The following is a 113,398-nucleotide window of genomic DNA, read 5'->3' as shown; positions in this document are numbered from 1 at the left end:
GGTCGACCTGGACCGGCCGCTCGTCCCCGTGGTGGGCCGCCGCCTCGGCGCGCGGCGCGTGGCCGGTGGCGGTGGCCGCGAGGACGTAGGAGCCGCCCGCCGGGACGGCGAGGGAGTAGTGGCCCGCGTCGTCGGTGAGGGCGGCGCCCGCCTGCTTGCCGCGGCGGTCGATCAGCGTGACCTTGGCCCGGGCGACGGGCGTGCCGTCCGCGCCGTGCACCCGGCCGTGGAAGCCGGCCAGGACCTGCGCCGCGCGCTCCAGGTTGGCGTCCTCCTCGCTGCTCGCGCGCAGCTGCGTGGTGGCCGGGCGGCGCGCGGACGGCAGCATGAGGGCGAAGAGCAGGCCGACGACGACCGCGCCCGCGGCGATCAGGAACGAGACGCGGAAGCCGTGCATGGTGGGCACGGCGAGGCCGCCGACGTGGTCCGCGGTGTTGGCCAGGACCATGCCGATCACGGCGCTCGACACCGAGGTGCCGATGGAGCGCATCAGGGTGTTGAGGCCGTTGGCCGCGCCCGTCTCGGACGGGTCGACGGAGCCGATGATGAGGGCGGGCAGCGAGGAGTAGGCGAGGCCGATGCCAGCGCCGAGGAGGACCGCGATGATGATCGTCTGCCAGGCGGCGCTCATCAGGCCGAGCCCGGCGCCGTAGCCGATCGTGATGATCAGCATGCCGAGGATGAGGGTCACCTTCGGGCCGTACTTCGCCGAGAGGCGGGCGTAGACGGGCGCGGTGAACATCATCGTCAGGCCGAGCGGCATCACGCACAGGCCCGCGACGACCATGGACTGGCCGAGGCCGTAGCCGGTCGCGGTGGGCAGCTGGAGCAGCTGGGGCAGGACCAGCGAGACGGCGTAGAAGGCGACGCCGACCATGATCGAGGCGAGGTTGGTGAAGAGCACCGAGCGGCGGGCCGTGGTGCGCAGGTCCACCAGCGGGGCCTTCAGGCGCAGCTCCATCACGCCCCACAGGACGAGGACGACGGCCGCGGCGGCGAAGAGCCCGAGCGTGGTGGTCGAGGACCAGCCCCAGTCGCTGCCCTTGGTGATCGGCAGCAGGAAGAGGACGAGGCCGGCGGAGAGGCCGAGCGCGCCGAGTACGTCGAAGGTGCCCTCGGCGCGGACCGGGCTCTCCGGCACGAAGACGAGGGTCAGCAGGATGGAGAGGACGCCGAGGCCCGCCGCGCCGAAGAACAGCGCGTGCCAGTCGGCGTTCTGCGCGACCAGCGCGGCGACCGGCAGGGCGAGGCCGCCGCCGACGCCGATGGAGGAGCTCATCAGGGCCATCGCGGAGCCGAGCTTCTCGCGGGGCAGCTCGTCGCGCATCAGGCCGATGCCCAGCGGGATGGCGCCCATGGCGAAGCCCTGGAGCGCGCGGCCCACGATCATCACGATCAGATCGTCGGTGAAGCCGCAGATCAGCGAGCCGATCACCATGACGGCGAGGCTGCTGAGCAGCATCTTCCGCTTGCCATAGAGGTCGCCGAGACGGCCCATGATCGGCGTGGAGACCGCGCCCGCGAGCAGGGTCGACGTCATGACCCAGGTGGCGTTCGACGGCGAGGTGCGCAGCAGCTCGGGCAGGTCCTTGATGACCGGCACGAGCAGGGTCTGCATCACCGCGACGACGATGCCGGAGAAGGCGAGTACGGGGACGACTCCGCGTATGCCGCGTGGGTGGGTCGTCGACATCGACATTGCTTGGGGCCTCCGGGGCGGAAGAGGGCTCGGCAGGAGTGGGTACGCGGCCGTGACCGTGTACGTGTAGCTCGAACCTGTTTCCCGGGGCGACTATTCCGACGGATGTCGTACGAGAGGAACTCTTGACCCGTTGTTAACCGAGTCATCACCCGGCCCGCCAAGAGGCCCCGTACCTGACCTTCCGTCAGATTGAAACGTGTTCTACTCTGGCGCCGTCCCGGCAGCGGCTACCGGCGAGGATGCGCATGGGGATCGGAATCACGCGGGAACAAAGGGAGTTGGCGGCGGCCGTACGCGGCTGGATCACACGCGCCGTACCCCACGAAGAGATACGCGGACCGCTCGACGAGCCCCCGGAGCCTCTGGAGCTCCCGGAGCTCCCGGAGTCCCCGGAACCCGCCCCCGGCCCGCCCGGGGACACCCCCCGCCGAGGCGGTCGGCCCGCCCACTGGGACGGCCTCGCCGCACAGGGCCTGCTCGGCCTCCACCTGCCCGAGGAGCACGGCGGCGGAGGCGGCGACCTCGTCGACCTCGCGGTGGCCATCGAAGAAGCGGCCCGCGCCGCCCTCCCCGGCCCCTACGCGGCCAGCTCCCTCGCCTCACTCGTCCTGCACCGCGCGGGCGCCCACGCCCTCACCGCCCGGCTCGCCGCCGGCACCCTCGTCGGAGCCGTCGCCCTGGACACCGGCACCCTCACCGCCGTCTCCGTGCCCGACGGCTACGTCCTCGACGGCACGGCGCCGCCCGTGCTCTCCGGCGGCGACGCCGACCTCCTGGTCCTCGCCGCCGCCACCGCGACCGGCCCCGTCTGGCTGGCCGCCGACGCCACCGCGCTCACCGTACGTACCCACGGCAGCGCCGACCCCACGCGACCGACCGCCGAGGTCAGTGCGCACGCCGCGCACGTGCCGGCCGACCGGGTGCTCGCCGTGGACGGGGCCACCGTCCGCGACCTGGCCGCCGCCGTGTTCGCCGCCGACGCGTGCGGCACCGCCGCCTGGGCGTTGCACACCGCGGCCGAACACGCCAAGGTGCGCGAGCAGTTCGGGCGGCCCATCGGACAGTTCCAGGGCGTCAAACACCTCTGCGCCGACATGCTGGTCCGCCTCGAACAGGCCCGCGCCCTGGCCTGGGACGCGGCCCGCGCCGCCGACGACCCGGACCTGCCGGCCGACGTACGCGGACTGACCACCGCACTCGCCGCGGCCACGGCCCTGGACGCCGCCTGCTCCTGCGCCAAGGACTGCGTACAGATCCTTGGCGGCACCGGCTTCACCTGGGAACACGACGCACACCTCTACCTGCGCCGCGCCCTCGTCGCCCGGCAGCTGCTCGGCACCGGCGACACGCACCGGCTGCGCGCCGTACGGCACGCGCACGGCGGCGCCCGCCGCGAACTGCGCCTGGAACTCCCGCAGGAGGCACGGGCCGAGGCCGAGGAGTACCGCACCCGCGCCCGCGCGGCCATCGCCCCCGCCCGCGGACTCGACCCGGCCGCCGCCCGCAAGGCCCTCGCCCCCACCGGCTACGCCGCCCCGCACCTCCCCGCCCCCCACGGCCTCGGCGCGGGGCCCGTCGAACAGCTCGTGATCCAGGAGGAGTTGGCGTCCGCCGGGGTGCGCGTCGCCGACCTCGGCATCGCCACCTGGGTGGTCCCCTCCCTCCTGACGTACGGCACCGAGGAGCAGCGGGCACGCTTCCTCGCGCCCACCCTGCGCGGCGAGCTGCTCTGGTGCCAGCTCTTCAGCGAACCCGGCGCCGGCTCCGACCTCGCCTCCCTGCGCACCCGGGCCGAGCGCGTCGAGGGCGGCTGGCGGGTCAACGGCCAGAAGGTGTGGACGAGCGCCGCCCAATGGGCCGACCACGGCATCCTCCTCGCCCGCACCGACCCCTCGGCGCCCAAGCACAGGGGCCTGACCTACTTCCTCGTCGACATGCGGAACACCCCGGGGATCGACATCCGCCCCCTCAAGGAGATCACCGGCGAATCCCTCTTCAACGAGGTGTACTTCGACGACGTGCTGCTTCCCGCGGACGCGGTCGTCGGTGACGTCGACGACGGCTGGCGGGTGGCCCGCCACACCCTGGGCAACGAACGCGTCCACATGGCCGACCAGGTGGCCTTCGACACCGGACTCGAAGCGCTCGTCGCGCGGGCCGGCGAACTCGACGACGCCTGCCGCGCCCGCGTCGGCGCGCTCGCCGCCGAGGCCCACGCCCTCGCCTGCGTCGGACTGCGCACCACGACGCAGCAGGTGGCGGGCGCCGAGCCGGGCGCAGGCGCCTCGGTCCGCAAACTCGTCCAGACCGCGCACCAGCAGAAGGTCGCCGAGCTGACCCTCGAACTCCTCGGCCCGGCCGGCGCGGTGCGCGAGGGCGCGGGGGAGCGGGCCCTGCACGGCTTCCTGATGTCCCGCTGCCTGACCATCGCGGGCGGCACCACACAGGTCCAGCTCAACGTCGTCGCCGAACGGATGCTCGGTCTGCCCCGGGACTGACAGCACGGCCCTGACATGACAGCCCGGACAGCACAGCCCTGGCATCACAGCCCACGGAAGGGACCCACATGAAGGCGTACGTCGTCGGTGTCGGGATGACCGCGTTCGAGAAACCCGAGACGCGGGAGTGGCAGTACTGGGACATGGCCAAGGAGGCGGGCACCAAGGCCCTCACGGATGCCGGGATCTCGTACGAGCAGGTGGAGCAGGTCCCCGTCGGCCACTGCTTCCAGGCCTCGACGGCGGGCCAGCGCGCCGTCTACGAACTCGGCCTGACCGGCGTCCCCGTCTACAACGTCAACAACAACTGCGCGACCGGCTCGACCGCCCTGATGATGGCCCGGCAGTTCGTCGAGGGCGGCCTGAACGACTGCGTGCTCGCCCTCGGCTTCGAGAAGATGGCCCGCGGCTCCCTGGGCGGCGGGGGCGAGGGAGACTTCGCGACCTCACCCGTCGCACGCCACTACGGGATCATGGCCGAGCGCCACGGCTTCGAGATGACCCCGCCGACGGCACAGATCTTCGGCAACGCGGCCCGCGAACACATGGAGAAGTACGGCACCACCGAGGCACAGCTCGCCGCGGTCGGCGCCAAGAACCACCGGCACTCCACGAACAATCCGTACGCACAGTTCCAGGACGCGTACACCGTCGACGAGGTCCTCGCCGCCAGGACGATCCACCGCCCGCTGACCAAGCTGCAGTGCTCCCCGACCTCGGACGGCGCGGCGGCCGCGGTCGTCGTCTCCGAACGGTTCGTGGAACGGCACGGCCTCGCCGGGCGTGCGGTGGAGATCGCCGCCCAGGCCATGACCACCGACACCGGCGAGTCCTTCGCCTCCGGCTCGTGCGTCGACGCCGTCGGACAGCCGATGTCACGGGAGGCGGCCCGCCAGGTGTACGAGAGGTCGGGGCTCGGCATCGAGGACGTGGACGTCGTCGAGCTGCACGACTGCTTCTCCATCAACGAACTCCTCACGTACGAGGCGCTCGGCATGTGCGCGGCGGGCGAGTCCGGGAAGCTCGTCGAGAGCGGCGCGACGACGTACGGCGGACGGTGGGTGGTCAACCCCTCAGGCGGCCTCATCTCCAAGGGCCACCCCCTGGGCGCGACCGGCATCGCCCAGGTCGCCGAGGTCACCTGGCAGCTGCGCGGCGAGGCCGGGGCCCGGCAGGTCGAGGGGGCACGGGTGGGGCTCGCGCACAACATCGGGCTCGGCGGGGCGGCGGTGGTGACGATGTTGCGGCGGTAGGGGGGCTGCCGCCAGAGGAGTGTGCGGAAAGGGGACGGAGGAGGGGGAAGCGGGACGGCGGGGCGGCGGAGGACGGGGCCTAGTCCTGTCGTCCGAGGTCTCGTCCAGCGAATTCCCGATGCGCCGCTCGAGTCTCGCTTGAGAGGATGGCTGTCATGGTCCAGACGCCCTCCACCACTTACACGGCCGCCCCCGGCACCGCCACCCCCTCCTCCGCCCCCGCGCCGAAGAAGTCCGTCCCGGTGTGGGCGGTGCTGCTCGCCGCCTGCGCGGGCCAGTTCCTGGTCGTCCTCGACGTGTCCGTGGTGAACACCGCGCTGCCCTCGATGCGGGCCGACCTCGGCATGAGCGCCGTCGGCCTGCAATGGGTCGTCAACGCGTACTCCATAGCCTTCGCGGGCTTCATGCTGCTCGGCGGGCGGGCCGGAGACCTCTTCGGGCGCAAGCGGATGTTCCTCGTCGGGCTCGGCCTCTTCACCGCCGCCTCGCTCGGCGGCGGCCTCGCCCAGTCCGAGTGGCAGCTCCTCGTGGCGCGGGCCGTGCAGGGGCTGGGCGCCGCGGTCCTCGCGCCGTCGACCCTGACGATCCTCACCTCGGCGGTGCCCGAGGGCGCCGCGAGGGCGCGGGCCATCGGCGTCTGGTCGGCGGTCGGCGCGGGCGGCGGCGCGGCGGGCGGACTGGTCGGCGGGGTCCTGACCGACCTGCTCTCCTGGCGCTGGGTGCTCCTGATCAACGTGCCGGTCGGCGCCCTCGTCATCGTCGCGGGCCTCGCCTGGCTCACCGAGAGCACGGCCGACCGGTCCCGGCGCCTGGACGTGCCGGGCGCGGTGCTCGTCACCGCGGGCCTCGCCACCCTCGCGTACGGCATCGTGCAGACCGAGGAGAAGGGCTGGACGGCGGCCGCCACCCTGGTGCCCCTCGCGGCGGGGCTCGCGCTGCTCGGGGCGTTCCTCGTGGTGGAGGCGCGCACGAAGCTGCCCCTGATGCCGCTGAAGCTCTTCCGGGTACGGACGGTGTCGGCCGCGAACGCCGCGATGTTCGTGTGCGGCGCCGGCATGTTCGCCATGTGGATGTTCATGACGCTCTACACCCAGAACGTCCTTGGCTACTCCCCGCTCAAGGCGGGCCTCGCCCTCATGCCGTCCTCCCTCACCGTCGTCACGGGCTCCATGATCGCGCCGCGCCTGATGCCGCTGATCGGCGCGAAGAACGTCTCCGTGATCGGCATCGTGGTGGCCGCCGCGGGCTTCGGCTGGCAGTCGACGATGACGGTCGACGGCGCGTATGTCACCTCGATCCTGCTGCCCGGCATCGTGATGATGCTCGGCGCGGGCCTCGCCACGACCCCGCTCGCCTCCCTGGCCACGTCGGGCGCGCGGGCGGGGGACGCGGGCCTCGTCTCGGGCCTGGTCAACACCTCCCGCACGATGGGCGGCGCGCTCGGACTCGCGGTGCTCTCCACGGTGGCCGCCGCCCGGATGAACGGCTCGACGTCACCGCAGGCGCTCACCGACGGCTACGCCATGGCGTTCCGCACGAGCGGCTTCATCCTGCTGGCGGGCGTGGTGGTGCTGCTCCTGTGGATGCCGGGACGGCGGGTTCCGGCGGCGGATTGAGGAAACCGGGATCGAGGGGGAGCGGGGGAGCGGGATCGAGGGGGGGGGAGCGGGCCGCCGGAATGGAGGGCCGGGACGGGGCCGGGCTCGTCAGCGCAGTCCGGCGAAGAGGTCGTCCTCGCGACCGGTCTCGGAGACGGCGAGGCGGGCGCCGTCCCGGACACGTACGAAGGTCTCCAGGCCCATCAGTTGGCCGAACCTCTCCTTGCCCATCTTCAGGAAGAAGATGTTCTCGCCCTGACTGGCGTGCGCGGCCAGCGAGTCGAACTTCTGGTCGCTGAACGCGGTGGTCTCCACCCACGTGGTGATCTCGTCGTCGGGGAGGCCGATCTCGGCCATCGCGGCGGCCTCGGCGGGGTCCGGCTCCGGCATGTCCTCGTTGAACTCGCGCATGATCTCGCCGAACCGCCGCATCCCGGAGTGCGGCATCGTCGTCCAGTAGACCTTCGGCGTCAGCCCCTCCGACCGGACCAGCTCCAGTGCCGCCATCGTGATGCGGTGGGCCTGGATGTGGTCGGGGTGGCCGTAGAAGCCGTTCTCGTCATAGGTGACGACGACGTCGGGCCGGTGGTGCCGCATGAGCTCCGCGAGGCGGGCGGCGCCTTCTTCCACGGGCGTCCGCCAGAACGACCCCGGGGCGTCGTTGCTGGGCCAGCCCATCATCCCGGAGTCGGCGTAGTCCAAGGTCTCCAGAACACCGATCTTCAGGACCTCACAGCTCGCCTCCAGCTCCTTGCGGCGCATCGCGGCGACGGCGGCGGGGTCGTGCCCGGGGTCGCCGGGCTTGGTGCCCCCCGGCCCGTCCCCGCAACCGCCGTCGGTACAGGTCACGAGCACCGTGCGGATGCCTTCCGCCGCGTACCGCGCGAGGATTCCTCCCGTTCCGGTGGCCTCGTCGTCGGGGTGGGCGTGCACAGCCATGAGGGTCAAAGGCCGGTCATTCATGAGTAGGTCCTCCCGCGGAATTGCACGCACGAACGAAGTACGTGCCCGGTACGAAGTGTGTGAATGCGGGACATGCGTCCGTGTGACGCCGGTCCCTCGCTCGGTGCAACAGCGCAGGACCGACGGACTGTTCCCTTGATGGGCGGGAGCGAGAGCGGGATCGGGATGCGGCGTGGTTCCTGCGGCGGAGGCAACGGTTTGGGGGCTCCATGGACTCCAATGTGCGAGGAGGCATTCATGGGGGAGCGAAAGCAGGCCGTGGACGGTGAGTTCCAGGGGTTCGTCACCAGCCGCTGGTCGAAGCTGATGCGTACGGCGTTTCTGTTGACGGGGGACCAGCACGCGGCGGAGGACCTGGTCCAGTCGTCACTGGAGAGGGTCTATGTGTCCTGGCGGAAGGTGAGCGCCGCGGGAGACCCGGACGCGTATGTGCGCCGGATCATGATCAACACCCACGCGCGCAGACACCGGCGCAAGCTCAAGGAGTTCCTGTCGCTGCAGGACTCGGCGCCGGTCCTGGACAGACCGGAGCACGGCGACCGCATGGCGCAGGCGGACGACAGGGCGGCGCTGCTGCGTGCCCTCGCCGAGCTGCCCACGCGCCAGCGCGAGGCGGTCGTCCTGCGGTACTGGGAAGACCTGAGCGAGACCAGCACCGCCGAGGCCATGGGCTGCTCGATCGGCGCCGTGAAGAGTAACGCCGCCAAGGGGATCGCCAAGCTCCGCGCCATACCCGCACTGACCGAGACGGTCGGAAGCCGAGGAGAGACGTCATGACCAGGGAGCAGGACGCGGCGCAGCCCGACGCCGCACACAGAGACATCGCCCTCCGCCTCGCGGAGGCGGCGGACGAGTGCGAGGTCGGCATAGCCCCGTACGCGGCGGTGGTGCGCGGCGGCCGGCGCAGGAAGGCGCGCCGCTGGGTGCTCGGCGCCCTGGCCGCGGTCACGATCGCCGGTTCCACCGGCTCACTGGCACTCGCTGTGGTGGACGGCAGGGACCAGTCGGTGCGGACGCAGTCGCCTGCCGAGGGCGGCACGGCCCTGGACCGCCACGTCCAGAGCCCGTGGCGCACCCCGCTGACGGAGGTCGGGGGCGGCTCGGGCAAGGGGGCGGCCCGCGTCGAGCTGCAGGTGTGGGGCGTGCCGAGGGACGAGGCCGAGGCACGCGACCAGCGGAAGGCGATGACCGAGGCCGGCGTGTGGGACGAGCGGACGACCGACCCCGCCCCGGACTTCGACCGTCCCTGGTTCGCGATCGTCGTCAGGGCCGACGGCAAGGAGAAGGTGACGTCCTTCGGCCTGGAGGACGAGAGGCCGGGCGGCGACGACGGCCTGAGCTTCGCCGCGGTGCGGTTCAAGCTGAACGGCCGCGAGCTCACGGTCGGACACGTGGGCCCGAAGACGAGACGAGTGGAGTACGCGTACCGGGACGGCACGGTCGAACCACCCCTGCGCAGGGCCCCGGGCTCGGGCTACCTGTGGTTCACAAGGGAGGAGGGCGAGGCGGGCCCCGACGGCAGACTCCGGGACATCCGGATCTCTGACGGCGAGGGGAGGACGCAAGTGATCCAGGAGGACTGAACGCATCTCGCCAGACGAGGCTCCGAGGACGACTCGACGGCTCGACGACTCGACGGCTCAGGTGGTGAACGACGCCCCCCCCCGGGCCGGGAAGGGCACCCGCGTCTGCTTCGCCCACGGCTCAGCACCCACAACGGGCGCTAGAGCCACCCCTGCTGCCGCGCCTCCCGCACCGCTTCCATCCGGTTGCGTGTGCCGGTCTTGCCGATGGCCGCCGAGAGATAGTTCCGCACGGTCGACTCCGACAGATGCAGCTTGCCCGCGATGTCGGAGACGGTCGCGCCGTCCACGGAGGCCTTGAGGACGTCCGCCTCACGGCCGGTCAACGGGTTCGGCCCGGCGCTCAGCGCGGCCGCGGCGAGCGCCGGGTCGATGACCGTCTCGCCCCGCAGCACCCGACGGATCGCCTCTGCAAGCTCCTCGACCGGCCCGTCCTTGACCAGGAAGCCGACCGCTCCGGCCTCCATGGCACGGCGCAGATAGCCGGGCCGGCCAAAGGTGGTCAGGATCAGGACGCGGCAGTCGGGGCACTCCTCGCGCAGGTCGGCGGCGGCGTCCAGGCCGCTGCGGCCCGGCAGTTCGATGTCGAGGAGCGCCACGTCGGGCCGGGAGGTCAGCGCCGCGTCGACGATTTCATCCCCCGCGCCGACCTGGGCGACGACCTCGATGTCCTCCTCCATGCCGAGCAGCAGGGCGAGCGCGCCCCGCATCATGCCCTGGTCCTCGGCGAGGAGAACGCGCACACCCCTGATCGGACGGTGATCCCGCGGCATTTCGTTCACAGGGAACAGGGTAGGGCCGACGTCCACTTCGGCCGGCGACTCATGTGCCGCGCCGATCAGGCCTCAGCTCACCAACCCCGCTCCTCCCCAACCGGCTCGGGCGTGAGGGGCGGGTCCGGGTCCGCTTCTGTGGTCGGGAGGAGGGCCGTGACGCGGAAGCCTGGGTGGGGGGTTGTCGGGCCCGAGGTGAGGGAGCCGCCCGCTGCCGTGAGGCGTTCGGCCAGGCCCTTCAGGCCGCTGCCGGGTGTGCCCTCGCCCGGCCCGCGGCCGTCGTCCGTGACGGTCAGGCGGGTCCGTTCGGGGGTTCCGGTGACCTCGATCTCGCAGTGGGCCGCGCCGGAGTGGCGTACGACGTTGGTGGCGGACTCGCGGACCACCCAGCCGAGCAGGGCCGCGGTCTGCGGGGCGAGCGGGGGACCGGACTGGCGGACGGTCGTGTCGATGCCGGCGGCGGCCAGCAGGTCCCTGGCGCGGTCCAGTTCCGTGGCGAGGCTGCCCTCGCGGTAGCCGGTGACGGCCTCGCGGATCTCGGTGAGCGCCTGCCGGCCGACGGACTCGATGTCGGCGACCTGGTCGAGCGCCGCGTCCAGGTGGCGAGGGGCCAGGCGGCGGGTGGCCTCCGCCTTCACCACGATCACGGAGAGCGTGTGGCCGAGCAGGTCGTGCAGATCGCGGGAGAAGCGGAGGCGTTCCTTCTCGACGGCGGCGCGGGCCAGCTCCTCGCGGGTGTCGCGCAGCTCGCGGACCGCCTCGGAGAGGGAGAGGATCGCGGCCGTCACCATGGTGGAGAGGAACGTGCCGTAGGCGATGTTCACCGCGCCCCAGCCGTCCTTGTACCCGCCGACGGCCCCCGCGAGCGCGCCCAGGGCCAGCCCGATGGGGCCGAGCCCACGGCCGCGTACGACCGCCCCCACGGCCAGGCCGAGCAGCGGGAAGAAGAGCAGCCAGTTGCCGCCGTAGCCGACGGCGAGTCCGACGGTCAGCAGGCCGAGGGCGATCAGGGCGACCAGCGTGGAGCGGGCCTGGCGCTTGTGCTTGTCGAAGGCGCGGAAGGCGATGAAGACGTAGAGGGAGTTGAAGACGAAGAGCCCGATGCCGCCGATCCAGGGGTTGGGGGTCTCGCCCTGGAGGAGGTGGGAGACGGCGCCCATGCCCATCAGGAGCCAGGGGAGCAGCGCGAAGCCGGTGGGCGGCGGGCCGAAGTGCTCGGCGTCCCGGCAGTTCCCGCGGCCCCGCCGCCGGTCGGCCTTGCTCCGCCGGTACTCCGTCTTCCACTCGTCGCGGGCGCTCTTCCATTCGGCGCGCGCGGTCTGCCACGCGCGCACGCGGCGGCTGATGGCGTTCACCCGTTCATCCATTCACCCGTTCGTCCATTCACCCGTTCGTCCGGGACATGTCGGCGTTTCCCGTCCTCACCTTCGGGGCGGCCGCGGTGTGCGGGTCGCCGTTGCGGGACGACAGCGTACGAACCGGTCGTCGGTGTCCGGCGGGGCGGCACCGTCATCGCGCCTGGTCCCGGCCCCGGTCCTGGTTCTGGCCCCGGTCCCGTTCCCGGCGGGCCGCGACCCTGCGTCGGGTGGGGAGGGCATCGTCCGTGTCATGGGTGTGACGCTACGGATCCGGGGCGGGCGGCGGCAGATCCGGCTGTATGGACCCGGCCGGTACAAATGTCACGGGCGGGCCGCCGGGAACGGATCTCACGCGTACCTCGCCCGTATCTCACGCGTGCCTGACACGTACCCGATGCTTGTCTGACACGTACCCGACGCGTATCCGACCACGATCTGACGTCACGTCAGGAGTCTTCCCAACCGTCAAGGGCTCGGCTATACATGGATCGCCGGACTGGAACGCGTTCTAGAACGGCCCTGTTGCGACCTCGGTGCGGCCGACGGTGCGGACGGCCGCACCGAGGTCTTCTGCTGCCGGCCCAAGGAGCTGCCCGCCCATGCCCATTGACGCCGTGAAGGCCGTGGCCGCCGAGCCCCGGTCCGCCGAGATCGCCTGGGACCACAAGGACGTCCAGCTCTACCACCTCGGCCTCGGCGCCGGACGCCCCGCCACCGACCCGGCCGAGCTGCGCTACACGCTGGAGTCCCGGCTGCACGTCCTGCCCAGCTTCGCCACCGTCGCGGGCGCCGGCATGGGCGTCGTCGGCGGACTCTCCGCGCCCGGCATCGAGGTGGACCTCGCCGCCGTCCTGCACGGCGGCCAGAGCATCACGCTGCACCGCCCCATCCCCGTCAAGGGCGAGGCCGTCAGCACCGCCCGGGTCGCCGCGGTCTACGACAAGGGGAAGGCCGCGATCCTCGTCCTGCGCACCGAAGTCGCCGACGCCGAGGGCCCGTTGTGGACCAGTGACGCCCAGATCTTCGTGCGCGGCGAGGGCGGGTTCGGCGGCGACCGCGGCCCCTCCACCCGCCTCCCCGCCCCTGAGGGCGACCCCGACCTGGAGGTCGAGCGCCCCGTCCGCGAGGACCAGGCCCTCCTCTACCGCCTCTCGGGGGACTGGAACCCGCTGCACGCCGACCCCGAGTTCGCGGCCCTCGCCGGCTTCGACAAGCCGATCCTGCACGGCCTGTGCACCTACGGCATGACGCTCAAGGCCGTCGTCGACACCCAGCTCGGCGGCGACGTGTCACGGGTGCGCGCCTACGGCACCCGCTTCACGGGAGTCGTTTTCCCCGGCGAGACCCTGCGGATCCGCATGTGGCGCACCGACGGCCGGGTGCAGGCCACCGTCACCGCGGTCGAACGGGACGACGCGCCGGTCCTGGCCGACACCGTCGTCGAACACGCCTGACACGGCCCGGCCGCCCCCGACCCGCCCGGCCACCCCCCGATCCGCCCGGCCGCCCCCCGACCCGCCCGGCCGCCCCCGACCCGCTCGGGCTCGCTCGGGCGCGACCGGATCTTCGTACGAGAGGAGCCGCACCATGCGCGCAGCCGTACTGCACGAGACAGGCCAGGACAAGCTCGAGGTCCTCGACGACATCGAGACGGCGGGCTTCGGCCCCGGCAAGGTGAAGATCCGGGTCCGGGCCACCGGGCTGTGCCACTCCGACCTCTCGGCGATGAACGGGGTACTGCCCCAGCCCGCGCCCTTCGTCCCCGGCCACGAGGGCGCCGGCGAGATCATCGACGTCGGCGACGGCGTCACCGGCCTCGCCGAGGGCGATCGCGTCCTGCTCTGCTGGCTCCCCGCCTGCGGCACCTGCCCGGCCTGCAAACGCGGCCAGACGCAGCTGTGTCTCGCCGGGTTCATGAACGCGGGCACCCCCAACTTCAGGCGCTCCGGCGGAAGTTCCGACGTGTTCGGCTTCGCGGGCACCGGCACCTTCGCCGAGGAGGTCGTCGTCGACGCCGGCTGCGCCGTGCCGATCCCCGACGACGTGCCCTTCGACATAGCGGCGCTGATCGGCTGCGGCGTGACGACGGGGCTCGGCGCGGCGGTCAACACGGCCGACGTGGCGGTCGGTTCGTCGGTCGCCGTGATCGGCTGCGGCGGCGTCGGCATCTCCGCGATCCAGGGGGCCCGGCTCAAGGGTGCGGCCCAGATCGTCGCGGTCGACCCGGTCGCCGCGCGCCGGGAGGCGGCGCTGAGGTTCGGCGCCACCGAGGCGGTCGCGCCCGGCGAACTGGCCGACGCCAAACAGCGGATCACCTCGGGCGAGGGCTTCGACTACGTCTTCGAGGTCGTCGGCAAGTCGGCCACGGCCCGCACGGCGTACGAGACGACGCGGCGCGGCGGCACGCTGTGCGTCGTCGGCGCCGGCGCCATGGACGACCATCTCCAGCTCAACATGTTCGAGCTGTTCTTCGACGAGAAGCGCATCCTGCCCTCCATGTACGGCGGCGGCGACGTCCTCACCTCGTACGAGCGGGCCATCGCCCTCTGGCGGGCCGGCCGCATCGACCTCGCGGGCCTCATCACGCACCGCGTGCAGCTCGCCGAGATCAACGAGGCGCTGGACCAGATGCGCACGGGCGCGGCCCTGCGCACCTGCATCGAGATCTGACCGCCTGACCTGCCCCGTTCCGTCGCGTCGCGTTCCGTCGCGTCCGGTCCCGGCCTGCCCCACCGCAGCCGTGGGTGACCCGCCCCGCCCCACCCCACCCCACCCCACCCCGCCCCGCTCCGAAAGGACTTCGATGTCACTGCCACTTGAGGGCCTGTCCGCGATCGTCACCGGTGCGGGACGCGGGCTCGGTCGCGCCGAGGCCCTGGAACTGGCCCGGCTCGGCGCGAGCGTCGTCGTCAACGACTTCGGGCAGCCGGGCCGCGACGGCTCGGGCGAGGCGTCGGCGGGGCCGGCCGAGGAGGTCGTCGCCGAGATCCGTGCGGCGGGCGGAGAGGCCGTCGCCCAGACCGGGGACGTCGCCGACCACGGGCAGGCGGGCGCGCTCGTCCAGTCGGCGATCGACACGTACGGCAGGCTCGACATCCTTGTCAACAACGCGGGCATCCTGCGGGACCGGATGATCTTCTCGATGAGCGAGGCCGAGTGGGACTCGGTCATCCGCGTCCACCTCAAGGGCCACTTCAACACGACCCACTTCGCGGCGGCCCACTGGCGGGCCCGCTCCAAGGCGGCGGGCGGTCCGGTCTACGGCCGGATCGTCAACACCTCGTCCGAGGCCTTCCTCGCCGGCTCGGCCGGCCAGCCCAACTACGCGGCGGCGAAGGGCGGGATCGTCGGGCTGACGACGTCGACGGCGCTGGCCCTCGCCAAGTACGGGGTGACCGCCAACGCCATCTGCCCCCGGGCCCGCACCCGTATGACGGAGGACGTCTTCGCCGGCATCCCGGCACACCGGGAGGGCCGGGAGGGCCGGGAGGGCCGGGACCCGGCCGACGGCCCGCTCGACTCGCTGGACCCGATGGACCCGCTGGCGCCCGAGCACGTCTCGCCGCTGGTCGGCTATCTGGCCTCGCCCGCCGCGGCCAAGGTCAACGGGCAGCTGCTCGTGGTCCACGGCGGCATGGTCGCGGTCGTCGAACGGCCCAGGGTGGCGGCGAAGTTCGACTCGGGGAAGGAGACGTTCACGTTCGACGAGCTGGACGAGGTGCTCTCCCCGTACTACGCGGACCGCCCGCCGAACGAGACGTTCGCGGCGGCGGAGGTACTGGGGCTCAAGCGGGGTTAGCCGGGTTGCGAAAAAGTCTCACCCCCGGGCCGCTCGTGGCGGCCCAGGGGTGAGACCTTTCTGCAATACGTGGGTCAGGACCGCTGGTCCTGCCTGCGGTGCCGCCCCCGCGGCGCCGTCGCCTCGTCGTGCTCGGCCACCGGGCCCCGGTGCTTGCCGGCCCCGGTTCGCGCGCCGGTGGGCACGGTCGACGACATCTGCGGTGCGGTGTTCTGCTGTGTCTCCGTGACGGTCTCGGTCGTAGTCAAGCCATTCACCCCGTATATGAAGATCGTTCGTACAGCCGGGCGAGTCTAACCGGCCGTCGTCCGCCCGCCGAGGGGTGCCTGCTGGAGCGGTACGGGGCGTGCGACAGGGGGTCTCGGGTCCTCGGCCGGGGATGGTGCGGGGGACGGCGCGGGGGGTGGCGGTGGCGGGTTCGGTACGTCGTCCGGCAGGGCTCCGGCCCCGGTGTCCGGAGGGGCGGCTTCGCCGGTCGGCGGTACGGGAACGGTCACCCGCGCCACTCCGCACGGCACCGCCGCCGTCGCGTACGGAAGACACAGCGTGCCGTCCGGCGTCCACCAGCCCGAGCCGGTCAACCACCCCTCAGGGGCGGCCAGTTGGTGAAGCCGCCGCTCGGCGGGCCGCCACAGCCCAACCCAACTGCCGCCCCCGCCCCCGATCCCATTTCCGCGCCCGCCCCCGCCCCCCGCCGGGCCGTCGATCCGCAGTGCCACCGCGCACGTCTCCGGCGTCAGCACCTGCCCGGGCTGGACGGCGAACGGCGTCACGACGAGATCCGGCGGCGACAGGCACTCGGGGAACCGCACCGGCCGCGTACCGCCGAGGACGCCCCAGCCCAGGCGGGGCCGGCCCGGGGCGTCGGAGCGGATCAGGAGCAGGCCGCTGCCGGTGTCGGCGAGCAGCAGCCGGTCGTCGCTCTCCTCGGCGATCTGCAGCAGCGGGGAGACCTCGCCGCCGCGCTCCAGATCCACGGCGACCGTCTTGGTGCGGCCGTCCAGCTCGCGGTCGAGCGCGAGCATGCGGTCCGTGCCGTCGAGCCAGGCGCCGCCCGAGCAGCGGCCGGGCACCGCGGCGAGGTGCTCGGGACCGAAGGTGCCGCCCGCCACCAGCCAGATGTCCGAGGAGCGGGCCCCGGGCGCGAGGGCGTACGCGCGGTCGCCGCCCGGCGCCGGCGGCAGCAGGCTCAGCTCGCCGCACTCCACGGCCCCGAGCGGCACCTCGCCGGTGCCCGGGCCCGTCGGATAGAGCAGGGAGAAGGTGTGCCGCTCGCCGGCCACGCGGTGGATCAGGACACGGCCGTCGGCCATCGGGAGCACTTCGGTGGACGGCTCCTCGGGTTGATGGCCGGGGAGCGGCACCGCGTACGGCTCGGCGGAACCGAGGGTCCAGCGTTCGGGATACCAGGAGTCCGGCGCTCCGGCGGCGCGGGCGAGGCGTGCCGCGTACGAACCGTCCGCCGCGATCGTGCACCCCGTGGGGCGCGCGGGCGCGCGGACGCGGATGGGGGCCTGGGTCGGTGGCGGCGCTGGTGGCGCAGTCATCGTGGGTGTCACCTCCGGCCCCGAAGCTAGTTTTCGTACGCACTGACGTGGCACCGACGAGCGTCCGCTTCACACAGAAGGGTGGCGATGTCCCGATTCGGCTGAGGGGGGAGGGGTGGGTGTGCTGTGCAGCCGTGCCGGGAGGTCCTGATGTGAGGGGAACGACCCCTCTCCGGACGGAGCCCGCGCCACCCCCGTCAAGTAGCCACCCCGTAGCCCTCCGTAACGCGCGACCTGCGTGGGACGTGGGGAAGGTAGCCTTTCTCCGTGCCCCGTCTGTCTGAAGTCATCGCCGCGCTCGACGCCCTGTGGCCCGCCGATCTCGCCGAGAGCTGGGACGCGGTCGGCACGGTCTGCGGAGACCCCGACGCGGAGGTCTCCCGGGTCCTCTTCGCCGTCGACCCCGTCCAGGAGATCGCCGACGAGGCCGTCTCCCTCGGCGCCCAGCTGCTCGTCACCCACCACCCCCTCTACCTGCGGGGTACGACGACGGTCGCCGCCTCCACCTTCAAGGGCCGCGTCGTCCACGACCTGATCAAGCACGACGTCGCGCTGCACGTCGCGCACACCAACGCCGACCGCGCCGACCCGGGCGTCTCCGACGCACTCGCGGGCGCGCTCGGCCTGCGGGTCGTCCGTCCCCTCGTACCGGACACCGCGGACCCCCGCGGCCGCCGCGGACTCGGCAGGATCTGCGAACTCGACCACCCCCTGACCCTGGGCGAGCTGGCCGAGCGCGCCGCGAAGCGGCTGCCCGCCACCGCGCAGGGAATCCGCGTCGCCGGCGACCCGGACGCGCTGATCCGCACCGTCGCGGTCAGCGGCGGCTCCGGCGACAGCCTCTTCGACGACGTGCGCGCCGCCGGCGTCGACGCCTTCCTCACCGCGGACCTGCGCCACCACCCGGCGTCCGAGGCCCGCGAACGCACCGCTCTCGCGCTGCTCGACGCGGCGCACTGGGCCACCGAGTGGCCCTGGTGCGAGCTGGCCGCAGCCCAGCTCGACGAGATCTCCGACCGGAACGGATGGGGCCTTCGCGTCCACGTCTCGAAGACGGTCACCGACCCCTGGACCGCCCACGCGGCCTCTCACCACGACTCAACAGGAGCCCCCAACTGAACGCCGCGCCCGCCGACCAGATCCGACTGCTCGACCTCCAGGCCCTGGACACCCGCCTGCAGCAGCTCGCGCACAAGAAGAAGTCCCTGCCCGAGCACGCCGAGATCGAGTCGCTGACCAAGGACCTCACGCAGCTGCGCGACCTGCTCGTCGCCGCGACGACCGAGGAGAGCGACTGCGCCCGCGAGCAGACCAAGGCGGAGCAGGACGTCGACCAGGTCCGGCAGCGGGCGGTCCGTGACCAGCAGCGCCTGGACTCGGGCGCCGTCACCTCCCCCAAGGACCTGGAGAACCTCCAGCGGGAGATCGCCTCGCTCGCCAAGCGCCAGGGCGACCTGGAGGACGTCGTCCTCGAGGTCATGGAGCGCCGCGAGTCCGCGCAGGAGCGCGTCGCCGAGTACACCGGCCGGGTCTCCTCGGTCCAGGCGAAGATCGACGACGCGACGGGCCGCCGGGACACCGCGTTCGGCGAGATCGACGGCGAGGCCGCCACGGTCGGCAAGGAGCGCGAGGTCGTGGCGGGTTCGATCCCGGCCGACCTGCTGAAGCTCTACGACAAGCTGCGCGAGAAGGAGGGCGGCGTCGGAGCGGCCAAGCTCTACCAGCGCCGCTGCGAGGGCTGCCGCCTCGAACTCAACATCACCGAGGTCAACGAGGTGAAGGCGGCCTCCCCGGACACCGTGCTGCGGTGCGAGAACTGCCGCCGCATCCTGGTCCGCACCTCCGAGTCGGGCCTCTAGGAGCCTTGCCCGTGCGGGAGTTCATCGTCGAGGCGGACGGCGGGTCGCGGGGCAACCCGGGGCCCGCGGGGTACGGCTCGGTCGTCATCGACGCGGCCACGGGGGAGACCCTGATGGAGGCCGCCGAGTACATCGGCGTCGCGACGAACAACGTCGCCGAGTACAAGGGCCTGGTGGCCGGCCTCAAGGCGGCGCACCAGCTGGACCCGGCCGCGTCGGTGCGCGTGCGCATGGACTCCAAGCTCGTCGTCGAGCAGATGTCGGGCCGCTGGAAGATCAAGCATCCCGACATGAAGCCGCTCGCGGCCGAGGCCGCGGCGGTCTTCCCGCCGTCCCGGGTGACGTACGAGTGGATCCCCCGCGCCCAGAACAAGCACGCGGACCGGCTCGCCAATGAGGCGATGGACGCGGGCAAGCGGGGCGAGCAGTGGTCGGCTTCGACCTCCACGGCGGAGCTGGACGCGGCCGCCGCGCGGGCTGCGGGCGCTGCTCGGGCCGGGGGAGCGGTGGAGTCCGGGCCACCCGGTGACGCGGTGGCGGGTGCGGCGAGGGCACGGGCCGCGCTGGCGGGGACGAGGACGGATACGTATACGAAGGCGGACACGGGAACGGATACGGATACAGGTACGGGCACGGTTTCGCCGGGGCCGGGGCCGGGGCCGGTGCCCGCGGCCGCAGAGAGTGCCGACCTGCGGGCCGCGCGCAACGTCTCGGCGCCGCCGGTCGGTTGGGCCGCCCCCGCCGACCTGGGTGCCCCCGCCACCTTCGTACTGCTGCGGCACGGCGAGACCGCGCTGACCCCCCAGAAGCGGTTCTCCGGAAGCGGCGGCAGCGACCCGGCCCTCTCCGAGGTGGGCCTCGGACAGGCCGAACGTGCCGCGGCCGCGTTCGCCGCGCGGGGCACGATCCGGGCGATCGTCTCCTCGCCGCTGCGGCGCTGCCAGGAGACCGCCCGCATCGTCGCCGCCCGGCTCGGACTCGACGTACGCCTCGACGAGGGCCTGCGCGAGACGGACTTCGGGGCCTGGGAGGGGCTGACCTTCGGCGAGGCGCGGGAACGCCACCCGGAGGAGCTGAACGCCTGGCTGGCATCGCCGGACGCGGCGCCGCCCGGGGGCGAGTCGTTCGCGGAGGTCACCCAGAGGGTGGCGGAGGCGCGTGACCGGCTGGCCGCCGAGTACGCGGGACGCACGGTGCTGCTCGTCACGCACGTCACGCCCATCAAGACCCTGGTGCGGCTCGCGCTCGGCGCCCCGCCGGAGTCGCTGTTCCGCATGGAACTGTCGGCCGCGTCGGTGTCGGCCGTGGCGTACTACGCCGACGGCAACGCCTCGCTGCGCCTCCTCAACGACACGTCGCACCTGCGCTAGGCCGCGGTCTGGCCCAGGGCGGCAGCCTCGCGGGCCAGGGACTCCACGCGGGCCCAGTCCTTCGCCGCGACGGCGTCGGCGGGAAGCATCCAACTGCCGCCCACGCAGCCGACGTTCTTCAGGGAGAGGTACGAGGGCGCGGAGGCGGCCGTGATCCCGCCGGTCGGGCAGAAACGGGCCTGCGGGAGCGGGGCGCCGAGCGACTTCAGGTAGGCGGTGCCGCCTGCGGCCTCCGCCGGGAAGAACTTCATCTCCCGTACGCCGCGTTCGAGCAGCGCCACGACCTCGGAGGTCGTCGAGACGCCCGGCAGGAACGGCACGCCGGAGCCCCGCATCGCGTCGAGCAGTGTGTCGGTCCAGCCGGGGCTGACGAGGAAGCGGGCGCCGGCCTCGACGGACTCGGAGACGTTGCGCGCCGTGATGACGGTGCCGGCGCCGACCACCGCGTCCGGCACGTCGGCGGCGATGGCCGAGATCGTGTCCAGCGCGACGGGCGTCCGCAGGGTCACCTCGATGGCGGGCAGCCCACCCGCGACCAGCGCACGCGCCATCGGCACGGCGTCGGCGAGATCGTCGACGACGACCACGGGGACGACGGGGGCGAGGTCCAGTACGGAGGTGTGGGGAGAGGGCGCGGAGGAGGTCATGGGAGCATCCTGCACGCGCCGAGCGCCCTGCGCAAAGCCCGTTGCGCAGGGCGCAACGGGTGCATTGAGGCCCCTCCCGACCCTCAATGGATCTCGCGTACCACCACGTCCAGGGCCCAGGGCTTGCCCGCCCTCGCCGGTGCCTCCGCCTCCACCACGTGCCCGAGGTCGCGCAGCGCCTCGACCAGCTCGGCCGGGTCCTTCGGCTTGGCGCCGGTGGACAGGAGGGAACGGACGATGCGGCCCTTCGTCGCCTTGTTGAAGTGCGAGACCACGGACCGCTTCTCGACCCCGGTCTTCTCGTCGGTCTGCGCATGCAGGACGCGCACGGTCGCCGTCCGGCCGGCGACCTCGCCCTTCGGCTTCCACGCCGCCGCGTACGCGGACGACCGCAGGTCGAGGACGAGACCGTCGCCGGCGGCCTCGGGCATGACGTCGGCCATCGGCGTCCGCCAGTACGCGCCGAGGGCACCGAGCCCCGGAAGCTTCACCCCCATCGAACAGCGGTACGAGGGGATCTTGTCGCCCACGCCGACGGCACCCCACAGGCCGGAGAAGACGAGGAGCGAACGGGTCGCGCGGCGCTTGGCGGCGGCGTCGAGAGAGGCAAGGTCGAGGGCGTCGTAGAGGACGCCGGTGTAGATCTCGCCGGCGGGACGGGCGCCGGCCGTGCGCAGCTCGGCGTTCTTCGCGACCTCACCGCGCAGCCCCTCGCTGAGGCCGAGTACGGTGCGGGCCTTCTCCTCGTCCGCGGCGCACAGCTCGACGAGCTCGTCGAAAACGGCCTGCCGCGCCTCGGCGAGCCCCGGCAAGGACAGGGACTCAGGCTTGAGCGGGGCACCCCGCCCGGAGGGCGCCTTGCCTTCGGAAGGCGGCAACAGCACGAGCACGATCGGACTCCTTCGGTGGTGCGGGGGGAGGGGGTGCGGCCCCTGCGAAAGGGTACGGGGGCGGAGGCGGGGGCTGGCGGAGCGCCCAGGACCCGTGGGCGGACGGGCGCGGGAAGACGGGGCTACGGGGGGCATGTGCACGCGAACCCGGCGGCCCCTGCGGCCCGGGACAACCGCGCACCCCGCCCGCCCCCGGACCCTTGCTCCGGCACAACGTCACGGGGAGCTCCCCCACCCCACCCCACATGCCCCCGCCCCACATGCCTCCGCCCACATGCCCCCCGCCCCCCACCCCCGTACCCTCGACCCATGCCCCGCCGTCAGCTCCGCGTGACCGGCGCAGCCGAGCAGGCCCCGTTGCGGACCGCCCTGCGCGCCCTGCGTACCGAACTGGACGTCCCGGGAGAGTTCCCCGCCGACGTCCTCGCGGAGGCGGAGCGCGCCGCCGCCTCCCCCCGGCTTCCGGACCACGACGCCACGGATCTGCCCCTCTTCACCGTCGACCCGCCCACCTCCGTCGACCTCGACCAGGCCATGCACCTGGCCCGCCGCCAAGGCGGAGGCGGATTCCGGGTGTCGTACGCGATCGCCGACGTCGCCGCGTACGTCACGCCCGGCGGCCCGCTCGACGCCGAGGCCCACCGGCGCGTCACCACCCTCTATTTCCCCGACGAGAAGGTGCCCCTGCACCCCACCGCCCTGAGCGAGGGCGCCGCCAGCCTGCTGCCGGGCCAGACGTGCCCCGCCGTCCTGTGGACCATCGACCTCGACGCGGACGGCCGCGCCGAGCGGACCGACGTGCGCCGCGCCCTCGTCCGCAGCCGGGCCAAACTCGACTACGAAGGCGTGCAGAGGGCCGTCGACGACGGCACCGCGGAGGAGCCCCTCGCGCTGCTGCGCGAGATCGGCGAGCTGCGCGAGCGGCGCGAGGCCGACCGCGGCGGCATCTCCCTCGACGTGCCCGAGCAGGAGATCGTCGAGCGCGACGGGGCGTACGAACTCGCCTTCCGCGCCCCGCTCCCCGCCGACGGCTGGAACGCCCAGATCTCGCTCCTCACCGGCATGGCCGCCGCCGAGCTGATGATCGCCTCCGGCACGGGCATCCTGCGGACCCTGCCGACCGCCCCCGACGGCGCGGTCGCCCGCCTGCGCCGTACCGCCAAGGCCCTGGACATCGACTGGCCGCACCACGTCTCGTACGCGCGGCTGGTCCGTTCGCTCGACCCCCGCCGGCCGCACCAGGCCGCGTTCCTCCAGGAGTGCACGACGCTGCTGCGCGGCGCGGGCTACACGGCGTTCAACGGCACGGCGCCCGCGCTGACCACGCACGCTGCGGTAGCCGCCCCCTACGCCCACTGCACCGCCCCGCTGCGCCGCCTCGTCGACCGGTACGCGTCCGAGCTCGCCCTCGCGGCCTGCGCGGCCGTGCCGCCTCCGGAGTGGGTACTTGCCGCCCTGGACGAGCTGCCGAAGGAGATGGCCGACGGCACCCGGCGCGGCAACACCGTGGAGCGCGAGTGCGTGGACATCGTCGAGGCCGCGCTGCTCAAGGACCGGGTCGGGGAGATCTTCGACGCGGTGGTGGTGGACGTGAAGGAGCGTGATCCGTCCGTCGGCACCGTCCAGTTGCGCGAACCGGCGGTGGTGGCCCGCATCGAGGGCGGTGCGGCGAAGCTGCCTCTGGGGGAGCGGCTGAGGGTCCGCCTCGCGCAGGCCGACCCGGGCACGACGAAGGTTCAGTTCGCGCCCGCGTGAGGCCCGCCGGGGGGGCGCGGGTCAGTTCAGTTCGCGCCCGCGTGACGGTGCGGGTCGGCCAGCCGCTTCCGCAGGGCCCCGGCGAGCAGCGCGGGCTCGTCGGCGTGCAGGCGCACCGTCGTCACCTCGCGCCGCCCGCCGAGGAGCCCGACGGCGGTGACCGGCTCGGTCAGCTCCAGGGTGAGGGAGGTCGTCGAGGCGACCGGCAGGTCGAGCGTGCCCTCGGCGGGCTCGTGCGTGAACAGCCGCTCCGCGCGTACGGCGGCGATCCGCGTCAGCGGTATGAGCAGGTCCCGGTGTGCGCCCTGGCGTACCCGCAGCGCGTCGGGCGACAGTACGTGGGGCCGGGTCACGGACGCGGCGTGGAGGCCGAGCATCAGGACCATGCCGTAGACGTCGATGATCAGCGCCACGGTGTGGGCGGTCGGCCAGTTCCGCAGCAGCACGGCCATCCCGTACGACTCGATGACGCAGACGAAGGTGAGCCCGTACATGACCGCCGCCTGGTCGCGGGCGTGCCCGAAGGCCTGGTCGGACGGCCCGCGCACCCCGTGCCGTCGCCGCGTCGCCCACATCACGAGGCTGACCAGGACGCGCAGCTCGTGCCCGGCGAGCCGCCGTACCGGCGCAGGGACGAGGCTCGTCATGAGCGCGCTCATTCCGTACCCCTCTCCATGGGTACGTCGCTTTCGCCCGCCGCGCGCCGCGCCAGGAGCTCCATCGCGCGGCGCAGGACCTCGGCCTGCGCGGGCGCGAAGTCCGCGAGGAACGCCCCCATGAAGCCGGCTTCGCGATCTCCGCGGCCCTCGGCGAAGGCCGGCGCGTCCCGCGATCCGAGCTCCGTCAGGAGCGAGTCCGGCAGCATGCCGGCCAGCGCCCGCGCCGCCTCGTCCACGGCGGCCCGCGTGCCGGGATCGGCGAGGTCGGCGCCGGCGAGCGCGTCGAGCCGCGCGTACACCTCGTGGGCTCGCTCCACCGCCCCCGGCGCGCCGAGCGCCGGACGGATCGCGGTGAGGAAGGCGTCCCGGTCCTCCGGCGAGGCGGTGGTGTCGAGCAGGACGAGGAACTCGCGGTCCTTCGCGGCCATCGGGGACTCCGGACCCGCCCGCCCCGCGGAGGCCCGCGCCATCTCGCCGAAGAAGGCGGCCAGTTCGGGGGAGACGGGACCGTCGGGGGTGAGACGCCCGTGGTCCGCGTCGTCGAGCAGGGCACGCAGCCGTTCCCGCCGCCCGCGGATCGCCGCCTCCTGCCGGGCGAGGTCCGCGTCCAGCTCGGCGAGGACTTCGGCGAGCTCGCGCCCCGCGTCGTCCGCGAGCACGTCCCGCACCTCGGCGAGCCCGAGCCCCAGCTCGGTCAGCCGCCGGACGCGGGCCAGGGCGACGGCGTGCCGCAACGCGTACGCGCGATAGCCGTTGGCCCGCCGCTCGGGCTCGGGCAGCAGCCCCAGGTGGTGATAGTGCCTGATGGTGCGCGTGGTGACACCGACGACGTCGGCGAGCTCTCCGATCCGCATGCCCTCAGTAGAAACGTTGACGCCACGACAAGGTCAAGACCGACTTCGACCCGCCGAACCGGGCCACGTCCGCCGCGGGCACCGGTGTGCCACGATCGAGGGAACGACTCCCGATCCCACGGACGGTTGATCATCCGATGCCCCAGTCTGACGAGCGACCGAAGGAGGAGCGTGACATGACCGCCATGGCACACGAGCCGCTCACGCAGGCAGAGGTCCTGCTGGAGGGCTTCCTCGCGCTGGACACCCCGGAGGGATTCCGGGCGGAACTGATCGAGGGGGAAATCGTCGTGACGCCGCCGCCGGACGGGGACCACGAGGACTACATCGAACTGGTCGTGAGCCAGGTGTACAGGCGTTCCCGGACCGATATGCAGTTCTCCGGGAACAAGGGTCTCAAGCTCAAGAGCGGAGGCGCCTGTCCCAAGAATCACGCCATTCCGGACGGCACGTTCGCTGCTAGAGAGCGCCGCCTCTTCCGCGGCGCCGACCCCTGGATGCCCTGCGACGGCGTCGCCCTGGTGGTCGAGGTGACATCCAGCAAGCCGGAGGCCGACCGCGAGGCGAAACGGCGCTGCTACGCCCGGGGCGGCATCCCGCTCTATCTGCTCATCGACCGTGACTCTTCCTCCGTGACGCTCTTCCGCGACCCGGAGGGCGACGACTACCGGGAGCACTGCACCCGCCCCTTCGGCAAGCCGGTGGCCCTGCCCGACCCCTTCGCCTTCGAACTGGAGACGGTGGCATTCGCCTGAGCCACGGCCGGGCACCCGGCCCGCCCACGGGCGCGGCCCGTTGGCGGCGGCGGGTACCATGGTGCGCACGGCAGACGAGCCGGGCGGACGGTCGCGTGGAGGCTCCTTCGGGGGTCTTCCCGAGGAACGTCCGGGCTCCACAGGGCAAGGTGGTGGCTAACGGCCACCCGGGGTGACCCGCGGGACAGTGCCACAGAAAGCAGACCGCCCCGCGCTCCGGCGCGAGGTAAGGGTGAAACGGTGGTGTAAGAGACCACCAGCGCCTGAGGTGACTCAGGCGGCTAGGTAAACCCCACCTGGAGCAAGGTCAAGAGGAGCGCCGTGAAAAGCGCTCTGCGCGGACGTTCGAGGGCTGCCCGCCCGAGTCCGCGGGTAGACCGCACGAGGCCGGCAGCAATGCCTGCCCTAGATGGATGGCCGTCGCCGCGACGTCCGCGAGGACCCGCGGTACAGAACCCGGCGTACAGCCCGGCTCGTCTGCCCCACCCGCTCCGGCTCCGGCCGGGGCGGCATCGCCACCCCGGCCCGCGCCTGTGGGGCCACCCGCTGCCGGGCCTTCCTCGGTACGTACCCTCTGCGGAAGGCTCTTCATGACCCACCCGGACCGCCCCGACACCGTCGCGCCGCAGTCGTTCGACGGCCTCGGCCTGCCCGAGGCGCTGCTGCGGACCCTGGACCGGCTGGAGGTCCGCGAGCCCTTCCCCATCCAGGCCGCCACCGTGCCCAGCGCCCTCACGGGCCGCGACGTCCTGGGGCGCGGACGGACCGGTTCCGGCAAGACGCTCGCCTTCGGGCTGCCGCTGCTCGCCCGGATCGCCGGCCGGCGCGCCGAGCCGAAGCAGCCGCTCGCCCTGGTCCTCGTGCCCACCCGTGAGCTGGCCCAGCAGGTCGCCGAAGCGCTCACGCCGTACGCCGAGGCGCTGCGGCTGCGCATGGTCAGCGTCGTCGGCGGCATCTCGATCAGCCGCCAGATCGCCGCCCTGCGCGACGGAGCCGAGGTCGTCGTCGCGACCCCGGGACGCCTGCACGACCTCATCGAACGCAAGGCCTGCCGACTTGGCCGGGTGCGGATCACCGTGCTCGACGAGGCAGACCAGATGTGTGACATGGGCTTCCTGCCGCAGGTCACCGAGGCGCTGGACCAGGTGCACCCGGACGGCCAGCGCATGCTGTTCTCGGCCACCCTGGACCGCGACGTCGACCAGCTCGTCAGCGGCTACCTCCACGACCCCGTCGTCCACTCCGTCGACCCGTCGGCCGGCGCGGTCACGACGATGGATCACCACGTCCTCGTCGTCCACGGCCCCGACCGGTACGCCGTCACCACGGAGATCGCCGCCCGCGACGGCCGCGTCCTGCTGTTCCTGGACACCAAGCACGCCGTCGACCAGCTCACCCGGCACCTGCGGGCCAGCGGGGTGCACGCCGCGGCCCTGCACAGCGGCAAGTCCCAGCCGCAGCGCACCCGCACCCTCGCCCAGTTCAAGAACGGCCAGGTCACCGTCCTGGTGGCGACCAACGTCGTGGCCCGCGGCCTGCACGTCGACGACCTCGACCTCGTCGTCAACGTCGATCCGCCGACCGATCCCAAGGACTACCTGCACCGCGCGGGACGCACCGCCCGGGCCGGCGAGTCCGGCCGCGTCATCACGCTCGTCCTCTCCGGCCAGCGCCGCGAGACGAGCCGCGTGATGGCCGAGGCCGGCATCGAGCCGACGGTCACGAAGGTGCGCTCGGGCGAGGCCGAGCTGAGCCGCATCACCGGGGCGAGGCGCCCCTCCGGCACCCCGCTCGACGGCGGCCCCGCCGCGCCCCGCGCCAAGAACGTGAACGCCCCGTTCCGCGGCCTCGGCACCAGCAAGGACGCCTCCCGCGGCACGGGCGGCAAGTCCCGCAAGTCGGGCGAGGCCCGCAAGCTCGCCGAGGCCCGCAAGGCGGCCCGGGTGCGCCGCGGGGGCTGACGGGGCAGGGGGGCTGACGGGCCGCGGCCAACGGGCGGCCGACCGGTCCGCCGTGTCCGTCAGCAGTCCTCGCTGTGGCTCAGATGGATCAGGTGGGCCACGGTGGGCGCCGTCCGCTTGGTGCGGATGCGGCGCAGGTACGTGCTCACGGTGTGCACGCTGATGCCCAGGCGCCTGGCCACCTGCTTGTGGGAGAGGCCTGCCGCGATGTGGGCCAGCACCTGACGCTCCCTGTGGGACAACGCCGGTGCGTTCTGCGGGCGGGTGTCTACTGGCATTTTCCCTCCGGGAGGGACTGTCAACACGTACGGCGGCTGTAGCCGCAACGTGATCTAACCACGCTTGTGAAGAAACAGAAAGGAATCCCCTCATACCCAGGGCAAATGTGTAACTACTGAGCGCGACAGGCCCTGTCAAGTCCCCAATTCGGGGGACTGTAGGTGCGCTTCGGGGCGGGTGAGTGTGAAGGCGGTCTCGGCTGAACGCAGCCGTGCACGACCCGAAAGCAGCAGCCCGGTGCGGGCCAGGGGGGAACGCTTGCGGCACTTTCGCCTGCTCGTGGTGGGTAACGGCGTATCGGCATACGGCAGTTACCTGAACATGGTCGCGCTCAACGTCTTCATCTACGACGTGACCGACAGTGCCCTGGCGGCCGGACTCTTCATGGCCGTACGTCTGTTGACCAGCGTCGTGTCCGGCTTTGTGAGTGGACGGCTGGTCTCGGCGTACGACCGCAAGAGGTTGATGGTCGGCGCCGATCTGACTCAGTGCGCCGCCATGATAGCGCTGCTGATCGCCCCCGACGCCGGGCGCGCGGGACTTCTGTACGTGCTGGCCGTGGTGACCGGTTTCTGCTCCACCCTCTCCGGTGTCGCACTGCGCAGCAGCATCCCGGAGATCGTCGGCGGCGACCTCCGGATGCGCGCCAACTCCCTGCTCGCCACCGGCCGTTCCCTTGCCATGATCGCCGGTTTCGCCTCCGCGGGCGTCGTGGTCGCGGAGCTCGGTTACACCGCCGCCATCTCCCTGGACGCGGCCAGTTTCGCCGTGTCGGCGAGCGTGCTGCTCTCGCTGCCGATCCGTACGAAGGCCATGGCGAAGGCGGACGCGGATGCCGGAACGGGTGCCGGAACAGGTGCGGAGGCCTCGGAGGACGCTGAGGCCGGCGGGCTCGGGCGGCGGGGTGGCGCGCTTCTGCTGCTGCGCACCGCTCCCGTCCTGGCCGTCATGATCGCGCTCAGGGCCGCCGACGGCCTCGGCTCCTCGTCCCACAACGTGGCCCTGCCGGTCTACTCCAGCGATCTCGACCCGTCCCATCCGGCCACGTTCGTCAGCCAGTTCTGGGCCACGTGGGCCATCGGCAACATCGTCATGCAGCAGGTGTGCGGGCGGTGGGCGGGGCGCGGGGGCCGGCAGGGGCCGGGAGAGCGGGCCTTCGCCGTCGGGGCGTGCGTCATGTCGGTGGCGTTCATCGTGGTCTTCGCGGGGCTGCCGACGGGGGTGGCGGTCGCGGCCGCGCTGGTCGCGGGCATGGCCGACGGGCTCACCGAGATCGCCTACGTGACCCGCCTCCAGGCCGCCCCCGACGAGCAGCGCGGCAGGCTCTTCGGGCTCTCCGCGTCGGTCGAGAACACCGGCTTCGGGCTGGGGATGCTGGTCAGCGGCGCGCTCCTGGACCACTTCTCGCCCTTCCAGGTCGTGGGGCTGCTGCACGGGGTGGCCATCGCGCTCTGCTTCGGGATGTTCGTCGTCCTGGTGCGGTACGGGCGCGGGGGCACCGCGGCGGTCGGGTCACCGCCGGACACGGCAGGGCGGCACAAAGAACCACCCCACCACCAGAGCCAGACCCCGATCGAGAGCCCGATCCAGAGCCAGAGTCAGAGCGGGAGTGATGCCCGGTGAGCGGTGCCGTCCGTGATGCCGTAGCCGTCGTCGGCATGTCGTTCCGGCTGCCCGGCGCCGACACCCCGGAGGAGTTCTGGCGCACGATCCACGACGGCGCCGACCGCATCCGCCGCTTCACCGAGGCCGAACTCACCGCGGCCGGGGTGCCCGAAGAGGTGTACCGCGCCGAGGAGTTCGTGGGGGCGAGCGGAGTCCTCGAGGGCATCGCCGGGTTCGACGCGGCCTTCTTCGGGATGAGCGCGCACGAGGCCCGGATCACCGATCCGCAGCAGCGGCTCTTCCTGGAGTGCGTGCACCACGCCCTGGAGAACGCCGGGTACGCGGGCGGCCCGCGCGGCGGCTGTGAGGTGGGGGTGTACGCCAGTACGGGATATCACCTCTACTCCCTCCAGACCTACCTGCAGAACAACGTCCTGCGGGGGGAGATCGCGGACTGGGTCGCCGGCCTCCAGGTCACCATCGGCAACTTCACCGACTTCACCGCCAACCGCGCCGCCTACCGGCTCGGCCTGACGGGCCCGGCCGTCAACGTCCAGACGGCGTGCTCCAGTTCGCTCACCGCCGTCCACCTCGCCGCGCAGTCCGTGGTCTCCGGTGAGTGCGACATCGCCGTCGCGGGCGCGACCGCGCTCCACGTGCCGCAGGTGCTCGGCTACCGGTACGTCAAGGGGTCCATCCTCTCCAAGAGCGGCTACCTGCGGCCGTTCGACGCCGACGCGGACGGCACGGTCGGCGGCACCGGTGTCGTGGCCGTCGTCCTCAAGCGTCTCGACCGGGCCGTCGCCGACGGCGACCACATCCACGGCGTCATACGGGGCTGGGGCGTCAACAACGACGGCGCGGACAAGCGGGCGTTCACCGCGCCGAGCGCCGACGGCCAGCGGGGCGCGATCCGCCGCGCCCTGGAGCGGGCGGGCGTCGACGCCGGCAGCGTCGGCTACTTGGAGACGCACGGGACCGGCACGTTCAAGGGCGACCCGATCGAGTTCGAGGGGGCCACCGCCGCGTTCCGCGCCGACACCGACAGGACGGGGTTCTGCGCGCTGGGCTCGGTCAAGGCCAACATCGGTCACCTCGACGTCTGTTCGGGCCTGGCCAGTCTCGTCAAGGCGCTCCTTGTCCTGCGGCACGGCGTCATCCCGCCGATGGCCAACTTCCGCCGCCCCAACCCGGCCCTGGACCTCGCGGCGAGCCCGTTCTACATACCGGATTCCGCACGCCCGTGGCCGGCCGGCGTCGGGCCGCGCCGGGCCTGCGTCAGCTCCTTCGGGGTCGGCGGCACCAACGTCCACCTCGTAATGGAAGAGGCCCCGCCCCCCGCGCCCCGCCCGTCCGGTGCCCCGCCGCACCCGGACGTCCTCGTCCTCTCCGGCCACACCGAGGCGGCGCTCGCCGACAACGCCGCCGCCCTGCGCGACGACCTGCGCGCGCGTCCCGCCACGGACCCCGTGGACCCCGCGGACCTGGTGACCACGCTGGCCGTCGGCCGCGCCCACCGCAGGCACCGGCTCGCGGTACGGGGCGGGAGCGTCGCCGCACTCACGGACGCGCTGGACGACTGGCTCGCGAGCCCCCGGCGGACCGGGGCGGGCGGCACCGACGCGGCGTTCCTCTTCACGGGGCAGGGCAGCCTCCACAGGGGCGCGGCCCACGCCCTCTACGAGCGCTTCCCGGTCGTACGCGAGGTCCTGGACGCCTGCGAGCGGCAGTACGCCGAACTGACCGGCGGGGGCAGCCTGCTCGACCCGCTGCTCGGCACCGGGAGCGGAGACGGGGCAGGGGCCTCGGGGTCGGCGGCGGGTGATCCGGTGGGGGAGACCGAGGTCGCGCAGCCCGCGCTCTTCGCCCTGCAGTGCGCGCTCGTCCGGCTCTGGCGCGAGGCCGGGATCGCCCCGCGCGTGGTGGCCGGGCACAGCGTGGGGGAGTACGGCGCGCTGTACGCGGCGGGGGTGCTGTCCGCCGAGGACGGGCTGCGTCTGACGGCGGGGCGCGGCCGTCTCATGCGGAGCGCGTGCGCGCCCGGCGCCATGGTCGCCGTCCGGACGGGGACGCACGAGGCGGAGCGGCTGGCCGCCGAGGTGCCCGGCGTGGAACTCGCCGTCGTCAACGGTGAGCAGAGCCAGGTCCTCGCGGGCCCGGCCGACGCCGTGGACCGCCTGATGGCGCTGCTGGCCGGGCGCGGCATACCGGCCCGCGAGCTGCCGGTGCGGCACGCCTTCCACACCGCCCTCATGGAGCCGGTCCTCGACGGGCTGCGGGAACTGCTCGCCGGTGTGGTGCCGCGGCCGGCGGAGGTGCCGTTCGTGAGCGGTCTGGACGGGCGGACCCGGCCGGCGGGCTGGGTCCCGGACGCCGAGTACTTCGTACGCCAGACGCGCGAACCGGTGCGGTTCGCCGACGTACTGCGGGAGTTGGGGACGTCGTACGGCGACGACGTGGGCGCGCTGGTGGAGATCGGCCCGCACGCGACGCTGAGCGGGCTCGCCCGCCGCGCACTGCCGGACCGTCCGGCCCACCCGTCGCTGCGGCGCGGCACGGGGCTCGGGCAGCTGTGGGACGCGGCCGCCGGCCTCTACCGGGCCGGGGCGCCGGTCGACTGGCGTGTCTTCATGGGCGGGGCGGGTCGCCGGATCCCCCTGCCCGGATACCGATTCCAGCACAAGGACTACTGGACAGGGCCGGAGAACCACCTTCCCCGGCCCGGACAACCCGTACAAGCGGCAAGGGATGGGGCGGAAGTGGCACAGGACGAGGCAGCGGTCGAGCGCGTGCTCCAGCACATCATCAAGGTCACCGCGGAGCACCTCAGCTACGACACGAGTGAGATAGCCGAGGACGCCTCCTTCTTCGACCTCGGCGCGGACTCGCTGCAGATGATCGGCGTACTGCGGGAGTTGGAGGAGGAGCACCGCGTCAAGGTGTCGATGCGGGAGCTCTTCGAGGAGGCGGGGACGGCGCGCGGGCTCGCCCACATCATCGTGGGCAAGACGGGGGAGGGCGCGGGGCCGGTCACGGCACCTGCTCCCACCACGACGGCCGCCGTGACCACGCCGCCCGCCGTGACCACGCCGGCCGTCGCGCCCGCTCCGGTCGCCGCGCCCACTCCGCCGGCCCCGCCCGCCCCGCTCGCTCCGGCAGCTCCGGCGCCTTCCGTGGCCGCCCAGGCCCAGGTCCCGGCCCCGGCCCCCGAGCCCGCCCCCACCCCCGCCTCACCCGAGTACGCCACCCGCCGCGAGGTGGAGGACCTCGTCCGCCAGGTCCACCAGCTCTCCCAGATACAGCTCCAGCTGATGGGCCAGCTCTCCCAGCTCCTGGCCGCCCAGACCGCACAGGCCGCCCAGACCGCGACCGACGGGCAGGCGGGCCGGTGAGCGCGAACGCGGAGCTGAGCACCACCGGAGCCGGAACCGAGACCGGGGGCGCCTCGGGCCGTTCCGTCTCCGCCGCGGTCGACGCGGACCTCGCCGCGATGGCCGAGCTCTCGCGGCGCATCAGCCGCCAGATGGGGGCGGCCGAACCGGAGCGGCCCGACGCCGTGCCGTCCAGGCCCGCCCAGCACGGGCCGCGCCCGGAGGTCTCCCGGGGTTCCGGGATGGTGCGCGGCAACGCCTCCGACGCGCAGCGCGCCCACCTCGACGACCTGGTGCGCCGCTACACGGCCAAGACGCCCACGTCGAAGAGCATCGCCCAGCGCTACCGCCGGGTGCTCGCCGACAGCAGGGCGGCGGTCGGTTTCCGCAGCAGCACGAAGGAGATGCTGTACCCCATCGCGGGGCGGCGGGCGCACGGTTCGGTGCTCGAGGACATCGACGGCAACCGCTATGTCGACATCACCATGGGCTTCGGCGTGCTGCTCTTCGGCCACGAGCCCGCCTTCGTCTCCGAGGCGGTCCGCGAGCACCTCTCGCGCGGCATCCAGCTCGGCCCGCGCAACGTGGAGACCGGCGAGGCCGCCGAACTGCTCGCCGGTCTCACCGGCATGGAGCGCGTCGCGTTCGCCAACTCCGGTACGGAGGCGAACTCCGCGGCCATCCGGCTCGCCCGCGCCGCCACCGGCCGCTCCCGCATCATCACCTTCGAGGGCGCCTACCACGGCCACAACGACAACGTCCTCGGCCGCTCCCCGCGCACCGGCGGCGACGGGCTCACCACCGTCCCGATGTCCGCGGGCATCCCGGCCAACGCCGTCGCCGACCTGCTCGTCCTGCCGTACGGCAGCGAGGAGAGCCTCGCCGTCATCGAGGGGCAGGCCGCCGAGATCGCCGCTGTCGTCGTCGAGCCGGTGCAGAGCCGCCATCCGTCGCTCCAGCCCGCCGAGTTCGTACGGCGGCTGCGCGAACTGACCCGGCGCCACGGCATCGTGCTCCTCTTCGACGAGATGCTGACCGGTTTCCGCCCGGCGCCGCGCGGTGCCCAGGAGCTCTACGGGGTCACGCCGGACCTCGCCACGTACGGGAAGCTGCTCGGCGGCGGGTTCCCCATCGGGGCCATCGCGGGCCGCGCCGACATCATGGACGGCGTCGACGGCGGGTACTGGAGTTACGGGGACGACAGTTACCCGGCGGCCGACACCACGTTCTTCGGCGGCACCTACATTCAGCACCCGGTGTCGATGGTCGCCACCCGCGCCGTGCTCGCCCACCTCAAGGAGCACAGCCCCCGGCTCCAGGACCGGCTGAACGCCCGCACGGACGAACTCGCCGCCACCCTCAACGCCTTCTTCGAGGACGAGGGATTCGCCCTGAGCATGAGCCACTTCGGCTCGATGTTCCGCTTCGAGCACCGCGCGGACATGGAACTGCTCTACCACCACCTCATGCTGCGCGGCGTGCACGTGTGGGAGTGGCGCAACTTCTTCCTCTCCACCGAACACACCGACAGCGACTGCGAGTTCATCGTGGACGCGGTGAAGGACTCGCTGCGGGAGCTGCGCGCCGCTGGCTTCTCCGTCGGCGCCGGCGGCCCGAAGGCCAGGCCGCGGCCCGCCGCCGTACCGGCCCAGCGGACCACCACGACCCCAGCCCACGCTGCCACCCCGGCCCCGGCCCCGGCCCCTGCCGCGACCGCGAAGCCCCAGGCCATGGCCTGGAACAGCACCGCCGCGGCCCGGACCGAACCGAGGCCCGCACCGAGCACCGAGCCGAGCACCGAACCAACGACCTCACCCACGCCCTCCGAGCCCGCCCGGTACCGCGCCCGCTCCCTCGACTTCGGCGTCTACTTCTTCGGCGACTATCCGCAGGACGAAGGCCCGGCGCCCCGGCACGGCAAGTACGACCACATCCTGGAGACGGCCCGGTTCGCCGACCGCAACGGCTTCCACTCCCTGTGGATCCCGGAGCGGCACTTCCACTCCTTCGGCGGGCTCTTCCCCAACCCCGTCGTGCTCGCCGCCGCGCTCGCCCGCGAGACCTCCCGCATCCGCATCAACGCCGGGTCGGTGGTGCTGCCGCTGCACGACCCGATCCGCGTCGCCGAGGAGTGGTCGATGGTCGACAGCCTCTCCGGCGGCCGCATCGGCATCGGCTGTGCGAGCGGCTGGCACGCCAACGACTTCGCCTTCTTCCCCGAGCGGTTCGGCTCCCACAAGGAGCTGATGTACGAACAGGTTGCGCAGGTACGGCAGTTGTGGCGCGGCGAGCCGCTGCGCCGGGCCATCGGGGGCGGCGGCGAGGCCGACCTGCGGCTCTTCCCCCGGCCCGTACAGGACGCCCCGCCGATGTACACGGCGGTCGTCGGCAACCCGGCTTCGTACGAGCAGGCCGCCCGCCACGACCTGGGCATCGTCACCAACCTCATGACCCAGAGCGTCGAGCAGCTGCACGAGAACGTCGCCCTCTACCGGCGCACGCGCGCCGCCTGCGGCCTGGACCCGGACGCGGGCCAGGTGGCCGTGCTGATGCACACCTATCTCGCCGCGGACCACGCGGCGGCGCGCGCCGAGGCCCGCGAGCCGCTGGCGCGGTACATGCGCTCGTCCCTCTCCCTGTTCGGGAGCGTCGCCAACAGCCTGGGCCAGAAGATCGACCTGTCCGCCATGACCGAGGACGACCTTGACGTGGTCTTCCGCCGCGCCTACGACCGATACTGCGACCAGCGGGCGCTCATCGGCAGCCCCGAGAGCGTGCGGTCCGTCGCGGACGCGGTGCACGCCGCCGGGGCCGACGAGATCCTCGGCCTCGTGGACTTCGGCGTCGCCCCCGTCGCCCTGCGCGAGGGCCTGGTCCACTTCGACGGTCTGCGCCGGGCGTGCGAAACGCCCGCCGGGACCCTGTCGTCCCCGTCGTCCCCTCTCCCGGAACCGATTCGGGTGGCCGGCGCGCGCGCTCCGGAGGCGGCGACACAGGCCCCGGGGGCCGACGATCCCGGCGCGCCGCTCTCTCCCGGTCAGCAGCGCGTCTGGTTCCTGGAGCGGATGCTCCCGGGCCGCACCGCGTACAACGAGACCAAGGCCATCGAACTCGACGGGCCGCTGGACGTCGACGCGCTGCGCTCCGCCCTGCGCGCGGTGGCCGCACGGCACGAGCAGCTCCGTACCGTCTTCCGTGAAGTGGCGGGCGAGGCGCGGCAGTTCACGCTGCCCGCGGGTGACGTGGATTTCGAGGTCGTCGACGGTACGGGCCCGGAGCGGGGCGATCCCGTCGCCGACGTCCTGAAGGCCGAGAGCGAGCGCCGCTTCGACCTGGTGGACGGGCCGCTGTTCGTCACGCGCCTGGTCCGTCTCGGTGAGCGGCGGCACGTCCTCGTCCTCTCCCTGCACCACATCGTGATGGACGCCGCGTCGGCCGCCGTGCTAGCCCGCGACGTCTCCGCCCTCTACCGGGCGCAGCTGCCCGGTGCCCCCGCGCCGGAGCTGCCCGCCCTGACCCGCACGTACGCCGACCACGCCCGCCGTCAGCTGGACGCGGCGGGCGGCGGCAAGGCGGCCGAGGACCTCGCGTACTGGAAGAAGGCGCTCGACGGCGAGCTGCCCGTCCTCGCGCTCCCCACCGACCGGCCGCGGCCGGCCGTGCTGTCCTCCCGGGGCCGTGCCCTCTTCCGCACGCTCGACCCCGAACTCTCCCGGCGGGTACGGGAGTTCGCGAGGGCGCGGCGCGGCACGCTCTTCATGACACTGCTCGCGGGGTACGCGGCCGCGCTGCACCGCGCCACCGGCCAGGACGACCTGGTCATCGGCACCCCGATGTCCGACCGCACCCCCGAGTACGAGAACGTGGTCGGCTTCTTCGTCAACACCCTGGCGCTGCGCCTCGACCTCTCCGGCGACCCGGACCTCGGCACGCTCGTCGACCGGGTGCGCGGGGTGGCGCTGGACGCCTACGACCACGCCGACGTGCCCTTCGAGGCGGTCGTGCGGGAGCTGCTGCCGCCGCGCTCGCTCGACCGGACGCCCGTCTTCCAGACGCTCGCCGAGTTCGAGACCGGCGACCCCTTCCGCTTCGACCTGCCCGGGGTGCGGGCCACTCCGCTGGACGCGGGGCCCGACAAGGCGCTGACGGATCTCAGCGTGTACTTCACCGACCAGCCCGACGGCATCCGCTGCCACCTGGAGTACGCCACCGACCTCTTCGACGAGGCCACCGTCGACGCGCTCTTCGGGACGTTCCGGGACATCCTGGCCGAGGCCGTGGGAGCCGGGCCGGAACGGGTCCCGGTGGCCGCGGTGCCGAGCGCGTGGCGGCAGGGTCCCGTCCGGCAGCGGACGGGCAGCACCGTCGACGCGCTCGCGTCGCGCTGGGCGTCGGTCGCCCCGGACCGCACCGCGGTGATCAGCGGTGACGTGACGCTGACCTACCGGGATCTCGTCGAGCGCGCCGAGCGCCTCGCGGCGGCCCTGCGCGCCGCCGACGACGGAGGCGAGGGGCCCGTCGCCCTGTGGCTGCCGCGCGGCGCCGAACTGGTCGTCGCCATGCTCGCCGCCCTCAAGTCGGGCCGCGGCTATGTGCCGTTGGACCCCGGGCAGGGCAGGGCGCGGGCCGAGGCCGTCCTCGCGGAGAGCGGCGCCCGCGTCCTGGTCGTGGGCGGCGGCCCCACCGGCGAGACGCGCCCGACGGCACCGTCCGGGACCGTCGTGGTCGATGCCGATGGGGACGCCGACACCACGGGCGCGCGCCCGGACGCCGCGCGCGGGGCCACCCCTGCGCACGGCCCCGAATCGCTCTGCGTCGCCATCTACACCTCGGGCAGCACCGGCACGCCCAAGGGGGTCGCCATCCCGCACCGGGCCGTCGTGGACCTGTGTCAGTGGCACCACGAGCGCTTCGGCTTCAGCGCGGACGACCGCTCCGCCGCCGTCTGCGCCCAGGGATTCGACGCGGCGGTACTGGAGGTCTGGCCCGCGCTGACCGCGGGCGCCACGGTCGTCGTGGCCGACGACACGGTCCGCAAGGACCCGGCCGCGCTGGCCCGCTGGTACGCCGAGCGGCGCATCACCTTCTCCATCCTGCCGACCGCGCTCGGCGAGGCCGTCCTCGCGCTCCTGGAACCCCAACAGCCGCCTCTGCGTCACCTGTTGCTGGGCGGAGACGTCCTGCGCACCCACCCCCGCCCCGGCACCCCGTACGAGACGGTGAACGTCTACGGGCCCACCGAGGTGACGGTGCTGTGCACGGTGCAGACCGTCCCGCCGCGCGAACCGGGTGCCGAAGGGCCCCCGATCCCCATCGGCAGGCCCGTGGACAACGTCACGCTCCGGGTCCTGGACGCGGACGGCCGTGAGGTGCCCGCGGGCGAGGTGGGGGAGCTGTACGTCGGCGGGCCGGGCGTGGCCGCCGGCTATCTGGGCCGCCCGGAGCTGACGGCGGAGCGCTTCGTCGACGACCCGCTCGGCACCGAGGGGCGCATGTACCGCACCGGCGACCTGGTGTGCTGGACCGGCGACGGGGCGCTGGAGTTCCGGGGCCGTACCGACGACCAGGTGAAGATACGGGGTCACCGCGTCGAGCCCGAGGAGGTGTCGCGGGCCCTCAACGGGCTGCCCGACGTCGCGGAGGCGCTGGTCCTGGCCCGCCGTGACCGGCGGGGCGAGGCCCGGCTCGCCGCGTACGTCGTGCCCGCGCCGCGCGCCGCCGGACGGGGACAGGAACTCGCCGACCGGCTGACGGCGGAGCTGGCCACGCGGCTGCCCGACCACCTGGTGCCGCACGCCTGGACGGTGCTCCCCGCGCTCCCGCTCTCCGCCAACGGCAAGGTGGACCGCGCCGCGCTGCCCGCCCCGGCCCTGGTCACCTCGACCGCGACCGCCGCCTCGCCGGCCACGCCCCGGACGGGACCGGCCGCTGACATCGAGGCGCGGCTGAAGAAGCTGTGGGCCGAGGAGTTCGACGTGGACACCGCGGCGATCGGCGACGACGCCTCCTTCTTCGACCTGGGCGGCCACTCCATCACGGCGATCCGGCTGGCCAACGCCGTACGGGAGGAGTTCGGCACCGAGTACCCGGTGGCCCGCTTCTACGAGCAGCCCACCCTGCGCGCCATGGCGGCCCACCTCGCGGACGAGCTCGGCGGGACCGTCGACGACACGGCGGACGTCGTGAGCCGCGCCCCCGTCACCAGCCAGCAGAGCGCCTTCATCACCCGCCACCGGACCCACCCCCGCCCGCAGATCTACAACGTGGCCATGCGCCTCACCCTGACGGGAACCCTGGACGTACCGGCCCTGCACACCGCGCTCGGTCAACTCGTCGCACGGCACGAGGCGTTGCGCACGCGCTTCGTGGAGGAGGGCGGCGAGTGGTGGCAGGAGGCGCTGCGCCCCCGTCCGGTGGAGCCGGCGGAGGAGGACCTCTACGCCCGGCACGGCTCGTCGGCCGCCGCGGCCGAGGAGGAGGCGGACGCCATCGCCGCGCGGACGGCGGCGGCCCCCTTCGACATCGAGGCGGAACTCGCCCCGATCTTCCGGCTGTTGCGCACCGGCCGGGACCGGTGGGTGCTGCTCTTCGTCCTGCACCACGCGGCCTGCGACGGCTGGTCGGTCAGCGTGCTGCTGCGCGAGGTGGCCGCGCTGTACCGGGCTGCGGCCACCGGCGCCCCGCACGGCCTGCCGGAACGTGTCCCGCAGCCGGGCGAGTACGCACGCTGGCAGCTGGAGCAGAGCCGCACGCAGGACAAGGGCCGGCTCGTCGATCACTGGGCCCGCGAGCTGGCCGGGGCCTCCTTCGGCCTGCCGCTGCCGCTGGACCGGCCCCGCCCCGCGGAGCTGAGCGGCGCGGGTGACGTGGTCCTGTTCACGGTGGACCGGGATGCGCGCGCCGATGTGGAGGCGCTGGCACGCCGGCACCGTACGACGCCCTTCGTGGTGACGGCGGCCGCGCTGGCCCGCCTCGTCGCACAGACCGGGGGCGAGCCGGACGTCCTGCTCGCCATCTCCTACGCCAACCGTGAGCGGCGGGAGTTCGAGGCCCTCGCGGCCTGCACGGTCTCCTCGTTCACGCTGCGGGTACGCGGGCAGGACGCCGCGTCCTTCGGTGACCTGGTCGACCAGGTGGCGCGCGGCGCGGTCGGCGCGATGGACCACGCGACGCCGCTGCGCGCCGTGGCGGCGGAGCTGGGCGAGGTGTGGGGCGTGGAGGTTCCCGACCGGCTGCCGCTCGGTTTCCAGTACCAGAGTTCGCTGGAGACGGAGATCGAGCTGCCGGGCCTCACCACGGCGGTCGAGGACCTCGCGGTGCCGGGTGCCCGCTCCGAGTTCAACTTCGGGCTGATCCCGACGGGCGAGGTGCTCTCCGGGTACCTGGAGTTCTCGACCGATCTGTGGGACCGCGCCACGGTCGAGGCGTGGACGGCGGCGTACGTCGAACTCCTTGCGAGGGAGGCGGGTTCGGCGCTGCGGGACGGGGGCTGAGGGGCCGCCGGAGGGGGCGGGGGCGAGGTGGGGCACGGTACGGCCGAAATTGGTCGGGCCATGTCAAAAATCATGGGGATCGGCCTTGTCGGTCCAAGACCCCTGTGCCTCAATGGGCAGCGATCCGGGCTGCTGACTGTCCGTCAGGAAGCTTTGTCGGCGCGGCCGGTGGCCCGGCCTCGCATCCCCCCTCGCTCCTCCCCCCACCGACGAAGGCAGGTCCCCCATGCGACAAGGCGGATTCGGCAGAGGAATCGGCGCGGCCCTGGGCGCCGGAGCGCTCGTCTTGGGCGCCGTCGCCCTGGCCCCCGCGGCCGGCGCCGTGGAACCGCAGAACGCCACCCTCTCCTTCGACTGCGGCTCCTACGGCTCGGGCACGGCGTCCCTCACCGCCACCCAGGACGGCACCAACGCGACCATCGAGGTGTCCACCTCGGCGATAACCGCCCCCATCGACCTCGGCGCGGGCTCCGTCCACTCGACGCTCACCCTCACCAAGAACGGCTCCGGGACCACCGACTTCACCGGCAGCTCCAACCCGGCCCTCCCGGCCGGCGGCCCCGTCTCCACCGGCCCGCTGACCGGGACCGTCGCCGCCGGCGACAGCCTGGAGGGCAAGTCCCTGACGATCGTGGTCTTCGGCATCACGGTGACCTGCGACGCCACGTCGGCCCAGTCACCGGGACCGTTCGTCTTCTGACCCGCGAACTCCTCACGCCCCGGCCAGGGGGCGCCAGTACTGCTCCGCCCCCTCGTCACGTACGACGAAACCGAGCTCCCGCACCGTCTCCACGAGGTCCCGCGCGTCCCTCTCGGACTTCCGCCGCAGCGCGGCCTTCCGGGCCGCGAGGAGCGCGTGGACCTCGGCGGGCGGCTCCGGGGTGCCCGGGATCCAGCGCCGGAACAGCGACGCGTACGGGTCGCCGTCGTGCCATGGGTAGCCGTGCGCGCGGAACGCCTCGGCCAGCGCGGCGGCACGCGCACCGGGCTCGCCGCGGGTGAGCTCGCCGGAGTCCGGGCCCAGCAGGACCAGGTGCTTGCCGTCGAGGAACACGGCGGAGACGTCAGCGCGTTCGAAGGTCCGCGTCCGGCCGTCCCGCTCCAGGTGTACGCGTGCGTCGGACAGCCGCACCGTCACCGTCTCCGTGACCGCGACGAGGGCGAGGGCGACCCCGGCCACCAGCCCGGCCGCCATGACCAGCGCGACCTGCCACGGCGCGTCGAGACCGGCGACGAACTCGACGCCGTCCCGCCACGGCAGCACCGGCGCCCCGGAGACCCGGCGGGCGAGCCACGGCAGCGCGAGCCCCAGCAGCAGACCGAGGGCCGGCAGACCGCCGAACAGCAGCAGCAGATCGCCCCGCGGGTGACCCAGTTCCGTGGTCCTGTCGTGCGTCTCGCTGAGCTCTCTGCCCGGCATGTCGTGGACTCCGTTCCGCCCCGTGACGGCCGGCCTCCGCGCACCGCGGGACCGCCGCCGATCGTCTGCTCCACGGACGGTAGAAGCCGGGGGCGGCCGCGCGCAGCCGCCGAAAGTCGGTGACCCCGCGACTTCGGTAGCACTCCGCGCGCCGCCGCCGGTCCGGTCAGCGGCTCAGCCCACCGGCACCAGCGTCAGATACGCGATGCCGAGCACCCCGCGATAGCCGTGCAGCCAGGAGGCGCGCTGCGCGTCGACGCGCTCGCGGGTCCGCTCCGCCAGCGGGTGGCCGGGGTGCGTGGCGAGCCACTCCTCGACGTCGGAGCGGTAACCGGACTCGAACTCCTCCCACTCCTCGTCGCCCGCCGTCTCCACCCACAGCGGACGGAATCCGGCGTCGACCGCGGCGTCCACGAGGCCGCCGAGCGACAGGAACTCCCCGGCGCGGGCGTCCGGCCACATCGCGGCGAGCTCCTCCGGGGCCGGCTCGCGCTGCCAGAACCCCTCGGCGAGCAGGACGCGCCCGCCCGGGTTCACCAGACCGCGCAGCGCGCGCAGCGCCTCCACGGTGGCCTGGGGCGGTGCGGCGGAGCTGAGGGCGTGGCTCGCGCTGAGGCACAGCACGGCGTCGGCAGGGCCGCGAGCGGTGCCCGTCGCCGACTCCTCGGCGAAGACGACCCGCCCGCCGAGGCCGCGCTCCTCAGCGGCGGCGCGGCCCCGGTCCAGGTCCTCGGCCTTCAGGTCGACGCCGACACCGGTGGCCCCCGGCACGGCTTCGAGGAGCCGCAGCATCAACTCGCCCCACCCGCACCCCAGATCGAGCACGGTGCGCGGCGCCGCCGACGCCAGCCGGTCGACGATCCGGCGCGCCCGGGTCTCGGAGAGCGGGCCGTGGAAGGTGAGACGGGTGAGGCGCGGCGGCTGATCGGCGTGCTGGGCCTGTTCGGTGTGCTCGGCATGGCCGGTGCGCTGGGTGTGCTCGGTGTGCTCGGTGTCGGAAGTCATGTGGGGCGACCGTATGGGCTCAATCCGCGGGCGGCAAAGGGGTTTTGCTGCGCGCGTCGACGGCGCGCAGATGCGCGGCCAGGACGTCCGCCGCGTCGGGGGTGAGCGTGCGCAGGGCGACCATCGCGGTGACGATGACGTCGCAGAGTTCGGACCGCACGTCGTCCCAGGTGTGCGAGGTGCCCTTGCGGGGGTTCTGGCCGGTGGCCCCGATGACCGCCTGCGCGACCTCGCCGACCTCCTCGGAGAGCTTCAGCATCCTGAGGAGCAGGGCCTCTTGGGGCGCGCGCCGGTTGTGGGAATCGAGCCATGCGTACAGCCGGTCCACGGTCTCCCACGGGTCCTGAGAGGCGCGCGGCGCGCCCTGCCGGTCGTCGTCCATGGCCCGCAGCCTGCCACGGCCCGCACGCGCCGGGCGAGAACGCCTCCCGCCACCGGTCGAAGGCTCCCTGCCACCCGTGGCAGCCTCCCGTCACCCGTCGGAAGAAGGCGATCCCTCGTCCGTCGCGCGGACGTTCCGCTTCCTGGCTCCCAGTGTCGCGAGGACGCCCACCGCCGTGCCCGCGAGCGCGGCGGGCACCATCCACCCGCGGTCGAGCCGGTGGCCGAGCGCGTGGTCGACGGAGTGGCGACCTGGGCCGGTGACGGCCAGCGCGGCGGCGACCATGCCGAGGTACGCGGGGTACTCGTAGCCGCCGCCCTGGCTGAAGAACCCGTTCGGCGTATGCACGGCGGTGGCGCCGGCCATCGCGCCCGCCGCCGCCGAGCCCGCCGCGGGCGTCGCGAGGCCGAGGGCGAGGAGCGCGCCGCCGCCCGCCTCGGCGAGCCCCGCGACGACGGCGTTGAGCCGGCCGGGCGCGTACCCGACGGATTCCATGAAGGCGCCGGTGCCCTCGATGCCGCCGCCGCCGAACCAGCCGAACAGCTTCTGGGCGCCGTGCGCGACGAGCACTCCGCCGGTGCCCGCGCGGAGCAGGAGGAGTCCCAGGTCGCGGCGGTCGGAGCACGAGCAGGTGATCATGGGGAACTCCCGGTTCGGCCCCTCGGCGGGGCGGCGGTCGCGTCGGCTTCCACCGTCCACCGGTCCGGCGCGCGCCACCCGGCCCGCGGGGCCGTCCGGGTGACCCGAGGGGTGCGGCAGCGGTGGCGCCGGAGGCCGCCCGGTGTGAACGTGAGCGCATGAGCATCCAGGTAAACCGGCTGGGCGACCCCGCGGTCCGTGCCTTCGTCACCGCGGTGAACGCCCACGACAAGCCCGCTTTCGACGACCTGCTCGCGCCCGGCGCGACCATGTCCGACGACGGATCCGACCGGGACATCGGCGACTGGACGGACCGCGAGATCTTCTCCTCCAACGGCCACATGGACGTCGAGTCCGAGTCGGACGGCGGGCGCGCGCTGCTCGTCACGTTCCGGAACGACACGTGGGGCGAGATGCGGACGAAGTGGCGGTTCACCGTCGACGACGACGGCAAGATCTCCCGCTTCGAGACGGGCCAGGCCTGACGTCCTGCCCGGACCGCCCCGCCCCCTACCCCCCGCCCCACATGGTGGTCAGTGGCAGCTCACGTGCCCCGAGCCGGTGCGCGACCAGGAGCAGGAGTCCTGGAGCGAGCCGCCCGGCTTGAGCAGGCGCGCCTTGTCGCCGTCGTTGTTCCAGACGTAGCTGCCGCGGCCCCAGTACCGCACGCCGGAGCCGTCGGCGCCCTTGCCGGTGCGGACCTTGACGGTCTTGCCCGCGCCGATCTTGTAGCTGCCGAAGGTGTACGTGTAGCCGGTGGCGTCCTTCAGCTTGTAGCCCTTGAGCTGGATCGCCGAGCGGCCGTTGTTGTGGATGTTCACCCACTCCGCGTTGAGCGACGCGTTCGAGCGGGTGTCGCGGCCCGGGCTGTCGTACTGGATGTAGCCGAGGTGCAGCCCGCCCTGGTGGCGCGCGGTCGCCGCCGTCGCGGGGGAGGCGGCGAGCAGGGAGACCGCGACGGCGGTGGCGGTGAGGACGGCGGGGGCGGCGGTACGTATGCGCAAGGAGTGCTCCAAGTGTGAAGTTCTCGTGGAGAGGAGCTGAGCATACGGGGGCCGGCGACCCGGTTTGATGCGGTATCACTAACTCCACTTGTGCAGGATTCAGCCGCCCTCGCACGCCACCACACGCCACCCCACCCCGGACACCAACCCGGCCCCTTAGAAGGTCAACTAGAAGGTCAACCCCGCCCGACGTAGGGCATGTTGGTGGCGAGGACCGTCGCGAACTGCACATTGGCCTCCAGCGGCAGCTCCGCCATGTGCCGCACCGTGCGCGCCACGTCCGCGACGTCCATCACCGGTTCGCTCGCCAGCTCGCCGTTGGCCTGGAGGATCCCGGACTGCATGCGCTCGGTCATGTCGGTCGCGGCGTTGCCGATGTCGATCTGCCCGACGGCGATCCGGTAGGGCCTGCCGTCCAGCGAGAGCGACTTCGTCAGCCCCGTCAGCGCGTGCTTCGTCGCCGTGTACGCGACCGAGTGCGGGCGCGGGGCGTGCGCCGAGATGGAGCCGTTGTTGATGATCCGCCCGCCCTGCGGCTCCTGCTCCTTCATCTGCCGGAATGCCGCCTGCGCGCACAGGAACGCGCCGTTCAGGTTGGTGTCGACGACGTGCCGCCAGGCGTCGTAGGGCAGCTCCTCGACCGGGACGCCGCCCGGGCCGAAGGTGCCCGCGTTGTTGAAGAGCAGGTCCAGGCGGCCGAAGCTCTCCCGTACGCGGGAGAAGAGCGCCGCCACGTCCTCGGGCCGCGCCACGTCCGTCTGCACGCACAAGGCGGCGCCCCCGGCCGACCCGCCCAGGGCGGCGGTCTCCTCCAGCGTCTGCGGGCGGCGGCCCGCGAGCGCCACCGACCAGCCCGCGGCGAGCAGTTCGAGGGCGACGGAGCGGCCGATTCCGGAGCCGGCTCCGGTCACCACGGCGGTCTTCGACGGTGCAGTTCGCTCAGCGTTCATGGCCCCGCAGCGTACGGGAGGGGCGGCCACGCGGACATCATCCGCCCGCCATGCGGCTGTTGTGTACGTGACAGGCTGGCGTCGTTCCCCGCCACTTGCATGCCCCTGACACCAATCGTCAGGGGAGGGCCACATGTCCGCCGCAGGCCAGCACCACGCACCCGAACTCCGGGCCGCCGCCCGCCACGTGGGGCGCCGCCGCTTCCTCACCGTCACCGGCGCCGCCGCCGCGCTCGCCTTCGCCACCAACCTGCCCACCGCGGGCGTCGCGGGCGCCGCCGAACTCGACGCCGGCCGCATCACCGAGGACCCCTTCACCCTCGGCGTCGCCTCCGGCGACCCGCTGCCCTCCTCGGTCCTGCTCTGGACCCGACTCGCCCCCGCCCCCTACGAGCCCGGCGGCGGCCTGCCCCAGAAGCGCGTCACCGTCCACTGGGAGCTCGCCCACGACGCCCGCTTCCGGCGCGTCGCCAGACGCGGCACGGTCACCGCGCACCCCGAGTTCAGCCACACCGTGCACGTCGAGGCCGACCACCTGGACGCCGGACGCACCTACTACTTCCGCTTCAGGACCGGCCGGTGGGTGAGCGGGACGGGCCGCACCCGCACCGCGCCGCCCGTGGGCAGCCGCCCCGGCGCCCTCACCCTCGCCGCCGTCTCCTGCCAGGCGTACCACGACGGCTACTTCACCGCCTACCGGCACCTGGCCAAGGACGACGTCGACGTCGTCTTCCACCTCGGCGACTACCTCTACGAGTACGCCGTGAACTCCGTCGGCGGCGCCCGCAAGTACACCGACCGCACCCTGCCCGCCCACTTCAACAAGGAGACGCAGACGCTGGAGGACTACCGCCTGCGGTACGCCCTCTACAAGTCCGACCCCGACCTGCGCGCCGCCCACGCCGCGCACCCCTTCGTCGTCACCTGGGACGACCACGAGGCCGAGAACAACTACGCCGCCGACCTCGACGAGAACGGCAATCCGCCCGCGGAGTTCCTGCTGCGCCGCGCCGCCGCCTACCGCGCGTACTGGGAGAACCAGCCGCTGCGCCGCCCGCAGCTGCCCAGCGGCCCCGACGCGCGGCTCTACCGGCGCCTGGCCTGGGGCCGCCTCGCCCAGTTCGACATCCTCGACACCCGCCAGTACCGCTCCGACCAGGCCTACGGCGACGGGGCGCACGTCCCGGGCCCCGAGTCCGACGACCCGGCGCGCACCATCACCGGCGCCACCCAGGAGCGCTGGCTCATCGACGGCTGGAAGCGTTCGCGGGCCCTGTGGAACGTCGTCCCGCAGCAGGTCACCTTCTCCCAGCGCCGGCTTGACCTGAACGCGCGGGCGAAGCTCTCCATGGACGCCTGGGACGGCTACCGGGCCTCCCGGCGGCGGGTCCTCGCGGGCGCCCGGGCCGCGGGCCTGGACAACCTCATGGTCCTCACCGGTGACGTGCACGTCGGCTACGCCTTCGACATCAAGGCCGACTTCGACGACCCGTCCTCCCAGACCCTCGGCACGGAGATCGTCGCGACCTCCATCGCCAGCGGCAAGGACGGCGCGGAGAAGCCGGCCAACTGGGAGACCTACACCAGGGCCAACCCGCACATGAAGTTCTACAACGGCCGGCGCGGCTACGTGACCGTCGCCCTCGGCCGCGAGCAGGCCAGGGCCGACTTCAAGACGGTCGCCGCCGTCACCACGCCCGGCGCCCCCCTCACGACGGCGGCCTCCTTCGTCACGGAGGCGGGCGACCCGGGGCTGAAGCCGGTGTAGCGGAAACAGGTCCGTACCACCCACCCCCAGCTGCGACCATGGAGGGCACAGGCAGCGACTGGGAGGGGCACGATGCCTGAGCTCGGGCAGGCCACGGACGGACATCCGATACCCAAGGCGGCGGAGCCACCAGGCACCGCCGCCCTCCGCCGTACCGGCGCCCTCGTCACGCTCGTCCTCGGCGGCCTCACCGCCGTCCCCGCGCTCTCCATGGACATGTACCTGCCGGCCCTGCCGGAGGTCACCGACGCCCTGCGTTCGCCGGCCGCCACCGTCCAGCTGACCCTCACCGCCTGCCTCATGGGCATGGCCCTCGGCCAGCTGGTCGTCGGCCCGATGAGCGACAAGTGGGGACGGCGCCGCCCGCTCCTCGCCGGCCTGCTCGTCTACATCGCCGCCACCGCCACCTGCGCCTTCGCGCCCACCGCCGAGATACTCATCGGCTTCCGCCTCCTCCAGGGCCTCGCGGGATCGGCCGGCATCGTCATCGCCCGCGCCGTCGTCCGCGACCTGTACGACGGCGTGGAGATGGCCCGCTTCTTCTCCACCCTCATGCTGATCTCCGGCGTCGCGCCCGTCGCCGCCCCCCTCATCGGCGGCCAGGTCCTCCGCTTCACCGACTGGCGCGGCATCTTCGTCGTCCTCACCGCCGTCGGCTGCGCCCTGACCCTGCTCGTCTGGCGGCGGCTGCCCGAGACCCTCGCCCCCGAGAGGCGGCACGGCGGCGGCACCGGCCAGGCGCTGCGCACCATGAGGTCGCTCCTCGCCGACCGCGTCTTCACCGGCTACATGATCGCGGGCGGTTTCGCGTTCGCCGCGCTCTTCGCCTACATCTCCGCCTCGCCCTTCGTGATGCAGGAGATCTACGGCGCCTCCCCGCAGACCTTCAGCCTCCTCTTCGGCGTCAACTCCATCGGACTGATCGCCGCCGGGCAGATCAACGGCAAGGTCCTGGTCGGCCGCGTCAGCCTGAACAAGGTGCTCGCCGCCGGCCTCGCGATGATCGCCACCGCCGCCACCGCGCTCCTGCTCATGACGGCCGGTGTCTTCGGCGATGTCGGCCTCGTCCCCGTCGCCGCCGGACTCTTCGTCCTGATGTCCTCGATGGGCCTCACCCTGCCCAACACCCAGTCGCTCGCGCTGCTCCGCACCCCGCACGCCGCCGGCTCCGCCTCCGCGCTGCTCGGCACCTCCTCCTTCCTCGTCGGCGCCGTCGCCTCACCGCTCGTCGGCATCGCGGGCGAGGACACCGCCGTCCCGATGGCCGTCGTCCAACTGGCCTGCGCGCTGGCGGGCACCGCCTGCTTCGTGGGACTGTGCCGCCCCTGGCAGCACCGCGCCCCGCAGGAGGCGGACCACTGAGCGCACCACGCCTCCTGCGCCCCGGCTCCCCGGACCGCGCGGGCCTCGACCCCGACGAGATCGGCCTGCTCGTCTCCGAGGTGCGCGATCTCACCCGCGGCCCCCGCCCCTGGTGCGCCGGGGCCGTGGTCATCGCAGGCCGCGGCCCCGTCATCGCCGCCGAGGAGGCGGCGGGCTGGGCGGTGCGCTACGCCTCGTACGACCCGGAGACCGACGCGGGCGTCGAGCTGCCCCGCGAGTGGCGCGTGCCGATGCGCACCACCACCCCCTTCGACCTGGCCTCGCTCACCAAACTCTTCACGACGGCCGCCGCCGTCCAGCAGCTGGAGCGCGGCACGCTCGGCATCGACGCGCTCGTCGGGGCGTACGTCCCCGAGTTCACGGCCGCCGCCGAGCACGGCATCACCATCCGCCAGCTGCTCACCCACACCTCGGGGCTGCGCCCCGAACTCCCGCTGTACGACTGCCCGGACGACGCCGCACGCCTCGCCGCCCTGCGCGCGGAGGCCCCGGTCACCCCGGCGGGCGAGCACGTCTACTCCGACCTGAACATGCTGCTGCTCCAACACGTCCTGGAGCGCCTCACCCGCCGCCCCCTCGACGTCCTCGTCCGCGACGGCATCACCCGCCCGCTCGGGATGACCGCCACCGGCTTCGGACCGCGCCCCGACGCCGCCGCCACGGAGGACCAGCGCCGCCCCTGGGCCAAGGCCGACCGGGGCATGCTGCGCGGCACCGTCCACGACGAGAACGCCTGGGCGCTGGGCGGCGTCGCCGGGCACGCCGGCCTCTTCTCCACCGCCCGCGACCTCGCGGTGTTCTGCCGCACCCTGCTCTGCGGCGGCTCGTACGGCAGGGCCCGCATCCTCGGCCCCGACTTCGTCGAGCTGATGCTGGCGGAACCGGGCCTCGGCTTCGGCATCGACCAGCCCTGGTTCATGGGGGAGCTGGCGGGCCGCGGCGCGGCCGGCCACACCGGCTTCACCGGCACCTCCCTGGTCATCGACCCGGCGACGGACACCTTCCTGGTGCTCCTCGCGAACACCGTGCACCCGCGGCGCCGCACGGCGGGCAGCGCCCCACGCGCGGCGGCGGCCACCCACCTGGCCCGGGCGGCACGGGGGCGCTAGGACACGCCCTAGGGCGCCCGGTGGCTCAGCGCCTCGCGCCCACACCGTTCACCGCCCGGTTCACCGTCCGATCCCGGCCCCCTCCCACCCCCGTAGAATCACGGGGTGAACGCCCCCCTTCCCTCGATCCCCCCGGCCCCCTCGGCATCCCCGGCCGAGACCCTGCGCAGCGCCCTTGCCGGGCTTCTGGACGGTCTTCCGCCCAAGCAGGCGGGGCAGGCCGTCGACCGGCTGATCGCCAACTACAGGGGCCGTACCCCGACCGACGCCCCGATCCTGCGCGACCGCGCGGACGTCGTCGCGTACGCGGCGTACCGCATGCCGGCGACCTTCGAGGCGGTGCGGGCCGCGCTTGCCGCGCTCGCGGCGGCGGCGCCGGAGGGGTGGGCGCCCGGCAGCCATGTGGACGTGGGCGGCGGGACCGGTGCGGCGACCTGGGCGGTGGCGTCGGCCTGGGCGGGGGAGCGGCCCGTGACGGTCCTGGACTGGGCCGAGCCCGCGCTGGAGCTGGGGCGTGAACTGGCGGGCGCGGCACCCCAGTTGCGCTCCGCGCGCTGGCAGCGCTCCCGCATCGGAGCGTCGCTCGCCATCGAGAGCACCGATCTCGTCACGGTGTCGTACGTGCTCGGCGAGTTGACGGAGGCCGACCGGCGCTCGGTCGTCGACGCGGCGGCCGGAGCGGCCGCGCAGGCCGTCGTCATCATCGAGCCGGGCACCCCCGACGGCTACGCGCGCGTCATCGAGGCACGCGACCGGCTGATCGCGGCCGGCCTGCGGATCGCCGCCCCCTGCCCGCACAGCGCGGCCTGCCCCATCGAGCCCGGCACGGACTGGTGCCACTTCTCGGCCCGGGTGAGCCGGTCGTCCCTGCACCGCCGGGTCAAGGGCGGCTCACTGGCGTACGAGGACGAGAAGTTCAGCTACGTCGCGGCGGTCCGCTTCGACCCGGAGCCCGCCCCCGCCCGCGTGGTGCGCCGCCCGCAGATCCGCAAGGGGCAGGTCCTCCTCGACCTGTGCGGGGCCGAGGAGGAGCTGAGCAGGCGGACCGTGACCAAGCGGCACGGCCCGCTCTACCGTGCGGCCCGCGACGCGGACTGGGGCGACGCGTGGCCGCCCCGGTCCGCTCAGTGACCGCCTGCGGCTCAGGCGCCCCAGGTGCCCTGGTTGACGGCGCAGTTCCAGCCGGTGCCGTGCACGGCGAACTTCACCTTGTAGGTCCTGGTGTTCAGCAGGTGGGTGCGGACCTTGACGCCGAGCTTGGCCTTGCCCGCCAGGCTCTTGTCGTAGACCGAGACGGTCTTCGACGTCTTGTGGGTGATCTTGCCGCCCTTCGGCGTGGCGGTGCCGAAGCGGACGTTCTTGACGTTGGTCACCGTGAAGGTGACCTTCTTGATGCTCTGCGTGCTCTTGTTCTTCAGCCCGAAGTACAGTCCGCCGTTGGTGACCCAGCCGTTCCGGTCGATCTGGAAGCGGGACGTGTAGACGATGTCGATCGGGCAGCCGGCGACGGCGCGCGGCGAGGCCTTCGGAGCCGTCGGGCCGCTCGCCGCGGACGCGGAACCGGCGAGGCCGAGCTGGGCGGCGGTGAGTGCTCCCGCGGTGGCCAGGACCGCGGCGGACGTGCGCATGCGATTCACTGCGCTGATACCTCTTCTTCCCCCTGGGCCCGGGTGGGCCCGACTGTTTGGTTGTGGTGCTGCGTTCGCACGGAAGTTCTGCGTACCCGTGCGCCCGTATTGTTAGCACGTCCCCGGCCGGATGGCTGAACTGCCCCTCTTCTTAAAAGGTTCTTAGAGGTGGCGACTATCCAGTCCTCATGCCCACCAAGAGCAGCTCTCCCGGCCACGCCCGCAGGCGGTCGGAGGCCCGTTTCCTCTCCTTGTCCATCGCGCTCGCCGTCGTCGCGGCCGGCGCCACCACGTACGCCTTCACCGCCGGTGCCGGGCAACCGCACGGCAAGAAGGTCGAGTTGTCGCTCGACGGCGGCACCGCCGTCGTCGACACCGCCACCCTCGCCGTGCGCGCCCGCACCCGCGACGGCCGCGACCTCACCCTCTCCGACGCCGCGGGCACCGACCTCGGCGCGCCGGGCCCGGTGCACAGGGGCGGCGGGGGCACGGCGCGCTGGAGCTACCCCGAGCGCGGCATCGACGTCACCGCCCGCACCGACCACGGCCGTCTCTCCCTGCGCCTGAAGGCCGGCCGCGACACCTCCGTCAGCTGGCCGGTCACCGGCACCGACAGCGCCGCCTCCGCGCTCCAGCTGCCGCGCGGCGAGGGCCTGGACATCCCCGTCGGGGACGCCTTCTGGACCACCGGCGAGGGCGGCCTCGGCGGCAGCACCGTCGACGTGGGCGCCGACCTGACCCTGCCGCTGTGGGGCTACTCCTTCGGCGGGAAGGCCGGCGTCAGCTACCTCACGCCCACCGACATCGGCACCACCCTCGGCTTCACCGCGCCGGGCGGCCGGCTGCGCGCCACCGCCGAGCACGCCTTCGACGCCGGCGAGGGCACCCGCGACTACGCCGTCACCTTCGCCCTGACCGACGGCAACCCGGTCGCGCCCGCCACCGACTACCGTTCCTACCTCGCCGAGCACGGCCGGCTCGGCAGCCTGAAGCGGAAGATCGGGAAGAACCCCGCAACGGCCAAGCTGCTCGGCGCCTTCCACGCCTACACCTGGGGCGACGCCCGCGAGGCCGCCGGGATCGAGCGGCTCAAGAAGCTCGGCGTGGACCGGATGTGGCTCGGCTACGACGGGAAGCCCTACCCGGACAAGGCGGCGGTGCGGGCCGCGAAGAAGGCGGGCTACCTGATGGGCCCCTACGACTCCTTCGCCAACGGCCAGGACCCGAAGTCCGCCGACGCTCCCAACGCGGTGTGGCCCGGCACCGTCTACCCCGACTTCTGCGTCCGCGACGCCGACGGCAAGCCGGAGACCGGCTTCGGCGGCCGCGGCTGCTACCTCAGCTCGCGCGCCTTCGAGCGGGCCGAGCCGCGCCACCACTACCTCGCCGACCGCACCCGCGCGATGGTCGCCAACGGCGCCGACAGCTACTTCCTCGACGTCGACGCCACGGGCGAGCTCTTCCGCGACCACGGCAAGGGCCACCGGATGACGAAGGCCGAGGACCGCGCGTACCGCCTGGCGCGGATGCGGCGGATCGCGGACACCGGTCTCGTCCTCGGCTCGGAGACCGCCCAGGCCTGGGCCAACGGAACCCTCGCCTTCGACCACGGCGGCGCCACCCCGGTCGCCGACGGCATGTGGAAGCTCCAGAAGGACCGCGAGAAGTGGGGCGGCTACTACCCGGAGAACGCCCCCGGCGTCTTCTTCAAGCCGGTCGACCTCCCCGCCGGTCTCGCCAAGGCGATGTACGACCCCCGCTACCGGATCCCGCTCTACGAGAGCGCCTTGCACGGCTCGCTGGTCAACACCGAGCGCTGGGAGCTCTCGTACGAGAAGCTGCCCCGGCAGAAGACCACCCGCGCCCTGCTGGCCATGCTCTACAACACCCCCCTCAACTACGTCCTCGACGGCCCGTCGCTCAAGCGGCACGGCGCCGAACTGGCCGCACTGCAGCGGTACTTCGAGCCGCTGCACAAGGCCGCGGGCACCGAGCCCCTCACCTCCTACCGGCGGCTGAAGGCCGACGACACCGTGCAGCGCACGGCGTTCGGCAGGGGCACGCTGACCGTCACGGCCAACTTCGGCACCACGGCGTACCACGGGCTGCCCGGCGGCTGCGTCGACGCCCGTCTCAAGGGCGACGACGCGCCGCGCCGGCTCTGCCCGGCCGAGCGCGGGAAGGGCTAGACCCGCAGCTCCTGCGTGCAGCACTTCACGCTGCCGCCGCCCTTGAGCAGTTCGCTCAGGTCCATCCCGATGGGTTCGTAGCCGCGGTCGCGCAAGGGGCCGAAGAGCCCCACCGCGGCCTGCGGCAGGAGCACGTGGAGCCCGTCGGAGACGGCGTTGAGCCCGAGCGCCACGGCGTCGGGCTCCTCGGCGATCAGCGCGTCGGGGAAGAGCCGGCGCAGCACCGCGCGGCTGCCGGGGGAGAAGGCGGGCGGGTAGTACATGACGTCGTCCGCCGCGTCGTCCAGGACGGCGAGCGCGGTGTCCAGGTGGTAGTAGCGCGGGTCGATCAGGTCGAGCCCGATCACCGGTCTGCCGAAGAATTCCTGGGCCTCGCCGTGCGAGAGCGGGCTGGCCCGGAAGCCGCGTCCGGCCAGGACGTAGGAGGAGGTGACGGCGAAGTCGCCCTCGCCCTCGTTGATGTGGGCGGGTTCGTGGATCTCGGTGAAGCCGTGGGCGCGGAACCACTCCAGGTGGGCCGCGGCCTCCTGTTCCCGCTCGCGGTAGGCGAAGCGCGCGCCGAGCACGCGTCCGCCGACGACGGTCGCGCCGTTCGCCGCGTAGACCATGTCCGGCAGGTCGCGCCGGGGGACGAGTTCCTCGACGGTGTGGCCGAGCGCCCGGTACCGGTCGCGCAGGTCTTCCCACTGGGCCACGGCCAGCGGGACGTCGACCGGTTTGGCGGGGTCCATCCAGGGGTTGATGGAGTAGGTGACCTTGAAGTGTGCCGGTGGGCACATCAGGTAGCGCCGGGGTGTGGCGCGCCGAGGAGAGCGAGGAATACGGGACAACGAAGGCTCCTCACGTACCGCAGGGTCAGTTGCCGCCCTTGGTGGGGCAGTTGATGCCCATAGTGCGGTGTGAGGAGCCTTCGCGCTGTGCACCGAACGGGTGGTTACCGAATGGTCATGCCGCCACCCGTGTCCCCGGCTCACCGCCCGCCGTGCGTCTCGCGGCCCTCCCGCAGCTTCCGCAGCAGCTCACGCTTCTGTTCCTGGGCGCTGAGCGCGCCGCCGGTGCGGCCGCCGCGGCCCGCGCCGCGCAGGGCGGCGCGGGAGAGGTTGCTGCGGGTGCCGCCGACGCCCAGCATGTTTCCGGATCCGGTTCGGGTCATGGTCCGCCTCCAGCTCATCGAGTCGGCGAGACGGTGCGTCTCGCTTCGGGGACTACTCTGAACGAGACGGAGCGTCTTGTCAAGACGGTACGTATCGGTTCGGTCGCTGCTACATTCGACGGCATGGCCCAGAAGACTCCCCCCGACTCCACGCGCCGCAGCGAACGCTCGCGCCGCGCGATCTACGACGCCGCCCTCGCCCTCGTCGACGAGCTCGGTTACGCCAAGCTGACGATCGAGGCCATCGCGGCCCGCGCCGGCGTCGGCAAGCAGACGATCTACCGCTGGTGGCCGTCGAAGGGCGCCGTCCTGCTCGACGCCTTCATGGACCTCGGCGAACAGGCCGCCCGCGAGGCCGGCGAGAAGGCCGGCCAGGACGAGCTCCAGACCGAGATCCCGAACTCCGGTGACCTGGAGGCCGACCTCAAGTACGTGATGCGGGCCACCGTCGACGAGTTCAACGACGCCAAGTACGACGCCCCCTACCGGGCCCTGGCCGCCGAGGGGCTGCTCAACCCCGAGCTGGGCGCCGAATTCGTCGAGAAGCTCCTCGAGCCCCAGCTCCAGCTCTTCGTGAAGCGGGTGCGCCAGGCCCAGGAGGCGGGCCAGGTCGACCCCGGTGTCGACCCCCGCATCGCGCTCGAACTCTGGTCGAGCCCGCTCGCCCAGCGCTGGCTGATGCGCTCGGGCCCCCTCACCCACGCCTACGCCGACACCCTCGTCGAGTACGCGCTCCACGGCATCGCGACGCGCCCCCCGGCCTCCTGAGCGGCGGCCCCCGGGGGCTCACCGCACGGTTACCCCGACCGGCCCGGCCGCCCTGACCGTCCTGACCGCCTTGGTCGTACGGACCCCCGTGGCCGCCCGGCGCTTTTTCACCGGCGTGCGCGAGAGCAGGCCGGGCGCGTCCGTGATCACGCCGTTGCAGCCCAGCCGCAGCACCCGGTCGCGCTGCTTCGGCGAGGTGACGGTGTGCGCCCACACCCGCGGGATGCCCGAGTTGACCGCCCGCACCAGATCGCTGTCGCGCGCCTTGTAGTCGACGTCCAGGACGTCCACGAACGACGACCAGTGGTGCGGCCGGTCCGTGCGCATCTGCGTCTTCGAGCGCCACAGCTGCGCCAGCAGACCCAGATTGTGGGCCCGGAGGGCGACCGCTGGGCTGTTGGTGTTCACGAAGACCGAACGGGTCAGGCCGCGGGCGCGGATCAGCCCGGCCAGCGACTTGAGACTCCGCGGGTCCTTCGCCTCAAGCATCAGCATGATCCGCCCGCCGAACCGGTCCAGGACCTCGGCGACCGTCGGCGGCCGCTCCGGGCGCCAGTGGCCGGGCAGCGTGGCCCCCGGCCGCAGCCGGACCGCCAGCCACTCCCACCGGGTCAGGGCGCGCACCGGACCCGTCGAGTACGTGGTGCGGTCCAGGGTGGCGTCGTGCATGACCACCGGCGTGCCGTCGCGCAGTATCCGCGTGTCGAAGTCGAGGACCTGGGCGGTGCCGCGCCGGAACGCCGTCAGGAGGCCCGACATGCTGTTCTCCGGGACCTCCAGGGCGCCGCCGCGGTGCGCCGTGTAGACGACGCGGGGGAGCGCGTCCACGGTCAGGGGGCCGCCGCCCCACTCGATCGGGGCGAGGTAGCCGTTCGGTGCCGTGAGGGTCAGCGCCGTGAGGCCCGTCAGCACAGTCCTAATGACCATGACGCCCACGGTAGGGGGAAAAATCCCTCCTTACTCACCAATGACTCGCTATGAGGCCCGCGGCTGGCATCGCCCCGGCCACCCCGGATGCGGGCTCCGGCCCCCCGGAGCGCAGGATGGTGGGACCATGGGTCAAGCTTTCGGCACAACGGCGAGGTGAGGGGCTAGATGGGCGCGGAGTTCGGTGGCCGGTCCGGCGGGCAGGGCAGGATTTCCCAGTGGTTCCGCCGCCGTCCGAGGGACACGGCGGGCGATGACCGGGCCCGCGAGGACCTGCTGCTCGCCGCGGCGGCGGCCGGGCTGCCGCTCGCCCCGGCCGCGTATCCGTCGGGGTACCGATGTTCCTGCGACCGCATCGGCTGTCCCACACCCGCCCGGCACCCCGTCTCCTTCGCCTGGCAGACGCAGTCCACGACGGACCGCGGCCAGATCGAGCGGTGGGCCCGCCACCAGCCGCAGGCCAACTTCATCACCGCGACCGGCATGATCCACGACGTCCTCGACGTGCCCCTGGAGGCCGGTCTTGAGGCCCTGGAGCGGCTCCTCGCCGCCGGCATCGAGGTAGGCCCGGTCGCCGAATCCGGCGGCAGCAACGGCCGGGGCAGGCTCCTCTTCTACACCGCCACCCGGGGCACCCCCGAGGACGAGGACGAGTGGTGGCCCTGCGAGCTGGACTGCCACCCCGAGACGATGGACGAGCATCCGGGTCTTCGCTGGCACTGCCGCGGGTCGTACGTCCTGGTGCCGCCCGCCCGGCTCCCCGGCGACCAGGAGGTGCGCTGGCTCCGCGGCCCCGAGCATCCGCTGCCGGACCCGCTGACGCTCCTTGAGACGCTCACCGACGAATGCGCACGCGTGGCGGGCGAGCCCCAACAGGACGTCGCCGCCTGGCCGCTGAGGGGCTGACCGCACCGGAGGCGGTGCGGGGCGCGCGGCGGGGCGGTCAGCCGCCCGTGGCGCCCGTCAGGCCCTGGATACGGCTCAGGAAGGTGACCTTCCCCGGCTTCTTCGGGTCGACGACCACCTGGTTCGAGACCCGGTCGAGGAGCAGGGACTGCCGTACCTCGCCCTTGAGCAGGGCCTTCGCGTCGGCGTCGACCTTCGGGCTCAGGCCCTTGAACGCGGTCTGCTTCTCGTAGTGCCGCGTCGAGAAGAACACCATCGCGCCGCCGTCCGCGGTGCGCAGCCCCAGCGGCGCGAACGAGCCGCCGTTCTGCGGTTCGTCGATGTACTGCACGGCCAGGCCGGCCCGCTTGGTGTTCCGGTCGCGGTACGCCTTCCAGGTGGACGTGTGGTCACCCGGGGCGAAGGCGTCACCCCCCGACTTCAGGTACGACGTGTACTCCTCGCCGAGCTTCGCAGGGGCCAGGGCGAGGTCCTCGGCGGTCACGTCCACCGGCTCCGCGAAGCCGTCCTCGTCCTTCTTCAGCTTTGGCAGCTTCTTCGGCGCCACCAGGTTCAGATAGGTGGCCCGCCACAGCTCGTCGGGGCCGCTCTTGGTGAAGACCCACAGCCAGCGCAGGTCCGAGCGGCGGTTGGCCTTCGTGTCGGCCACGAACCAGCGGGGCCAGCCGGCCTTCTTCGGGATCACGTACGACACGTCGTCGAGCTCCAGCGGCACATGGCCCTTGTTGCCCTCCGGGTGCTGCACGTGCCGGGACTTCAGGCCGCCCTGGTTGATCGCGCCCAGCGGCCCGGTGATGCGGGCGGCGTCCGCGTCGGCGTCGTAGGTCTTGTCGGCCTTGTTGTACGCGGCGAGGAAGTCCTCGAGCGCGCGGCCGGCCTCGGCCTTGGTGGCCGCGGGCACCACCTCACGCTCGCCGTGCACGGTCACGCATCCGCTCGCGGCGAGCGCCAGAGCCGTCACCGCCGCCGACGCCATGACGGGCCGACGGGGACCGCGGACCCTGCGGACGTTGCTCATCGGAATCCTTCACCTACCCCTTCCCGGGCCCGAACCTTATCGGGCCCGGAACGGGGTGCGCCGTGGGGGTCAGATCTCCTGCAGGAGCTGCGCGTCGACCCAGCCGCGCTTGCTGGTGCGGGGCAGGTCGCCGTAGTACCACCGGGTGCCGCGCTTCACCGTGGAGCAGCGGACGTGGACGTTGTCGAACCACTGCAGGCGCTTCACCTTGCCGTAGCCGGTGCCGGGGCCCGAGTACGCGGTGGCGCCCACGTTGATGACCATCATGTCGTGGTTCCTGACGTTCTTGGTGCAGGCGCTGCCACCGACCGCCGAGGCGGTGGGGGCGGTCATCAGCGAGGCGCCGAGCGCGACGGCGGTCGCCGCGGTCAGCGTGGCAAGGCTCTTCCCGAAACGGGAGGTTCGCATGGGGGGAATCCTCGGACGTCGATCGACTGGTGAACGACGATCATAGGCACGGCAGTTCGGGCCGCCGACGGGAGGTCGGCCGGGTGGGTCAGCCCTGTTCCGGAACGGTCGCCTTCTCCGGTTCTGCGGCCCGGCGCGGCGCGGACCCGCCCGGCGCGAAGAAGAACGCCAGCGTCGGTACCAGGTACAGCAGCCAGACCACGACCTGCGCCACCGTCGGATCCGGCTGGAAGTTGAAGACGCCCTTGAGGAGCGTGCCGTACCAGCTGTCCGGCGGCACGGTCGCGCTGATGTCGAACGCCTTGTCCCGCAGCCCGCCGAGGAACTCCGCCTCCTGCAGGTCGTGCACGCCGTACGCGAGGACGCCCGCCGCCACCACGACCAGCATCGCGCCGGTCCACGTGAAGAACTTCCCGAGGTTGATGCGGAGCGCGCCCTTGTAGAACAGCCAGCCGAGCGCGATCGCGGTGAGCAGGCCCAGGATGACGCCGAGCAGCGGACCGTGCGAGCCGTCGCTCGACGCCCGTACCGAGGCCCAGACGAAGAGCGCCGTCTCCAGGCCCTCCCTGCCGACCGCGAGGAACGCGGTCGCCACCAGCGCGGCCGTGCCCATCTGCAGGGCCGCGTCGAGCTTGGCGCCCAGCTCGGCCTTGAGGTGCCGTGCCGTGCGCCGCATCCAGAAGACCATCCACGTCACGAGGCCCACCGCGACGATCGAGAGCGAACCGCCGAGCGCCTCCTGCGCCTGGAACGTCAGCTCCTGCGAACCGAAGGTCAGCGCGCAGCCGAAGCCGAGCGCGAGCGCCACCGCGACGCCGATGCCGGTCCAGATGGGCACGAGCGCGTCACGCCGTCCGGTCTTCACCAGGTAGGCGATGAGGATGCAGACCACGAGGCTGGCCTCCAGCCCCTCGCGCAGACCGATCAGATAGTTGCCGAACATCGGCTCACGCCTCCCCGGAGAACAGGCTCCTGCCCCACCAGTCGTCCTTGTCGCGGACGCCCGGCGGGATCGCGAAGACCGCTGAACCCACATGCTGGATGTACTCGTTGAGCGCGTCGGAGCGCGCCAGGTTGCGCTGGACCGGGATGAAGCCGGTGCGCACGTCCCGCTGGTAGGCGAGGAAGAAGAGGCCCGCGTCCAGCCGGCCGAGCCCGTCGGTGCCGTCCGTGAAGGAGTAGCCGCGGCGCAGGATGGTCGCCCCGTGGTTGGCGTCGGGGTGCGCGAGCCGGACGTGCGCGTCGGGCTTCATCGCCTTCAGGAACGGCTCGTCGTGCTCCTTGGCCTTGCCGACGGGGGCGCCCTCGCCCTTGTCCCGCCCGAACACGTCCTCCTGCTCGCCGAGCGAAGTCCGGTCCCACGTCTCGATGTTCATGCGGATGCGGCGCGCCACGAGGTAGGACCCGCCGGTCATCCACGCGGGCCCGTCCTTGGCGCCGACCCACACGTGGTCGGCGAGGGCGGCGGCGTCCTGGCCCGACACGTTGCGCGTGCCGTCCTTGAAGCCGAAGAGGTTACGGGGGGTCTGCGCGCCCGGCGTCGTCGACGACGTCTTGCCGAAGCCCAGCTGGGACCAGCGCACGGCGACCTTGCCGAAGCCGATGCGGGCGAGGTTGCGGATGGCGTGCACGGCGACCTGCGGGTCGTCCGCGCAGGCCTGCACGCACAGGTCGCCGCCGCTGCGGGCCTTGTCGAGGTTGTCGCCGGGGAACTTGGGGAGGTCGACGAGGGCCTCGGGGCGCCGGTCGGAGAGGCCGAACTTCTCGAAGAGGGAGGGCCCGAAGCCGATCGTCAGGGTCAGCCGGGACGGCTTGAGGCCGAGCGCCTCACCGGTGTCGTCCGGCGGCGCCTCGGCGAGCCCGCCGTAGGCGCCCTCGCCGACCACGTGCCCCGCGGTCATCCGGGCCGCCGCCTTCGTCCACTCCTTGAGCAGCTCCACGAACGCCTCGCGGTCGTCCGTCTTCACGTCGAACGCCGCGAAGTGCAGGCGGTCCTGGACGGCGGTCGCGATGCCGGCCTGGTGCGCGCCGTGGAAGGCGACGGCGGCCCCGGCCTCGGCGGCGGGCGCCGCGTCGTCGCCGGAGCGGGTCATCGCCACCGCGCCGCCCGCCGCGGCCGCGCCGAGCGCGAGCCCGGCACCGCCCCAGCCGAGCAGCGCACGCCGGGACGGCGCGTCGGTTCCGGTGTTCTCGGTCATCGTTCCCCCTTGCCCCTACTTGGTCTTGGCGACGGCCGCGGCCAGCTTCGACAGCGGCTCGGCGAGCGCGTTGACGCCGTCGGAGAGTTCCTTGCGGTCGGCCTTGCCGACCTTGTCGTAGGAGACGAAGTCGTAGAGGTCACCGGAACCGCCGGTGCGGTGCTTGTCGAGCAGCTTCTCCAGGGCCGAGAACTGCTTGTCGAGCTCCTTGGCGAGCGCCGGGTCGTTCTCGGCGGCGACGGGCTTCAGGAGCTCGTACGACTTGCGGGCGCCCTCGACGTTGGCCTTGAAGTCGACCAGGTCGGTGTGCGAGTACCGCTCCTCCTCGCCGGTGACCTTGCCGGTGGCGACCTCGTCGAGGAGCTCCTTGGCGCCGTTCGCCATCGAGGTCGGCGTGATGACGGCCTTGCCGACCCGCTTCTGCCAGGCGAGGAGGTCCTTGTCGAGCCGGGTGGCGAGCTGCTTCTCGCGCGCGCCGATCTTCTTGTCCTTCCACAGGGACCGCTCGAGGCGGTGCCAGCCCGTCCAGTCCTTCTCCGGGTCCTGGTCCTCGGCGAGCCCGTCCTCGCGGAAGTCGACCTTCGGGTCGATGTCGCCGAACGACTCGGCGACGGGCTCGGTGCGCTCCCAGCCGATGCGGGAGTCGGCGTACGCCTTCTTCGCCGCGGCGAGGTCGCCCTTGCGCACGGCGTCGGTGAAGACCTTCACCTTGGGGAGCGTCGCGTCGGCCTGCTCCTGCGCGTACTCGCGGTAGGCGGCGACGGCCTTGTCCAGGCGGGGGTCGCGCTTCGCGGTCTTGCCGCCGCCGGTGACGGTGACCTTCTGGCGGATGCCGTCGCCCTTCATGCCGGGCTTGCAGGCGATCTCGTAGGAGCCGGCCTTCACCTCGGCGGTGAGCTTCTGCTTGGTGCCGGGGCCGATGTTCTCGCGCTCGCCGACGATGCGGTCGTCGGGGAAGAGGAGGTAGACCTCGGTGACCTTGGAACCCTTGTTCTCGATGGCAAGCTCGACGTGGCCGGCGGAGAGCTCCTTCTTGGAGACCTCGCACTTGTCGTCGGTGGCGGTCACGCGCACGCTGTTCGCGCCGCCCTCGGCGTCGCTCTTCTCCGTGCAGCCCGTGACGGCGGTCAGGGCGGCCGCGGTGGCGACGGCGGTGACGACGGACAGGCGAGCGGGTCGCACGGGTCGCATACGGGGCTCCAAAGCGGGTCACGGACGGGTTCCGGCCCCACCACAAGCCGGTGAGGCGGACCTAACTTAACTGAGCCTTACCTCGGGGATACCCGCCCTGTCAGTGATTCAGCTCTCATGGGGCACGACCGCTCACGAGCCGATCACGGTCGGCTGATGAGGCGCCCATGACCAGGTAAAACAACGGTCAAGTACGATCTTCGGCGGCTCTGAGCGGCGTGATCACGGGGGCGCCCGTGCGCGGGTGCGGGAAGACCTCCACGGGCTGCCGGTACACCTCGGAGAGCAGCGCCGCCTCGAAGACGTCGCCGGGCGCGCCCGCCGCCGCGACGGCCCCGCCGCGCAGCACCGCCACCCGGTCCGCGTACGCCGCCGCGAGGCCCAGGTCGTGCAGGACCACGACGACCGCGTCACCGGCGGCGGCCCGCTCGCGGCAGATCCGCAGCACCAGCTCCTGGTGGCGCAGGTCGAGCGCGGCGGTCGGCTCGTCGAGCAGCAGCAGCGGGGCGCGCTGCGCGAGGACGCGGGCGAGCGCCACCCGCGCCCGCTCGCCGCCGCTGAGCGCGGCGAAGGGCCGGGCGGCGAAGGCACCCACCTCGGTGACCGCCATCGCCTCGCGCACCACCCGGTCGTCGTCGTCCGCGGACCGCGTGCCGGCCCACGGCGCGCGCCCCATCCGGACGACGTCCTCCACCGGGAAGGGGAAGGAGAGCGTCGCGGACTGCGGCAGCACGGCGCGCCGCAGGGCGAGTTCGGGCGCCGCCCAGTCGCCGGCGGGGCGCCCGCAGAGGCGTACGGTCCCGGCGTCGGCGGGCAGGTCGGCGGCGAGCGCGGCCAGCAGGGTCGACTTCCCCGCGCCGTTGGGGCCCACCAGCGCGAGCACCTCGCCCGCGCGGGCGGCGAGCGAGACGCCGGTGAGCGCCTCGCGCCCGCCGAGCCGCACCACGAGACCGTCGGCCTCGGCGAGGACGTCCCCGTGCGCGGCGCGCGCGGGCAGCGCGCGCTCGCGCCCGTCGAAGAGTCTCCTGCCCAGCTGTCCGATCATGCCCAACCACCTTGCCCGCGACGGGTCCTGCGCAGCAGCCAGAAGAAGAACGGGCTGCCGAAGAGGGCGGTGAGCACGCCCAGCGGCAGCTCGGCGGGGGCGGCCACCGTGCGCGCGGCCAGATCGGCCGCGACGAGGACCAGCGCCCCGCCGAGCGCGCTGCCGGGCACGAGGAAGCGGTGCCCGGGACCCGCGGCCATCCTCAGCAGATGCGGTACGAGGAGGCCGACGAAGGTGATGATCCCGGCGACGGCCACGGCGGCCGCGGTCAGCAGGGCCACCACGAGGACGAGGACGAGCCGCAGCCGTTCCACGTCCACGCCCAGATGCCGGGCGGGCCGCTCGCCGAGCGCGAGGAGGTCCAGCTTCCGCGCGTGGAAGGGCGCGACGGCCAGCCCGAGGAGCGCGCAGGGCAGCACGGCGAGCACCTTGGGCCAGGTCGCCTGGGCGAGCGAGCCGAGCTGCCAGAAGGTGATCTGGCTGATCTGCGCGTTGTCGGCGAGGAAGATGCCCAGGCCGATGAGGGCGCCCGCGAAGGCGTTCACCGCGATGCCGGTGAGGATGAGGGTGACCACTTCCGTACGGCCGCCCTCGCGCGAGAGGGCGTACACGAGCAGGACCGTGGCGAGCCCGGCGGCGAACGCGCAGAGCGTGACCGTCCAGTTCCCGGCGAAGTGCAGGCCGAGCGCGATGGAGGCGACGGCGCCGACCGCCGCGCCCGAGGAGATCCCGATGACGCCGGGCTCGGCGAGCGGGTTGCCGAACATCCCCTGCATCAGGGCGCCCGCGCAGCCGAGGGAGGCGCCGACGAGCAGCGCGAGCGCGACCCGGGGCAGCCGCACGTTCCACAGCACGCTCTCGCCGACCCGGTCGAGCGCGGAGCCGCCGAGCCCCAGCCGGTGGCGGCCGGAGGAGAGGACGTCGCCGAGGGGGATGTCGTAGGCGCCGATGCCCGCGGAGAGCAGGCAGAGCAGGACGAGGGCGGCGGCCAGGCCCGCGGTGAGGGGGAGCGCGGTGCCGCGGCGGCGCCGTGGCGCCTCTTCGGGGGCGGCTCCGGTACGGGGTCCGGGCTCGGTCAGCAGACTCACGCGGCGTCCCCGTACACCTGGCCCACCAGGGACTTCAGGACCTGGTCGGTGCGCGGCCCGTAGTTGAGGAGGACGCCGTCGTCGATGGAGACGACGCGGCGGTCCAGGCCGGCCGGGGTCTCGGCGACGCCCGGCACCTTCAGCAGCCCCTCGACGCCGCCCACGGAGGCCAGGCCCTTCGTCATCACGAGTATGGCGTCGGGCGCGGCCTTCGCGAGCGCCTCGCTGGTGATCGCCGTGAAGTCCTTCGTGAGGCCGGACTCCTTGCCCGCGTCGACGGCACCCGCCGCCTCCAGGAGCGAACTCGCCCCGGATCCGCGGCCGCCGAGCAGATACACGGAGGCGGAGCCGCGCAGGTAGAGGAAGGCGACCCGGGGCTTCTTCCGGCGGGCGGAGGCCGGGACGGCGGCGCGGACCCGCGCGATCCGCCGCTCCGTGCGCTCGGTCAGTTCGGTGCCCGCCGCGTCCACGCCGAGCGCCGCGGCCACCGCCCTGATCCGCGGACCCACGTCACCGAGGCCCTTCGGCGGGTCGAACACGACGAGCGGAATGCCCGCGTCACGGATCTGGTCGATGGCCTCGGCGGGGCCGGTCGTGGTGTCCGCGAGGACGACGGTCGGCCTGAGCGAGAGCACGCTCTCCGCGGAGACGTCGTGCGCCCGCGTCACCACCGGCAGCTTCTCCGCCTGGCGGAAGGTGGCGGTGATGTCGCGGGCGACGACGTGCCCGCCGAGTCCGAGGGTGAAGACGATCTCGTTGAGGCTGCCGGTGAGCGGCACGATGCGGCTGGTGTCCCGCACCGTCACGCGGTGGCCGTCGGCGGAGATGACGGTGGCGGGCAGTTCGCTCTTCGGGCGCGTCTTCAGCGGTTCGACGCGATCGGGCGCGGCGCTCGCCGCCGCCCGGGCCCGGGACGACGGCGCACCGCCGTCGTCCGCCGCCGTGCAGCCGCTGAGGCCGAGGGCGAGAGCGGCGGCCCACGCGCCGGCGATACGGAGTGAGCGCGGCATACGCACCGAAGTCCACCGTCCTGTCGAGCTGTTGGTATCCGGCCGGCCGGGTGTTCCGGTTCGAGGGGTTCCGGGCCGGAGCGATCGTAGTTTAGGTTAGCCTTACCTAATTAGCTAGACCTGGAGGGGGTCCCCCATGCCGTCGTCCGGACAGGCGCGCGCCACCGGCGGAGCCGGCGCCTTCGTCGTGCTCGCCGCACTCCTCGGAGCGCTGCTCCCGGCGGCCACCGCCCACGCCGAGGACCGCACGGTCCGGGGCGGCCGGCTCGACTGGGGCATCAAGTCCTCGTTCCAGAGTTACGTCACCGGGCCCATCGCCCGCGGCGGTTCGACGCTGCGGGACGGCGCCGCCACGGTCGGCGGCAACCGGTTCCGCTTCCACTCGGCGAAGGGCACGTACGACCCGCGAAGCGGCAGATTCACCGCCGCGTTCTCGGGCGGAGTGCGCTTCACCGGGCACAAGAAGGGCGGCTCGTACGAGCTCGACCTCACCATCAGCCGCCCCACGGTGAAGGTCTCCGGCGGATCCGGCACGCTCTACGCCGACATGACCGGCAAGGAGAAGGGCACCGGCAGGATCACCTCCGCCGCCCAGGTGCCGTTCGCCTCGCTCGACGTCTCCGGCATCAGAATGACGGGCGGCACCGGACCGATCGCCCTCAACAACCTCCCCGCGACGCTCACTTCGCAGGGGGCGAAGGCCTTCGCCGGGTACTACCCGGCGGGCACCGCACTCGACCCGGTGAGCCTCTCGACGGACCTGAAGGCCCCGTCGCCGAAGCCCGGGAAGTCCGGGGGGAAGTCCGGTGAGGCGGCACGGGACGCGACAGAGGCGAAGAAGGGCCGCGTCGAGGACGCCGCCGTCGACTGGGGTGTGCGGCGCACGTTCCGCGAGTACGTCACCGGGCCCATCGCCAAGGGGAGGTGGCGGCTCTCCGGCGGCGCCCGGGACGGCGGCGCGCTCTTCCGCTTCCCCCTGGGCAAGGGCACGTACGACGAGAAGAAGCACACACTCGACGCGGAGTTCACCGGCGCGCTCCGCTTCACCGGGGCCCACGGGCTCGACCTCGCCCTGAGTGGGATCGCGGTCGAGGTGAAGGACGGCAAGGGCACGCTCTTCGCGGACGTGGCGCGCGGCGGGGCGCGTGGCGGGGCAGGAAGCGGCGAGGGCGTCATGAAGAAGGCGCCGCTGGTCACCTTCCCCGCCCCGGACAAGGAGTTGAAGCCGAAGGGCGGCCTCGTCTCCCTCACCGAGGCCCCGTCGAAGCTGACCGCCGAGGGCGCCGAGGCCTTCGGCGGGATGTACCGGGCGGGCTCCGCGATGGACCCGGTCTCCCTTGCGGTCGCCCTCGACGCCGACGCCGAGCTGCCCGCGCTGCCCGACCTCGGCTCGTCCGCGCGCCCCGACCCGCGCCCCGCGAAGGACCCCGCCCGCCCCCGGACCGAGAACGCCGCCGACTCCTCCGGCTCCTCGTCGAACGCCGTGCCCATCGGTGTCGGAGCCGGTGTCGCGGTGCTGCTCGCCGCGGCGGTCACGTTCGGGGTCCTGCGCAGGAGGCGGGCGGGGGCGGGGACGGGACCCGATACCTCTGCCGACCCGGCCGCCGATTCCGCCCCCGGCCGCAAGCCCGGCGACGACGGCTCCTGACCGCCCCCGGTGGCCGTCACCCGGCCCAGCCCACCCCACCCCCGCCCAATCCCCCTCCTCACCCCGGCATTTGTCACGACCCCCAAGGAGAAGCCTGATCATGGCCGCCACCCGTCGTCCCCTCACCCTCGCGGCAGCCGTCGCCACCGCTGTCGCCCTCGGCGCGAGCGCCCTCGCGCTGCCGGCGCTCGCCGCCGACGGCGGCGCGGCGGCCCCGCCGAAGCTGGAGCTCAAGAACGGCACGCTGGACTGGGGTGTGAAGGAATCCTTCCGCAAGTACGTCCTCGGCATGGCCCAGGGCCGGATCGAGACCGGCGGCGGCGCCGAACAGGCCCCGGACAACGGGGTGTTCAGGTTCGGCGGGGGCAAGGGGACGTACGACACCGGCACCCACGCCACGGACACGGCCTTCAAGGGAGACGTCCGATTCGTCTCCACCGTCCACCGGTTCGACATCCGCGTCGCCGACGTGCGGCTCCGCACCGAGGGCAAGGGCGGCGCCATCCGGGCCGACGTCACCCTGAACGGTGCCACCCAGAACGACATCGACCTCGCGAAGCTCGACCTGAGCGCGGTCAGGCCGGGACAGGGCGAGGGCGGCGCGATGGTCTTCAAGGACATCCCGGCGACGCTGACCGCCGACGGTGCCAAGGCGTTCAACGGCATGTACGAGGAGGGCGCGAAGCTCGACCCGGCCACGCTCACGGTGACCCCGGGCGGCCCCGTGACCGAGCGGCCGCCGGGGACGCCGGAGCCGACCGGCTCGGGCAAGCCCACCACCCCCGGCAGGCCCACCCCGACACCCGGCCACTCCGACCGGCCCACCGAGCCGTCGAAGCCGGCCGGCACGCCGCCGACCGGGCCCACCCGCACCCCGGCCGCCGGACGGACCGCGGGCGTCGTCGACGGCCGCCTCTCCTGGGGGCTGAAGGAGAGCTTCCGCAAGTACATCGACCGGGGAGGCGCGGCCACCGTCGGCGGCGGCACGCGCAAGACCGCTTCCGGTTACACCTTCCCGTACGCCAAGGCGCGCCTGGACTCCGGGGCCCGGAAGGTCGACGCCTCCTTCGGCGGCAGCGTCCGCTTCACGTACAAGGCGCACGGCATCGACATGAAGTTCGGCGACCTCAAGGTGCGGACGAACGGCGCCAAGGGCACCCTGCTCGTCGACGTGACCACGCCCAAGGGCACCAACGACGATGTGGAGTTCGCGACGCTCGACCTCTCCAAGGCCTCGTACCGGCCCAAGGGGGATGTCGTCCTGCTCGACGGTCTTCCGGCGACCCTGACGGCCGCCGGCGCCAAGCAGTTCGCGAGCGACGCCAACGGTTCTCCCTACGAGGCGGGTGAGCGGCTCGACCCGGTGACCGTCGCGCTCTCCACGTCGGCGGGGGCCGAACTCCCGTCCGGCGGCGGGGCGGCGGGCACGGCGACGGGTGGCGGCACCGGTACCACGGGCTCGGGCTCCGTGGGCGGCGGCGACAGCGGTGGCGGCGGTTCGGTGGGCGGGGCCGGGGCGCTGGCGTCCACCGGGGCCTCCGTCCCCCCGGCCGCGCTGCTCGGCGTGGCGGGGGTCGCGCTGGCGGCCGGCGCGGGCGCGGTGGTCCTCGGACGGCGCCGGGGCTCCGGCGCGGTGTGATGCTTCAATGCCCGGGTGACTGAATCATTCGACGACGTACGCGACGTACTCGACGTGGTGCGTGTCTTCTGCGGGCCCGACGGCCGGCACGGCAACGAACTCGGTGTCGTGCGGGACGGGGCCCGCATGCCCGTGTCCGGCGACCGCCAGGCGTTCGCCGGGAAGCTCGGCTTCAGCGAGACGGTGTTCGTCGACGACCCCGAGCGCGACGTCATCGACATCTACACGCCCACGCTGCGGCTGCCGTTCGCCGGGCACCCGTGCGTGGGCACCGCCTGGCTCCTCGACCTGCCCGAACTCAGCACGCCCGCAGGGGTGGTGGCGGCCCGTCAGGACGGCGAGTTCAGCTGGATCACGGCGCGGGCCGACTGGGCGCCGCCGCGGACGCTGCGGCGGTACGGGTCGGCGGCCGAGGTCGACGCGCTGGACGTGCCGCCGCCGGGGGAGTGGATCTACGCCTGGGCCTGGCAGGACGAGGCCGCGGGGCGCGTCCGCGCACGGGCCTTCCCGGGGCGGGACGACGGCATCGACGAGGACGAGGCGACGGGCGCGGCGGCGCTGCTGCTCACGGCGGAGCTGGACCGCGCCCTCAACATCACGCAGGGCCGCGGCTCGCAGATCCTGACGGCCCCGGCGCAGGACGGCCTGATCGAGGTGGGGGGCCGGGTGAGCCTGAGCCGGACGGGCCGGCCCACCTAAGGCTCCGCCCCCGCTCAAGCGGAGAGCGGAAACTCTTCCCCCAGCTCACGGAAGACCGCCGTGTTCAGGGCGAAGGCGCGCTTGCACTCGTCGACCATGCGCTTCTTCTCCAGGTCGTCCGTGACCACCGCGTCGATCCCGTCGAGCAGCTCGCGGTAACTCCGCTTGAACGCGGCCGGGTTGGGGATGTTCTCGAAGACGTAGAACCGCACGCCGTCGCCCTTGCGGTCGAAGCCCCAGGTCTGCTCGGCCCTGCCGCGGATGATCTGGCCGCCGGAGAGGTCGCCGAGGTAGCGGGTGTAGTGGTGGGCGACATAGCCGCCCGGCCAGGTGCGGGCGCACTCCTCGACCCGGGCCGCGTACCGCGCGGTGGCGGGCAGCGGGGTGAGGCCCTCGCGCCACCCGGCGCCCCGCAGATGCGTGAGGTCGCGCTCCAGCTCGCCCACCCGCGCCAGCTCGGGCCGTATGAACGGCCCCGCGACGGGGTCCTCGCGCAGGGTCCGCGCGCCCTCCTCCAGGGCGCGGTACACGAACCACAGCTGTTCCGTGTAGCGGGCGTAGGCATCGACGCCGAGCCTGCCGCCGAGCAGATCGCTCATGAACGTCGACGTCTCGGCCTCGGTGTGCTGCTCGTGGGAGGCGGTGCGGATGACCGTCGAGAAGGGCGTGGGCGCCGTGTCCATGCGGGGCCTCCAAGGGAGCCGGGGGGTGACGGGATGGCGGGAACCGGTGCGACCCCTGCAGATCATGGCAAGTTAGGCTTACCTAAGTCAACCAGTTCCCGACGTCCTGTCGGTAAAAACGCTACCCGTCCCCGGCCCGCGGAACCTCCCGGAACCGGATCTTCCTCAGGGCAGCGTGAGGATCTCCGCGCCCGTCTCCGTCACCACCAGCGTGTGCTCGAACTGCGCGGTCCGCTTCCGGTCCTTGGTGACGACGGTCCAGCCGTCCTCCCACATGTCGTACTCGTGCGTGCCGAGCGTCAGCATCGGCTCGATCGTGAACGTCATGCCGGGCCGGATGACCGTGGTGGCGTGCGGGCTGTCGTAGTGCGGGACGATCAGGCCGGAGTGGAAGGACGAGTTGATGCCGTGGCCGGTGAAGTCGCGCACCACGCCGTATCCGAAGCGCTTGGCGTACGACTCGATGACCCGGCCGATGATGTTGATCTGCCGGCCGGGCTTGACGGCCTTGATGGCGCGGTCGAGGGACTCCCGGGTCCGCTCGACCAGCAGCCTCGACTCCTCGTCGACGTCGCCGACGAGGTAGGTGGCGTTGTTGTCGCCGTGCACGCCGCCGATGTACGCGGTGACGTCGAGGTTGATGATGTCGCCGTCGTTCAGGACGGTGGAGTCGGGGATCCCGTGGCAGATGACCTCGTTGACCGAGCTGCACAGCGACTTCGGGAAGCCGCGGTAGCCCAGCGTCGAGGGGTAGGCGCCGTGGTCGCACATGTACTCGTGCGCGACGCGGTCCAGCTCATCGGTGGTCACGCCCGGCGCGATGTGCTTCGCGGCCTCTTCCATGGCGCGGGCCGCGATGCGACCCGCGGTGCGCATCAGTTCGATGGTCTCGGGGGTCTGCACCTCGGGACCCGTGTACGGGGTCGGCGCGGGCTTCCCCACGTACTCCGGGCGCCTGATGTTGCCGGGTACGGAACGGGTGGGGGAGAGCTCCCCTGGGACGAGCAGTGACTGGCCAGACATGCCAGCGAGTCTAGCCAGCCGTGGTGGGGCAGCATGGCCTCAGAGAGCATGACCCGATCAAGGACGGAAGGAGCGGGGCGTGGCGCTGTTCAAGAAGAGGGCGGCCGGCAGGCCGGGCGAGTGGTTCTACTGCCTGGAGCACCAGAAGGTCGAGGAGGGCCCGGACTGCCCCGGCAAGGACCGCATGGGCCCCTACGCCTCCCGGCAGGAGGCGGAGCACGCCATGCAGACGGCCCGGGAACGCAACCTCGAATGGGAGAACGACCCCAAGTGGCACGACACGGCCGCCCGGGGCGAGGACGGCGACGCGTGAGTCCCGCGCCCCGCACGGGGCCGGGGAGGCGCGGGCGGGGCTAGGAGGCGACCGGTTCGGTCCCCGGCGCGGCGCGTTCCCTGCGGCGCCGCGCGTCGGGGTCCGTCGTCGCGTCGTACGAGATGAGCCTCGGCAGCACCGCCGCCAGGATGCCGACCGAGGCCACGCAGGCCAGGCCGCCCGACCAGATGGCGGGCCGCGTGCCGGTCCAGCCCGCCGCGGCGCCCGCGCGGACCTGACCCAGCTGCGGGCCGACGCTGTACGAGAGGACCTCGATCCCGGCGAGCCGGCCGCGCAGCTCGTCGGGGATCGTCTGGTTCCAGATGGTGGAGCGGCCGAGGCCGCTCGCCATGTCCCCGGCGCCCGCGAGCGCCAGGCAGGCCAGCACGAGCCAGATGTCCGAGAACCACCCCGCCGCGGTGACCGCGAGCCCCCAGCCCGCCGCCCCGAAGACCACCAGCAGCCCGTGCCGCCGCATCCGCGACGTCCACCCGCTGGTGAGGCTGAACAGCAGCGAGCCGACCGCACCGGCCGCGTACATCAGGCCGAGCGCCCACTCCGCGTCCAGGTCGTCCGCGAGGAACGGGAAGATCGTGTTCGGGAAGGCGAAGAACATCGCCGCCATGTCGATCGCGTACGTGCCGAGCAGCACCGGCCGCGACCACGCGTACCGCGCGCCCTCCGCCAGGCCCTTCAGCGACGGTTTCTCCGCGTCGTGCGCGGCGGGCGCGGGGGAGAGGCGGGTGCACAGGAGCACCGAGACCGTGTAGCCGGCGATGGTGATCGCGTACGCGGACGCGTGGCCGGCGAACGCGACGACCAGGCCCGCGAGCGAGGGGCCCGCGATGGCGCCCACGTTCCAGCGCAGCGAGTTGAGCGCGGCGGCCGCCGTCAGCTGGTCGTGCGGCACGATCCGCGCCATCAGCGAGTCCAGGGCGGGCCGCTGCAGCCCGGACAGCGCGGAGACGCCCGCCGCGACGACGTACAGCGGCCAGAGCAGCGGGTCGGGCAGCAGGGCGTTCACGAACAGGACGACGGCCAGCAGGCCGAGCGCCGCCTCCGTCAGGAGGATCACCTTGCGCCGGTCCACGGCGTCCGCGAGCGCGCCGCCGTAGAGCCCGAAGACGACCAGCGGCACCAGCTCCACCGCGCCCATCGCCCCGACCGCGACCGGTGAGTCCGTCAGCTCCTTGATCTGCAGCGGCAGCGCGACCAGCGCCATGAAACTGCCGAAGTACGTGACGAGACCCTGGACCCACAGCAACCGGAAGTCGCGGGTGGAACGCCAGGGGGAGAGGTCGGGCAGTATCGCGGAGAGAGGCACGAGGAACCATGTTCAGCGGGCGCGCGCACGGCGGGCAACCGAATTTCGCCGCGGTCGCCGGGGCGGTCGCCGGCGAGGTCGTGGGTTCGGTCGCCGGTGGGGCACCGGCCGGCCGGCCCCGCGGTCACCAGCGCGTCGGTGGCGGGGACGTCAGCTGGTCGGCGAGCCGGGAGAGGCGGTCGCGCAGGCGTCTGCGGCCGCGCGGCTCGGGCAGCGCGTTCTCCCCGGCCGCCGCGCTCACCAGGTGCTGCACCGTGTCCAGGTCCAGATCGGGCGTCTCCCCCACCGCCAGCGCCTCGTGCGACAGCGCGTCCAGGTCCCGGTCCCCGCGGCCGAGCGCCAGCACCGTCGCCCCCGCCCGGCGCGCGTCGTGCACCCGCGTCAGAAGCTCGGGGTCCGGCGTGTCCGGCGCGACCACCAGCAGCGTCTCACCTCGCCGCGCCGCCTCAAGCCGGCCGAGGCCGGTCGACAGATGGGCCGGGTCCGAGGCGTGCACCTGGTGCCTGACGAGCGTCGGGGTGAGCTCGGGCGTGCCCGACCAGGCCGCCTCGTCGACCAGGTGCGCGGCCAGGTGCCACGGCTCGTACGCCGCCGTGCCCACGAGCAGCAGCCCGCCGCCGTGCGGCACGACCGAGGAGCGCAGTGTCCCCGCGAAGCGGCGCGTGGCGCCGAGCCACTCGGTCCCGGCGAGCACTTCGCGCAGCAGCGCGACCCGTACGGCGTCCATGGCGTCGCATCCTGCCCCAACCGCCCACTCTTGGCCGGGAGTTCACCGGGAATTCCCCCGGAGCGGGGAGGCGGACGGGATGACTCATGAGACGTCAGTTCCCTTCCGGGCCGGCCACGAGGGATACGCGAGCTTCCGCATCCCGGCCGTCGTCGCCACCGCCGCCGGCACCGTCCTCGCCTTCTGCGAGGGCCGCGTCGGCTCCCGGGCGGACTCCGGCGACATCGACATCGTCCTCAAACGCTCCACCGACGGCGGCCGCACCTGGGGCCCGCTCCAGGCCGTCGGGCGCAACGGCACCGACCTCGCGGGCAACCCCGCCCCCGTCGTCCTCGCCTCCGGCCGCGTCCTCCTCGTCCACATCAGGAGCGCCGCCTCGGCCACCGAAGACGCCATCCGCCGCGGCACGGTCTCCCCGGCCGACGGGCGCCGCGTCTGGGTCCAGCACAGCGACGACGACGGCCTCACCTGGTCCGCGCCGCGCGAGATCACCGGGCAGGTGAAGCGGCCCGGCTGGCGGTGGTACGCGACCACGCCGGGCCACGCACTCCAGCTGACCGGCCACGGGGGCCGCGTCGTCGTCCCCGCCAACCACTCCCTGCCGCCCTCCGCCGGAGTCTCGACCGCGTCCGAGGGGCAGGGCGGCGCCCACCTCGCGGACGACGGCACCGAGGGCAAGTACAACGGCGGGCACTGCCTGCTCAGTGACGACGACGGCGCGACCTGGCGCATCGGCTACGTCGACGACAACACCGACGGCTACATCAACGTCAACGAGACCACCGCCGCCGAACTCCCCGACGGCAGGCTCTACTTCAACACCCGCAACGACTCCCCGGCCCCCGGCAACCGCGCCGACGCCCACTCGTCCGACGGCGGCCAGAGCCTCGACAAGCCCTTCCGGCCCCAGGCGGGCCTGACCGGACCCGTCGTCGAGGGCAGCCTCCTGTACCTGGGTGACCCCGACGTACTCCTCTTCTCCGGCCCCGCCGACCCCGGCTTCCGCGCGCTGATGACCGTGCGCCGCTCGGTCGACGGGGGCGCCACCTGGCGGCTCGCCCACACCGTCGACGGGCTGCCGGCCGCGTACTCCGATCTCGTCCGCGTCGACGGCGCCACCGTCGGTCTCCTCTACGAGACGGGAGACTTCAGCGCCTACGAGACCATCACCTTCCGCCGGATACCGGTGACGTGCCTGGTCGACGGTGACCGCTGAGTAAGGTCACCCCATGACCTCTACAGACAGTGCGCGGAACGGCGCGGAGAAGGCATCGGCGAACGCCCCGGCGCAGGCGACGGACAAGGCACCGGCCAAGGCGCCGGCCAAGGACCCCTGGGAGCTGCCCGACGTGTCGGGGCTCGTCGTCGGCGTCCTCGGCGGCACCGGCGACCAGGGCCGCGGCCTCGCCTACCGGCTGGCCCGCGCCGGACAGAAGGTGATCATCGGCTCCCGCGCGGCCGACCGGGCCCGCGCCGCCGCCGACGAGCTCGGCCTCGGCGTCGAGGGCGCCGAGAACGCGGAGTGCGCGCGGCGCAGCGACATCGTGATCGTCGCCGTGCCGTGGGACGGCCACGGCAAGACCCTCGAAGCGCTGCGCGAGGAGCTGAGCGGCAAGCTCGTCGTCGACTGCGTCAACCCGCTCGGCTTCGACAAGAAGGGCGCGTACGCCCTCAAGCCGGCGGAGGGCAGCGCCGCCGAGCAGGCCGCCGCCCTGCTCCCGGACTCCCGGGTGACCGCCGCCTTCCACCACCTGTCGGCGGTGCTGCTCCAGGACGCGTCCGTCGAGGAGATCGACACCGACGTCATGGTCCTCGGCGAGAGCCGCGCCGACACGGACGTGGTGCAGGCGCTCGCCGCCCGCATCCCCGGCATGCGGGGCGTCTTCGCCGGGCGGCTGCGCAACGCCCACCAGGTCGAGTCCCTGGTCGCCAACCTGATCTCCGTCAACCGCCGCTACAAGGCACACGCGGGTCTGCGCGTCACGGACGTGTGAGGCGGGTTACCTGACGGGGGCGGGGACGGTGCGGGGTGGTGGCGGGCATGGGGGACACTGGATGCCGTAGGTGTGGACGCGTAGGTGCGGCTGCGTACGTATACGCGTAGGCACCCCCGCCCCGCCCCACCCCGACCGACACCACGCTTCACCCGACAGGAGCCGACCCCCATGCCCCGCCTCGCCGTGTACGCCCTCGTCGTCTGCGCCCTCGCCGTCGCCGCGGCCGTGATCTCCTTCGTACAGGGCAGCTGGCTCGGCATCGTGTGGGTGCTCCTCGCGGGGCTCTCCTCGAACATGGCCTGGTTCTACCTGCGGCGGGCCAAGGCGGAGCGGGACGCGCTGCGGGCCTCGGCGGCGGGCCCCTCCGCGTCCTGACCGCCGCCCCGCGCAGGTCACGGGCCGGCTCATGTCACGGGCCGGCTCACGGTGCCGCGGGGACCTCCTGGGAACCCTCCCAGAAGCGGTACAGGTCGTGGCCCCACGCCGTGTCCCGCCCGCTCACCCCGAGGCCCCGCAGGATCGCGTCGACCGCGTCGAAGAACGCGTGGTTGACCTCCGGGATCCACAGCACGACGAAGACCGCGATGAGCCCGAACGGCGCGAACGGCTCCACCTGGCGGCGGATCCCGTACGAGAGCCAGGGCTCGATCACGCCGTAGCCGTCCAGGCCCGGGACGGGGAGGAAGTTAAGGATCGCCGCGGTCACCTGGAGCAGCGCCAGGAACGCGAGCGCGTAGCGGAAGGCGTACGGCACGCCGTCGAGGGCGTGCAGCCAGAACGGCGCCGTGCAGGCCACCGCGAACAGTACGTTCGTCAGCGGGCCCGCCGCCGAGATGAGGCTGTGCTTCCAGCGGCCCCGGATCCTGCCCCGCTCGATGAAGACCGCGCCGCCGGGCAGACCGATGCCGCCCATGATCACGAAGAGTACGGGCAGCACGATGCTGAGCAGGGCGTGCGTGTACTTGAGCGGGTTGAGGGTCAGGTAGCCCTTCGCGCCGATGGAGATGTCACCGCTGTGCAGGGCCGTGCGCGCGTGCGCGTACTCGTGCAGGCAGAGCGAGACGATCCAGGCGGCCGTCACGAAGAGGAAGACGGCGAGGCCGGGATTGTCCGCGAAGCCGGTCCAGGCCGCCCAGCCCGAGACGGCCGCGACGGCGGCGATCCCCAGGAAGACGGGGCTGATCCGCCGGTCGCCGCGGCGGATGGGGGTGGTGGTCATGGGACGGGGCTCCTGAGGTCCGACGGCCTTGCGTGCCCGACCGTATAGGGCGTACGGCGAAAACGTCTCGCACCGGCCCGTTGGTTCCGGGGAGGCTGGGCGCATGACGCTGTGGAACGTTATGTACCAGGACTGGCAGATGGAGTGCTGCGGGAAGCCGTTCCGAGTGGGGGACCGGGTGGCGTGGCCGCTCCTCGTCGACGTGGCGGAGCGGGGCCGTGAATGGCTCTCCGAGCTCAGCGAGATCGAGGGCCCCGTGGAATCGGCCGGCGGCGGCCCCGTGGTGCGGTCGGCCGGGGTGACGGTCCCGTGGACGGGCGAGGGCGCGTGGCCGCCCCGACTGAGGCTGAAGGGGCTGCTGTCCGTGGAACGGCACGGCGGGAAGTGGCCGGAGACGGTCGGCCTGGTCCGGGACATCCAGGTCGTCGAGCAGGGGTACGTGGCGGGGGAACGGGTGGCGGGGGAGCGGTGGTTGCGTCCGGTGGAGGCGTGCCCGAAGTGGTTTGCCCACGCAGTGACGACGGGCACCCGAAGGGGCCGCGAGTACCGCCGGGACGAGACGGGTGTCCTGGTATCACTGGAGGTGGAGGAGGACTGAGAGGGCTGGAGTAGGGGCGGGCCGGCAAACGGGTCCCCCGCCCCTGCTCCAGCCCCACGGTGCGGGGTAAACGGGTGGGTGGGTGGGAGTGAACCGCCGCGGAGCGGCGGGGGGTTTGGGCAGGTGGGGGTGTCGGGGAAGTGCCCCGACGAGAGCCGCCCCGCCCCGGTGCCGGGCGCCGAGTGCACCGCCCAAGCCCGGCGCAGCCGCGAGCAGGGACAATGGCTCCGTGCGATATCGCGTTCTCGGGTCGGCCCGAGCCACCCGTCCCGACGGCACCCCCGTCCCCGTCGGCGGCGCACGCCTCCGTGCCCTGCTGGCGGCACTCGCCCTGCGGGCCGGCCGCACCGTGCCCGTTCCGGCCCTCGTCGACGACGTGTGGGCCGAGGAGCCGCCCGCCGACGCGGCCGGTGCCCTTCAGGCGCTGGTGGCCCGGCTCCGCAGGGTCCTCGGTGCGGGTGCCGTCCTGTCGGTGGACGGCGGTTACCGGCTCGACGCGGGCTCGGACGACGTGGACGTCTTCCGGTTCGACCGGCTGGTGACCGAGGCCGTCCGCGCCCTCGACGACGGCGACCCGGCGAAGGCTGCCCTCGTCCTGGACGACGCGCTCGCCCTGTGGACCGGCGAGCCCCTCGCCGACCTGCCGGAGCGCACGGGCGACGCCGCCCGCTGGCGGGCGCGCCACCTGGAGGCCCGCCGCGTGAGGATGACCGCGGCCCTCGCCCTCGGCGAGGCGGAGCGTGCCCTGCCCGAACTCGCCGAGCTGTGCGACGCCCACCCCCTCGACGAGCCGCTGCAGGCCCTGCGGCTGCGCGCCCTGCGCGACACGGGACGCCCGGCGGAGGCGCTCGCCGCGTACGACGGTGTGCGGCGCGTTCTCGCGGACCGGCTCGGCGCCGACCCGGGCCCCGAACTCCGCGCCCTGCACGAGGAGTTGCTGCGCGAGCCGACCGCCCCGGTGCCGCCCCGCGCGGCCGGGAACCTGCGGGCCAGGCTCACCTCGTTCATCGGCCGCGAGGCCGACATCGACGCGCTGCGGGACGACCTCGGGCGGGCCAGGCTCGTCACGCTGCTCGGCCCGGGCGGCGCCGGCAAGACGCGGCTCTCGCAGGAGGCCGCCGAGGCCGTCGCCGCGGGCCTGCCGGACGGCGTCTGGCTCGCCGAACTCGCCCCCGTCGAGAACCCCGAGGACGTTCCCGCCGCCGTCCTCACCGCGCTCGGCGCCCGCGAGACCGTCCTGCGCGGCGCCGGCGCGGAGGAGATGCGCGTCCTCTCGGAGCGGCAGGGCGAGAACCCCGTCACGCGGCTCGTCGAGCACTGCGCCGGGCGCCGCATGCTGATCGTCCTCGACAACTGCGAGCACGTCGTCGACGCGGCCGCCCGCCTCGCCGACGAACTCCTCGCCCGCTGCCCCGGACTGACGGTCCTCGCCACGAGCCGTGAACCCCTCGGCGTACCGGGGGAGTTGGTGCGTCCCGTCGAGCCGCTGCCCGAACCGGTCGCGGTGCGGCTGTTCGCCGACCGGGGCGCCGCCGCGCAGCCGGGGTTCACCGTCGACGCCGACCCCGCGGCGGCGGCCGAGATCTGCCGTCGCCTGGACGGCCTGCCGCTCGCCATCGAACTGGCCGCCGCCCGCCTGCGCATGCTCACGCCGCGCCAGATCGCCGACCGCCTGGACGACCGCTTCCGGCTGCTCACCAACGGCGCCCGCACCGTCCTGCCCCGCCAGCAGACCCTGCGGGCCGTCGTCGACTGGTCCTGGGAGCTGCTCGACGAGGCCGAACGCGCGGTGCTGCGGCGCCTCTCGGTCTTCGCGGGCGGCTGTGACCTGGCCGCCGCCGAAGAGGTCTGCGCGGCCGCCGGGGCTGCCCACGACGTCGCCGGCCTGCTCGGTTCCCTCGTCGACAAGTCCCTGGTGATCGCGACCCCTTCGCCGCGGTCCGGCGTCGGGATGCGCTACCGGCTGCTGGAGACCGTCGCGGAGTACGCGGGCGAGCGGCTCGACGAGGCCGGCGACCGGGCCGCCGCCGAGCGCGCGCACCTCACCCACTACCGCGAGGTCGCGCGGACCACCGACCCCGAACTGCGCGGCCGCGGCCAGCACGCCGCCGTGGAACGCCTGGAGACCGAGTACGAGAACCTGCGCACCGCCCTGCGGCACGCGGTCGCCGCGCGCGACGAGCAGGAGGCGCTCTGCCTCGTACTCTCCCTCTCCTGGTTCTGGCAGATCCGCGGCCTGCGCATGGAGACCCGCAACTGGTCCCGCGACACCATGGCCCTCGGCCCCGACCCCTTCGCCGCGCCCGTCGCCCCCGCGCCCCCGCTCTACGAGCCGTGCACGGCGCTGCCGCCGCCGATGTGCCCGGAGGTCCTCGAAGAGGCCCGCCGCGAGGTGCATCTGCTCCACCTCGCCTGCATGGACATGGACGCGGGGCTGTGGCCGTCGTCGGCCGCCGAGGAGAAGCTGCTCGGCATCAGGGCCGCCTACCGCCCCGGCCTCCCGCAGACCTGTCGGACGCCGGGCAACCTCTGGTTCTTCGCCGTGCTCCTCAGCGGCGACCTGGCCTCGCTGCGCGTCACCGTCGACGAGACCGTGAGCGCCTGCCGCGAACTCGGCCTGGAGTGGGAGCTCGCCGCCGCCCTGCAGACGCGCGCCGACATGCTCGCCAACCGCAGCGACTGGACGGGCGACGCCATCCGCGACGCGGACGAGGCGCTGTGTCTCTTCCGGGGGCTGGGCGATGAGTGGGGGGTGGCGGAGGCGCTCTCCGCGCGCGGCGAGGCGCGTGAGCGGCGCGGTGAACTGGCCCTGGCCGCCGAGGACTTCTGGTCCGCCGTCGAGTACGCCGAGCGGCTCGGCGCCCGGGCCCAGGTGGCCCTGCTCAGGGCCCGCCTCGGGGCGCTCCTGACGGACGTGCCGGAGCGGCGGGACGACTTCGCGCGGGGGGAGGCGATGCTGCGGGAGATCGTCGCCGACCCCGGCCGGCACCACGCGGGCGAGGCCATGCCCGCCGCCCGGCTCTTCCTCGCCATCGCGCTCGGCCGCACCGGCCGCCACGGCGAGGCGCACGAGCAACTGCGGCTGCTCAGGCAGGAGTTCAGCGCCATCGGCTTCGCGGTCTTCGAGGGGACCGTGCTCGGCATCACGGCCTGGCTGTACGCGCTGGACGGACGGTACGAGGAGAGTGTCGCCAAGGCGGCCCAGGCCTTCGGGAAGGCGCTCGACCCGCTGTCGCGGATGGTCGCCCCGAGCATGGTCTCGGTCCACCTGTGGATCGCGGCGCTGGCCCTGTCCGCCGTCGACGTCGCCCGCGCGCGGGACGCGGCCCGCCTCCTGGGGACCGCCGACCGCGAGCTGCCGCCGTCGCACGTCGCGAACTCCATGGAGCGGGAGATCCGCGGGAGCGCGGAGCGACGGTCGCGGGCCGCGCTCGGCGCCGACGCGTACGACGCGGCGTACGCACAGGGCGGCGGCCTCTCCCTGGAGGAGGCCGCCGCCCTGTGCGCGCTGTGACTCCCGTGGGGTCCGGATGACGCGGACGGCCCGGTCGGTGAGTTGGTGGGTCAGTTCTTCGTGCGGAACTTGTGGATCGCGATCGGCGCCATCACCAGCGTGAGCGCCACCGACCAGCCGACCGTCACCCACACGTCGTGCGCGACCGGACCGCCGACCATCAGGCCGCGCGCGGAGTCCGCGAGCGAGGAGAGCGGGTTGTAGTCGGTGAAGTTCTGCAGCCAGCCCGGCATCGACTGGGTCGGGGCGAAGATCGACGAGCCGAACTGCAGCGGCATCAGGACCAGGAAGCCCATCGCCTGCACGGACTGGGCGCTCTTCATCGAGACGCCGAGCACCAGGAAGATCCACATGATCGACGTGCCGAAGAGGGCGGAGAGGCCCACCGCGGCGAACAGGCCGCCCCAGTTGGTGATGTCGAAGCCCACGAGGACACCGACGATCATCATGATCGTCGTCGCGATGAGCAGCCGCATCAGCTCCACCACGATCTTGGCGAAGAGCACCGAACCCTGACCGATCGGCAGGGTCCGGAAGCGGTCCATGATGCCGTTCTGGAAGTCCTGGTTGAAGCCGGTGCCGACGGCCATGGCGATGTTCATGCTCATCATCGCCATCATGCCGGGCACCACGTACTGCACGTACTGGTCCTGACCGCCGCCGAGCGCCTGCCCGATCGAGCCGCCGAAGACGTACACGAACAGGAGCGTGAAGACGATCGGCATCAGGACCGCGTCGAACATCGACTCCGGGTCCTGGCGGATCCACAGCAGATTGCGGCGGACCAGCGCACTGGTGTGCCGGACGTGGCCGCGCAGGCCGATGTGGGTGTCGGCCCCGCCCTTGGCGAGGGGAGGCGTCGTGAGTGTGGTGGCGCTCATACGGCGACCTCCTCGAGCTCGTTCTCGGTGGGGCGGGCGTCCTGCGGGGCACTGGCCTTCTGGCCGGTGATGGAGAGGAACACCTCGTCCAGGCTGGGCAGTTCGGTGGCGATCGAGCCGATCGTGATGCCGCGCGCGGTGACCGCGCCGACCACCGCGGTGAGCTGCTCGTCGCTGAGGATCGGGACGAGGACGGTGCCGGACTCGACGTCGACCGTGGAGGTGGCGAGGCCGGTCAGGCCCAGGTCGTCCAGGGCGTTCGACAGCGGGCGCAGCTCCAGCGGGTCGGCCGGGCGGACCCGCAGGGTGCGGCCGCCGACCTTCGCCTTCAGCTCCTCGATGCCGCCGTTGGCGATGACCTTGCCGCGGTCGATGACCGTCAGCTCGGAGGCCAGCTGCTCGGCCTCCTCCATGTACTGGGTGGTGAGCAGCACGGTCACGCCGTCGCCGACCATGCGCTTGACCTCGGCCCACACCTCGTTGCGCGTGCGGGGGTCGAGTCCGGTGGTCGGCTCGTCCAGGTACAGGACGGCGGGGCTGCCGATCATCGAGGCGGCGAGGTCGAGACGGCGGCGCATGCCGCCGGAGTACGTGCTCGCGGGCCGCTTGGCGGCCTCCGTGAGGGAGAACCGCTCCAGGAGACCGTCGGCGCGGGACCTCGCCTCCTTGCGGGACAGGTCGAGCAACCGCCCGATCATGTAGAGGTTCTCCCGGCCGGACAGCTTCTCGTCCACCGCGGCGTACTGGCCGGTGAGGCCTATCACGCGCCGCAGTTGGCGGGGCTGGCGGACCACGTCGTACCCGGCGACGAGGGCCGAGCCCGCGTCCGGGGTGATGAGCGTGGAGAGGCAGCGTACGAGGGTCGTCTTGCCGGCGCCGTTGGGTCCGAGCACGCCGAGGACGGTGCCCTCGCGCACGTCGAGGTCCACGCCGTCCAGCGCCTTGGTCTCGCCGTAGTGCTTGACCAGTCCCCTTACGGTGACCGCGCTCCCTGCGCCGCCGGGGTTCATGTCGATTCGCGTCATGACCACAAGGTGTCAGATGCCACCGACAATCCACCGACATCCCACCGACAGCGGGCCTCAGGGGGCATCGGCGGGTTCCGGAGCACGGGAGACAACCCCGCCCGACTGCCCAGGGGCGCGAAAAAAAGCAGCCCGCCGACGGGGGAAGATCGACGGGCTGCCATGGTGCCGCAATGGTCGAAAAGGGCGGACGGTCACCGGACGCGGTCCGCCCCCGCGGGCCTCAGTGGACCGCGTGCTCCGGCGCCGGGAACGCCCCGCCCACCACGTCCTCGGCGAACGCCTTGGCCGCGCCGGACATGACGTTCCGCAGATCCGCGTACTGCTTGACGAAGCGCGGCATCCTGCCGCCGGTCAGGCCCATCATGTCCGTCCAGACCAGGACCTGCGCGTCGCACTCGGCGCCCGCCCCGATCCCGACGGTCGGGATGTGCAGGGAGCGGGTGACCTCGGCGGCGAGCTCCGCGGGGACCAGTTCGAGGACGACCGCGAAGGCGCCCGCGTCCTGCGCCGCCTTGGCGTCGTTCAGGAGCCGGTGGGCGGCCTCGTCGCCGCGGCCCTGCACGCGGTAGCCCATGGTGTTCACGGACTGCGGGGTCAGGCCGAGGTGGGACATGACGGGGATGCCGGACTGGACCAGCAACTCGGTCTGGGCCAGGGAGCGTTCGCCGCCCTCCAGCTTCACCGCGCCGACGCCCGCCTCCTTCACGAGCCGGGTCGCCGACCTGAGGGCCTGGACGGGGCCCTCCTGGTACGAGCCGAAGGGCAGGTCGCCGACGATCAGGGCACGGCTCGTGCCCCGTACGACCGCCGCCGAGAGCACGGCCATCTCGTCGAGGGTGACGGGCACGGTCGTCTCGTACCCGAGGTGGCAGTTGCCCGCCGAGTCGCCGACGAGCATGACGGGGATGCCCGCCTCGTCGAAGACGGACGCGGTCATCGCGTCGTAGGCGGTGAGCATGGGCCACTTCTCGCCGCGCTCCTTGGCGGCGGTGATGTCGCGCACAGTGATGCGCCGCGTCCCCTTGCCGCCGTACAGCGCCTTGCTGCTGTCGGTGGTCCGCGGGGTGTCGGCGCTCTTCTGGGCAGCCGGGAGTTGCGTCATCGCAACGGCTCCTTCTGTCATCTCGAGGCGCCCTGTCGGCGTCCCCGGATCCCCTCCATGGTGGCACCGCCCCCCGCTCCGGGGCTAGGGGGTCCCGTGAGGCGTTCCGGGGGGCCGGCCGCGCGGCTTCGGCAAAGTCTTGCCCTGCCGTTCCCCAAAGGCTTTCCAATACGAGACGGTCTCGTATCGAAATGGGCCTAGGCTGGTACGCATGTCATCCCCTGCCATGCCCACCACCTCCCGGATCCCCGAAGCCGTCCACCGGCGCCGCTGGGCGATCCTCGGGGTGCTGATGCTCAGCCTGCTGATCGTGGTGCTCGACAACTCGATCCTGAATGTCGCCATCAAGACGATCTCCACCCCCGAGCCGACCGGCCTCGGCGCCACCCAGAGCGAGCTGGAGTGGGCGATCAACGCCTACACCCTCGTCTTCGCGGGCCTCCTGTTCACCGCGGGCCTCCTCGGCGACCGGCTCGGCCGCAAGAAGGTCCTGCTCGCGGGGCTCGTCGTCTTCGGCATCGGCTCCGCGCTCGCCGCCCAGTCCGGCTCGCCCGTCGAGCTCATCGCGTTCCGCGCGCTGATGGGCCTCGGTGCGGCCTTCGTGATGCCGGCCACCCTCGCCGTCCTGATGAACGTCTTCGAACGCGACGAGCAGCCCAAGGCCATCGGCATCTGGGCGGGCGGCGTCGGACTCGCCATCGCCATCGGCCCCATCACCGGCGGCGTGCTGCTCGACCACTTCTGGTGGGGCTCGGTCTTCCTGGTGAACGTGCCGATCGTGATCGTCGCCCTGGCGCTGATGATCTGGCTCGTGCCGGACTCCCGCGACCCGAACCCGGGCCGCATCGACCTCTTCGGTGTCGCGCTCTCCGTGATCGGCCTGGTGCTGCTCGTCTACGGCATCATCAAGGGCGGCCAGCTCGCCGACTTCACCGACCCGGCCGTCCTCGGCACGGTCATCGCCGGCCTCGTCGTCCTCACCGCCTTCGTGCTGTACGAGAAGCGCAGCGACCACCCGTCCATCGACGTCACCTACTTCAAGAACCGCGTCTTCTCGGCGGCGATCTGCGCCATCGCGCTCGTCTTCTTCGCGCTGATGGGCGTCACCTTCTTCTCGGTCTTCTACACCCAGAGCGTGCGCGGCTACTCGCCGCTGGAGACCGGTCTGCTGATGCTCCCGCTGGCCGTCGCCCAGCTGATCTTCGCGCCGCGCGCCCGCCTCGTCGTCGACCGCTTCGGCGTGCGGGCCGTGTGCACCGGCGGGCTGCTCCTGGTGACGGCGACCCTGCTCGCCTTCACGCTCTTCGAGGCCGACACGCCGATCTGGCTCCTGGAGGTCGTCTTCTTCCTGATGGGCACCGGCATGGCGCACATCATGACGCCGACCAGCGTCGTGATCATGCAGGCGCTGCCGCGCGAGAAGGCCGGCTCCGCCTCCGCCCTCAGCAACACCTTCCGGCAGGTCGGCGGCGCCCTCGGCATCGCGGTCCTCGGCTCCGTGCTCTCCACGGCCTACCGCAGCGGCGTCGAGGACAAGCTGGGCCTGCTCCCCGAAGGGGTGCGGCACACCGCGGGCGAGTCGATCGAGGCGACCCTCGGCGTCGCCGCGAAGCTCGGCCCCAAGGGTGAGCCCCTGGTGACCGCGGCCAACGACTCGTTCCTGCACGCCATGCACGTCACCGCGGTGTGGGGCGCGGGCGTCGCCGTGATCGGCGCGCTGATCGTCTTCCTCTTCCTGCCGGGGCGTCCGCCGCGGGAAGAGGGTCCCCGGGAGGAGGCGGCCGAGCCGGCGGGCGCCGCCGGGCGCTGAGGGAGAATCGGGCCCGGCAGCCGGCGTGAGGAAGAGAGAGGGCGACGTGATCCACAAGCACGCGCGTGTCGTGGACGAGCAAGGTCTCGTCGAAGGAGGCGGCACCGTCACAGCGGCCGGCACCGTGAAGGGGGTGCCGGTCGCCCGGGCCGGCCGTGGGCGCCCCCGCAGCGAGGCCGTGGAGCAGGCCATCATGGAGGGCGTGGTGCGGCTGCTGGAGGAGGGCGTACCGCTCACCGAGCTCTCCATCGAGCGGATCGCCCGCACGGCCGGCGTCGGCAAGGCCACCATCTACCGGCGCTGGGACGGCAAGGAGGCCCTCTTCGTCGACGTCCTGCGCGTCTTCGAGGAGCCGGACCCCGAACTGCCGGGCACCTCGATGCGCGACGACCTCGTCTGCATCCTGGAGAGCCTGCGCCGCCGGGGCCTGACCATGCGCTCGTCGGCCCTGCTGCACAACGTCTTCGCGCAGATGAAGGCCCTGCCCAAGCTGTGGGAGGCGTACCACGCGACGGTCGTCGCGCCCCGCCGCCGCGTCATGCTCGACGTGCTGCGGCGGGGCGTCGCCGACGGCGAACTGCGCGGGGACGTCGACATCGAGACCGTCAACGACCTCTTCGTGGGACCCATGCTCCTGCGCACCGTCATGCGTCAGGACGCGCCGCTCGACGACGACCTCGCGCAGCAGATCGTCGACTCGGTCCTTAACGGGCTGCGCCCCTCGGAGTGAGGGACGACACCTCGGCGGGGGTCCCGCTCCCGGGGCCCCCGTCACGGTTATGCGCATTTCGTCACAGAGGGCCCGCACGCCCGTCCGGCCGGAACCTCTCGCGCCGCCCCGTTCGTCCTGGTGCCTGAACGGCCGTTGCGGACGGCAGGGACGACACCCGATCATCGCCTAGTGTTTCAGGGGCGGGACAGAGACGGTGTGCACGGCAGGCAGTGAGGCGACGACAGCATGGCGCAGGCGTACATGACGGAGACGGGCAGCGGCGGCTCGGGGCCCGAGCGTCCGGGGTCCAGGCTCCGGCGCCTGGTCGAGGGCTGGCGGAACGACCCGGGCATCTGGCGGCGCGGTCTGGTCACCGCGGGAGGCGCGCTCCTCCTCGCGCTGGTGATGCTCTTCCACGCGCAGATCCCCAACGAGGTCGGCAACCTCGGCAGCCTCACCGAGACCTTCCTGCCCTGGCTCGGCCTCTTCATCCCCGTCCTGCTGGTCGTCGCCGTGGTGCGCAAGTCCGCCACCGCGCTGATCGCGCTGCTGCTGCCGCTGATCATCTGGCTCAACTCCTTCGGCGGCCTGATCACCGGCAAGTCGGCCACCGGCGGCGACCTGACCGTCGCCACGCACAACGTGAACGCGGACAACCCCGACCCGACCGGCACCGCCCGGGACGTCGGGGCCTCCGGCGCGGACGTGATCGCCCTGGAGGAGCTGACCGCGGACGCCGTCCCCGCGTACGAGAAGGCGCTGGCCGGTGAGTACAAGTACCACTCGGTGAAGGGCACCGTCGGCCTGTGGAGCAAGTACCCGCTGACCGACACCAGGCCCGTCGACATCAAGCTGGGCTGGGTCCGCGCCATGCGCACCACGGTGAACACGCCCAAGGGCGAGGTCGCCGTGTACGTCGCGCACCTGCCGTCGGTGCGCGTGAAGCTGGACGCGGGCTTCACCGCCAACCAGCGCGACGACAGCGCCGACGCGCTCGGCGAGGCCATCGCCCACGAGAAGCTCGGCAAGGTCGTCCTCCTCGGCGACCTCAACGGCACGATGAACGACCGCGCGCTGAACGGCGTCACCTCGCAGCTGCGCTCCACGCAGGGCGCGGCGGGAGACGGGTTCGGCTTCAGCTGGCCCGCGTCGTTCCCGATGGCCCGCATCGACCAGATCATGGTCAAGGGCGTCGAGCCGGTCTCCTCCTGGACGCTGCCGGAGACGGGCAGCGACCACCTCCCGGTCGCGGCCCGGGTCGACCTCTCCTCGTAACGTCCCCGCCGCACCTTTTTGACCTCACGGATGTGAGCCCACGGAATACTGGGTGGGCGCGGGTTTGTTCCGTACGTAAACTTACGGGTTCCCCCTCAGGGGGCCCGCCCCTTTTCCGGCCCCGTGCCGCCCGCCGCCCCCCAGCTTCCGTGGAAGGTACTTCTTCATGCCCCTGGCCCTGCTCGCCCTTGCCGTGGGCGCCTTCGGCATCGGCACGACCGAGTTCGTGATGATGGGCCTGCTGCCCAACGTCGCCGACGACCTGCACATATCCATACCCACCGCGGGCCACCTGGTCTCCGCGTACGCGCTGGGCGTGGTCATCGGCGCGCCGCTGCTCGCCGCCGTCACCGCGAAGCTGCCGCGCCGCCGCGTCCTGATCGGCCTCATGGTGCTCTTCGTCGTCGGCAACGCGCTCTCGGCCGCCGCCCCCGACTACCACCTCCTGATGGCCGCCCGCTTCCTCAGCGGCCTGCCGCACGGCGCCTTCTTCGGCGTCGGCGCCGTCGTCGCCACCGGCCTCGTCGCCCCCGAGCGCAAGGCCCGCTCCGTCTCCCTGATGTTCCTCGGCCTGACCGTCGCCAACATCGTGGGCGTCCCGGTCGCCACCGCCATGGGGCAGCAGCTCGGCTGGCGCGCCACCTTCCTCGCGGTGAGCGCGATCGGCCTCGCCGCCATCGCGGCGCTCGCCCTGCTCGTCCCCGCCGACCACGGACACGGCGACGCGGTCGGCCTCCGCGGCGAGCTGCGGGCGCTGCGCAGCGTCCCGGTCTGGCTGGCGCTCGGCACGACCGTCGCCGGCTTCGGCGCGCTCTTCGCCGCCTACAGCTACATCACGCCGATGCTGACCGACGCCGCCGGCTACGCGGAGTCCAGCGTCACGCTGCTCCTCGCGCTCTTCGGCGTCGGCGCGACCGCGGGCAACCTGCTGGGCGGCCGCCTCGCCGACCACTCGCTGCGCGGCACGCTCTTCGGCGGGCTCACCGCGCTCGCCGTGGTCCTCGCGCTCTTCCCGCTCCTCATGGGCGCGGGGTGGAGCGCGGCGATCGCCGTCTTCCTGCTCGGCATGGCCGCGTTCACCACGGGCTCGCCGCTCCAGCTCATGGTCATGGAGAAGGCGGCGGCGGCCCCCTCGCTCGCCTCGTCCGCCAACCAGGGCGCCTTCAACCTCGCCAACGCGGGCGGCGCCTGGATCGGCGGCCTCGCCCTCGCCGCGGGCCTCGGCGTCACGTCCCCCGCGGTGACGGGCGCGGTCCTCGCGGTGCTCGGCCTCGCGGTGGCGGGGCTGGCGTACCTGGTGGACCTGCGCAGGGGGCCCGTGCCGGGCACGGAACGGGTGGTGGCGACGGGGACGCCCGTACGCGAGCCGTCCCACCACTGACCGGCCGGCCCCTGCCGAACCGCCCTTGCCGAACTGCCCCTGTCACCACACGGCGACAGGGGCAGACGGGTCTCACGCGGGAATTCAGCCGGCGGAGGACTCGCGCCAGCGGTTGGTGATCGGCAGACGGCGGTCCTTGCCGAAGCCCTTCGCGGAGATCTTCGTCCCCGGCGGGTACTGCCGCCGCTTGTACTCGGCGGTGTCGACCATCCGCAGCGTCTTCACGACCAGCTCCCGGTCGTACCCCGCGGCCACGATCGCGTCGGCGCCCTGGTCCCGGTCGACGTAGAGCTCCAGGATCGCGTCGAGGACCGGGTAGTCGGGGAGCGAGTCCGTGTCGACCTGGTCGGGACGGAGCTCGGCGCTCGGCGGCTTGCTGATGGAGTTCTCCGGGATCGGGGGCGTCTGCCCCCGCTCCTCGGCCGCGCGGTTGCGCCACTTGGCGAGCCGGAAGATCGCCGTCTTGTAGACGTCCTTGATGGGGCCGTACGCGCCGACGGAGTCGCCGTAGAGGGTCGAGTAGCCGACGGCCAGCTCGGACTTGTTGCCCGGCGCGAGCACGATGTGCCCCTCCTGGTTGGAGAGCGCCATCAGCATCGTGCCGCGCAGCCGCGACTGGAGGTTCTCCTCGGCGAGCCCGGTGAGCCCGAGCGAACCCATGTACGCGTCGAACATCGGCGCGATCGGCACGGTGCGGAAGTTGAGGCCGGTGCGCCGGGCCAGCTCCTCCGCGTCGCCGATGGAGTGCTCGGAGGAGTAACGGGACGGCATGGCCACGCCGTACACGTTCTGCGCGCCGAGCGCGTCGCAGGCGATGGCGGCGGTGAGCGCCGAGTCGATGCCGCCGGAGAGGCCGATCAGGACGCTGCTGAAGCCGTTCTTCGCGGCGTACGCGCGCAACCCCACCACCAGCGCCGAGTACACCTCCTCGTCGTCGTCGAGCCGCTCGGCGTACCCGCCGGCCAGCTCGGCCTCGTACGCGGGAAGGGGCTCGTCGGAGATCGTGACGTGCTCGATGCGCAGCCCGTCGTCCACGACACCGGACGGCGGTACGGGGGCGGCGGCCGGCAGCTCCAGGTCGAGCACGACGCACCCCTCGGCGAACTGCGGGGCGCGCGCGATGACTTCGCCGTTCTTGTCGACGACGATCGAGTCGCCGTCGAAGACCAGCTCGTCCTGCCCGCCGATCATCGCGAGGTACGCGGTGGTGCAGCCGGCCTCCTGGGCGCGCTTGCGCACCAGTTCGAGGCGCTGGTCGTCCTTGTTCTGCTCGTACGGCGACGCGTTGATGGAGAGCAGCAGCCCCGCCCCCGCGCTGCGCGTCGCCGGGACGCGGCCGCCGTCCTGCCAGAGGTCCTCGCAGATGGCGAGCGCCACGTCGACGCCGTGCACGCGCACGACCGGCAGGGTCTCGCCCGGCACGAAGTAGCGGAACTCGTCGAAGACGCCGTAGTTGGGCAGGTGGTGCTTGGAGTAGGTCAGGACGGCCTCGCCGCGGTACAGCACGGCGCCCGCGTTGCGCGGGGCCCCCGCGGGCTGGCCGAACTTCGGCTTGGCCTCCTCGGTGCGGTCGAGATAGCCGACGACGACCGGCAGCTCCCCGAACCCCTCGTCCCGCAGCCGCACGGCGAGCGCGCGCAGCGCCTCCCGGGAGGCCTGGACGAAGGACGAACGCAGGGCGAGGTCCTCGACGGGATAGCCGGTCAGCACCATCTCGGGGAACGCGACGAGATGCGCCCCCTGCTCGGCGGAGTGCCGGGTCCAGTGGACGATCGCCTCGGCGTTCCCGGCGAGATCGCCGACGGTCGAGTCGATCTGATTCAGAGCGAGGCGTAGTTGAGGCACGCGGCCAGTGTAATCGTCAGAGCGACACGATGCCCGGCCGGGCGGGGCCGGGCGGGGCCGGGCGGGACGGGATCGGGCGGGGCAGGGGGCGGGCGGCGGGTCAGCCGGTGGGGCCGGCCCAACTGGTGCTGTCGTAGTGGAGGAAGCCGGGCTCGACCTGGACCTCCAGGGTCTTCGCGGCGTCGGCGGGGAGGCTGACGGCGTACGTGGCGACGGACTCCTTGCCGGGCAGGAGCCTGCCGCCGAGCTCTCTCGGCAGATCGCCGTCGAAGATCTTCTCGGCCTCGGCACCGTCGGCGTCCTTGAAGGTGACGGTGGTCAGATCCAGGTTCACCGTCCGGTCCGAGCCGTTGACCACGGTGATCCTGACCTTCAGGGCCTTGTTGCCCTCGGTGTGTCCCGCGGCCGCCGCGCCGGGCCGGTAGGAGGCGGGGTGCGCGACGGTGACCTTGACGCCGTCGTCGTACACGAAGGCCTGGCCGAACCCGAGCTCGTCGGAGCCCTTCTTGGTGTGCCGGTCGCCGGGCTCGGCGGGCGCGGTCGACGTCTCCTTCTTGCCGCCCGTCCCGTTCAGTTCGTCCACCGTGTCGTCGAAGACCGCGACGGTGATGAGCAGGCCGATGACCGCGAGGACGGCGGCGACCGCGCCAAGGGCGGTGCCCCAGATCGCGGTGCGCCGGTTGGTGGCCTGGCCTCTGCGGGCCCGCCCGAGGCCGACGGAACCGAAGACCAGCGCCAGGACGGCGAGGATGCCCGCGGCCCAGAACAGCAGCGGGACCAGGCCGCACAGCACACCGATGATGCCGAGGACCAGGGACGTGGTGCCGAGACCGTCGCGCATCTGGCGGGGCGGCGGCGGGGGAGGCCCGCCCCACGGGGAACGCTCACCCCACTGGGGAGGGGTGCTGCCGGGGGGTGTCATGGAGGGCCCCCTTCGGGAAGGGGAGGCCGGATTCTGGGGTTCTGGGGCTATTGTCCCTCTCTCTGCTCTCTGCGGGAAGCGCCCGGCCGGATCTCGCTCATCCCGGACCCCACCCTCCGGCGCAACCGCGTCCGCACCCGCGTCCGCGCCGGAGGGTGGCGGGGCTCAGGAGCGGTAGCCGAGCACGGTCATCATCCCCGCCTCCGCGTGGTAGACGTTGTGGCAGTGGATCATCCACAGCCCTGGATTGTCCGCCTCGAAGTCCACCGACAGGGTGCCGTTCGGCAGGACGACCGCGGTGTCCTTGCGGGGGCCGTGCGCCGCGCCGGCCAGGGCGAACGTGTGGCCGTGGAGGTGGACGGGGTGCCACATCGCGGTCGTGTTGGCGAAGGTCAGGCGGACCCGTTCGCCCGCGCGGACCGGGTGGCGCCGGCCGGGGGAGTAGGGCTTCTTGTCGAAGGCCCAGTCGTACGCTGCCATGCCGCCCGTCAGGCGCAGGGTGATCGTGCGGTCCGGGCTGCGGGAGGGCAGGGCGACGGACTCGTGCGCCCTGAGCCGGTCCGCGGTGAGGAGACGGCCCGTCAGCTCCGCGGGGCGGGCCGAGGAGGACGGCGCGGTGCCGCCGCCCGTGCGCAGCACCGCGAGCGCCGAGGCCTTCTTGCCCTCCGCGAGCGCGGTCAGCGGGAAGACGCCGTCCTTGGCGGTGACCAGGACGTCATACCGCTCGCCCATGCCCAGCAGGAGCGCGTCGGTCTTCGCGTGCCGCACGGGGGAGCCGTCCGTGTGCGTCACCGTCATCTCGTGGCCACCGAGCGCCACGCGGTAGGCCGTGTCGCCGCCGGCGTTGATGATGCGCAGACGGATGCGGTCGCCGGGGCGGGCGCGGAACTGCGTGGGCGCCTCCGCCGTACGGCCGTTGATGAGGTGGTGCGGGTAGGCGACGTCGCCCGCGTCGCCGCCCAGCAGGTCGCTCTTGGCGCCCATCATCACGCGGGAGGGGCCGGGCGAGTCGGGGGAGTGGGATGAACCGGGCGAGCCGGAGGAGCCCTTCGGGCTCGGGGAGCGGTCCGCGCGGAGGGACATGGCCGACATGTCGTGTCCGCCGTGCCCGCCGGTTCCGCCGTGACCGCCATGGTCCATGCCGTCCCCGCCCTCGTCTCCGCCCATGTCGTGGCCCGACATCCCCTTGCCCAGCTCCGCGAGCACGGCGTCCGGGGTGGAACCGTCCACTCCGTCGAGCCAGTCGTCCAGGACGACCACCCACTCCTTGTCGTACCGCAGGGGCTCCTTGGGGTCCTCGACGATCAGGGGCGCGTACAGGCCGCGGTCCTGCTGGGTGCCGGAGTGCGGGTGGAACCAGTACGTCCCCGGGTCCGGCACCGTGAAGCGGTAGGTGAAGTCCGCTCCGGGGGCGACGGCCTTCTGGGTGAGGCCGGGCACGCCGTCCATGTCGTTGCGCAGGGCGATGCCGTGCCAGTGCAGGGAGGTGGCCTGCGGCAGGTGGTTGGCGAGGGTGAGGGCGAGGGTGTCGCCCGCGGTGACGCGGACCTCCTTGCCGGGGAGCCGGTCGCCGTACGCCCACGTCCTGACCTCGGGGCCGCCGAGGTCGAGCGAGGTCTCCACGGCGGTCAGCCGCACCTCGCGGACCCGGCCGCCCCGGTCGGCCCGCCTCTTCTCGGCGGCGGCGACCTCCCGGCCCGCCGGGTCCACATAGCCGCCGGGGCCGGACGCGCCGCCCGATCCGTGACCGCCGTGCCCGCCGGTCGGCGACGGGTCGGAACAGGCCGTCAGGATTCCCGCCCCGGCGACGGCCGCCGCGGCGCCGAGCAGGGTGCGGCGCGAAGGGGTGTGCGTGTGCGGTGCTTCTTTACGCATGACTGGGTGACACCTCGTCGTGATGGGGTGCGTGCGGTGGGCGCGTCTGCTGCTTCTGGTACACCGCCCGGCCCCCGTGGGTTCCCACTTGGGCGGCACGGATCGCGGACAGCGCGAAGCAGCCGATGCGCGGGCCTAGATGCGCAGCACCGACAGACGGGAGAGGAGTATGCGGGGCGGTGGCGGGTTGGGGCGCAGCGCGTGCAGGAACCGCGCGGGCGCGGGCAGCTGGACCAGGACCCCGCCCGGGCGCAGCAGTCCGGCCCGTACCAGCAGCAGAAGAGTGAAGCCGCCCAGCACGGCCAGACACACGGACAGCGGATCCATGCTCATGCCGTCGTGCGACGGGGAGTGGGGCCGGGACTGCGACTGCGAGTGGTGTGGGGGCTGGGGCCGGTTCGGGAGCCGGTCGCCCCCGCCGTCGGAATCATGAGGGGAGACGTAGCCGGCACCCGCACCCGGCCCAGCCGCATGCCCCCGCCCCGCATGCCCCATCGGTGACGCCGCCGCGGCCGTCCCACCCTCATGGCCGCCCGACGGATGCCCGAGCGTATGCATCGTCACGATGCCGAGGAGCAGCGCGGTGAGCAGCAGCAGCTGCCCGTACCCCGTGCGGCCCGTCGTCCTCGCCATGCGGCGAACCCTACCCCCAGCGGGTATGCGCGACATGCGGGCCCCCGGTACTCCGACGATCATGAGCGCATGACGAGTCAGGACGAAGTGGTGCAGACCGGTGAGGGGACGCTCCCGGAGCCGGACCCCGCGATCCCGCGGCAGTTCATCTCCTGGGTGACCCTCGCCCTCATGACCACCGCGTCCGTGGCCAGCCTGCGCCCCTCGCCCTCGATGGCCATCTACGGACTGGCCGCGGTCTTCCTCTATCTGCTGCCCGCCGTCGTCTTCCTGCTCCCCACCGCCCTCGTCGGTGCCGAGCTCGCCTCCGGGTGGTCCGGCGGCATCTACCGGTGGGTGAGCGAGGCGCTCGGCAAACCGCTCGGGTTCGTCGCCGTCTGGTGCCAGTTCGCCATGACCATCGCGTACTACCCGAGCCTGCTGGCCTACGTGGCCTCCACGTTCGCGTACGTCGTCCATCCGGGCCTCGCCGAGAACGGCCCCTACGTGGCGATCGTCATCGTCGTCATCTACTGGACGGGCGTGTGGATCACCTGCCGGGGGACCAAAACCGTCGCCGGTCTCTCCTCCCTCGGGCTCGTCATCGGCACCCTCGTGCCGGGCCTCGTCCTCGTCGCCCTCGGCCTCGTCTTCCTGGGGCAGGGCAACCCGTCCGCCGCCCCCATGAGCGCCGGCCACTGGCTGCCCCCGTGGACCGGGCTCGCCAGCCTGGTCCTCATCGTCAACAACTTCCTCTCCTACGCGGGCATGGAGATGAACGGCGTCCACGTCTCGTCGCTGCGCCACCCCCGCTCCGAGTACCCGCGCTCGATCTTCCTCGCCACCGGTCTCGTCCTGCTGATCTTCGTCCTGCCCGCCCTGGCGATCAGCTGGGTGATGCCGTCCGAGGAGCTCAGCCTCACCGCCGGTCTGATGCAGGCCTTCCAGGCCTTCTTCGACCACTTCCACGTCGGCTGGCTGACGAAGGTCGTCGGCGTCATGCTCGTCATGGCCGCGCTCGGCGGCATGCTCACCTGGCTCGCCGGTCCCGCCAAGGGCCTCGTGACGCTGTCCCGGCAGGAGGGCTATCTGCCGCCCGTGCTGCAGAAGTTCAACAAGGCGGGCGTGCCGCGGAACATCATGGTCGCGCAGGGCGTCATCACCACCCTCATCGGCGTCCTCTACGCGTTCAGCTCCGACGTCTCCAGCGCGTACTGGATGTTCTCGGTCATCACCGTGCAGATCTACCTGATCGCGTACCTGCTGATGTTCGTGGCCGTCGTACGGCTGCGGAAGGCGCGGCCGGAGGTGGAGCGCGGCTTCGTGGTGCCCGCCGTGACGCTCGTCGCCACCGTCGGTTTCATCGCCTCGCTCGTCGCGCTCGCCATCGGTTTCGTGCCGCCCGACCAGTTCGGCAAGGGGCCGCTCTGGCGCTACCTGCTCATCGTCGGCGGCGGCCTCCTCGCGCTCGGCGTGCTGGCTCCCGCGGCCTTCCTCAAGTACCGCAAACCCAGCTGGATCCATCCCGACCATAGGCCGGCCCATGCGTCCGAATAGCGTCTTCCGCCCCGCGCCGCTCCCCACGACGGCGACCGCCCCCACGACGGCAGCCACCCCCACCACGGCAGCCACCCCCACGACGGCGACCACCCCCATGACCGAGCGGCACTCGTCACCCGGCCCGCCCCCGTCCGCCCGGCCCTTCCGCCCCGCCGTCGTGCGCGCCCTCGCCGCCCTCCTGCTGGCCGGCGCCCTCGCCTACACCACCTGGCCCGCCGAGGCCTTCCTGGCGACCGGGCTCTCGCCGCGCACGGCGTACGTCAGCGAACTCGCCGCCGAGGACCAGCCGTACGGCACGTTCTTCCGCACCGCGGACCTCCTCGCGGGCCTCCTCGTCCTCACCGCCGCGGTCGGAGCGCTGCTTTGGCTGCCGCGCCGCGGGCGGTGGGTCACGGCGGGCTGGGCCGGGGCCGCGCTGTTCGGGGCGGCCACCGCGGCCGACTCGCGGCTGCCGCTGAGCTGCGCGGCGACCTCCGACGCCGGCTGCCTGGCGCGGGTGCGGGCCGCCACGGTCCCCTGGACGCACTCCGCGCACGCGGTCAGCAGCAGTCTGGCCGTCACCGGGGCGCTGGCCGCCATGGTGCTGCTGACCCTCGCCGCGCGCCGGCGCACCGGTACGTGGCCGCCGCTCGCCCGCGCCGGACCTCCGGTCGTCGCCCTCGAACTGGCCGCCACCGCCTGGACGCTGGCGTCCATCGCCGCCTTCGAGAGCGGGGGCGGCACCTGGGGGCTGGGGATCGGCCAGCGGCTCCAGGTGCTGTTCATCGCGGTGTGGCTGGTGGTGCTCGCATGGTCGCTCGCGGCGGCCGCCGAGCCGCCCGCGGAGGCGGAACGGAGGTGACTTTCCTGCCGGAGGTGACTTCCCTGCCCGAGGCGACCTTCCGTCACGTGGAGGGCGTGCCGCATCACGTGGAGGTGACCGGGAGCGGGCCGGTGTGCGTGCTGAGCGCCGGGCTCGGGCTGGGCTGGTTCGACTGGGACCCCGTGGTGCCGCTCCTGGCGCCGCACCGGACGGTGGTCCGCTTCGACCGGCCGGGCCTCGGGCTGAGCGGCCACGCGCGCGTGGCGCCCACGTTGCGTGGCGAGGGGGAGCGGATCCTGCGGGTCCTCGACGCGGTGCTCGACGCGGCGGGGCGCGGCGCGGAGCGGGCGACGGTGGTCGGGCACTCGCTCGCCGGGTTCCACGCGGAGGCGTTCGCGCGGCTGCACCCCGGGCGGACGGCGGGGCTCGTCCTCGTCGACTCCAGCGTGGAGGAGCGGCCACGCGTACATGTGCCGCGCGGGGCGCGGGTGGCGGGCACGCGCGCGTGCGGGGCGGTCCTGTGCGCGGCGGGGGTGCCGCGGGCGGTGGGGCCCGCCCTGCGCCGCCTCGCGGCGCCGACTCCGTGGGCGTGGCTCTACGGGGGCAGCCGGGTGTGGCGGGCCGCGCTCATGGAGCACGCGACCTACGGCGACGTGGCGTGTGAACTCGCCGCGCTGCGCCGGGCCGTCCCGCTCCCGGAGGGGCTGCCGGTCACGGTGCTCGCCGCGTACGCGGGCGGTTCGCGGCGGTGGACCGACCGGCAGCGGGCGCTCGCCGCCCGCCTGGGCGGCACGTACCGCGAGGCGCGGCCGTCGGGCCACCTGGTGATGCGGGACCGTCCCGCGGACGTGGCGGAGGCCATCCTCGCGGGGGCACGGAACGCCTGACGCGCGCACGCGCGCATGAGCACCCGGTACGCGAACCCGGCCTGCGCCCCTACCCCTGTGCTCCCCGGACCGGCCGCACGCTGTCCCTGATCACGATGTGGGTGCCCAGCACATGGCGTTCCTGTCCCGTGCGCGGGGCGCCGGAGAGGGCGCGGCGGACCGCCGTGCGGCCCATCTCCTCGGCGGGGATGTGCACGGTCGTCAGGCCGGGGGTGATGTCCGCGGCCACCGGGTCGTCGTTGTAGCCGACCACCGACATGTCCTCGGGAACCCGCAGGCCGTACTCCCGCAGCGCGGTGACGGCCGCCGCGGCGGCCCGGTCGTCGCCCGCGAAGACCGCGGTGAAGTCGGGTCTGCCGCCGGACTCGTCGAGGAGTTCCCGCATCGCCCGGTAGCCGTTGTTCTGCCCGAAGCCGATGCCGTGCAGGATCGCCTCGCCGCGCGGCACGCCGTGGTCGTCCAGCGCCCGGAGGTAGCCGGCGAGACGGTCGTCGCCGGTGGAGTTGCCCGGCTCGTAGCCGAGCAGCGCGATCCGCCGGTGGCCGGCGCCCAGCAGGTGGCTGGTGACCGCGTGGGCGCCGGCTTCGTTGTCGTACTCCACGACGAGCGCGGGCACGTCGGGCGTGGGCGCCGGGCGCCCGCAGAGCACGAGGCGGGAACCGGCCGCCGCGAGCGCCTGCGCGTACCGGGCCATCCGCCGGCGGTACTCGCCGTCCTGGACGACGCCGCCCACCAGCACCACGGCCTCGGCGGCCTGCTCGCGCATCATCTGGACCAGCGCCAGCTCGCGCGCCGGATCACTGCCCGTGGACGCGACCAGGGTGAGGCGCCCGCGCTGGGCCGCCTCCACCTCCACGCCCTGCGCGACCTGCGCGTAGAACGCCCCCACCACGTCGTACATGAGCACCGCGATCGTCTTGCGCCCGGCGCCCGCCAACGCGCGCGCGTGCGCGTTGGCGACGTAGTCCAGGTCCTTGACGGCCCGCAGCACCTTGGCGCGCGACGCCGTGGACGTCGGGTAGTTGCCCGCGAGGACCCGCGAGACGGTCGCTACCGAGACGCCCGCGCGCGCGGCCACCTCGCGGATGGTGACCCGCTCACCCACTGTGTCTCCCTCACCCGGCCGGTGGTCGGCCATTGCCCCTTCCGGCGGCCAACCCGCCGGTTCCGGGGCGGAGTTGCCCCCACAGCACTCCGCCCCGGACCATCATCGCGCGCCCGGGCCCCGGGTCAGTGCGCGGCCTCGTACTCCTTCAGGAACTCCTCGGCGGCCCGCTTGCCGCCCTGGGACTGCCACTTCTGGTGGATGCCGTCCCATTCGGAGAGCTTCTTGCGGCCGGAGACGATCGCCGTCACGCCGTCCTCGATGATCTGCTGCATCGTGGCGCCCTGCCGGTTGTATGTCTGCGACATGAGGCCCCAGTGGTCGTCGGGGACGAGGAGCGGGACGACCTTCTTCTCCCAGGCGTGCAGCCGCTTCGTGAGGTCGGGGAAGCCGGGGAAGTACAGCGGCTGCGGCGCGTCCATCAGGTACGGGAACGGGAGGTTGGTCCTGGAGTCGACGAGACCGACCTCGGTGGCGACGGGGTCCCCGTCCTTGTTGTACCTGAAGTGGGTGCCCTCGACGCCGTAGTGCATCAGCTCGTACTCCTTGGAACCGAACGGCGAGGCGAGCCAGTTGAGCACCCGCAGCATCAGCTTCACGCGGTCCTTGGAGGCCTTCTTGATGACGGTGTAGCCGAAACAGCCGCGGTTCTGCTGGTAGACGGGGGTGACGCCGTCCACGGCGTACGGCTCGGCGACGTCCAGGGTGAACTCGTCCTTGATGCCCTGGGCGTTGGAGATGACGGCGCCCCAGCCGTCCGTCATGGAGCGGACGGTGCCGTTGTAGAACTGGGTCTTCAGGTCCACCTGGGAGACCGACGTGGCGTCGGAGTTGTACGAGCCGTCCTTGCGCAGCATGGCCATGTACTCCAGCGCCGCCTTGAACGCGTCGGTCCCGTACATGTCGGTGACCTTGCCGTCCTTGATCTGCCACTGGTTGGGCGCGCCGTGCCACATCGCGTGGTAGAGGTACCCGAAGAAGCCGACCGTGGACGCGCCGAGCGCGGACTTCCTGCCCTGCGAGGCGTCCTGGGCCATCGACCGGAAGTCCTGCGCGGACATGCCCGGCTTGTACCCGGCCTTGTCGAACGCCTCACGGTTGATGAACATGGCGCCCTGCACCTTGGCGCGCTCGATCGGCAGCCCGTAGATGCGTCCCGCGATGCGGCCCATGCCCTCCCACGCGTACGTGGGGATGTTGGCGAGGTTGGGGTACTCCTTGACCGCGTCCCCCGAGAGGTGGTCGCTCAGGTCGGCGCAGCGTGACTTCACGAACTGCGACTCGCGCGGCAGCACGTACCCGCCACCGAAGTTGATCATGTCGGGCAGGTCGTCGCCGGACATCAGCGTCGACATCTTCGCGCGGAAGTCCGCGTCCGGCACGACGGTGAACTCGACCTCGACGCCCAGCGCTTCGTTGACCGCCTGCCAGTACTCGTTCCGGCCGACCGGCTTCGGCGGGGTGCCGTAGGTGATGGTCATGACCTTGATCTTCTGCTTGCCGGTGCCCGGCTTCTCGGCCGTCGCCCGGACGAGCTTCTGCGGGTACTTCGTGTACCCGGGCTGCACGCCCTCGGCGGTCGGCGCGAGGTCGGGGGCGGGGCCCTTGGCCGGGGTGTACGCCGGCCAAGGCACCACCTTCGTGCCGGCGTTGGAGACGTCGCCGCCGCCGCTGGAGTCGGTCGAGCAGGCGGTCAGGACGGACGGGGCGGCCAGCGCGGCGCCGCCGACGGCTATGGAGCGGAGCAGCGTGCGCCGCGACATCGAGGAACCGGACACGTGAATGAGCCCTTCTGGAGGACGAGGTGAGGTATCAGCTCTTGATGGCGCCGGTGAGCACGCCCTTGGTGAAGTACTTCTGCAGGAAGGGGTAGACGAGCAGGATCGGCACGGTGGCGATCACCAGGACGGCCATCTGCGTCGTCTGCGGAGCGGAGACCATCCCGGCCTCGCTCAGACCGGTGTCGGCGATCTGGGAGCCGCCGATGACGTACGTACGAAGGACCTGGGAGAGCGGCCAGTGGCCGGACTCCATGTAGATCGAGGCATGGAACCAGGCGTTCCAGTAGCTCACGGCGTAGAAGAGGGAGACCACGGCGAGCGCCGCCTTGGAGAGCGGCAGCACGACGCGCCACAGGATCACCCAGTCACCGGCGCCGTCGAGCCGGGCCGCCTCGTACAGCTCCTCGGGTATCCCCTGGAAGAAGCCGCGCAGCACGATCAGATTGAAGACGTTGATGAGCACGGGGGCGACGAGCGCCGCATATGTGTCCATCATCCCCATCCCCTTGACCAGCAGGAACGCGGGGATCATGCCGGGCGGGAAGAGGAACGTGAACAGGATGAGCAGCAGCACCGGCTTGCCGCCGAAGACGCCGGGGCGGGCGAGCGCGTACGCGAGGAAGGTGGTGCAGGCGAGCGAGAACAGCGTGCCCACCACCGTCAGGCCGACGCTGACGCCGAGCGCCTTGGTGACGATGCCGCCGTTGAGGATGGTCCGGTAGGCGCGCAGGGTCGGATCGCTCGGCCAGAGCACCCAGCCGCCGTTCTCCACGACCTCGCGGTTGGAGGCGAGCGAGGTGGAGACGATGACGAGGAAGGGGATCAGGACGAGCCCGAGCACGACCGTCACCGCGACGGCCTTCGCGGCCTTGGTCGCCAACCGCGGCTTCTCCATCCAGGCGGGCCTGGTGACTTGAGCGGCACTCACTTGTAGACCCCCTGTTCGCCGAGCCGGTGGGCGATCCGGTTGGCGGTGAAGACGAGCGCCGCGCCGACGACGCCCTTGAACAGACCGGCGGCCGCCGCGTATCCGGTGTCGCCGCCGACGATGCCCTGCCAGAACACGAAGGTGTCGAGCACCTCACCGACCTCCGGCCCCACCGACTGCCGCTGGAGCAGCATCTGTTCGAAGCCGACGGAGAGGATGTCGCCGAGCCGCATGATCAGCAGCAGGATGATGATGGGCCGGATGCTGGGCAGCGTGACGTGCCAGAAGCGCCGCCACGGCCCGGCCCCGTCGATCGCCGATGCCTCGTACAGCTGCTCGTCGACCTGCATGAGCGCGGCCAGGAAGATGATCGTGCCCCAGCCGGCGTCCTTCCAGATCACCTCCAGGACGACGAGCGGCTTGTACGCGTCCGGATTGCCGATGATGTCGACGGTGTGCAGCCCGGAGTCGCTCAGGAAGGTGTTCAGGACGCCGGTGTCGCTGAGTACCTGCTGGAAGAGCGCGACCACGACGACCCACGACAGGAAGTGCGGCAGATAGATCACGGACTGCGTGAAGCGGCGCAACAGGTCCGAGGTCAGGCTGTGCAGGAGCAGCGCGAGGGCGAGCGGCGCGGGGAAGAAGAACACCAGCTGCAGCACGGCGATGAAGAGCGTGTTCCACGTGGCGTGCCAGAAGTCCGGGTCGCCGAACATCCGCTGGAAGTTCTCGGTGCCGACCCAGGGGCTGGCCCATAGGCCGTCGAAGGGGACGTACTCCTTGAAGGCGACCGCGTTGGCGACGAACGCGCCGTAGTGGAAGACCAGGAAGTAGACCAGGCCCGGCACCATGAGCAGCACCAGGACACGGGTGCGCTGAAACCGTTTCCACAGCTCGCCACGGCCTGTTTTCCCACCACTTGACCCGCTATCGCGCCTGCCGGGCGGCTTCACCGCCTCGGTTTCCGCCCGGTCCTTCGTCACCGTCGGCACGGCAACCCCTCCGTCGTCGGAATAAGGTGCCCGGAATCTAAAGCGGTTACTTCCCCCGGTCAACCCCCCTTGCCTCGCTGTCTCTTGACCACTCTCCCGGATTGGTCCTAGCCTCCAGGCGCTGGTTGGTAACCGGTTACTACGAGGGACGGTCACGCGTGGCAGAGCAGGCAGAGCGGGCGGATCGGCGGACCCGGGACGGCGCAGGCCCACCGGTCGCGGCCCTGGCCATGGGCGTCGAGGTGGCGGAGCGCGTCTTCCCGGCGGACCTGCGCCAACGGCTCGCCCGCACCGTGCGGTTGGCCCCCCAGCTCCTGTCGGGCCCGCTCACGACACCGGAGTCCCGCGCGGTCCTGGCCGGGACGGAGATCCTCGTCACCGGCTGGGAATGCCCGCCGCTCACCCCGGAGATCCTCGCCGCCGCGCCCCGGCTGCGGGCCGTCGTCCACGCGGCGGGCTCGGTCAAACCGATGGTGACGGACGCGGTCTGGGACCGCGGCATCACCGTCTCCTCGGCGGCGGACGCCAACGCGGACCCGGTGGTCGCCTTCACCCTCGCGGCGATCACCTTCGCGGCGAAGGGGGCACTGCCCGCGGCCGCGGGTTACGCGGCCGGATGGCCGCCGTTCACCGCACGCACCGGCGCGGACGCGCGCACCATCGGCGTCATCGGCGCGTCCCGGATCGGCCGCCGGGTGATCGCGGCGCTACGGGCATCGGACGCGGGCGTCCACATCCTCCTCACCGACCCCTACGTGAGCCCCGCCGAAGCCGCGGAACTCGGCGCGGAACTGGTGGAGTTGCCCGACCTGTGCGGACGCAGCACCATCGTCACGGTGCACGCCCCCCAACTCCCGGAGACCCGCGGCCTCTTGAGCGCGGACATACTAAAACTCATCCCGGACGGCGGAACCGTCATCAACACGGCGCGCGGATCACTGCTCGACACCCGGGCGCTGGCGCGGGAGTGCGGGGCGGGGCGCCTGAACGCGTTCCTGGACGTCACGGACCCCGAACCCCTGCCCCCCGGCCACGCACTCCTGAGCCTGCCCAACGTCCTGGTCACCCCGCACATCGCGGGGGCGCAGGGCAGCGAGGTGCGGCGGCTGGGGGAGTACGCGGTGGAAGAGGTGGAGCGGTACGTGGCGGGAACGGAACTGAGGGGCCGCCTGACCCGCGAGGACCTGCCCCGCCTGGCCTAATTCCCCGGGCCCCTGGGCCTTGAGCGGTGTGTTGCTGGGGCGGGGGCCGGGGGGGCGACGCCCCCCTGAGCCCCCGAACAACCCCGCCCGCTCCGCGGCGGATGTTTCCCACCCACCCACCCGTTTGCCCCGCGACGCAGGGCTGGAGTAGGGGCGGCGGTGGGGGTGGGTTGCCCCGCGACGCAGGGTTGGGGCGGGGCGGGGGGATTGTTCCGCGTCGCAGGGGTGTGGGGTGGGAGGGGGATTGTCCCGCGGCGCAGGGTGGGGGTGGGGCGGGTGGGATTGTGCCGCGGGGCAGGGTTGGGGTGGGGGAGGGGTTCCCCCGCGACGGGAGGTTGGGGTTGGTTTGCCCTGCGGCGGAGGACGGTGGGCTAGGGCGTTAACGTCGCGGCGCTGGGCCGGAGTTGGGGTGGGGCTGCGATTGCGCGGCGGCGCCGGGTAGGGGAGCGTTTGGGTTGCGGCGCCGGGCCGCTGTCGGGGCGAAAGTGTGATTGCCCCGCGAGGCAGGGTTGGGGTGGCGTTTGTCTCGGTGTGCGGGGCCGGAGCCGAGGGTTTCGGGGCTGTACCCCCACTGGGCGGCAGGCGCGTACGAGACGGGAGGGGACGTGGGGGTATGTGCGCACGGAGCACCGAGCCGGCCATGCCGTCTTTGTTCGTGCAGCGGGGCGCAGGGATAGCGAGTACGCACATACCCCCGCGGCCCCGCACCCAAAGACGAACAGCCGCGCAGGCCTCAGCCCCAGCGCGGCCGCACCCGCCCCGCGCCTTGCCACCACAGACGAACCCCGCGCAGACCCCAGCGCAGCCTCAGCCGCACCCGCCCCGCAGCACAGACGGACCTATGCGCCCCGCTCCAAGCACGTCCCCGCGCACACCCCGCACCCAAAGACGACCAGCCCGCCCACACCTCAGCCCAAGCCCACCCGCACACCCCCCATCACGGCCGGGCGCCCCGCGCCTTCAGCATGGTTGACATCAGGTCGATCTCCGACTCCTGCGATTCCACCATCCCCCGCGCCAGCCTCCGCTCCGCGGACACCTCGCACCGGTCCTCGCACCCCTGTGCCATATGCACCCCACCCCGGTGGTGCCGCGTCATCAGCTGGAGGTACAGGACCTCCGCCTTCTTCCCGTCCAGCTTCCCCAGCCGCTTGAGCTCCGCCCCCGTCGCCATCCCCGGCATCAGCGCCCCGTCCTCGCCCGCCGGCATGTCACCCATGCCCATCCACTCCATGGGCGCGCCGTCCGGAACCTTCGGCAACTCCCACAGGTCGAGCCAGCCGAGCAGCATCCCCCGCTGGTTGGCCTGCGTCTGGGCGATGTCGTACGCGAGCCGCCGCACCTCTTCGTCGTCGGTGCGGTCCCGCACGATGTACGACATCTCCACCGCCTGCTGGTGGTGGACCGCCATGTCCCGCGCGAACCCCGCGTCGGCCGACGAACTCGCGGGCACGCCGCCCGAGTCGGAGTCCGTGGCGGCCACCGCCGCCGTGATCCCGCCCCCGGCGACCACCGCCGCCGCGACGCAGCCGACGACCCAGTTCGTACGCAGCCTCATCCCACTCCCCACCTCAACCTCAACGACCCCCCATAACCCAGCGATCCCACCGAGCCGGCCGGTCGGCACCGGGCCCGCGCCACCGGCCCTCTCACTGTCCCAGACCGTTCGTGCACGCGGCCCCCGGCTCCGGCGTCTGCTTGCCCTGCACGTACTTGGAGAAGAACTCCTTGACCTTCGGGTCGTCCGCGCCGGTGACCGTCCGCTGGTGCGCCCACGCGCTCAGCATGACGGGGTCCTTCTGGTCCTTGACGGGGCTCATCAGCGAGTACGGCGTGGCCTTGACCTTCGCCTCGAGCTTCTTCAGGTCGGCCGGCTTCGCCTTGTCGTTGTAGGTGACCCAGACGGCGCCGTGCTCCAGGGAGTGGACGGCGTTCATCTCCGGGATCGCCTTCTTGTAGACGTCGCCGTTGCAGTTCATCCAGACCTGGTTATGGTCCCCGCCGACGGGCGGTGTCATGGGGTAGTCCACGGTCTTCGTCACGTGCGTCCGGCCGAGCTTGCCCCAGACCTTCTCGCCGTCGGCGGACACCGTGTACTTCGGCCAGCCCTTCGCGTCGTCCTTGGAGTCGCCGTCGGACGCGTTGGAGAAGAGGAAGTAGCCGCCCACGCCGAGCGCCGCGACGACGACCGCGCTGACGGTGATCGTCAGGACCCGGCCCCGGCGCTCGCGGGCGCGGTCCGCCCGGCGCATCTCCTCTATCCGGGCCTTGCGGGAAGCGTTGCTCGTGTTCTTGGCGGAACCCATGGTGTGTCCTTCTGCGGAAAGGGACGGACGGGACGGGACGACGGACGAGTGCGCTGATCGTAATGGGGCCAGGGGCCGCGGCCACAGGGTGAACCCGAATCCGGGACGGCACCAGCAGAATTTGGGACGGCACCAGAAGGATTTGGGACGGCACCAGGAGAATTTGAGGCACAGATGCGTATTACCTACGCTCGGTGGCATGCGGCTCATGCGATCGACCGACCTGGCGCTGCGCACGCTCATGCGCCTGGCCGTGGCGAAGGGCGCGGCGCCGACCACGCGCGAGGTGGCCGCGGACATGGCGGTGCCGTACACGCATGAGGCCAAGGTGGTCGCCGAGCTCCAGAAGCTGGGCCTGCTGGAGGCGCGCCGGGGCAGGGGCGGCGGCCTCGCGCTGACGGAGGCGGGCCGCACCGCGTCGGTCGGCGCGCTGGTGAGGTCCTTCGAGGGCACGGGCGACGTGGTGGACTGCGAGGGCGGTACGCCGTGCCCGCTGAAGGCGGCCTGCCGTCTGCGCGACGCGCTCCGAGGGGCCCAGGAGGCGTTCTACGCCTCGCTGGACCCTCTCACGGTGGCGGACATCGTGGCGGCGCCCACGGGACAGCTCCTGATGGACATCACGTCCCGCAGCGCGGACTGACCCGCCCCGCCCGCGCTCCCGGGGGACCCACCCCGCCCCAAGGCCTCGCCTACCCCTGCGCCAGCCACAGATCCGGCCCGAAGACCTCGTAGTGGATGTCGGCGGCGGCGACGCCGCGCTCCAGGAGCTGGGAACGTACCGACCGCATGAAGGGCAGCGGCCCGCACAGGTACGCGCGCGTGCCCGCTGCCGGTGCCGGGAGCGCCGTCAGGTCGGCGAGGCCCGTGAGGGCGGCGGGGTGTCCCGCGTCCGGCCGCTCGTAGAAGAAGTGCGCGGTGGCGTCCGGGAGCTCGGCGGCGTACGTCTGGTGCTCGGCGCGCAGCGCGTGCTCGGCGGGGGAGCGGTCGGCGTGCACGACGGTGACGGGCCCGCGGTGCCCGGTCGCGGTGAGCTGCTCCAGCATGGCGACCATCGGGGTGACGCCGATGCCAGCGGAGGCGAGCAGCAGCGGCACGCCGGCGTCCGACGCGTCGAGGACGAGATCCCCGTACGGCGGGGAGACCCGCAGCACGTCGCCCACCCGCACGCGCGCGTGCAGGTGGTTCGAGACCTCGCCGTCGGGCGTGGTGGCCTGCGGCCCCGCGACCCCCCGTACCCGCTTCACGTTGATCTGCCGGACGTCCGCACGGCCCGCGCCGACCGCACCGTCAGCCTCTCCGGGCGCTCCGGGCACTCCGGAGAGGCTGTACTGGCGTATCTGGCGTGCTCCGTCGGCCAGTTGGACCTGTACGGACACGTACTGGCCCGCGCGGAAGGCGGGTGCGGGCGCCCCGTCGGCGGGCCGCAACCGGAACGTGACGACGTCGGCGGTCTCCTCCACGCGCTCGACGACCTGCCACTCCCGCCATCCGGCAGCGCCCGCCGTGACGCTGTGGGCGGCGTAGAGGCGGGCCTCGATGGAGGTGAGCGCGTTGGCCATCAGCCAGTAGACGTCGTCCCAGGCAGCGGCCACCTCGGGCGTGACGGCATCGCCGAGCACTTCGGCGATGGCGGCGAACAGGTGCCGGTGCACGGTCTCGTACTGGTCGGGGGCGACGCCGAGCGAGGCGTGCTTGTGCGCGATGCGGCCCAGCATCACGTCGGGCCGCTGGTCGGGGTGTTCCACCAGGTGCGCGGCGAAGGCGGCGATCGACCCGGCCAGGGCCTGGCGCTGGGTTCCCGCGGCCTGGTTGCCGCGGTTGAAGAGGTCCTTGAGCAGCTCGGGACGGGCCGTGAAGAGCCGGTCGTAGAAGCGCTCGGTGATCTTTCCGATGGCCGCTCCGACGACGGGAAGCGTGGCACGGACGGTCGCGGCTGACTGTTCGGACAGCAACGTGGGCTCCTCAAGGACGGAGAGATACGGGGGGTTTACGGCCCCTTGTCTGTTTCCGCGCTCAAATTAGCATCTGAGATGCAAGTTATAGGGAGGGGGGTCACGGGAGGTCCCGGCCCCGGACGCGGGGCCCGCCGCCGTTACAGCCGCGCCTTCGAGCAGGCACTATGGGCACAGAGCGGCAAGCGGCCCGGCCGGAAGCCGCGGCACGGGGTCCGCAACGCGCGTGAAACCCAGGAGTGGGATGCTCGTGTGCCCGGCGCGCCCCGGGGTGCGGATGCAGGTGGCCTGACCAGCAAGGATGGGTGGAAGCGGAAGATGGACAAGCAGCAGGAATTCGTGCTCCGTACGTTGGAGGAGCGCGACATCCGGTTCGTACGCCTGTGGTTCACGGATGTCCTCGGCTTCCTGAAGTCGGTGGCCGTGGCCCCGGCCGAGCTGGAGCAGGCCTTCGACGAGGGCATCGGCTTCGACGGCTCGGCTATCGAGGGATTCGCCCGGGTGTACGAGTCGGACATGATCGCCAAGCCGGACCCGTCGACGTTCCAGGTGCTGCCCTGGCGCGCGGAGGCCCCCGGCACGGCCCGTATGTTCTGCGACATCCTCATGCCGGACGGCTCCCCGTCCTTCGCCGACCCGCGCTACGTCCTCAAGCGCGCCCTGGCCAAGACCTCCGACCTGGGCTTCACCTTCTACACGCACCCCGAGATCGAGTTCTTCCTCCTGAAGGACAAGCCGCTGGACGGCTCGCGGCCCACCCCCGCCGACAACTCCGGCTACTTCGACCACACCCCGCAGAACGTGGGCATGGATTTCCGCCGCCAGGCGATCACGATGCTCGAATCGATGGGCATCTCGGTGGAGTTCAGCCACCACGAGGGCGCGCCCGGCCAGCAGGAGATCGACCTCCGCTACGCGGACGCGCTCTCCACCGCGGACAACATCATGACGTTCCGCCTGGTCATGAAGCAGGTCGCGCTGGAGCAGGGGGTCAACGCGACCTTCATGCCGAAGCCGTTCTCCGAGCACCCGGGCTCGGGCATGCACACGCACCTCTCCCTCTTCGAGGGCGACCGCAACGCGTTCTACGAGTCGGGCGCCGAGTACCAGCTCTCCAAGGTCGGCCGCTCCTTCATCGCGGGGCTGCTGCGGCACGCCGCGGAGATCTCGGCGGTCACCAACCAGTGGGTCAACTCCTACAAGCGCATCTGGGGCGGCTCCGAGCGCACCGCGGGCGCGGGCGGCGAGGCCCCCTCGTACATCTGCTGGGGTCACAACAACCGCTCCGCGCTGATCCGCGTCCCGATGTACAAGCCGGGCAAGACGGGCTCAGCCCGCGTCGAGGTCCGCTCCATCGACTCCGGCGCCAACCCCTACCTGACCTACGCGGTCCTGCTCGCCGCCGGCCTCAAGGGCATCGAGGAGGGGTACGAGCTGCCGCCGGGCGCCGACGACGACGTCTGGGCCCTGCGCGACGCGGAACGCCGCGCCCTCGGCATCGAGCCGCTGCCGCAGAACCTGGGCGAGGCCATCGCCCTCATGGAGAAGTCCGAACTGGTCGCCGAGACGCTCGGCGAGCACGTCTACGACTTCTTCCTGCGCAACAAGAAGCAGGAGTGGGAGGAATACCGCTCGGAGGTCACCGCCTTCGAACTGCGGAAGAACCTGCCGGTGCTGTAGGCACAGGTCAGAGTGGTTTCGCATCGCTCCAGGCTTTCGGGGCTGCCGGTCTGTGACCGGCGGCCCCGTTGCGTGCGGTGGGGCGGGCCGCCTGTAGGCCGTGGGTCGTTGAATTGGGCTCGAGGTACCTGCAGTAGGCGGGGATGCAGACCGGACACTGAAGCCTGGGCGGGCGCTGTGCGGCCATGATCACGGACGGCCGTGACCTGCGGCCGTCGCTGGATCAATGCCTTGAACTGCGGCGCAGCCGCGGTAGGGCACTCGTGCGTGTGAGCACCGTATATCGCTCGGCAGTTGACTCCGATCCTCGGCTTGCCGGCGGACGCCGGGCCCTGCCGCTGAGCGTCTTGCGGTGCGACATCGGCGAGGTCTGGGACGCCTACCAGTCTTCCTGGTCTCGCGCGTCGCATCCAAGCCCCCCCGCAGTCGCCCGACATATTGGCTCTGTGGCCTATCTGGTGCACGGGCAGCTGCCTTAGAGGTCGTCTCGATTGGTACGTGTGGCCTGTAGTGATGGCTCTGCGGCCGTGGTCTACCGACCTGTCATGATCATCTCGACGTGTTCCATGGTGGGAGGCAAGAGATGGCGATTCCGCTGCCGGACGGGCTGGCTACGCCGGCGCTCGTGGTCGATCTGGAGGTGTTGGACGACAACATCTCGCGGATGGCTGAGACTTCGCGGTCCCAAGGGTTCGCCCTGCGGCCGCATGCCAAAGCCCACAAGTGCGGGCAGATCGCCGACCGTCAGCTTCGGGCCGGAGCGCGCGGGCTGTCGGTGGCCACGATCAGCGAGGCCGAGGCATTCGCCCGGGCCGGCGTGGATGACCTGTTCATCGCTTACCCCGTCTGGCTTGATGACGGCAAGGCGCAGCGGCTCCGCCGGTTGGCGGAGGACGTTGCCCTGAGAGTCGGCGTCGAGTCGGTCGAAGGCGCGCAGCGGCTGGGGAATGCCGTGCACGGAAGTGCCCGGCCGGTCGAGGTGCTCGTCGAGGTAGACAGCGGGAGCCATCGGACCGGGGTGCAGCCTCACGCCGCTGGTGAGGTCGGGAAGGCGGCTGCCGACGCCGGACTGGATGTCGTCGGCCTGTTCACGTTCCCGGGACACGGGTATGGGCACGACGCGCAGGCACGCGAACGCGCCGCACGGGACGAGGAACGCACGCTGGGAGAGGCCGCACAGGTGCTGCGGGACTTTGGGCTCGACATCCGCGTGGTCAGCGGCGGGTCGACTCCGACGGCGGGGCAGTGGCAGCCGGGCGCGGTCAACGAGTTGCGGCCCGGTGTCTATGTCTTCAACGACGCCACCCAGCTGGCCATCGGCACCTGCGGGGTGGAGGATCTGGCGTTGGTCGCCGCGGCGACGGTCATCAGCGTGCCCGCCCCGGACCGTTTTGTGCTGGATATCGGTAGCAAGGTCCTCGGCTCCGACCGGTCGCCCTGGGTCACGGGCCACGGCTACCTTCCCCAGTTTCCGCAGGGAAGCATCACTGGGTTGTGGGAGCACCACGCCGTTGTCCGGCTTCCGGAAGGGGTGCGGGGACCGCGCCTTGGGTCGGTGGTTGCCGTTGTCCCCAACCACATCTGCACGCCGGTGAATCTCGCCGATGAGCTGCTGGTCGTCCAAGATGGCGGGGTGATCGACCGCTGGCAGATAGCGGCGCGAGGCGCCAATACCTGAGAGATGTTTCAGGCCGAAAGCCGGCGGTAGCAGATCGGCGATGCGGCTATTCCGGCGAAGGCAAGGAAGTGTTCGGCCTTGGGTTCGTAACGACGGTGAAGACGTCGGCATCCGGCAAGCCAGGCCACCGTCCGCTCTACGGTCCAGCGGTGGCGGCCCAGCCGCCGCGAGGACTCGTTTCCCTTGCGTGCGATGCGCGGGACGATCTTCCGGCCGCGGAGCCAGCGTCTCAGGTGGTCGTAGTCGTACCCCTTGTCGGCGTGGAGCTTGGCGGGTCGGCGCCGTCGGGGTCCATGGGGCGAGTGGATCGGCGGGATACCCCGTACCAGGGGTTCCAGTCCCTGGCTGGCATGGGTGTTTGCAGCGGAGATGCCGATCGAGAGGGGCAGACCGGATCGCTCGGTGATCAAGTGGATCTTTGAGCCCTTCTTGCCGCGATCTACAGGGTTCGGACCCGTCAGGTCCCCCCCTTCGCCGCCCGCATGTTCACCGAGTCAATGGCACACCGCGACCAGTCCAACTCTCCGCGGGCGCCGAGCTCATCCAGCACCAGGCGGTGAAGCTTGCCCCACACCCGGGCCCGGCTCCACTCCGTGAACCGCCGGTGCGCGGTCGGTCCAGACGGGCCGAAGCCCGACGGCAGCTGACGCCACGTACATCCCGTCGTGGCCACGAACACGATGGCCGCCAACACCTGCCGGTTCCCATATCTGGGGCGGCCCCCACCCTGGGGTCGCACTGGAGCAGCCGGCACCACCCGCTGAAACAACTCCCACAATCCGTCTGGCACCAGACGCTCCACCATCGCTATCACGGCCATCAGCCTAGGGATCAAGCCAGTTGAGACGATCTCTTAGCTAGCGGTGCGCACGCCGCCGTGAGCTCCGCGGGGCGTAGGCCGGGGTCGGCTGGTGCGTTCAGTCGGCTTGTTCCTCATAGCGTCAGCGCCCCTTCCGCTGCGCAACTATGGACGCGGCCCCGCATTCGGCCGGCAGTGCCCACTCTGTGACGGTAAGCCCTGCGAGCTCAATCAACTCTTCTGTAATCCCCAACCGGTACAGCGGAGTCTCGGTGTGACGCTTGAGCCACTTAGTACGCCGGTCCTGCTCTGCCTCGCTCAGGTTGGCCCAGAGGTCAACAAAGACTTGGCCGTAATTCCCGCGCGCACCGGAGATCCTCTTGCGCACATATGGTAGTGATGCTGGGTCTTGGGCCAGCGAGACCAAGAGCCATGCTGTTTCGTAGTTAAGGGGATGCCCGTGGTTCGAGGCCAACTTGAGAGCCCGCCATTGAGTAATTGGGGCGAGTAACCACCGCCATAACTGCGTTGCGCCCTCCACGGATCAGCTTGCCCGCTCTTCGCGAGACGAACTCGACTGCTCCAACTGCAGCTCACGCTTCCGCTGTTCCTCTTTGAGGCGCTCGATGTAGCGTGCGAACAGGCGAAGGCGATCCGTTTCGGCTAGCGGCACGCCATTCTGACTCGCGTACTCGTCAAGCATGAACTGGGAGGCGTTGTAGTGCTTCTCGATCTCATCCGCGGTGGACTGAAGGTTGTACCCGCGCTCTCGGAACTTGAAGTAGCCTGTGACGCCAGCCGATATGCCGACCAAGGCGCTCAATGATGAGGTACCTATAGAAAGCGCCTTGTTTGTCCCCTCGTTCATGGCCGTTAGAGTCGATGTGACGATAGATCCGCTGATAATTATCAGTTGAAAGGCGTTGTGGACCCTCCTGTTCCTGGAGGCCCCTTTGCGGAACTGGGCAATTAAGTCGAGTGCTGCTTCACGGTAGATGCGGAGGTCTGAAGGGGAATCCAGAGGTAGCCGTGCTGCAGCCGACTGGCGATCTTGCAGGGCGTTACGAAGGGAGCCTGTGCGGTCGACGATCTTCTTTCGATTCTTCCAGATCACCCAGGTCAGGGAGATCCAGAAGCC

96 protein-coding genes and 1 other RNA gene (2 of these 97 cut by a window edge) are annotated in these 113,398 nt (G+C 72.6%); 47 read left to right on the top strand and 50 right to left on the bottom strand.

Annotation, left to right across the window (positions count from 1 at the left end):
- A protein-coding gene (locus ACZ7DY_RS10920) for an MFS transporter (RefSeq protein WP_471132910.1) crosses the window boundary here: on the bottom strand, nt 1–1,699 show its 5' portion. The gene continues 44 nt to the left of window position 1, outside the view; 1,699 of the gene's 1,743 nt are visible here — the first part of the coding sequence; its start codon is at nt 1,697–1,699; its stop codon lies off the left edge, out of view.
- 248 nt (nt 1,700–1,947) lie between these two features.
- Here ACZ7DY_RS10920 and ACZ7DY_RS10915 point away from each other — a divergent pair, with 248 nt between their 5' ends.
- From ACZ7DY_RS10915 to ACZ7DY_RS10905, 3 genes are all read left to right on the top strand, one after another.
- A complete protein-coding gene (locus tag ACZ7DY_RS10915; protein ID WP_471132908.1) occupies nt 1,948–4,200 on the top strand; it encodes an acyl-CoA dehydrogenase in 2,253 nt (750 codons plus the stop codon).
- A gap of 68 nt (nt 4,201–4,268) precedes the next feature.
- Nucleotides 4,269–5,453, top strand: a complete 1,185-nt coding sequence (locus ACZ7DY_RS10910; RefSeq protein ID WP_471132905.1) for a lipid-transfer protein — start codon at nt 4,269–4,271, stop codon at nt 5,451–5,453.
- 155 nt (nt 5,454–5,608) lie between these two features.
- The gene (locus ACZ7DY_RS10905) at nt 5,609–7,069 is read left to right on the top strand and encodes an MFS transporter (RefSeq protein ID WP_471132903.1); all 1,461 of its coding nucleotides are present in this window, start codon (nt 5,609–5,611) and stop codon (nt 7,067–7,069) included.
- A gap of 90 nt (nt 7,070–7,159) precedes the next feature.
- Here the strand turns inward: ACZ7DY_RS10905 and ACZ7DY_RS10900 are convergent, their stop codons facing one another.
- On the bottom strand, nt 7,160–8,014 hold the full coding sequence (locus ACZ7DY_RS10900; RefSeq protein WP_471132900.1) for a PIG-L family deacetylase: 855 nt from the start codon (nt 8,012–8,014) through the stop codon (nt 7,160–7,162).
- A gap of 237 nt (nt 8,015–8,251) precedes the next feature.
- Between ACZ7DY_RS10900 and ACZ7DY_RS10895 the strand changes: the two genes are divergently transcribed.
- Nucleotides 8,252–8,791, top strand: coding sequence for a SigE family RNA polymerase sigma factor (locus tag ACZ7DY_RS10895; RefSeq protein ID WP_471132899.1), 540 nt, complete (start codon nt 8,252–8,254; stop codon nt 8,789–8,791).
- Nucleotides 8,788–9,597 carry a hypothetical protein gene (locus ACZ7DY_RS10890; protein ID WP_471132896.1) on the top strand — a complete coding sequence of 270 codons (810 nt, stop codon included), beginning with the start codon at nt 8,788–8,790 and terminating at the stop codon, nt 9,595–9,597. Before ACZ7DY_RS10895 ends, ACZ7DY_RS10890 begins: the two co-directional genes overlap by 4 nt.
- 140 nt (nt 9,598–9,737) lie before the next feature.
- On the opposite strand, the gene ACZ7DY_RS10885 is transcribed toward ACZ7DY_RS10890, so the two are convergent.
- Together ACZ7DY_RS10885 and ACZ7DY_RS10880 are read right to left on the bottom strand one after the other, a co-directional pair.
- Complete coding sequence (locus ACZ7DY_RS10885) at nt 9,738–10,370, bottom strand: response regulator (protein WP_471134484.1); 633 nt, start codon at nt 10,368–10,370, stop codon at nt 9,738–9,740.
- A 77-nt stretch (nt 10,371–10,447) separates the two neighbouring features.
- Nucleotides 10,448–11,737: a sensor histidine kinase gene (locus tag ACZ7DY_RS10880; RefSeq protein ID WP_471132894.1), complete on the bottom strand. Its 1,290-nt coding sequence runs from the start codon at nt 11,735–11,737 to the stop codon at nt 10,448–10,450.
- 590 nt (nt 11,738–12,327) lie between these two features.
- Here ACZ7DY_RS10880 and ACZ7DY_RS10875 point away from each other — a divergent pair.
- From ACZ7DY_RS10875 to ACZ7DY_RS10865, 3 genes are all read left to right on the top strand, one after another.
- Entirely contained in the window at nt 12,328–13,182 is an 855-nt protein-coding gene (locus tag ACZ7DY_RS10875; RefSeq protein ID WP_471132891.1) for a MaoC/PaaZ C-terminal domain-containing protein, read from the top strand.
- A 133-nt stretch (nt 13,183–13,315) separates the two neighbouring features.
- Nucleotides 13,316–14,398 carry a Zn-dependent alcohol dehydrogenase gene (locus ACZ7DY_RS10870; protein ID WP_471132889.1) on the top strand — a complete coding sequence of 361 codons (1,083 nt, stop codon included), beginning with the start codon at nt 13,316–13,318 and terminating at the stop codon, nt 14,396–14,398.
- A 133-nt stretch (nt 14,399–14,531) separates the two neighbouring features.
- Complete coding sequence (locus tag ACZ7DY_RS10865; protein ID WP_471132887.1) at nt 14,532–15,527, top strand: 3-oxoacyl-ACP reductase; 996 nt, start codon at nt 14,532–14,534, stop codon at nt 15,525–15,527.
- A gap of 74 nt (nt 15,528–15,601) precedes the next feature.
- On the opposite strand, the gene ACZ7DY_RS10860 is transcribed toward ACZ7DY_RS10865, so the two are convergent.
- The gene (locus ACZ7DY_RS10860) at nt 15,602–15,775 is read right to left on the bottom strand and encodes a hypothetical protein (RefSeq protein ID WP_471132884.1); all 174 of its coding nucleotides are present in this window, start codon (nt 15,773–15,775) and stop codon (nt 15,602–15,604) included.
- A 45-nt stretch (nt 15,776–15,820) separates the two neighbouring features.
- Nucleotides 15,821–17,074, bottom strand: a complete 1,254-nt coding sequence (locus tag ACZ7DY_RS10855; RefSeq protein WP_471132882.1) for a hypothetical protein — start codon at nt 17,072–17,074, stop codon at nt 15,821–15,823.
- A gap of 267 nt (nt 17,075–17,341) precedes the next feature.
- Between ACZ7DY_RS10855 and ACZ7DY_RS10850 the strand changes: the two genes are divergently transcribed.
- Genes ACZ7DY_RS10850 through ACZ7DY_RS10840 form a run of 3 tightly spaced genes read left to right on the top strand, consistent with a single transcriptional unit; the run spans nt 17,342 to nt 20,303 of the window.
- On the top strand, nt 17,342–18,193 hold the full coding sequence (locus ACZ7DY_RS10850; protein WP_471132880.1) for a Nif3-like dinuclear metal center hexameric protein: 852 nt from the start codon (nt 17,342–17,344) through the stop codon (nt 18,191–18,193).
- Complete coding sequence (locus ACZ7DY_RS10845; protein ID WP_471134482.1) at nt 18,190–18,933, top strand: zinc ribbon domain-containing protein; 744 nt, start codon at nt 18,190–18,192, stop codon at nt 18,931–18,933. Before ACZ7DY_RS10850 ends, ACZ7DY_RS10845 begins: the two co-directional genes overlap by 4 nt.
- An 11-nt stretch (nt 18,934–18,944) precedes the next feature.
- Nucleotides 18,945–20,303, top strand: a complete 1,359-nt coding sequence (locus ACZ7DY_RS10840; protein WP_471132877.1) for a bifunctional RNase H/acid phosphatase — start codon at nt 18,945–18,947, stop codon at nt 20,301–20,303.
- On the opposite strand, the gene eda is transcribed toward ACZ7DY_RS10840, so the two are convergent.
- The gene (eda, locus tag ACZ7DY_RS10835; protein WP_471132874.1) at nt 20,300–20,950 is read right to left on the bottom strand and encodes a bifunctional 4-hydroxy-2-oxoglutarate aldolase/2-dehydro-3-deoxy-phosphogluconate aldolase; all 651 of its coding nucleotides are present in this window, start codon (nt 20,948–20,950) and stop codon (nt 20,300–20,302) included. The two genes, ACZ7DY_RS10840 and eda, sit on opposite strands and share 4 nt — an antisense overlap.
- Nucleotides 20,951–21,033: 83 nt before the next feature.
- Nucleotides 21,034–21,840 (bottom strand): peroxide stress protein YaaA, encoded by an 807-nt coding sequence (gene yaaA / locus ACZ7DY_RS10830; protein WP_471132873.1) that lies wholly within the window; start codon nt 21,838–21,840, stop codon nt 21,034–21,036.
- A 309-nt stretch (nt 21,841–22,149) separates the two neighbouring features.
- Between yaaA and ACZ7DY_RS10825 the strand changes: the two genes are divergently transcribed.
- Nucleotides 22,150–23,595 (top strand): RNB domain-containing ribonuclease, encoded by a 1,446-nt coding sequence (locus tag ACZ7DY_RS10825; protein WP_471132871.1) that lies wholly within the window; start codon nt 22,150–22,152, stop codon nt 23,593–23,595.
- Between the two features lie 26 nt (nt 23,596–23,621).
- Here the strand turns inward: ACZ7DY_RS10825 and ACZ7DY_RS10820 are convergent, their stop codons facing one another.
- Together ACZ7DY_RS10820 and ACZ7DY_RS10815 are read right to left on the bottom strand one after the other, a co-directional pair.
- A complete protein-coding gene (locus ACZ7DY_RS10820) occupies nt 23,622–24,242 on the bottom strand; it encodes a hypothetical protein (protein WP_471132869.1) in 621 nt (206 codons plus the stop codon).
- A gap of 8 nt (nt 24,243–24,250) precedes the next feature.
- Nucleotides 24,251–25,108: a MerR family transcriptional regulator gene (locus ACZ7DY_RS10815; protein WP_471132867.1), complete on the bottom strand. Its 858-nt coding sequence runs from the start codon at nt 25,106–25,108 to the stop codon at nt 24,251–24,253.
- A gap of 185 nt (nt 25,109–25,293) precedes the next feature.
- Here ACZ7DY_RS10815 and ACZ7DY_RS10810 point away from each other — a divergent pair, with 185 nt between their 5' ends.
- The 3 genes from ACZ7DY_RS10810 (at nt 25,294) to ACZ7DY_RS10800 (ending at nt 27,824) form a co-directional block, all read left to right on the top strand.
- Entirely contained in the window at nt 25,294–25,863 is a 570-nt protein-coding gene (locus ACZ7DY_RS10810; protein WP_471134479.1) for a Uma2 family endonuclease, read from the top strand.
- A gap of 75 nt (nt 25,864–25,938) precedes the next feature.
- Nucleotides 25,939–26,343: RNase P RNA component class A (rnpB, locus tag ACZ7DY_RS10805), an RNA gene on the top strand.
- 110 nt (nt 26,344–26,453) lie between these two features.
- Entirely contained in the window at nt 26,454–27,824 is a 1,371-nt protein-coding gene (locus tag ACZ7DY_RS10800; protein ID WP_471132864.1) for a DEAD/DEAH box helicase, read from the top strand.
- A gap of 59 nt (nt 27,825–27,883) precedes the next feature.
- Here ACZ7DY_RS10800 and ACZ7DY_RS10795 read toward each other — a convergent pair whose 3' ends face one another.
- Nucleotides 27,884–28,102, bottom strand: a complete 219-nt coding sequence (locus ACZ7DY_RS10795; protein WP_471132861.1) for a response regulator transcription factor — start codon at nt 28,100–28,102, stop codon at nt 27,884–27,886.
- A gap of 259 nt (nt 28,103–28,361) precedes the next feature.
- Here ACZ7DY_RS10795 and ACZ7DY_RS10790 point away from each other — a divergent pair, with 259 nt between their 5' ends.
- The 4 genes from ACZ7DY_RS10790 (at nt 28,362) to ACZ7DY_RS10775 (ending at nt 41,272) form a co-directional block, all read left to right on the top strand.
- On the top strand, nt 28,362–29,726 hold the full coding sequence (locus tag ACZ7DY_RS10790; protein ID WP_471132858.1) for an MFS transporter: 1,365 nt from the start codon (nt 28,362–28,364) through the stop codon (nt 29,724–29,726).
- The gene (locus ACZ7DY_RS10785) at nt 29,723–33,100 is read left to right on the top strand and encodes a type I polyketide synthase (RefSeq protein WP_471132855.1); all 3,378 of its coding nucleotides are present in this window, start codon (nt 29,723–29,725) and stop codon (nt 33,098–33,100) included. The genes ACZ7DY_RS10790 and ACZ7DY_RS10785 overlap by 4 nt, the downstream gene beginning before the upstream one ends.
- Entirely contained in the window at nt 33,097–40,572 is a 7,476-nt protein-coding gene (locus tag ACZ7DY_RS10780; protein ID WP_471132852.1) for a MupA/Atu3671 family FMN-dependent luciferase-like monooxygenase, read from the top strand. Before ACZ7DY_RS10785 ends, ACZ7DY_RS10780 begins: the two co-directional genes overlap by 4 nt.
- A 226-nt stretch (nt 40,573–40,798) precedes the next feature.
- The gene (locus ACZ7DY_RS10775) at nt 40,799–41,272 is read left to right on the top strand and encodes a hypothetical protein (RefSeq protein WP_471132850.1); all 474 of its coding nucleotides are present in this window, start codon (nt 40,799–40,801) and stop codon (nt 41,270–41,272) included.
- 12 nt (nt 41,273–41,284) lie between these two features.
- Here ACZ7DY_RS10775 and ACZ7DY_RS10770 read toward each other — a convergent pair whose 3' ends face one another.
- The 4 genes from ACZ7DY_RS10770 to ACZ7DY_RS10755 form a co-directional block, all read right to left on the bottom strand.
- Complete coding sequence (locus ACZ7DY_RS10770) at nt 41,285–41,992, bottom strand: YqeB family protein (RefSeq protein WP_471132847.1); 708 nt, start codon at nt 41,990–41,992, stop codon at nt 41,285–41,287.
- A gap of 174 nt (nt 41,993–42,166) precedes the next feature.
- The gene (locus tag ACZ7DY_RS10765; protein WP_471132846.1) at nt 42,167–42,997 is read right to left on the bottom strand and encodes an SAM-dependent methyltransferase; all 831 of its coding nucleotides are present in this window, start codon (nt 42,995–42,997) and stop codon (nt 42,167–42,169) included.
- Between the two features lie 19 nt (nt 42,998–43,016).
- Nucleotides 43,017–43,379 carry a MazG-like family protein gene (locus ACZ7DY_RS10760; RefSeq protein WP_471132843.1) on the bottom strand — a complete coding sequence of 121 codons (363 nt, stop codon included), beginning with the start codon at nt 43,377–43,379 and terminating at the stop codon, nt 43,017–43,019.
- A 90-nt stretch (nt 43,380–43,469) separates the two neighbouring features.
- Complete coding sequence (locus ACZ7DY_RS10755; protein ID WP_471132840.1) at nt 43,470–44,018, bottom strand: DoxX family membrane protein; 549 nt, start codon at nt 44,016–44,018, stop codon at nt 43,470–43,472.
- 158 nt (nt 44,019–44,176) lie between these two features.
- On the opposite strand from ACZ7DY_RS10755, the gene ACZ7DY_RS10750 reads away from it, so the two are divergent.
- The gene (locus ACZ7DY_RS10750; protein ID WP_471132838.1) at nt 44,177–44,503 is read left to right on the top strand and encodes a nuclear transport factor 2 family protein; all 327 of its coding nucleotides are present in this window, start codon (nt 44,177–44,179) and stop codon (nt 44,501–44,503) included.
- 48 nt (nt 44,504–44,551) lie between these two features.
- Here the strand turns inward: ACZ7DY_RS10750 and ACZ7DY_RS10745 are convergent, their stop codons facing one another.
- Nucleotides 44,552–45,022 carry a lamin tail domain-containing protein gene (locus ACZ7DY_RS10745; protein ID WP_471132835.1) on the bottom strand — a complete coding sequence of 157 codons (471 nt, stop codon included), beginning with the start codon at nt 45,020–45,022 and terminating at the stop codon, nt 44,552–44,554.
- 176 nt (nt 45,023–45,198) lie between these two features.
- Nucleotides 45,199–45,972, bottom strand: a complete 774-nt coding sequence (locus ACZ7DY_RS10740; protein WP_471132832.1) for an SDR family oxidoreductase — start codon at nt 45,970–45,972, stop codon at nt 45,199–45,201.
- Between the two features lie 133 nt (nt 45,973–46,105).
- Here ACZ7DY_RS10740 and ACZ7DY_RS10735 point away from each other — a divergent pair, with 133 nt between their 5' ends.
- The 4 genes from ACZ7DY_RS10735 to ACZ7DY_RS10720 all read left to right on the top strand — a co-directional run bounded on the left by ACZ7DY_RS10735 (nt 46,106) and on the right by ACZ7DY_RS10720 (nt 51,363).
- Entirely contained in the window at nt 46,106–47,740 is a 1,635-nt protein-coding gene (locus tag ACZ7DY_RS10735) for an alkaline phosphatase D family protein (RefSeq protein ID WP_471132829.1), read from the top strand.
- A gap of 72 nt (nt 47,741–47,812) precedes the next feature.
- Nucleotides 47,813–49,102: a multidrug effflux MFS transporter gene (locus ACZ7DY_RS10730; protein WP_471132826.1), complete on the top strand. Its 1,290-nt coding sequence runs from the start codon at nt 47,813–47,815 to the stop codon at nt 49,100–49,102.
- Nucleotides 49,057–50,232 carry a serine hydrolase domain-containing protein gene (locus tag ACZ7DY_RS10725; RefSeq protein WP_471132823.1) on the top strand — a complete coding sequence of 392 codons (1,176 nt, stop codon included), beginning with the start codon at nt 49,057–49,059 and terminating at the stop codon, nt 50,230–50,232. Before ACZ7DY_RS10730 ends, ACZ7DY_RS10725 begins: the two co-directional genes overlap by 46 nt.
- A 105-nt stretch (nt 50,233–50,337) precedes the next feature.
- Entirely contained in the window at nt 50,338–51,363 is a 1,026-nt protein-coding gene (locus ACZ7DY_RS10720) for a small ribosomal subunit Rsm22 family protein (protein ID WP_471132821.1), read from the top strand.
- Between the two features lie 11 nt (nt 51,364–51,374).
- On the opposite strand, the gene ACZ7DY_RS10715 is transcribed toward ACZ7DY_RS10720, so the two are convergent.
- Complete coding sequence (locus ACZ7DY_RS10715) at nt 51,375–51,860, bottom strand: hypothetical protein (RefSeq protein WP_471132819.1); 486 nt, start codon at nt 51,858–51,860, stop codon at nt 51,375–51,377.
- 188 nt (nt 51,861–52,048) lie between these two features.
- Between ACZ7DY_RS10715 and ACZ7DY_RS10710 the strand changes: the two genes are divergently transcribed.
- Complete coding sequence (locus tag ACZ7DY_RS10710; RefSeq protein WP_471132816.1) at nt 52,049–54,049, top strand: glycoside hydrolase; 2,001 nt, start codon at nt 52,049–52,051, stop codon at nt 54,047–54,049.
- On the opposite strand, the gene ddaH is transcribed toward ACZ7DY_RS10710, so the two are convergent.
- Together ddaH and ACZ7DY_RS10700 are read right to left on the bottom strand one after the other, a co-directional pair.
- Nucleotides 54,046–54,879, bottom strand: coding sequence for a dimethylargininase (gene ddaH, locus ACZ7DY_RS10705; RefSeq protein ID WP_471132813.1), 834 nt, complete (start codon nt 54,877–54,879; stop codon nt 54,046–54,048). The two genes, ACZ7DY_RS10710 and ddaH, sit on opposite strands and share 4 nt — an antisense overlap.
- 140 nt (nt 54,880–55,019) lie before the next feature.
- Nucleotides 55,020–55,202 carry a DUF6243 family protein gene (locus tag ACZ7DY_RS10700; RefSeq protein WP_471132811.1) on the bottom strand — a complete coding sequence of 61 codons (183 nt, stop codon included), beginning with the start codon at nt 55,200–55,202 and terminating at the stop codon, nt 55,020–55,022.
- 123 nt (nt 55,203–55,325) lie between these two features.
- On the opposite strand from ACZ7DY_RS10700, the gene ACZ7DY_RS10695 reads away from it, so the two are divergent.
- Nucleotides 55,326–55,970 (top strand): TetR/AcrR family transcriptional regulator, encoded by a 645-nt coding sequence (locus ACZ7DY_RS10695; protein ID WP_471132808.1) that lies wholly within the window; start codon nt 55,326–55,328, stop codon nt 55,968–55,970.
- An 18-nt stretch (nt 55,971–55,988) separates the two neighbouring features.
- Here ACZ7DY_RS10695 and ACZ7DY_RS10690 read toward each other — a convergent pair whose 3' ends face one another.
- Complete coding sequence (locus ACZ7DY_RS10690; RefSeq protein WP_471132805.1) at nt 55,989–56,897, bottom strand: glycerophosphodiester phosphodiesterase; 909 nt, start codon at nt 56,895–56,897, stop codon at nt 55,989–55,991.
- A 168-nt stretch (nt 56,898–57,065) separates the two neighbouring features.
- Here ACZ7DY_RS10690 and ACZ7DY_RS10685 point away from each other — a divergent pair, with 168 nt between their 5' ends.
- Nucleotides 57,066–57,803 carry a bifunctional DNA primase/polymerase gene (locus ACZ7DY_RS10685; protein ID WP_471132803.1) on the top strand — a complete coding sequence of 246 codons (738 nt, stop codon included), beginning with the start codon at nt 57,066–57,068 and terminating at the stop codon, nt 57,801–57,803.
- A gap of 37 nt (nt 57,804–57,840) precedes the next feature.
- Here ACZ7DY_RS10685 and ACZ7DY_RS10680 read toward each other — a convergent pair whose 3' ends face one another.
- The 8 genes from ACZ7DY_RS10680 to ACZ7DY_RS10645 all read right to left on the bottom strand — a co-directional run bounded on the left by ACZ7DY_RS10680 (nt 57,841) and on the right by ACZ7DY_RS10645 (nt 65,761).
- Nucleotides 57,841–58,821 carry an SCO2278 family lipoprotein gene (locus tag ACZ7DY_RS10680; RefSeq protein WP_471132801.1) on the bottom strand — a complete coding sequence of 327 codons (981 nt, stop codon included), beginning with the start codon at nt 58,819–58,821 and terminating at the stop codon, nt 57,841–57,843.
- 69 nt (nt 58,822–58,890) lie between these two features.
- Nucleotides 58,891–59,229, bottom strand: coding sequence for an SH3 domain-containing protein (locus tag ACZ7DY_RS10675; protein ID WP_471132798.1), 339 nt, complete (start codon nt 59,227–59,229; stop codon nt 58,891–58,893).
- 88 nt (nt 59,230–59,317) lie between these two features.
- The gene (efeU, locus tag ACZ7DY_RS10670; protein WP_471132795.1) at nt 59,318–60,172 is read right to left on the bottom strand and encodes an iron uptake transporter permease EfeU; all 855 of its coding nucleotides are present in this window, start codon (nt 60,170–60,172) and stop codon (nt 59,318–59,320) included.
- 4 nt (nt 60,173–60,176) lie between these two features.
- Nucleotides 60,177–61,427, bottom strand: coding sequence for an iron uptake transporter deferrochelatase/peroxidase subunit (gene efeB, locus ACZ7DY_RS10665; protein ID WP_471132792.1), 1,251 nt, complete (start codon nt 61,425–61,427; stop codon nt 60,177–60,179).
- A 15-nt stretch (nt 61,428–61,442) separates the two neighbouring features.
- Complete coding sequence (gene efeO, locus ACZ7DY_RS10660) at nt 61,443–62,609, bottom strand: iron uptake system protein EfeO (protein ID WP_471134476.1); 1,167 nt, start codon at nt 62,607–62,609, stop codon at nt 61,443–61,445.
- A 196-nt stretch (nt 62,610–62,805) separates the two neighbouring features.
- Nucleotides 62,806–63,663, bottom strand: coding sequence for a heme ABC transporter ATP-binding protein (locus ACZ7DY_RS10655; protein WP_471132789.1), 858 nt, complete (start codon nt 63,661–63,663; stop codon nt 62,806–62,808).
- Nucleotides 63,660–64,751, bottom strand: a complete 1,092-nt coding sequence (locus tag ACZ7DY_RS10650; RefSeq protein WP_471132786.1) for a FecCD family ABC transporter permease — start codon at nt 64,749–64,751, stop codon at nt 63,660–63,662. Before ACZ7DY_RS10650 ends, ACZ7DY_RS10655 begins: the two co-directional genes overlap by 4 nt.
- Nucleotides 64,748–65,761, bottom strand: a complete 1,014-nt coding sequence (locus ACZ7DY_RS10645) for a heme/hemin ABC transporter substrate-binding protein (protein ID WP_471132783.1) — start codon at nt 65,759–65,761, stop codon at nt 64,748–64,750. The genes ACZ7DY_RS10650 and ACZ7DY_RS10645 overlap by 4 nt, the downstream gene beginning before the upstream one ends.
- Before the next feature lie 136 nt (nt 65,762–65,897).
- On the opposite strand from ACZ7DY_RS10645, the gene ACZ7DY_RS10640 reads away from it, so the two are divergent.
- The 3 genes from ACZ7DY_RS10640 to ACZ7DY_RS10630 all read left to right on the top strand — a co-directional run bounded on the left by ACZ7DY_RS10640 (nt 65,898) and on the right by ACZ7DY_RS10630 (nt 69,747).
- Nucleotides 65,898–67,409, top strand: a complete 1,512-nt coding sequence (locus ACZ7DY_RS10640) for an HtaA domain-containing protein (protein ID WP_471132782.1) — start codon at nt 65,898–65,900, stop codon at nt 67,407–67,409.
- 100 nt (nt 67,410–67,509) lie between these two features.
- A complete protein-coding gene (locus tag ACZ7DY_RS10635) occupies nt 67,510–69,048 on the top strand; it encodes an HtaA domain-containing protein (RefSeq protein ID WP_471132780.1) in 1,539 nt (512 codons plus the stop codon).
- A 15-nt stretch (nt 69,049–69,063) separates the two neighbouring features.
- Nucleotides 69,064–69,747, top strand: coding sequence for a PhzF family phenazine biosynthesis protein (locus ACZ7DY_RS10630; protein WP_471132778.1), 684 nt, complete (start codon nt 69,064–69,066; stop codon nt 69,745–69,747).
- Between the two features lie 14 nt (nt 69,748–69,761).
- Here ACZ7DY_RS10630 and ACZ7DY_RS10625 read toward each other — a convergent pair whose 3' ends face one another.
- Complete coding sequence (locus tag ACZ7DY_RS10625; RefSeq protein ID WP_471132776.1) at nt 69,762–70,430, bottom strand: biliverdin-producing heme oxygenase; 669 nt, start codon at nt 70,428–70,430, stop codon at nt 69,762–69,764.
- 165 nt (nt 70,431–70,595) lie between these two features.
- Nucleotides 70,596–71,453, bottom strand: coding sequence for a type I methionyl aminopeptidase (gene map / locus ACZ7DY_RS10620; protein WP_471132774.1), 858 nt, complete (start codon nt 71,451–71,453; stop codon nt 70,596–70,598).
- A 79-nt stretch (nt 71,454–71,532) separates the two neighbouring features.
- Between map and ACZ7DY_RS10615 the strand changes: the two genes are divergently transcribed.
- Complete coding sequence (locus ACZ7DY_RS10615) at nt 71,533–71,766, top strand: hypothetical protein (protein ID WP_471132772.1); 234 nt, start codon at nt 71,533–71,535, stop codon at nt 71,764–71,766.
- A 40-nt stretch (nt 71,767–71,806) separates the two neighbouring features.
- Here ACZ7DY_RS10615 and ACZ7DY_RS10610 read toward each other — a convergent pair whose 3' ends face one another.
- Together ACZ7DY_RS10610 and ACZ7DY_RS10605 are read right to left on the bottom strand one after the other, a co-directional pair.
- Nucleotides 71,807–73,090 carry an MFS transporter gene (locus tag ACZ7DY_RS10610; RefSeq protein ID WP_471132769.1) on the bottom strand — a complete coding sequence of 428 codons (1,284 nt, stop codon included), beginning with the start codon at nt 73,088–73,090 and terminating at the stop codon, nt 71,807–71,809.
- Nucleotides 73,091–73,214: 124 nt separating this feature from the next.
- Nucleotides 73,215–73,817 (bottom strand): hypothetical protein, encoded by a 603-nt coding sequence (locus ACZ7DY_RS10605; protein WP_471132766.1) that lies wholly within the window; start codon nt 73,815–73,817, stop codon nt 73,215–73,217.
- 79 nt (nt 73,818–73,896) lie between these two features.
- Between ACZ7DY_RS10605 and ACZ7DY_RS10600 the strand changes: the two genes are divergently transcribed.
- The 3 genes from ACZ7DY_RS10600 to ACZ7DY_RS10590 all read left to right on the top strand — a co-directional run bounded on the left by ACZ7DY_RS10600 (nt 73,897) and on the right by ACZ7DY_RS10590 (nt 76,189).
- A complete protein-coding gene (locus tag ACZ7DY_RS10600; protein WP_471132764.1) occupies nt 73,897–75,033 on the top strand; it encodes a sialidase family protein in 1,137 nt (378 codons plus the stop codon).
- A gap of 13 nt (nt 75,034–75,046) precedes the next feature.
- Complete coding sequence (gene npdG, locus ACZ7DY_RS10595) at nt 75,047–75,811, top strand: NADPH-dependent F420 reductase (RefSeq protein ID WP_471132762.1); 765 nt, start codon at nt 75,047–75,049, stop codon at nt 75,809–75,811.
- Between the two features lie 171 nt (nt 75,812–75,982).
- A complete protein-coding gene (locus ACZ7DY_RS10590) occupies nt 75,983–76,189 on the top strand; it encodes a hypothetical protein (protein ID WP_471132759.1) in 207 nt (68 codons plus the stop codon).
- Between the two features lie 46 nt (nt 76,190–76,235).
- Here ACZ7DY_RS10590 and ACZ7DY_RS10585 read toward each other — a convergent pair whose 3' ends face one another.
- Nucleotides 76,236–77,033, bottom strand: coding sequence for a site-2 protease family protein (locus ACZ7DY_RS10585; RefSeq protein ID WP_471132756.1), 798 nt, complete (start codon nt 77,031–77,033; stop codon nt 76,236–76,238).
- A 103-nt stretch (nt 77,034–77,136) separates the two neighbouring features.
- Here ACZ7DY_RS10585 and ACZ7DY_RS10580 point away from each other — a divergent pair, with 103 nt between their 5' ends.
- Both ACZ7DY_RS10580 and ACZ7DY_RS10575 read left to right on the top strand, forming a co-directional pair.
- Nucleotides 77,137–77,631 (top strand): DUF6578 domain-containing protein, encoded by a 495-nt coding sequence (locus ACZ7DY_RS10580; protein WP_471132753.1) that lies wholly within the window; start codon nt 77,137–77,139, stop codon nt 77,629–77,631.
- Between the two features lie 229 nt (nt 77,632–77,860).
- Entirely contained in the window at nt 77,861–81,145 is a 3,285-nt protein-coding gene (locus ACZ7DY_RS10575; RefSeq protein ID WP_471132752.1) for an ATP-binding protein, read from the top strand.
- 50 nt (nt 81,146–81,195) lie between these two features.
- Here ACZ7DY_RS10575 and ACZ7DY_RS10570 read toward each other — a convergent pair whose 3' ends face one another.
- The 3 genes from ACZ7DY_RS10570 to panB form a co-directional block, all read right to left on the bottom strand.
- Nucleotides 81,196–82,026 carry an ABC transporter permease gene (locus tag ACZ7DY_RS10570; protein WP_471132749.1) on the bottom strand — a complete coding sequence of 277 codons (831 nt, stop codon included), beginning with the start codon at nt 82,024–82,026 and terminating at the stop codon, nt 81,196–81,198.
- A complete protein-coding gene (locus ACZ7DY_RS10565) occupies nt 82,023–83,051 on the bottom strand; it encodes an ATP-binding cassette domain-containing protein (RefSeq protein ID WP_471132746.1) in 1,029 nt (342 codons plus the stop codon). The genes ACZ7DY_RS10570 and ACZ7DY_RS10565 overlap by 4 nt, the downstream gene beginning before the upstream one ends.
- Nucleotides 83,052–83,274: 223 nt before the next feature.
- On the bottom strand, nt 83,275–84,156 hold the full coding sequence (panB, locus tag ACZ7DY_RS10560) for a 3-methyl-2-oxobutanoate hydroxymethyltransferase (protein WP_471132743.1): 882 nt from the start codon (nt 84,154–84,156) through the stop codon (nt 83,275–83,277).
- A 211-nt stretch (nt 84,157–84,367) separates the two neighbouring features.
- Between panB and ACZ7DY_RS10555 the strand changes: the two genes are divergently transcribed.
- The 4 genes from ACZ7DY_RS10555 to ACZ7DY_RS10540 all read left to right on the top strand — a co-directional run bounded on the left by ACZ7DY_RS10555 (nt 84,368) and on the right by ACZ7DY_RS10540 (nt 89,334).
- Complete coding sequence (locus ACZ7DY_RS10555; protein WP_471132740.1) at nt 84,368–85,966, top strand: MFS transporter; 1,599 nt, start codon at nt 84,368–84,370, stop codon at nt 85,964–85,966.
- A 124-nt stretch (nt 85,967–86,090) separates the two neighbouring features.
- Nucleotides 86,091–86,696 carry a TetR/AcrR family transcriptional regulator gene (locus tag ACZ7DY_RS10550; RefSeq protein ID WP_471134474.1) on the top strand — a complete coding sequence of 202 codons (606 nt, stop codon included), beginning with the start codon at nt 86,091–86,093 and terminating at the stop codon, nt 86,694–86,696.
- Between the two features lie 228 nt (nt 86,697–86,924).
- Complete coding sequence (locus ACZ7DY_RS10545; RefSeq protein WP_471132738.1) at nt 86,925–87,953, top strand: endonuclease/exonuclease/phosphatase family protein; 1,029 nt, start codon at nt 86,925–86,927, stop codon at nt 87,951–87,953.
- 166 nt (nt 87,954–88,119) lie between these two features.
- Nucleotides 88,120–89,334: an MFS transporter gene (locus ACZ7DY_RS10540; protein ID WP_471132735.1), complete on the top strand. Its 1,215-nt coding sequence runs from the start codon at nt 88,120–88,122 to the stop codon at nt 89,332–89,334.
- 84 nt (nt 89,335–89,418) lie between these two features.
- On the opposite strand, the gene ACZ7DY_RS10535 is transcribed toward ACZ7DY_RS10540, so the two are convergent.
- The 4 genes from ACZ7DY_RS10535 to ACZ7DY_RS10520 all read right to left on the bottom strand — a co-directional run bounded on the left by ACZ7DY_RS10535 (nt 89,419) and on the right by ACZ7DY_RS10520 (nt 94,609).
- On the bottom strand, nt 89,419–91,179 hold the full coding sequence (locus ACZ7DY_RS10535; protein ID WP_471132732.1) for an NAD+ synthase: 1,761 nt from the start codon (nt 91,177–91,179) through the stop codon (nt 89,419–89,421).
- 100 nt (nt 91,180–91,279) lie between these two features.
- The gene (locus ACZ7DY_RS10530; protein WP_471132730.1) at nt 91,280–92,101 is read right to left on the bottom strand and encodes a DUF4190 domain-containing protein; all 822 of its coding nucleotides are present in this window, start codon (nt 92,099–92,101) and stop codon (nt 91,280–91,282) included.
- 165 nt (nt 92,102–92,266) lie between these two features.
- Complete coding sequence (locus tag ACZ7DY_RS10525) at nt 92,267–93,976, bottom strand: multicopper oxidase family protein (protein ID WP_471132727.1); 1,710 nt, start codon at nt 93,974–93,976, stop codon at nt 92,267–92,269.
- Nucleotides 93,977–94,111: 135 nt separating this feature from the next.
- Nucleotides 94,112–94,609 (bottom strand): hypothetical protein, encoded by a 498-nt coding sequence (locus tag ACZ7DY_RS10520; protein WP_471132724.1) that lies wholly within the window; start codon nt 94,607–94,609, stop codon nt 94,112–94,114.
- 69 nt (nt 94,610–94,678) lie between these two features.
- On the opposite strand from ACZ7DY_RS10520, the gene ACZ7DY_RS10515 reads away from it, so the two are divergent.
- Genes ACZ7DY_RS10515 through ACZ7DY_RS10505 form a run of 3 tightly spaced genes read left to right on the top strand, consistent with a single transcriptional unit; the run spans nt 94,679 to nt 97,837 of the window.
- A complete protein-coding gene (locus ACZ7DY_RS10515) occupies nt 94,679–96,145 on the top strand; it encodes an APC family permease (RefSeq protein ID WP_471132720.1) in 1,467 nt (488 codons plus the stop codon).
- Nucleotides 96,132–96,989: a DUF998 domain-containing protein gene (locus ACZ7DY_RS10510; protein WP_471132717.1), complete on the top strand. Its 858-nt coding sequence runs from the start codon at nt 96,132–96,134 to the stop codon at nt 96,987–96,989. The genes ACZ7DY_RS10515 and ACZ7DY_RS10510 overlap by 14 nt, the downstream gene beginning before the upstream one ends.
- A 14-nt stretch (nt 96,990–97,003) precedes the next feature.
- On the top strand, nt 97,004–97,837 hold the full coding sequence (locus ACZ7DY_RS10505) for an alpha/beta fold hydrolase (RefSeq protein ID WP_471132714.1): 834 nt from the start codon (nt 97,004–97,006) through the stop codon (nt 97,835–97,837).
- A gap of 49 nt (nt 97,838–97,886) precedes the next feature.
- Here the strand turns inward: ACZ7DY_RS10505 and ACZ7DY_RS10500 are convergent, their stop codons facing one another.
- The 4 genes from ACZ7DY_RS10500 to ACZ7DY_RS10485 all read right to left on the bottom strand — a co-directional run bounded on the left by ACZ7DY_RS10500 (nt 97,887) and on the right by ACZ7DY_RS10485 (nt 102,502).
- On the bottom strand, nt 97,887–98,942 hold the full coding sequence (locus ACZ7DY_RS10500) for a LacI family DNA-binding transcriptional regulator (RefSeq protein ID WP_471132711.1): 1,056 nt from the start codon (nt 98,940–98,942) through the stop codon (nt 97,887–97,889).
- 125 nt (nt 98,943–99,067) lie between these two features.
- A complete protein-coding gene (locus ACZ7DY_RS10495) occupies nt 99,068–100,705 on the bottom strand; it encodes an extracellular solute-binding protein (RefSeq protein WP_471132708.1) in 1,638 nt (545 codons plus the stop codon).
- Between the two features lie 49 nt (nt 100,706–100,754).
- Nucleotides 100,755–101,618 (bottom strand): carbohydrate ABC transporter permease, encoded by an 864-nt coding sequence (locus ACZ7DY_RS10490; protein ID WP_471134471.1) that lies wholly within the window; start codon nt 101,616–101,618, stop codon nt 100,755–100,757.
- 29 nt (nt 101,619–101,647) lie between these two features.
- On the bottom strand, nt 101,648–102,502 hold the full coding sequence (locus ACZ7DY_RS10485) for an ABC transporter permease (protein ID WP_471134469.1): 855 nt from the start codon (nt 102,500–102,502) through the stop codon (nt 101,648–101,650).
- 371 nt (nt 102,503–102,873) lie between these two features.
- Between ACZ7DY_RS10485 and ACZ7DY_RS10480 the strand changes: the two genes are divergently transcribed.
- The gene (locus ACZ7DY_RS10480; RefSeq protein WP_471134467.1) at nt 102,874–103,845 is read left to right on the top strand and encodes a hydroxyacid dehydrogenase; all 972 of its coding nucleotides are present in this window, start codon (nt 102,874–102,876) and stop codon (nt 103,843–103,845) included.
- A gap of 937 nt (nt 103,846–104,782) precedes the next feature.
- Here the strand turns inward: ACZ7DY_RS10480 and ACZ7DY_RS10475 are convergent.
- Both ACZ7DY_RS10475 and ACZ7DY_RS10470 read right to left on the bottom strand, forming a co-directional pair.
- On the bottom strand, nt 104,783–105,403 hold the full coding sequence (locus ACZ7DY_RS10475) for a DUF305 domain-containing protein (protein ID WP_471132705.1): 621 nt from the start codon (nt 105,401–105,403) through the stop codon (nt 104,783–104,785).
- Nucleotides 105,404–105,494: 91 nt separating this feature from the next.
- Nucleotides 105,495–106,151, bottom strand: a complete 657-nt coding sequence (locus ACZ7DY_RS10470; RefSeq protein ID WP_471132702.1) for a DUF3105 domain-containing protein — start codon at nt 106,149–106,151, stop codon at nt 105,495–105,497.
- A gap of 199 nt (nt 106,152–106,350) precedes the next feature.
- On the opposite strand from ACZ7DY_RS10470, the gene ACZ7DY_RS10465 reads away from it, so the two are divergent.
- Entirely contained in the window at nt 106,351–106,791 is a 441-nt protein-coding gene (locus ACZ7DY_RS10465) for an RrF2 family transcriptional regulator (protein ID WP_471132700.1), read from the top strand.
- Between the two features lie 49 nt (nt 106,792–106,840).
- Here the strand turns inward: ACZ7DY_RS10465 and ACZ7DY_RS10460 are convergent, their stop codons facing one another.
- Nucleotides 106,841–108,103, bottom strand: coding sequence for a globin domain-containing protein (locus tag ACZ7DY_RS10460; protein ID WP_471132697.1), 1,263 nt, complete (start codon nt 108,101–108,103; stop codon nt 106,841–106,843).
- Between the two features lie 318 nt (nt 108,104–108,421).
- Here ACZ7DY_RS10460 and ACZ7DY_RS10455 point away from each other — a divergent pair, with 318 nt between their 5' ends.
- Nucleotides 108,422–109,783 (top strand): glutamine synthetase family protein, encoded by a 1,362-nt coding sequence (locus ACZ7DY_RS10455; protein ID WP_384257058.1) that lies wholly within the window; start codon nt 108,422–108,424, stop codon nt 109,781–109,783.
- Nucleotides 109,784–110,366: 583 nt separating this feature from the next.
- Nucleotides 110,367–111,461 (top strand): alanine racemase, encoded by a 1,095-nt coding sequence (locus ACZ7DY_RS10450; protein ID WP_471132693.1) that lies wholly within the window; start codon nt 110,367–110,369, stop codon nt 111,459–111,461.
- A gap of 8 nt (nt 111,462–111,469) precedes the next feature.
- Here ACZ7DY_RS10450 and ACZ7DY_RS10445 read toward each other — a convergent pair.
- Nucleotides 111,470–112,281 (bottom strand): IS5 family transposase gene (locus ACZ7DY_RS10445; protein ID WP_471132690.1). Its coding sequence is split into 2 segments (ribosomal slippage): nt 111,470–111,924 and nt 111,924–112,281, totalling 813 coding nucleotides; the frame shifts between segments, so codons are not numbered across the junction.
- Between the two features lie 523 nt (nt 112,282–112,804).
- Nucleotides 112,805–113,398: the 3' portion of a DUF4231 domain-containing protein gene (locus ACZ7DY_RS10440; protein ID WP_471132687.1), read on the bottom strand. It continues 306 nt past the right edge of the window; the window shows 594 of its 900 coding nt (coding positions 307–900); its start codon lies off the right edge, out of view; it ends in the stop codon at nt 112,805–112,807.

This window comes from Streptomyces sp. NPDC037013 (genome assembly GCF_055607265.1).
This window is presented reverse-complemented; position numbering and strand designations above follow the sequence as displayed.

Excerpts from the sequence above, each read along its gene's own strand:
- ACZ7DY_RS10915 (WP_471132908.1), top strand. The coding sequence starts at position 1,948 with ATGGGGATCGGAATCACGCGGGAACAAAGGGAGTTGGCGGCGGCCGTA.
- ACZ7DY_RS10910 (WP_471132905.1), top strand. The coding sequence starts at position 4,269 with ATGAAGGCGTACGTCGTCGGTGTCGGGATGACCGCGTTCGAGAAACCC.
- ACZ7DY_RS10905 (WP_471132903.1), top strand. The coding sequence starts at position 5,609 with ATGGTCCAGACGCCCTCCACCACTTACACGGCCGCCCCCGGCACCGCC.
- ACZ7DY_RS10900 (WP_471132900.1), bottom strand. The coding sequence starts at position 8,014 with ATGAATGACCGGCCTTTGACCCTCATGGCTGTGCACGCCCACCCCGAC.
- ACZ7DY_RS10895 (WP_471132899.1), top strand. The coding sequence starts at position 8,252 with ATGGGGGAGCGAAAGCAGGCCGTGGACGGTGAGTTCCAGGGGTTCGTC.
- ACZ7DY_RS10890 (WP_471132896.1), top strand. The coding sequence starts at position 8,788 with ATGACCAGGGAGCAGGACGCGGCGCAGCCCGACGCCGCACACAGAGAC.
- ACZ7DY_RS10885 (WP_471134484.1), bottom strand. The coding sequence starts at position 10,370 with ATGCCGCGGGATCACCGTCCGATCAGGGGTGTGCGCGTTCTCCTCGCC.
- ACZ7DY_RS10880 (WP_471132894.1), bottom strand. The coding sequence starts at position 11,737 with ATGGATGAACGGGTGAACGCCATCAGCCGCCGCGTGCGCGCGTGGCAG.
- ACZ7DY_RS10875 (WP_471132891.1), top strand. The coding sequence starts at position 12,328 with ATGCCCATTGACGCCGTGAAGGCCGTGGCCGCCGAGCCCCGGTCCGCC.
- ACZ7DY_RS10870 (WP_471132889.1), top strand. The coding sequence starts at position 13,316 with ATGCGCGCAGCCGTACTGCACGAGACAGGCCAGGACAAGCTCGAGGTC.
- ACZ7DY_RS10865 (WP_471132887.1), top strand. The coding sequence starts at position 14,532 with ATGTCACTGCCACTTGAGGGCCTGTCCGCGATCGTCACCGGTGCGGGA.
- ACZ7DY_RS10855 (WP_471132882.1), bottom strand. The coding sequence starts at position 17,074 with ATGACTGCGCCACCAGCGCCGCCACCGACCCAGGCCCCCATCCGCGTC.
- eda (WP_471132874.1), bottom strand. The coding sequence starts at position 20,950 with ATGACCTCCTCCGCGCCCTCTCCCCACACCTCCGTACTGGACCTCGCC.
- ACZ7DY_RS10825 (WP_471132871.1), top strand. The coding sequence starts at position 22,150 with ATGCCCCGCCGTCAGCTCCGCGTGACCGGCGCAGCCGAGCAGGCCCCG.
- ACZ7DY_RS10820 (WP_471132869.1), bottom strand. The coding sequence starts at position 24,242 with ATGACGAGCCTCGTCCCTGCGCCGGTACGGCGGCTCGCCGGGCACGAG.
- ACZ7DY_RS10815 (WP_471132867.1), bottom strand. The coding sequence starts at position 25,108 with ATGCGGATCGGAGAGCTCGCCGACGTCGTCGGTGTCACCACGCGCACC.
- ACZ7DY_RS10810 (WP_471134479.1), top strand. The coding sequence starts at position 25,294 with ATGGCACACGAGCCGCTCACGCAGGCAGAGGTCCTGCTGGAGGGCTTC.
- ACZ7DY_RS10800 (WP_471132864.1), top strand. The coding sequence starts at position 26,454 with ATGACCCACCCGGACCGCCCCGACACCGTCGCGCCGCAGTCGTTCGAC.
- ACZ7DY_RS10795 (WP_471132861.1), bottom strand. The coding sequence starts at position 28,102 with ATGCCAGTAGACACCCGCCCGCAGAACGCACCGGCGTTGTCCCACAGG.
- ACZ7DY_RS10775 (WP_471132850.1), top strand. The coding sequence starts at position 40,799 with ATGCGACAAGGCGGATTCGGCAGAGGAATCGGCGCGGCCCTGGGCGCC.
- ACZ7DY_RS10770 (WP_471132847.1), bottom strand. The coding sequence starts at position 41,992 with ATGCCGGGCAGAGAGCTCAGCGAGACGCACGACAGGACCACGGAACTG.
- ACZ7DY_RS10765 (WP_471132846.1), bottom strand. The coding sequence starts at position 42,997 with ATGACTTCCGACACCGAGCACACCGAGCACACCCAGCGCACCGGCCAT.
- ACZ7DY_RS10760 (WP_471132843.1), bottom strand. The coding sequence starts at position 43,379 with ATGGACGACGACCGGCAGGGCGCGCCGCGCGCCTCTCAGGACCCGTGG.
- ACZ7DY_RS10755 (WP_471132840.1), bottom strand. The coding sequence starts at position 44,018 with ATGATCACCTGCTCGTGCTCCGACCGCCGCGACCTGGGACTCCTCCTG.
- ACZ7DY_RS10750 (WP_471132838.1), top strand. The coding sequence starts at position 44,177 with ATGAGCATCCAGGTAAACCGGCTGGGCGACCCCGCGGTCCGTGCCTTC.
- ACZ7DY_RS10740 (WP_471132832.1), bottom strand. The coding sequence starts at position 45,972 with ATGAACGCTGAGCGAACTGCACCGTCGAAGACCGCCGTGGTGACCGGA.
- ACZ7DY_RS10735 (WP_471132829.1), top strand. The coding sequence starts at position 46,106 with ATGTCCGCCGCAGGCCAGCACCACGCACCCGAACTCCGGGCCGCCGCC.
- ACZ7DY_RS10730 (WP_471132826.1), top strand. The coding sequence starts at position 47,813 with ATGCCTGAGCTCGGGCAGGCCACGGACGGACATCCGATACCCAAGGCG.
- ACZ7DY_RS10715 (WP_471132819.1), bottom strand. The coding sequence starts at position 51,860 with ATGCGCACGTCCGCCGCGGTCCTGGCCACCGCGGGAGCACTCACCGCC.
- ACZ7DY_RS10710 (WP_471132816.1), top strand. The coding sequence starts at position 52,049 with ATGCCCACCAAGAGCAGCTCTCCCGGCCACGCCCGCAGGCGGTCGGAG.
- ACZ7DY_RS10700 (WP_471132811.1), bottom strand. The coding sequence starts at position 55,202 with ATGACCCGAACCGGATCCGGAAACATGCTGGGCGTCGGCGGCACCCGC.
- ACZ7DY_RS10695 (WP_471132808.1), top strand. The coding sequence starts at position 55,326 with ATGGCCCAGAAGACTCCCCCCGACTCCACGCGCCGCAGCGAACGCTCG.
- ACZ7DY_RS10690 (WP_471132805.1), bottom strand. The coding sequence starts at position 56,897 with ATGGTCATTAGGACTGTGCTGACGGGCCTCACGGCGCTGACCCTCACG.
- ACZ7DY_RS10685 (WP_471132803.1), top strand. The coding sequence starts at position 57,066 with ATGGGCGCGGAGTTCGGTGGCCGGTCCGGCGGGCAGGGCAGGATTTCC.
- ACZ7DY_RS10680 (WP_471132801.1), bottom strand. The coding sequence starts at position 58,821 with ATGAGCAACGTCCGCAGGGTCCGCGGTCCCCGTCGGCCCGTCATGGCG.
- ACZ7DY_RS10675 (WP_471132798.1), bottom strand. The coding sequence starts at position 59,229 with ATGCGAACCTCCCGTTTCGGGAAGAGCCTTGCCACGCTGACCGCGGCG.
- efeU (WP_471132795.1), bottom strand. The coding sequence starts at position 60,172 with ATGTTCGGCAACTATCTGATCGGTCTGCGCGAGGGGCTGGAGGCCAGC.
- efeB (WP_471132792.1), bottom strand. The coding sequence starts at position 61,427 with ATGACCGAGAACACCGGAACCGACGCGCCGTCCCGGCGTGCGCTGCTC.
- ACZ7DY_RS10655 (WP_471132789.1), bottom strand. The coding sequence starts at position 63,663 with ATGATCGGACAGCTGGGCAGGAGACTCTTCGACGGGCGCGAGCGCGCG.
- ACZ7DY_RS10645 (WP_471132783.1), bottom strand. The coding sequence starts at position 65,761 with ATGCCGCGCTCACTCCGTATCGCCGGCGCGTGGGCCGCCGCTCTCGCC.
- ACZ7DY_RS10640 (WP_471132782.1), top strand. The coding sequence starts at position 65,898 with ATGCCGTCGTCCGGACAGGCGCGCGCCACCGGCGGAGCCGGCGCCTTC.
- ACZ7DY_RS10635 (WP_471132780.1), top strand. The coding sequence starts at position 67,510 with ATGGCCGCCACCCGTCGTCCCCTCACCCTCGCGGCAGCCGTCGCCACC.
- ACZ7DY_RS10625 (WP_471132776.1), bottom strand. The coding sequence starts at position 70,430 with ATGGACACGGCGCCCACGCCCTTCTCGACGGTCATCCGCACCGCCTCC.
- map (WP_471132774.1), bottom strand. The coding sequence starts at position 71,453 with ATGTCTGGCCAGTCACTGCTCGTCCCAGGGGAGCTCTCCCCCACCCGT.
- ACZ7DY_RS10605 (WP_471132766.1), bottom strand. The coding sequence starts at position 73,817 with ATGGACGCCGTACGGGTCGCGCTGCTGCGCGAAGTGCTCGCCGGGACC.
- ACZ7DY_RS10600 (WP_471132764.1), top strand. The coding sequence starts at position 73,897 with ATGACTCATGAGACGTCAGTTCCCTTCCGGGCCGGCCACGAGGGATAC.
- npdG (WP_471132762.1), top strand. The coding sequence starts at position 75,047 with ATGACCTCTACAGACAGTGCGCGGAACGGCGCGGAGAAGGCATCGGCG.
- ACZ7DY_RS10590 (WP_471132759.1), top strand. The coding sequence starts at position 75,983 with ATGCCCCGCCTCGCCGTGTACGCCCTCGTCGTCTGCGCCCTCGCCGTC.
- ACZ7DY_RS10585 (WP_471132756.1), bottom strand. The coding sequence starts at position 77,033 with ATGACCACCACCCCCATCCGCCGCGGCGACCGGCGGATCAGCCCCGTC.
- ACZ7DY_RS10580 (WP_471132753.1), top strand. The coding sequence starts at position 77,137 with ATGACGCTGTGGAACGTTATGTACCAGGACTGGCAGATGGAGTGCTGC.
- ACZ7DY_RS10570 (WP_471132749.1), bottom strand. The coding sequence starts at position 82,026 with ATGAGCGCCACCACACTCACGACGCCTCCCCTCGCCAAGGGCGGGGCC.
- ACZ7DY_RS10565 (WP_471132746.1), bottom strand. The coding sequence starts at position 83,051 with ATGACGCGAATCGACATGAACCCCGGCGGCGCAGGGAGCGCGGTCACC.
- panB (WP_471132743.1), bottom strand. The coding sequence starts at position 84,156 with ATGACGCAACTCCCGGCTGCCCAGAAGAGCGCCGACACCCCGCGGACC.
- ACZ7DY_RS10555 (WP_471132740.1), top strand. The coding sequence starts at position 84,368 with ATGTCATCCCCTGCCATGCCCACCACCTCCCGGATCCCCGAAGCCGTC.
- ACZ7DY_RS10545 (WP_471132738.1), top strand. The coding sequence starts at position 86,925 with ATGGCGCAGGCGTACATGACGGAGACGGGCAGCGGCGGCTCGGGGCCC.
- ACZ7DY_RS10540 (WP_471132735.1), top strand. The coding sequence starts at position 88,120 with ATGCCCCTGGCCCTGCTCGCCCTTGCCGTGGGCGCCTTCGGCATCGGC.
- ACZ7DY_RS10530 (WP_471132730.1), bottom strand. The coding sequence starts at position 92,101 with ATGACACCCCCCGGCAGCACCCCTCCCCAGTGGGGTGAGCGTTCCCCG.
- ACZ7DY_RS10525 (WP_471132727.1), bottom strand. The coding sequence starts at position 93,976 with ATGCGTAAAGAAGCACCGCACACGCACACCCCTTCGCGCCGCACCCTG.
- ACZ7DY_RS10520 (WP_471132724.1), bottom strand. The coding sequence starts at position 94,609 with ATGGCGAGGACGACGGGCCGCACGGGGTACGGGCAGCTGCTGCTGCTC.
- ACZ7DY_RS10515 (WP_471132720.1), top strand. The coding sequence starts at position 94,679 with ATGACGAGTCAGGACGAAGTGGTGCAGACCGGTGAGGGGACGCTCCCG.
- ACZ7DY_RS10510 (WP_471132717.1), top strand. The coding sequence starts at position 96,132 with ATGCGTCCGAATAGCGTCTTCCGCCCCGCGCCGCTCCCCACGACGGCG.
- ACZ7DY_RS10495 (WP_471132708.1), bottom strand. The coding sequence starts at position 100,705 with ATGTCGCGGCGCACGCTGCTCCGCTCCATAGCCGTCGGCGGCGCCGCG.
- ACZ7DY_RS10490 (WP_471134471.1), bottom strand. The coding sequence starts at position 101,618 with ATGGAGAAGCCGCGGTTGGCGACCAAGGCCGCGAAGGCCGTCGCGGTG.
- ACZ7DY_RS10485 (WP_471134469.1), bottom strand. The coding sequence starts at position 102,502 with ATGGTGCCGGGCCTGGTCTACTTCCTGGTCTTCCACTACGGCGCGTTC.
- ACZ7DY_RS10480 (WP_471134467.1), top strand. The coding sequence starts at position 102,874 with ATGGGCGTCGAGGTGGCGGAGCGCGTCTTCCCGGCGGACCTGCGCCAA.
- ACZ7DY_RS10475 (WP_471132705.1), bottom strand. The coding sequence starts at position 105,403 with ATGAGGCTGCGTACGAACTGGGTCGTCGGCTGCGTCGCGGCGGCGGTG.
- ACZ7DY_RS10470 (WP_471132702.1), bottom strand. The coding sequence starts at position 106,151 with ATGGGTTCCGCCAAGAACACGAGCAACGCTTCCCGCAAGGCCCGGATA.
- ACZ7DY_RS10465 (WP_471132700.1), top strand. The coding sequence starts at position 106,351 with ATGCGGCTCATGCGATCGACCGACCTGGCGCTGCGCACGCTCATGCGC.
- ACZ7DY_RS10455 (WP_384257058.1), top strand. The coding sequence starts at position 108,422 with ATGGACAAGCAGCAGGAATTCGTGCTCCGTACGTTGGAGGAGCGCGAC.
- ACZ7DY_RS10450 (WP_471132693.1), top strand. The coding sequence starts at position 110,367 with ATGGCGATTCCGCTGCCGGACGGGCTGGCTACGCCGGCGCTCGTGGTC.